Genomic DNA, 115,343 nt, shown 5'->3' with positions numbered 1-115,343 from the left:
CCGCTCTTGAGGTCGTTCTTCTTCGCCATCAGCTGGGTCTGCATCGAGGACGCGGACTCCTTGAGCTTGTCCCACAGGGCCATCGGTAACTTCTCCTCGTGTCATCGGCGGCGGCCAGAGGCGCCCTCGGCGACGCCATGGGTTCATCTACAACGATGTAGAAGCTAGCAGGCTCAGCACCCGCCCGCGGCCGGACCCGGCGCCCCCGCCCACGCCGCGCGCCACGGGCGCTGCCCGCGTTCGGTATCGCGCCGCCGGCCACGCCCGCCCACCACGCGCCCCCGCCCCCGCACCAGCCCACATCCGGCCCCCCGGAAGCAGAGGGGCGCACGCCGGGCCGAGGTCGCTCGGCGCCGATGGCACAGCGGATGCCGGGCCCTGCGCCGAACGCGGGCCACGCGCTCCCTGCCGCCCGCGCCAGGCCCGCCCAGAGAGCCGCGCGCCGTCTGTCTGCGGCGGGGCGCGCGCGCCCGCGTACGCCGGTCGCCCGGTCCGCCGTGGGGCGCGGCGACACTCACGCCCGGGCCCAACTCCCGGGCCCGGGAATAGCGTTGCCCACGTGGCGGTAAAGCATCGGCCATGTCCGACGGGCCCGCGGGGCCTCTCCCGGGTGGCCGGTTTCTCATGGGGCGCGGGGGGCGCGGGGCGACCGGTGGGGTGGGGGTGCGCGGGGGCGGTGGGACGCTGCCGGGCATGACATGGACGCAGGAGGTCAACGGGCGGGTGCGGGGCCTCGCGCCGGCGTGCTTCGCCCCGGTCATGGCCACGGGGATCGTCTCGCGCGCCCTGGCGACCAGCGGTGCGCGCCGCCTCTCGTGGCCGCTGTTCGGGCTCGGCCTGGCGGGGTTCGCGGTGCTGGTGGCGGCCCTGGCCTGGCGGGTGCTTGCGCACCGGGCGTACCTCGTGGCGGACGCGGACGCGCCGGCCAGGGTGTTCGGCTTCTTCACCTTCGTGGCCGGCTCCGAGGTGCTCGCGGCGCGGCTGGCCGGCGCGGGCGCGCGGGCCGTCGCGCTCGCGTTGTGCCTGGTCGCGGCCGTGGCCTGGGGGTGTGTCGCGGCGCGGACGGCGCGCACGCTGCGCCGCTCGCCGCACGCCGCGCGGGCCGCCGACGGCACCTGGTTCCTGTGCGCGGTCGGGCTCCAGTCCGTGGTGGTGGCGGGGGCCGCGCTGGGGCCGGGGATGTGGGCCCGGGGCGTGCTGCTGGGCTGTTGGGTGGCCGGCCTCGGGCTGTACGGGGCGGTGCTCGGCGCCGTCGGCTGGCGGTTGCGCCGGCATCCCGTGCCGCCGCCGGCCCTGACGCCCGCGTACTGGGTGGCCATGGGCGCCTGCGCGATCAGCGTGTTGGCGGGTGCGCAGGTGGTCGGGCTGGGCTGGGCACCGGGGCCGCGCCGGGTGCTGGTCGGGGCGCTGTTCGCGCTGTGGGGATGGGCGACGCTGCTGCTTCCGGTGCTGGTCGCGGCCGGGTACTGGCGGCACTGGCGGCACCGGGTGCCGGTGCGCTACGAGCCCACCCAGTGGTGCGTCGTCTTCCCGCTGGGGATGTACGCCGTGGCCAGCCGCGCGCTGGCCGAGGTGTCCGACGCGCCCGCGCTACGCGCGGTGGGCGGCGCCGTGACCTGGGTCGCGGGCGGCGCGTGGCTGCTTGTCGCCTTGGCCATGGCGGGCCTCCCCCTGAGATTCACGCGTCGTACACCGTCCGCGCCAACGAACTCGCTTGGTTCCGGCCAAAATCAGTTTTAAAAGGCAAGCAAAGCTCGGTGAGCGGTCACGTCAAGAACCTCGGTGACCGCTTCCGCACGCTCCGTGCGCTGGTCCACGCTGCGCTGAGCAATCGGCAAGCGGCTGAGAGGGGGCCCATGGTGGCCTCGAACAAGTTCGGGCTGCGCGTGGGGCGTTCGGCTGACGCCGCCGAACGCGCCCTGCTGGCCATGGGGAAAATGCTCAACAAGGCGCCGGTCAGCCCCGACTCCCGCGCGGTCTTCCGTACGGACCAGAGCGTCAACGACACCCCGTACCGCGACCGTTGGGCGCACGACAAGGTGGTGCGCTCCACGCACGGGGTCAACTGCACGGGCTCGTGCTCCTGGAAGGTCTACGTCAAGGACGGGCTGATCACCTGGGAGACGCAGGCGACCGACTACCCGACGACCGGCCCCGACCGGCCCGAGTACGAGCCGCGCGGCTGCCCGCGCGGGGCCTCGTTCTCCTGGTACACCTACTCGCCCACCCGGGTCCGCTACCCGCACGCGCGCGGCGTCCTCGTCGAGCTGTACCGGGAGGCCAGGCAGCGACTCGGCGACCCGGTGGCGGCCTGGGCCGAGATCACCACCGACCCGGACAAGCGCCGCCGCTACCAGTCGGCGCGCGGCAAGGGCGGCCTGGTGCGCGTCGGTTGGGACGAGGCCCTGGAGATCGCCGCCGCAGCCCACCTGCACACGCTGCGCGCGCACGGCCCGGACCGGATCGCCGGCTTCTCGCCCATCCCCGCCATGTCGATGGCCTCGCACGCGGTCGGGGCCCGCTTCCACGCGCTGATCGGCGCGCCGATGCTCTCCTTCTACGACTGGTACGCCGACCTGCCGGTCGCCTCGCCGCAGGTCTTCGGCGACCAGACGGACGTGCCGGAGTCCGGTGACTGGTGGGACGCGGCGTACCTGATGCTGTGGGGTTCCAACGTCCCCGTCACCCGCACCCCGGACGCGCACTTCATGACCGAGGCCCGCTACCGGGGCCAGAAGGTCGTGGTCGTCTCGCCCGACTACGCCGACGCGACGAAGTTCGCCGACGAGTGGCTGCACCCGCACCCGGGCACCGACGGCGCGCTGGCGATGGCGATGGGGCACGTGATCCTCACCGAGTTCTTCGTCCAGCGGCAGGTGCCGTACTTCCTCGACTACGGCAAGCGGTTCACCGACCTGCCGTTCCTGGTGGAGCTGACACCGCACGGCGCCGACGACCACACCCCCGGCAGCTTCCTGACCGCCGCCGACCTGGGCCTGGACGAGGGGGACGAGCCCGGCGCCGGCCGCTACAAGCCGGTCCTGGTGGACGCGGTCACCGACCAGGTGGTGGTCCCGAACGGCACGCTGGGCGAGCGCTGGGGCAAGGGCGGCGAGGGCCGCTGGAACCTGGACCTCGGCGAGGTGGACCCGCTGCTGACCTTCCACCGCGCGGACGGCGAGGGGCCGAGCGCCCGCGTGGTGTTGCCGCGCTTCGACTCCGAGGAGGCGGGCTCGCTCAGCCGCGCGGTCCCCGTGCGCCGGATCGGCGACCGCCTGGTGACCACCGTCTTCGACCTGCTGCTCGCCCGGTACGGGGTGCGCCGCGCGGGCCAGGCCGGCCAGTGGCCGATCGGCTACGAGGACGCGTCGGTGCCCTGCACCCCGGCCTGGCAGGAGACGATCACCTCGGTGCCGGCCCGGGCGGCGATCCGCACCGCGCGGGAGTTCGCCCGCACCGCCGAGCAGACCCGCGGCCGATCCATGATCGTGATGGGCGCGGGCACCAACCACTGGTTCCACTCCGACACCATCTACCGCTCGTTCCTCTCGCTGCTGCTGCTCACCGGCTGCCAGGGCCGCAACGGCGGCGGCTGGGCGCACTACGTCGGCCAGGAGAAGGTGCGCCCGTACGCCGGCTGGCAGCAGTTGGCCACCGCCGCCGACTGGGCCCGCCCCTCCCGGCAGATGGCCGGCACCCCGTACTGGTACGTCCACACCGACCAGTGGCGGTACGAGAACGCGCCCGCCGACGCGCTGGCCTCGCCCGCCGGGCAGGGCCTGTTCGCCGGCCGGCACACCGCCGACCTGGTGGCCGAGTCGGCCCGGCGCGGCTGGATGCCCTCCTACCCGACGTTCGCCGGCAACCCGCTCGACCTGGGGGCCGCCGCCCGCGCCTCGGGCCGCGCCCCCGCCGACTGGGCCGCCGACGAGATCGCCGCGGGCCGGCTCGGCTTCGCCTGCCAGGACCCGGACGCGCCGGAGAACTGGCCCCGGGTGCTGACCGTGTGGCGGGCCAACCTGATCGGCTCGTCCGCCAAGGGCAACGAGTACTTCCTGCGCCACCTGCTCGGCGCCGCCGACAACGCCGACGCGGACGAGGTTCCCCAGGGCGCCAGGCCGAAGGAGGTCAGGTGGCGCGCACAGGCGCCGCGCGGCAAGCTCGACCTGCTGCTGGCGCTCGACTTCCGGATGACGTCCACGACGCTCTTCGCCGACCTGGTGCTGCCGGCCGCCACCTGGTACGAGAAGCACGACCTGTCCAGCACCGACATGCACCCCTACGTGCACGCCTTCTCGCCCGCGATCAACCCGCCCTGGCAGGCCCGTACCGACTTCGACATCTTCCACGGCCTGGCCCGCAAGCTGAGCGAGCTGGCCAGGGGCCGCCTGGAGGTCGCGTACGACCTGGTGGCCACCGCGCTCCAGCACGACACGCCGGGCGAGGCCCCGCCACCGGGCGAGACGCTGCCGCAGTTCGCCCTGGTGGAGCGGGACTACACCGCCATCGGCGACAAGATGGCCGCCTTCGGGCCGCTGGCCGAGCGGGACGGCATCGTCGTCAAGGGCATCACGGTGCGCCCGGAGCCGGAGGCCCGCTGGCTGGCCCAGCGCTGCGGCACCGCGACCGAGGGGCCGGCCGCCGGGCGCCCACTGCTGGACACCGACGTCAAGATGTGCGAGGCGATTCTCGCCCTGTCCGGCACCACCAACGGGCGGCTCGCCGCCGAGGGGTTCACCGCCCTGGCCGAGCGGGTCGGCGAGGGCTCGGGCCTGGCCGAGCTGGCCGCCTCCGTCGCCGAGCGGCGCATCGTCTTCTCCGACACGCAGGCCCGCCCGGTGCAGGTCGGCGCGAGCTTCGAGTGGTCGGGCAAGGAGGGGGCCGAGCGCCGGTACGCGCCCTTCACCATCAACACCGAGCACGCCAAGCCCTGGCACACCCTCACCGGCCGCCAGCACTTCTACCTCGACCACTCCTGGATGGCCGAGTTCGGCGAGCAACTGCCCGTCTTCCGCCCGCCGTTGAACATGGCCGCGCTCGGCGAACGCCCCCGCAAGGGAAGTGGCCAGGAGCGCTCGGTCACCGTCCGCTACCTCACACCGCACTCCAAGTGGTCCATCCACTCCGAGTACCAGGAGAACCTGCTCATGCAGACCCTGGCCCGAGGCGGCCCGGTCATCTGGATGAGCCCGCAGGACGCCGAGGCGATCGCCGTCGCGGACAACGACTGGATCGAGGCCGTCAACGCCAACGGCGTCGTGGTGGCCCGCGCGATCGTCTCGCACCGCATGCCGGCCGGCACGGTGTTCATGTACCACGTGCAGGAACGCCTGGTGAACGTGCCGAAGTCGGAGGCGACGGGCCGGCGCGGCGGCGTACACAACGCCCTGACCCGCCTGCTCATCAAGCCCACCCACCTCATCGGCGGCTACGGCCAGCTCTCCTTCGCCCCCAACTACTACGGCCCCACCGGAAACCAGCGCGACGCGGTCACGGTCATCCGCCGCCGCTCGCAGGAGGTCGACTACTGATGCCCCCGCGCAAGGCGCCCATCGGCCGGGTGATGGCCCAGGTCGCCATGGTCATGAACCTCGACAAGTGCATCGGCTGCCACACCTGCTCGGTCACCTGCAAGCAGACGTGGACCAACCGGCAGGGCACCGAGTACGTCTGGTTCAACAACGTCGAGACCCGCCCCGGACAGGGTTACCCGCGCCGGTACGAGGACCAGGAGACCTGGCGCGGCGGCTGGGAACTCAGGCGCGGCAAGCTCGTCCCCCGCTCGGGCGGCCGGCTGCGCCGGCTCTCGCGGATCTTCGCCAACCCGGAGCTGCCCGAGCTGTCCGACTACTACGAGCCGTGGACGTACGACTACGCCAACCTCACCGACGCGCCGCTGGGTGACGACGTGCCCACCGCGCCGCCGCACTCCCAGATCGACGGCCGGCCCATGGCCGTCACCACCGGCCCCAACTGGGACGACGACCTCGGCGGCGGCCCCGAACACACCGCGCGGGACCCGCTCCTGGAGCGCATCAGCGAGACCGTGCGCCTGGAGTACCAGGACGCGTTCATGTTCTACCTGCCGCGCATCTGCGAGCACTGCCTGAACCCCTCGTGCGTGGCCGTCTGCCCGTCCGGAGCGATGTACAAGCGCGTCGAGGACGGCATCGTCCTGGTCGACCAGGACCGCTGCCGTGGCTGGCGGATGTGCGTCAGCGGCTGCCCGTACAAGAAGGTCTACTTCAACCACTCCTCCGGCAAGGCCGAGAAGTGCACCTTCTGCTACCCGCGCATCGAGGCCGGCGAGCCCACCGTGTGCTCCGAGACCTGCGTGGGCCGGCTGCGCTACCTCGGCGTCATCCTCTACGACGCCGACCGGGTCGACCGGGCGGCGGCCGTACCGGACGAGAAGGACCTCTACGAGGCCCAGTTGGAGTGCTTCCTCGACCCCGGCGACCCGGAGGTGATCCGCGCGGCCGAGGCGTCCGGCATCCCGCACGACTGGCTCACCGCCGCCCGCCGCTCCCCCGTACACGCCCTGATCAGCCAGTACCGGGTGGCCCTGCCGCTGCACCCGGAGTACCGCACGATGCCGATGGTCTGGTACGTCCCGCCGCTGTCGCCCATCGTGGACGCGCTGTCCAAGGGCGGCCACGACGGCGAGGACGCGGCCAACCTGTTCGGCGCCATCGACACGCTGCGCATCCCGCTCTCCTACCTGGCCGAACTCTTCACCGCCGGCGACGTGGAGCCGGTGGCCGCCGCCCTGCGCCGGCTCGGCGCCATGCGCGCCCACATGCGCCACCACAACCTCGGCGAGGAGCCCGACCCCGCCATCGCGGCCAGCGTGGGCATGGATCCGACGGCGATCGAGGCCATGTACCGGCTGCTCGCCCTGGCCAAGTACGACGAGCGCTACGTCATCCCCACCAGCTACGTCGCCGAGCCCGGCAGCCCGCTGGACACCGGGTGCAGCCTGGACGGCGACGGCGGGCCCGGCATGTACGAGGCCGACGCCTTCCACACCGCCCCCGGCGCGGGCCCCGAGCCCGAACACGCCGGGCTCGCGCTGCGCGGCCGGGTCAACCTACTGAACTGGAACGGCTCCGGCCGCCCGGACGGTCTCTTCCCGGAGGCCACCGCGTGAGCGCCCGGCAGACGGCGGCAGGCACGCGCGGCCCACGCGTCGCGCCAGCGGGGCCGGCCGCATGAGCGCGCCCGCCATCCACCAGGCGGCGTCGCTGCTGCTCTACTACCCCGACCAGGACTGGCACGGCCGGCTCGACGCGGTCGCTGAGCAACTGCGCACCACACGCCACCCGGCCGCCGGGCCGCTGCTGCGGTTCTGCTCCGAGGCCGAGCGGGTCCCGGTGCTCGAAGCCGCCGCGCACTACACCGACGTCTTCGACCGCACCCACCGGCGCACCCTGCACCTGACGTACTACACCGACGGCGACACCCGCCGCAGGGGCGGCGCGCTCGCCGCGCTGCGCGAGGTCTACCGCGCCGCCGGCTGGGAGCCCGACCCGGCCGAACTCCCCGACCACCTGCCCCTGATGCTGGAGTTCGCCGCCCGCTGCCCGCGCGCCGGCACCCGGCTGCTGCGCGGCCACCGCGCCGGCATCGAACTCCTCCGGCTGGCGCTTGAGGAGCGCGGCACCCGCTACGCCCACGTCCTGGACGCCGTCAGCGCCACCCTGCCCGGCCCGCGCCCCGCCGACCGCGCCGCCGCCCGCAGGCTGGCCCGTACCGGGCCGCCCACCGAACACGTCGGCCTCGAACCCTTCACCGCCCGCCCCCCGTCCTGACCAGGCCCCGCGACGCCCCACTCCTCCCTGCCCCCCGCCACCCAACTCCCCCGACTCCCCTCAACCTGCCCGACCCCGCCGTACCCTCCCCTGCCCCGCGCACGGGGAGCCGCCGCGAAGGAGCCCGCTGGTGGACCACCTGCACACCGCGCTGTGGGGCGTGCTGCCCTACCTGACCCTGAGCTGCCTGGTCGGGGGCACCGCCTGGCGCTACCGCTACGACCGGTTCGGCTTCACCACCCGCTCCAGCCAGTTGCACGAGAACCGGCTGCTGCGCGTCGGCTCGCCGCTCTTCCACTTCGGGCTGCTGCTGATCCTGATGGGCCACGTCGTGGGCCTGCTCGTCCCGGAGAGCTTCACCGAGTGGCTGCGCGTCAGCGAGACCCAGTACAGCACCGGCGCGCTGGTCGCCGGCAGCGTGGCCGGCCTGATGGGCACCTGCGGCCTGGCGATCCTGGTGACGCGGCGGCTGCGCGTGACGGCCGTACGCCGGGCCAGCTCGCGCGGCGACCGGGTGCTGTACCCGGTGTTGGGCGCGACGATGGTCGCCGGCCTGATGAACACCATGGTCACCCCGGCGACCAGCGACTACGACTACCGGCTCGGCGTCTCGGTCTGGGTGCGCAGCCTGTTCACCCTCGACCCGGACGTCTCCCACATGGCGGACGCGCCCCTCCAGTTCCAGGTCCACGCCGTGCTGGCGATGGCCCTGTTCGCCCTGTGGCCGTTCAGCCGCCTGGTGCACGCCTTCACGGCCCCCGTCGGCTACCTCTTCCGCCCGTACGTCGTCTACCGGACCCGCGCCCGCCGCACCCACGGCCCCTACTCCCCCGCGACGGCTACCGCCCGCGCGGAGCCCAGCCCCGGGGCGGCGAGCGGCGGACTCCCCTGGCGGGGACGGGTGCGGGGACGGGTGCGCGTTCTGGTCCGGGGCGCGGCGCGGGGCGGTGACGGGCGGGCTGCCGGGCGGGCGTGTTCACGCCGCGTCCGGCCGGGGTCGCAGGCCGAGCAGGACGTCTTGTACGAGTTCGGCGCTGTGCCTGACCGCGTCGTCGCCGAAGCCCAGGAAGTGCCGGTAGTGGATCGGCGCGTAGAAGAGGTCGACCATCACGTCGGTGGGCACGTCGGAACGGAGCTGCCCGGCGGCGACGGCGGACTCCAGGCGGGCCCGGCACTCCGCGATGCTGGGTTCGAGGACCGTCTCGCGGAACGCCTTCATCAACGCCGGGTCGTTCTGCGCCTCCCCGACGACGCCCTTGAAGGCCTCGCTGATCCGGCCGGTGACCAGCCGCTGGCTCACCGCGGTGATCTGCGTCGTGAGGTCGGCGGCGATGTCACCGGTGTCGGGGAAGGCGAAGTCGTCGCCCAACTCCTCGCGCATCGCCTCCAGCACCACCGCGCCCTTGGAGCGCCACCAACGGTAGATCGTGGGCTTGCCCACGCCCGCCTGGGCGGCGATGGCCTCGATGGTCAACTTCGCGAAGCCCTTGCGGTTCACCAGGTCGAACGCCGCGTCGAGGATCGCCCGGCGGGCGCGCTCGCTGCGTCGTTCACTGTTCGGGTCGGAGATCATGCGCCTCACCCTACTGCTCGCGTGACGTTACGTTTCGTTTTGACAGGACTCCCGGAGTGATCTAGCGTCGATTGACGTTACGGAACGTTTCGTAACGCCAGCACGCGAGGTCGCCGCGCCTCGCCACCACAGGGGAGAGAGATGTCCAGCAACGACAGCGCGCCCGCCACCACGGAGCGCATCGAGAAGATCGCGACCGCGCCGGACTGGTACGCGCCGTACCGGATATCGCAGGCCGTCCGGGCCGGGGGCTTCGTGTACGTGTCCGGGCAGGCGGGCTTCGAGGAGGACGGGACGACCGTCGAGGGCGGGTTCCTGGCACAGGGGCGGCAGGCGTTCCGGAACGTCGGACGGGTACTGGCGGCGGCCGGCCTGACCTTCGCGGACGTCGTCAAGGTCGGCATCTTCGTACGGGACATGGCGGCGAACCTCCCGCACGTGATCACGCTGCGCGGCGAGTTCCTGGCCGAGCCCTACCCCGCCGACACCCTCATCGAGGTCGTCTCGCTGGCCCAGCCCGACTGGCAGATCGAGGTCGAGGTCATCGCGCTGGACCGGAGCGCCGCGTGACCGCCGGGACCGTGACGGGACGGGCACAGGGCGCGGGAGTGACGGAAGGGGGCGGGGACGTGCGGGAGTTGCTGAGGCCGTACCGGGCGGGCCGACTGGAGCTGGCGAACCGGTTGGCGATGGCCCCGATGACACGGGGCCGGGCCGACGACGTGACGGGGGTGCCGAGCCCGCACGCGGCGACGTACTACCGACAGCGCGCCGGGGCCGGGCTGCTGATCACCGAGGGCGTGTACGTCAACGCGCTCGCCAAGGGCGGCCCCGGCATCCCGGGCCTGGTGACCGACGCGCAGACGCGTGGCTGGCGGGAGGTGACCGACGCGGTGCACGCCGAGGGCGGCACGATCTTCGCCCAGCTGTGGCACGTGGGCCGGATGACCCACCCGCTGACCCTCCCGGACGGCGCGCTGCCGGTGGCCCCGTCGGCCGTCGCCATCGAGGGGACGCGGATCTACACCCGGGACGGGCTGCTCGACCACGTCACCCCGCGCGAGCTGACCGTCGACGAGATCGCCCGCACGGTGGAGGACTTCGCGTCCGCCGCCCGGCGCGCGGTCGCGGCGGGCTTCGACGGCGTGGAGATCCACGGCGCGAACGGCTACCTGATCCAGCAGTTCATCGCCGACAACACCAACCTGCGCACGGACGCGTACGGCGGCTCGGTCACCGGCCGCCTGCGGTTCGCCATAGAGGTCGTCGAGGCGGTCGTGGCCGAGGTCGGCGCGGACCGCGTGGGGCTGCGCGTCTCGCCGGACAACGCCGAGAACCAGCTCGCGGAGACCGACGCGCGCACCACGTACCGCGCGCTGGTCGACGCGCTGGACCCACTGGGCCTGGCCTATCTGCACGTGTTGCGGAACGGTGCCTACGAAGCCATCGCGGACCTGCGGACGCGCTGGTCGGGAACGCTCGTCGCCAACACGAACGGCCCCGTGCCGAGCAGCCCCGGGGCGGGGGCGCGGCTGGTGCGGGACGGGCACGCGGACGTGATCGCCATCGGCCGCCTGTTCATGACCAACCCGGACCTGCCCGCCCGCCTGGCCCACGGCACCCCGCTCGCTGGCCCACCGACGGAGAACGTGTACGGGGGCGGGGCGGAGGGTTACACCGACTACCCGGCCGCGACGGACGCCCCCGGGGTTCCGGCGGGCGCCTAGCCACCCACCCACGGCCCGGCCCCGGCCCCGCGCGCCCCCCGCCGTACCACACCCGATCCCCACCCACACGGATCGGGCGCATCCCACCACACCGGCGGGCCGTGCGGCCTACGCTGCCCGCAGTGTCCCGCTCGTCCCACTTCTCCGGAGGGCCCGTGTCTCGTGAAGCGTTCTGTGTGGCGGCCGACTGTCGGGCGGCGTCCGGCGGGGTGGAGCGGCAGGAGGAGGTGGACGCCTGGTGTCTGGACCATGCCGAGCGGCACCCGGGGCACGACCGGTTCCGCCGCGTCGTCACCGAGTACCAGCTGTTCGGCGAGGCGCAGACGGATCGCGGGAGTGCCGACAACTGAGCCTGACAGCAAGCTAGTTGGCGTCGCCCCCGGTCGACGCCACCTCGCCCAGGCGGACCGGGTCGCCCTGGCGTACGCGGCCGGGGCGGATGACGCGTGCGTAGACGCCCGCGCACGGTTGGGGACCCATGCCCGGGTGTGGTTCGACGCGGTTGTGGGCGGCGGGGACGCGTAGGGCGTGGGTGTCCCGGGGCAGGGGGCCGTGGGCCAGGGTGGGGATGGCGCAGCGCGGGGTGGTGGACAGGATGTGCAGCGTCAGTTCGTCGCCGATGTGCAGGTGGCGGCCGACCCAGGCGTTCTCCGGGAAGGCGGGTGATGGGGTGTGGGCACCCGGCGTCGGGGGTTCGGTGGGGACGGACACGATGATGTTGGGGCGGTAGCGCTCGGCCTCCACGGTGCCGCGCGGGCTCAGTTGGGCTATGTGGGCCAGGGTGGCGGAGGTGATCAGGTGGAGCGGGGCGAAGTCGAAGAAGGTGCCATCGGGCGCGCCCGTGCCGATCTCGGTCTCGTCGTGGCCCACCTCGGCGTCGATGCCGGCCGCCAGCACCTCCTCCGGCTTCGAGCGTTCCAGGGTGGCGCCGGGCGGCGGGGTGTGGGCCACCCGGACCGGTGCGCCGAGCAGTTCGCTGAGGACGGCGTCGGTCTTCGCGTCGGTGGCCAGCAGGGTGCGGCCGTCGGGGAGGGTGATGCGCACGGGCGGCCCGTCGGCGCCGGTGTCACCCTCCTGGTCCGCGTCCCCCACCGTGGCCGAGAGGGTGAGCAGGTCGCGCCAGAGCCGTGGGTTCTTGGCACTGGCGATCTTGCCGGTCTCGCGGTGCACCAGGGCGATCCGCCGGTCGTGGCGCAGGCCGCGCGGCGTGACGTCGGCTACGGCCAACTCCTCGCCGAGCATCGACTTGACGGGGTAGCGCCGCAGCGTACGTACCGTGCCCAGCATCGGTTCCGCTCCTTTCGCCCACCCCGCGCGCCGGGGCGAGACCTGTCGACCGTACCCAACGCCCGGTCGCGGAAGTCCCGGTGGTGGTCGGCCGGTTGACCCGCCGCGTCACGCGTGCCAGGGAGCCCCCGTCACCTGGTGGTCCGCGTGTTGGAGTGCCTCGACCACCAGGCGGCGCAGGTGGCCGTCGCGCAGCGCGTACACCGCGTGCCGGCCCTCCTTGCGCGCCTGCACCACGCCGGCCAGGCGCAGCTTGGCCAGGTGCTGGCTGACCGCCGTGCGGGTCGCGCCGCTGGCCGTGGTCAGGGCCGTGACGTCGGCCTCGCCCTGGGCGAGGAGCCACAGCAGGTGCAGCCGGGTCGGGTCGGCGAGCAGTGCGAACACCGTGGAGGCGACGTCCAGTTGCCGCTTGCCCGGGGTGCGCTCGTGCGCGGGGTGTGCAACTGAGGGCTCTTCGCGGAGCGGCATGCGCCCATCGTACGGCGGGCCGCGCGGGACGACCCCGCGCGTGCGGGGCGGCCTCGGGGGCGGACCGGGTCCGCCGCGCCAGGGCTCGGCCCGCCGCGCTGAGGCCCGACGGCGCACGTCAGTCGGGGTCGGCGTTCGGTGCGGCGGCGGCCGGGGCCGGCGCGATCGCGGTGCCCGCCACCGCCGTGGGTGGGGCGGCGGGGCGCGGGCGAGCCAGCGGGGCGCAGCCCGCGATCTTGCGCAGGGCCGCGTAGGTGGCCTCGGGCTGGTCCATCACGACCAGGTGGCCGCCCGGCACCCAGCGCGTGCCGCGCGCGGCCAACTGGTCTGCCAGCTCCGTCAGGACGGCCGGCGGGCTGACCGGGTCGTCGGTGCCGCCCAGCAGGTGGACCGGGGGGCCCACCGGCTCCGGGTTCCAGCCCCTGCCGCCGAGCGCCGCCAGGTCGCGGCGCAGTCCGGGCAGCAGCAGCCGGATCACCAGCTCGTCGGGCAGCTCCAGTTCCGGGACGATGCCCCGGGCGCGGGCCACCGAGAGCAGCGAGTGGTCGTCGAGGCCGGCCAGCGCGTAGCGGGGTGGCCCGGGGCGGGGTGGGGCTGACAGAACCAGCCGCAGGTCGGCGGGCCAGTTCGGCGCGTGCCGCTGGGCCATCCGGTGCGCCACCGCGGCGCCCAGGCTGTGTCCGAGCACGATGCCGGGGCCGGCGAGGTCGGTGGCGAGCAAATCGGCGTAGAAGTCCGCCAGTTCGTCCAGGTCGGGCGGCGTGCCGTGGGCGTGGGCGGCGGGTGGCTGGGCGGCCACGACCGTCCAGTCCTCGGTGACCTGGCGCACCAGCCGCGTGAACGACCTGGCCGAGCCGCCCGCGTACGGCAGGCACACCAGGCGGTACGGTCCGCCCTCGCGCAGCACCAGTCTGTCCGGCCCGGTCCTCATCGGGTGGCTCCCGTCGGTGTCGTGGTGGGGGTGGCGCCGGTGAGGAGGAGGGCGGTGGCCGCGCCGTCCGGGTCGAGGCCGAGACAGAGCGCGAGCGGGGCCGCGGGGGCGGTGTTGGTGTTGGTGTCGGTGTTGGTGTTGCTGTCGGGGCCTGGCGGGATCGGGGGTGGGGCCGTGGTTCTGGTCAGCGCCTCGACCGCGACCGCGAAGGCCAGCGCGCCGTCGGCGCCGCCCGTGGTGCCGGTGGTGCCGGCGGCGGTCAGGTGGGGCAGCGCGGGCCCGAACACGGCGGTGACGGCGGCGCGTTCAACGGCGCCGGCCGGGGTGTGGGGGGCGGCGACGGTCACCGCGACGGCGACCTCGTGCGCGGCCCGGCCGGCCTCCCGCAGCGCCGCGCGCGCGGCCTCGGCGCCCGCCTCGGCGAGGTCCGGCGCGCCGGGCACGGCCTCGGGGTTCGCGGACGCGGTCTCCCCCGGCCCGCCGCTCGGCCTACCCGCGCCTCCGGCGGCGTACGCACGGGCCGTGGCGCACACGTGGGCCACGGCCGGGGCGTGTACGGGGCCGTCCGGGGCGGTCAGGACGACGACGGCCGCGCCCTCCCCGGCCGGTGCCGCGCTCTCCCCGGCCGGTGCCCCGGCGGGCTCGGCTGCCGCGTCCGCCGCCGGTGGTGGGCACGCGGCCGACAGCGAGTCCACGCCGCCGGCGATGACCGCGTCGCAGCGTCCCGTACGCACGTGCTGGACGCCCAGCGCGATGGCGTCGAGGCCGACGGCCGCGCCCGAGGTCAGGGTGAGGTTGGGGCCGCGCAGGCCGAGGTGGATGGAGAGGGCGGCGCCGGGGGCGTTGTAGCTGGACCGCGGGCCCCAGACCGGGTTGACCGGGCCCGCGTCGGCGCCGGCCCGGTTGTGGATGGCCACGTACTCGCTGCGCCCGGCGTGCAGCGTGCCGGTGAGGACGCCGATCCGGGCCGGGTCGGCGCCGCGCAGCGGGACCGGCGGCGGGGGCGGCGACGAGGCTGGTACGGGCCGCGCCGCGCCGGCCCGGGCCGGCGCGGCCTGGGGTGGCTGGCCCGGCTCGGCCGTCGCCGGGGCGTCCTCGGCGGTGGTCAGGGCCGCCTGCGCGGCGCTGAGCAGCAGCCCCGTGTCCCGGCCGATGGTGCGCCTGGCCCGGGCGTCGACGTGCGGCGGGAGCGTCAGGGGCGCGGTGACGTGGGCGGCCTCGACGTCGCGGGCGCTGTCCTGGTCGGGCCGCCAGTTCGGGCCGGCCGGGATGGCGCCGGCGACCAGCGGCACGTCGCGCACCGTGACCGGTCGGGCGCCGGCGAGCAGGTCCTCGTACAGCGCGGCGACCGAGGTCCCCGCCGCGCTCACCACCCCCACCCCGGTGACCGGCACCGGGCTCGTCCGGGTCGTGTCCTGCGTTGGCACGTCGTACTCCTTGGGGTCTTCCGGCGGTGCGCGGCCCACGGGCGGGGCGGTCGGCGTCGGTGGGCGGGGGCGGGGCGGGCCGGGCGGCGCGCGGGTCCGGGCCGGGCGGGTCGGGCCAGGCGGCGGGGTGGGTCAGTCCGTCGGGGTGCCGAACACCACCGTCGCCGTGTTGCCGCCGAAGCCGAACGCGTTGCTGAGCGCGACGCGCACCGGCAGATCCCGGGCCGGGCCACGGACCAGGTCCAGGTCGCGGCAGCGGTCGTCCACGGTGCGCAGCGTCGGGTTGCCCGGCACCCGACCGCGGGCGATGGCCAGCACGCAGGCCACCGCCTCCAGGGCGCTGGCCGCGCCCTGCGCGTGGCCCAGCATGCCCTTGATGGACGAGGTGGCCGGGCGGGCCCCGGCGGCGCCGAAGTAGCCGGCGAGGCAGGCCGCTTCGGTGGCGTCGTTGACGGGCGTGCCGGTGCCGTGCGCGCTGACGTAGTCGACGTCGCCGGGGGTCAGCCCGGCCCGGCGCAGGCTCTCGTCCACGCAGCGCAGCAGGGCGTCGCCGGCCGGGTGCGGGGCCGTCATGTGGTGCGCGTCGGCGGCCATCGCGTGGCCGCGCAGCTCGGCGATGACGGTGGCGCCACGGGCGCGCGCGTGGGCCAGCGACTCCAGGGTGAGGATGCCGGCGCCCTCGGACGGCATCGTGCCGCGCCGGTCGCGGTCGAAGGGCCGTACGACCTCCGGCTCCACGGCGCGCAGGGTGGTGAAGAGTTGGAAGACGGCCTCGGCCAGCTCGTCCACGCCGCCGGCCAGGACGCAGTCCGCCTGCCCGCTGGCGATCAGGTCGGCCGCCAGGCCGATGGCGGTGTTGCCGCCGGCGCAGCCGGCCGCGAGGACGTGGCGCGGGCCGCGCAGGCCGAAGCGCTCGGCGGGCCAGGAGGCGAGCAGGGCGGGCGCGTCCCAGCGGCGGTCGGTGGCGGTGTCGGCGCCCCGGCGGCGCAGCTCCTCCAGGTGCGGGCGGGTGCCCATGACGGTGCCGATGACCAGGCCGACCCGGCGCGGGTCGGTGGCGGGCAGCACCTTGGAGGAGTCGAGGGCGTCGCGTACGGCGTGCTCGGCGTAGCGCAGGGAACGCGGGGTGAGCGTGCCGTCGTCGGCGTACGGCGTGGTGAGGTGTGGCGCGCTGACCTCGGCGGCCAGGTGCGTGGGGTAGGCGTCGGCGGCGAACCGGGTGATCGGCCCGGTCGCCACCGTCCCCGAGGTCACCGCGTGCCAGAACCGGTCCACGTCGCAGCCGAGTGGCGAGACGACGCCGAGACCGGTCACCACCACCCGCTCCGACTCCGGCACGGCTCGCCCCCGCGGTGCCGCCCGTCCCCTCGGCGTGGCGTCAGCCGACATGGCCGCCCACGTACCGCGCGAGGCTGTCGACGGAGTTGCCGAGGGCCGCCTCGTCGTCGGTGAGCCGGCAGCCGAAGCGGGCCTCGACGTGCGCGATGACCTCAAGCTTGTTCAGCGAGTCGGCGCCGAGGTCGTCGTAGAGGTCGGCGTCGACCGGCACCTGCTCCGGCGAGGTGGCCAGGACCTGCGCGAAGACCTCGCGCACGCCGGTACGGATGTCAGACTCGTTCAACGGTGCCCCCGCGAGACGACGGAACAACGGTCTTGGCCCACCTGTGCAGTTGGGCCCGGGTGATGGCCGGCGCCCAGTGCAGGCGTCGGGAGGCGAGGAGCCAGTGGCAGGCGCCGAGCGCGGCGACGGCGGCCGTGCCGGGCGAGGGCATCGCCGCGAGCAGGTACGCCGCCAGGAAGAGGAAGGTGTACGAGTGCATCACCTCGCGCGCCACCGACCGCTCCTCGGTCGACTTAGCCGCGCTCGCGCCGCGCACCACGTACGCCGAGACCACGACGCACGGCGTCACGGCCAGGCTGGCGACCGGCAGCAGGCGCAGCGCGACGAACACGGCGTCCAGCGCGAACGGCGCCACGACCAGGGCGTAGACGGCCGCGCCGCGGCCGAACCCGACGACGGTCAGCCACAGGCTGGAGTAGCCGAGCAGCCGGTCGCCGGCCACGTCGGTGATGTCCTTGATGCCGGCGAGCCCGAGGCTGAAGGTGGCGAGCACGGCGGCGGCCGGCAGCACCGGGGAGCCGAGCGCGTCGGCGTCCGGGGCGGTGGCCCAGCCGGTGACCATGGGCAGGACCAGCGGCATGACGAGGATGAGCAGCGCGAGGACGCGGTGGCGCTTGAAGGCCGGGCCGATCGAGTAGCCGACGGCGATGGCGATGTCCACGACGATCATCGCGGCGAAGGCCGGCTCGGGGTCCAGCGCGAACAGCGCGGCGCCGCTGGCCGCGAAGACCAGCCAGGCGCCCACGGCGATCCGGGTGAGCCGGCGCCAGCCGATCGCCTCGCACAGGGCGGTGCGCTCGGGCCGGTTGACGACGTCGGCCTCGCGGTCGGCGATCCGGTTGACGGACTCGGTGCCGACGCAGAAGGCGAGCCACATCGGCACGGCCGCCAGCGCGCGGGCCACGGTGAGGTGGTCCACGGCGGCGAGGCCGGCGAGGAACCCCATCCAGTAGTAGGCGGCGAACCGGCAACTGCAAGCGCGCAGCACCAGGAGCGGCAGGGGTGCCCGCGCGCCACGGGCGGTGCTCACGTCCATGGCGGCGGCCCTGCCGGCGACGGTATGCCTGGGGTCAATTCAGCGCTCCGGGTTCGGGGTGGTGCGGACGTGTGCGCGGACAGGTCCGCTGTGGGGCAGGCGGGTTGGCGGGCCGTGGGGCGGGCGCCAGGGGTGGGCCGAGCGGTGCCTGAAGCCGGCACCGCGGCCGGCGCGCCCGCCGGGTGACGGCCCGCCGGGCCGTCTGGGGGACGCGCTACCGCTCGCGCGGGGCCGGGTCCACCGGCGCGGGCCGCCGGCCGCGCCGCACGGCGCTGCCGTTGCCGACGTCGTCGTCTCGCATGTTCGTGTCCCCCGTACGCGCCGCGGGCGCCCCGGTCACGGGGCGGCGCCGCGCGTGGCATCGCCGTACGACCGCGCGCACCGGCTGGTGAGCCGCGCGCGGACGGATCCGCCCGGCTGGGCGTGGCGAGCAAACTACAAAGGATGGTCACCCTTGTTCAATAGCGATCGGCCTCGCTGACAGGCCCCTGCCATGGCGCGCGGGCGCGCACTGGGGGCTCGCGCCCGGCGCGAACCGCCGTCGTCCCGGCGCCGCGACGCCGCTCACCGACCGTCCACCACTCTTCGGGCGCGGGTGTATCGGCCCTGGTCGGGGCGGAGTTGGTGGGTTCGGGACGCGGGTGCGCGCGGGTGGCCGGTGGCGGGCGCGGGGCGCGCGGCGCCCGGCGATCGGCGCTCCGGGACGCGCCGCCGGTGGCCGTCTCGCATGGCGGAACGGGGCCGCCAGGGGCGGTCGGCCGCGCGGTCCCGGCAGGAAGCTGGCACGGCCGGCGCCGCGCCGCTGTGCGCCGATCGGGCGGACCCCGGCCGGCCAGCGTTTTCGTCCCCTACGTCCGGGTACCCGACGCCGTCGTCACATCGCCCCCACCAGTCACCTCAGCCACCACAGTCACCCACCCGACGCCGTCGTCACGTCGCCCCCACCAGTCGCCCCAGTCACCTCAGCCACCACAGTCACCCACCCGCCGCCGCCAGTCGAACCATCCCCGTACCCCGCCGCTCCCGCGCGCCACGCGCGTCCCCGCCCCAGCACCCCGCACACCGCGTGCCCCACGCGCACCTCGCGAAGGAGACCCGCATGTCCTCGTCCCCCACCCCGGCACGCCCCGAGCCCGCCCGCGCCCTGCCGAAGGCGAGCCCTGCGGACACCGCCCGGGTGGTCGGCGCGCTGCTGCTGCCCGCCGTGGTCGCGGGTGTCATCAGGCGCCGGCCGGCGGGCATGGCGTTCACCGAGCGGGTGCGCTGGGACCAGCGGGGCCTACGGACCATGGCCCGGTTGCGCGGCGTGTACGGGGACGGGCCGCTGCTGCTGCGCGTCGCCGGGCGCGCCGTCGCGCTGCCGCTGGCCCCCGAGGACGTGGGCGACATCCTCGACCGGACGCCCGCTCCCTTCTCGCCCGCCACCTGGGAGAAGCGCGGCGCCCTCAGCCAGTTCCAGCCGCACGGGTCCCTGATCAGCGAGGGGCCCGAGCGCGCGGAGCGGCGCCGGTTGAACGAGGCGGCCCTGGACACCCCGCGGCCGCTGCACCACCTCGCGCCCTCGATCGTCGCCACCGTCCGCGACGAGGCCGCGGCCCTGCTCCGGCAGACGGACCGGACCGGGGAGCTGACCTGGGACGAGTTCGGGGCCGCGTGGTGGCGCACGGTGCGCAGGCTGGTCCTCGGCGACGCCGCCCGCGACGACGAGACGCTCACCCACCTGCTGAACCGGCTGCGCTCGGCCGGCAACTGGTCGGTGCTGCTCCCCCGGAAGCGGCGGGTCAGGGACGACTTCCTGCGCCGGCTGCGGCAGCACGCGGTCGCCGCCGGGCCCACGACGCTGGCCGGCGCGCTGACCGCGCGGCCCGCGAGCGAGGACGCCGACGCGGTGGGCCAGATCCCGCACTGGCTGTTCGCCTACGACGCGGCGGCCATCACCACGCTGCGCACCCTCGCGATGCTCACCCTGCACCCGGCGCACGAGGCGCGGGCCCGAGCCGAGGTCGCCGCCGGGGGACAGGAGCCGGACCAGCCGCGCACGCTGCCGTTCCTGCGCGCGTGTGCCCTGGAGACGCTGCGGCTGTGGCCCACGACCCCGCTGCTGCTGCGCGAGAGCACCGAGCCGACGCGGTGGCGGGGCGAGTCGGTCCCGGCCCGCACCGCGTTCCTCATCCACACCCCGTACTTCCACCGCTCCCCGGACACCGCGGGCCCCGACGGCGACCGCTACGTGCCCGAGCGCTGGCTCGACGGGCGGGCCGAGCGACAGCCGGCCCTGGTGCCGTTCAGCGCCGGCCCCGCCGAGTGCCCCGGCCGCAACCTCGTGCTGCTCACGGTGAGCACCTGGCTGGCGGCGCTGCTGGAGGGGCACACCTTCGAGCCTCCGGCCCACGCCCCGCGCCCCCGCCGGGACGGCACCCTGCCCGCGGAGTTCAGCCCCTTCGCGCTGCGGTTCACCGTCCGGGCCGGCACGGGGGCGGGCACCGGGGCGTAGTGCGCGCGCCGGCGCGGAGACGCGGTGCGCCAGGAGCGCGCCGGACGCGTGTCGGAGCGTGGGGCCCTGCCGGTGAGACCCTGCCAGTGAGGCCCTGCCGGGAGGCGGCAGGGCCTGGGGCCGTACGGGTGAGGGGTCAGGCCGCCGGGCCGAGGCGCAGCCGGACCTCCATCTCCTGGTCGCCGGGTACGGCCTTCTCCTCGCTCACCGCGAAGTGCCGCTGGAGGACGTCGCGTACCTGGTGGATCGGGGGCTCGGTGCCGTAGAGGTCCACGCTGACCGCCTGGGACAGGTCGGCGCGGGGAGCGGAGCCGCCGGGATCGCGGGTGTCCACGGTCATCGACCAGACCACGGGGTGCTCGGTCTCGGTGTCCACCGGCCGGCCCGCGTCGGGCCACTCGTCGGCGGCGGTCGCCGGGAACGCGGCGCGCAACACCCGGAACACGGCGTCCGCGTCGTCCCAGTCGCAACCGCGAACGTGTACGCCTACTCCGGCCGAACTCTGCTCAGTGCTCATGGCAGTCGGGTAGCCGCTGCGGCAGACTCAAAACCGACCACTCTCCTCGGCCTCGTCGTCCCCACCCGCTCCGGCCGCCCCGCCACCACTCCCCTCCGCGTCCCCGTCGGCCTCGGACGCGTCGGCGTCCGGGGCGCCCGGCACCTGGCGCGGCTCCAGCGGGCGCACGGCCGGACCCTGGAGGACCGAGCCGTCCACCGCGAACCGGGAGCCGTGGCAGGGGCACTCCCAGGTGTGCTCCGCGTCGTTGAAGCGGACCAGGCAGCCCAGGTGGGTGCAGCGGGCCGAGACGGCGTGCACGGTGCCGTCCTGGGCGCGGTAGACCGCGCACCGGCCGGCCCCCACCCGCACCAGCGCGCCCGTGCCCGGCGCGACGGCGGCCACGTCGTCGGCGGACGCGAGGCGCAGCCGGTCGCCGACGAAGTGCCGGGCCACCGTCGCCTGCTGGGACAGCAGCGGGCCCGCCTCGCGCAGCGGGTGCAGCCGGCGCGGGTCGTACAGGCCGGCGTGTTCGGGGCGCTCGCCGCAGATCAGGTCGGCGAGCAGCGTCCCGGCGAGCGCGCCGCTGCTCATGCCCCAGCCGCCGAAGCCGGTGGCGACGTAGACGTTCCGGGTCCCCGGGTGGAAGGGGCCGATGTAGGGCAGGCCGTCGGTGCTGGCGTTGTCCTGTGCCGCCCACCGGTGGGTGATCTCCGCGGCCGGGAAGTGCTGGCGCAGCCAGTCGGCGAGGCGGCGGTACCGCTCGGACGCGGCGCCCGTGCCGTCCTCGCCGTCGCCCGAGCCCGCGTTCCCGTCGCCGGTGCCCGGCGTGAACTTCTCCCCCGTCACGATGAGCAGCCGCCGCCCGTCGGGCCAGGGCGCGGTCCGCACCGAGCGGGTGCCGTCGTCCGGCGTGATGTACGTGCCGCGCGGCGCCTGCTCGGCGGGGAGGGTGGCAGCCAGTACGAGTTCGCGGGTCGGTTCGAGGCGGGCGAACATCAGGGCCCGGTCGAAGACGGGGTAGTGGGTGGCCACGACCACGTGCCGGGCCCGTACGACGGCCCCGTCCTCGGTCGTCACCCGGCACGGCGAGCCCTCGTGCAGCCCGGTGACCCGGCTGCGCTCGTACACCCGGCCGCCGCGCGCGACGATGCCCTCGGCCAGCGCGAGCAGGAACCGGCGCGGGTGGAACTGTGCCTGGCCGCCGACCCGCACCGCGCCGGCGACCGGGAACGGCAGGTCCGTCTCGGTGACGAACGTGGCGTCGAGGCCGGCGTCGGCCGCGGCCCTGGCCTCCGCGCGGAGTGTGCCGACGCGGCCGGGGTCGGTGGCGTAGGTGTAGGCGTCGGTGCGCTCCCACTGGCAGTCGACGCCCAGTTCCACGGCCAGCCGCTCGATGCCGCGCACGGCCTCCTGCTGCGAGGTGGCGTACTGGGCGGCGGCGCGCCGGCCCTGGGTGTCACGGAGCGAGGCGTAACGCAGCGTGTGCAGGGCGGAGACCTTGGCCGTGGTGTGGCCGGTCACGCCGGCGGCGACCCGCCCGGCCTCCAGGACGACCACCGACCGGCCGCGGCGCACCAGCTCCCACGCGGTGCACAGGCCCGCCATGCCACCGCCGATCACGGCGACGTCGGCGCTGGCCTCATCGGGCGGGCCGGGGTAGTCGGTGTCGGGGGTGCTGGCCATCCAGTACGAGGCGTCGGTGCCGGGCAGCGGCGTCGTGGCCGTCATGGGCGCTCCTTCGGGGCCGGTCCGTGCGCGGGCCGGGCCCGCACGGCGCCGCCGCCCGCGGCCCGGCCAGGCTCGCGCGGTGCCGCCCCGAGTACCCGTGCCCCGCGATCACAAACGCGCGGCCACCTGCGTACGAGGGGACGCGCGAAGGTGCGGGACCCCTGGGGGAGGGTCCCGCACCGCGCGCGGGTGGCGTCGCGACGGTGAGCGACGGGACGCCGTCCGCCGCCGGAAAGCGGCCGGCCACCCACGCGGTCACGCGTCCGACCGCCGTGCCGCCCCGGCCGGCCCGGTGGTCGGGGCGCGCCCCGCACGGGCTCGTGGCCTCCGCGCGGGACGCGCCGGTCTACTGGTGGTGCTGCCGCCGCCTCAGTTGTTGAAGCAGAAGGCTCGGCCGCCCATGTCCCAGCACTGGATCTGCCGGGTAGCCGTCCCCGCGTTGCCCGCCCGGTCGGTGACCGTCAGTTCGGCCGTGTAGGTCTTCTGGCCGGCCGGGTAGGTGTGCTTGGCCGTCACCCCGGTACCGCTCTGGCCGTCGCCGAACTTCCACGCGTACGAGGCGATGTCACCGTCCTTGTCACTGGACTGCCCCGCGTCGAAGTCACAGGCGTCGTACCAGCACGAGACCGAGAACCGCGCCACCGGCGGCTCCCCCGCCGGAGCACCCACCGACACCTTCTTGCTCACCGTCCCGGTCTTCCCGCTGTTGTCCGTGACCGTCAGCCTCACCTCGTACGAGCCGGCCTTGGCATACGTGTGAGAAGGCTTGACCCCCTCACCGGTCTTCCCGTCACCGAAGTCCCACGCGTACGAGGCGATCGACCCATCCGCGTCCCGCGACGCCGACCCATCGAACCCACACGACAGACTCGACTCCGAACACGAGGCCACGAACTCCGCCGTCGGCTTGCCGGGGTCGGCGGGGGCGCCGAGCTTGTTCACGTCGAGGAACTTGTTGGGCGAGCCGCTGCCCGGGTTGGTGACCACGCCGTCGCGCGCGGCGGCGATCACCGCGTCGGTGGCCTGGGTGGCGGACGCGCCCGGGTTGGCCTCCAGGTAGAGGGCGAGCGCGCCGGCGGCGTGCGGCGAGGCCATGGAGGTGCCGCTCATGTTGGCGTTGCCGGTGTCCGAGCTGTGGCTGGCCGAGGTGATGTTGCCGCCGGGTGCGAACAGGTCCATGCAGCGGCCGTAGTTGGAGAAGCTGGACCGGCCGCCGTTGCTGTCGGTGGAGCCGGCCGACAGCGCCTCGGGCGTGTCGGCGGGCGAGGTGCCGCAGGCGTCGGTGCCGGCGTTGCCGGCCGCGACCGCCGCCGGGAACCCGGCCTGCACGGCCCGCTTGGTCGCGTCCCGCATGCCCTGCGGGTCGGCGTTCTCACCACCGGAACCGAGGCTCATGTTGATGACGCCGGGCTTCTTGCCGTTCTTGATGACCCAGTCGATGCCCGCGATGGTGTCCGCGTCGGGCCCGTTGCCCGAGCAGTCGAGCACCCGCACGGCGACGACCTTCGCCTGCTTGGCGACGCCGTACTCCTTGCCGGCGACGGTGCCGGCCACGTGCGTGCCGTGACCACTGCAGTCGGCGGCGTCGGTGTCGTCGTCGATGAAGTCGTAGCCGGACGAGGCGCGGCCCTCGAAGGTCCTGTGCGAGAAGCGGGCGCCGGTGTCGATGACGTACGCGGTCACGCCCGCGCCGGTGCCCGGGTAGGCGTACGTCTTGTCCTGCTTGCCGTCGATCGCGTCCAGGCCCCAGGACGGCGGGCTCGGCTGGCTGCCGCCACCGTACGCGCGCACCATCAGGGACTGCTGGACGTACTCCACCGCCGGGTCCGCCGCCAGTCGCTTGGCCTGGGTGGCGGTCAGTTCGGCGGAGAAGCCGCGCAGGGCGGCGCTGTAGATCCGCTCGGCGGTGCCGCCGTAACGGTCGGTGAGCCGGTTCGCCTCGGCCGTGACCTGGGCCTCGGCCGTGGCCGAGAGCGAGGTCGCGCCCTTGAGCGAGACGATGTACTTGCCGTCGATGGTGCCCGGCGCCCCGGCGTTGATCACGCGGCCCTCGGTGGCCGCGCCGCCGGCGTCCGGGGTCGCCTGGGCGGGAGCGCCGGCCATGGCCAGCGCGGCGGTGGCGGCGAGCCCCGTGCAACACGCCGTCAACCAGCGGTAGGTCTTCCTCGCGGTTCGCATCCTGTGTGCCTCTGCCTCTCCGACTCGGTGGGTCGATCACTCCGGTGAGCCGATCGCTCCGGTGGGGGTGGTGCTGCTCGGTGCCTCCGTGACCCGGGCTGTGTGCTGGGTGTGTTCCAGGCTGGGTGGTGGGGTGTGTCCCAGGCTGGGTCGCGGGCTGTGCCTCGGGCCGTGTGGTGGGTGTGTGTCCCGAGGGGCCCTGGGCTGTGACGCGGGGTGTGCCCCGGGCCCGGGCGGTGCGTCGGGGTGGCGCGCTGCCCGGGCCCGGGCGTGGGGTGGGCCGCACGCGGCCGGCGGGGCGGGCGCGACCGGTGGGAGGTGGCGCGCCCGAGGTGCGGCGGGCGCGCCCCGGACGCACCCGCCGCCGGTCGAAGGGTTGGACTCAGGCCGGCCGGGTCTGCCGCCGGCTCAGCCGTTGAAGCAGAACGCCCGGCCGCCCATGTCCCAGCACTGGATCTGCCGGGTGGCCGTCTCCGCGTTGCCGGCCCGGTCGGTGACCGTCAGCTCGGCCGTGTACGTCTTCTGACCTGCCGGGTAGGTGTGCTCGGCCGTCACCCCGTTACCGGACTGCCCGTCACCGAACTTCCACGCGTACGAGGCGATGTCACCGTCCTTGTCGCTGCTCTGCCCCGCGTCGAAGTCACAGGCGTCGTACCAGCACGAGACCGAGAACCGCGCCACCGGCGGCTCCCCCGCCGGAGCACCCACCGACACCTTCTTGCTCACCGTCCCGGTCTTCCCGCTGTTGTCCGTGACCGTCAGCCTCACCTCGTACGAGCCCGCCTTGGCATACGTGTGCGCGGGCTTCACACCCTTGGCCGCCGTACCGTCCCCGAAGTCCCAGACGAACGCGGCGATCGAGCCATCCGTATCCCGCGACGCCGACGCGTCGAACTCACACGACAGGTCAGCCTCCGAACACGAGGCGACGAATTCCGCTGTCGGGGCGCCTGGTTCGGTCGGGGTGCCCAGCTTGGTGACGTTGAGCAGCTTGTTGGGTGAGCCGCTGCCCGGGTTGCCGACGACGCCGGAGTCGGCGTTGTTGACCAAGGCGTCGCGGACCTGTTGCGGGGTGGCGCCCTTGTTGCTGGAGAGGTAGAGCGCGGCGGCGCCGGCGGCGTGCGGGGTGGCCATCGAGGTGCCGCTCATGCCCGTCGAGCCGCCACCGTTCTTGGTGGAGGTGATGTTGCCGCCGGGCGCGAACAGGTCGAGGCAGCGGCCGAGGTTGGAGAAGCTGGAGCGGCTGCCGTTCTGGTCCGTGGAGCCCAGGGTGATGGCGGCGGGCAGCCGGGCGGGGCTGGTGCCGCAGGCGTCCTTGCCGTAGTCGTTGCCCGCGGCGACGGCGACCGGGACGCCCGCGTCGATCGTGCCCTGCGTGGCGTCGTCCAGGGCCTGGTCGCTGGGGCCGCCCAGGCTCATGTTGGCGACGGCGGGCTTGGCGGCGTTCTTGGTCACCCACTCCAGGCCGCCGACGACCTGTTCGGTGGAGCCGTTACCCGAGCAGTCCAGCACCCGGACCGCGACAAGCTTGGCCTGCTTGGCGACGCCGTAGTCCTTGCTGCCGATGGTCCCGGCGACATGCGTGCCATGACCATGACAGTCACTGGCGTCCGCGTCGTTGTCGATGAAGTCGTAACCGCTGCTGGCCCGCCCCTCGAAGTTGCTGTGCCGCAGGTCGGTCCCGGTGTCCACGACGTACGCGGTGACGCCGTCGCCCTGGTTCGGGTAGGTGTACGTCTTGTCCTGCTTGCCGTCGACCGCGTCCAGGCCCCAGGACGGCGGGTTCGGCTGCGTGCCCACGGCCCGCACGGTGTTGTTCGTCTGGACGTAGCGCACTTCGGGGCTGGCCGCCAGGCGCGCCGCCTGTGCCTCGGTGGCCTGGAGCGAGAAGCCACGGAAGGCCGCCGCGTACACCGCGCGGACGGTGCCGCCGTGCGCGTCGGTCAGTTCGTCGGCCCGCGCCGCGACGGCGGCGCGGGTCTCGGCGGCGACCGAGGGGGTACCCCTGAGGGCGACGATGTACTGACCCTTGATCGCGTCCGGCTGCCCCGCGCCGATGACCGTGCCCCGCGCGTCGCCGCCCCCGGCGGCGCCGGCCGGGACCGTGCCGACCGTCGCGAAGAGCGTCGCGGTGGCCGCGCCCAGACACAGCGCGCTCCACCGTCTCTGCCGTGCTGACATCTGTGCTCCTTCTGAGGGGGAGACGGCGCCCGGCCCGATATGTGCGGTCGGGCCGGGCGCCGGGGTCCGGCGCCGGCGTGGGGGGTTGGATGGGAGAGAGCGCGACGCCGTGTGACGCGCCCACCCTCGTGGCGCACGGGACGGCAAACAATCCGTGGTGCGGTAGGTAGGGGGTACGTATCCTCGGCCAGCCAGCCAGCCGGGCCCGGGACCTGAGGCTCAGGGCCCCGTCCCGAGCTCGGCCCGGTCCGGCTCCGCTCCTCGGGGGTCAGCCCGCGCCGGGTACCTCGCCGCGCGAGGCCACGTTCAGCTTGCGGAGCACCTTCGCCACGTGCTGCTCGACCGTGCGCGGGGACAGGAACAGCACGTCCGCGATCTCCCGGTTCGTGTGCCCGAGCGCGACGAGGCGGGCCACCTCCCGTTCGCGCGGAGAGAGTTGGTCCCCGTAGCCGCGCCGGCCACGGCGGGACGGGGTGCTGACACCGTTGCCACGCAGCACCCTGCGGCAGCGGGCCGCGTCGCGGGTGGCCCCCAGGGCGGCGAACCGCTCGGCCAACGCCGCCAACTCGCCCGCCAGCCCCGCCCCACTCGCCTCTCCCGTCCCGGCCCCGCTGGTCCCCTCGCCGGCCCGGTCCCCGCCGGCCGCGCCGCCCACCCCGCCGGGGCCCGCCCCGCGCGGGTCCGCCCCGCGCGGGTCCGCCCCGCGCGGGTCCGCCCCGCCCGGGTCCGGCGCGGCGAGCCGGCAGCGCACGGCGGCCTCGGCCGCGCGGGCCGCCGAATAGGGCCTGGGCAGCGCGGCGTACCGCGCGCTCGCCTCCTCGAAGGCGGCGACGGCCTCCGCGCACCGGCCCCGCGCGTACGCCAGGACGCCACGGCACGCCGCCAGCGCGGCGGTGGCCAGCGGCGCGTCGCGGTCGGCGATGCCGGCGGCGTACTCGGCGACCGCCGCCTCCGCGTCGGCCACCCGTCCGCAGCGTACGAGCGCGGTCACCGCCATGGGCATGAGGTCGGCGCCCCACACCCACATGTCCTTGCGCCGGACGCGGGCGATGGCCCGGTCCGCCTCGGCGCGGGCCGCCTCCAGTTCGCCTCGGGCCACCCACACCCGGATCATCGCGCCGGAGGCGGCGGCCAGGATGGGGCTGGGAGCGTTGGCGGGATCGCCGAGCGCGGCGGCGTCCAACTCCTCGGTGGCCTCCTCCCATTCGCCGCGCGCCACGGCGAGCAGCCCCAGGACCAGGTGCGCGTCGGCGGAGATTCCGGAGACGCCCTGCACCATGTCGATCAGCCGGCGCGCCCGCTCGGCCAGCCCCTGCCAGTCGCCGACGCTCCACTTCAGGCGCAGCGAGGTGCCGTCGATGATCCCCTGGAGCCACGGCGAGCCGCACTCGGCGGCCAGCCGCTGCCCCTGGTGACGGAAGCGCTCCGCCGCCGCGTAGTGCCCGAGCCAGGTGGTGGCCTCGGCGAGGTTGCCGGACAGTCGGGCGACCTGGAGCCGCTCGGCGACGCTCCGCCCGGCGCCCACCAGATCGTCGGCCTCGGCCCAGGCCGCGGGGTCGCCCGCCATCATGCGCAGGGTGACGTGGTTGCCACGGACCGCCAGCCGCAGGGCCGGGTCCGACCGGTCGGTGAGCAGCCGCTCGGCCCGGACGATCCACCGCTGGTAGACGGCGTACGGGTGCTCGCCCCAGCTCGCCAGCGCCAGCGCGGCCATGCCACGGGCGGCGAGCGCCGGGTGGTCTCGCAACTCCTCGACCGCGATCTCGGTGTCGGCGCGGCCCTGCTCGTAGTTGCCCGCCTGGTTGTAGAGCAGCAGCCCGAGGTTGAGCCGGATCTCGCCGCGTACGGTGTCGGGCATCTCGCAGTGCAGCACGATGCGGCGCAGCAGGGCGACGGCCCTGCGGTAGGCGAGGCCGATCACCGCGACGCGGCTGAGCTGGGTGGCGAGGCGGGCCCGGTCGCCGGCGCGGAGTTCCGGGTCGGACAGCAGTCCCTCAAGGATCTCCACGGCGACGGCGGTGTCGCCCAGCTCCCTGGCGGCCTCGGCCGCCTCCGAGCCGTGCCGCAGCCAGGCTTCGAGGTCGCCGGCCCGCCGCGCGTGGTAGGCGAGTTGGACCAGCGGCGGCGGCTCGGCGGCGGCGAGCCGAGCCATCGCGCGCCGGTGCAGCCGCCGCCGGTCCACGCCCGGCAGGGAGCCGTAGACCGCCTGTTGGGCGAGCGGGTGGCGAAAGCCGTAGCGGTCGTCACCGACGTCGTAGAGCACGCCCGCGAGCAACGCCTCCCTGATCCCGCCGCCCGCGTCGGCCCCGCCCCCGAGCCCGGCCCCGTCCGCGTACGGCGTGTCACCCACGCTGCCGTCGAGGCCGGGCTCGCCCGCCGCGACGGCGGCGATCAGGTCCTCCGTGGCGGGGATGCGCAGCACGGCCGCCGCGCGCACCACGGCCACCGCCGGCGGCGTCAGGGCGGCCATCCGGTCCGCCATCGCCTCGCGCAGCAGCGTGGGGACCTCCATCGCGTCGAGCGTGTCGCGCCCGGCGTTCCAGCCGGCCGGGAAGCCGCTGGCGGCCAGGCCACGGACCACCTCCTCCAGCACGAACGGGATGCCAGCGGTGCGTTCGTGTAGTTCGGCGGCGAGTTGGGCGGGGACGGCCGTGCTCCCGGTGATGGCGGCGGTGAGGCTGCCCACGGCCGACACGTCCAGCGGCCGGAGCCGGATGAGGACGGAGGTGGTGCCGGGCGGGTGCCGGTAGGCGCGGCCCAGCGGGAGGCCGGCGCCCGGCAGGTCCTCGCGGCGGTAGCTGAGCACGGTCGCCATCCCGGGCGGCGGCTCGTCGATGAGGAAGCGGACCAGGTCGCGGGTGCCGTCGTCGGCCCAGTGCAGGTCCTCCACGACCACGACGACCTGCCCGAGCGAGGCGAGCAGCGCGCGTACGGCCCGGAACAGCCGGTGCTGGCGGGCCCGGTGGTCCTGGAGGGGCTCCGGCGCGGGCGGCAGGGCGTCGGCCAACTCGGGGAGGTAGGGCCGCAGCGCGCCGCACACCGCGCCGAGCCGGCCCAGCACCCGCCCTTCGAGCTGCCGCAACAGGTCGAAGAACGGTCCGTACGGAAACGGCTCGCGCAGCGGGTGGCAGGCGCCCAGCAGGACGTGCCGGCCCCGCATGGCCGGCGCCTCCAGCGTCTCGCGGATCAGCCGGGTCTTGCCGATCCCGGCCTCCCCCTCGACGAGGGCGACCGAGGGCGGGCGGGTCAGCGCGTCGAGCAGCGTACGGAACTCGTCGGTGCGCCCGACGAGGAACGGGGCGCCGAGGCGACGTAGGACGGAACTGGTCATGAGGGAACTCCGTGCCCGAGGGAAGGCCGAGGCCGTGGTGGCCGGCCGACCCGGGCGCGCCCTCGTCACCCGGCCGAGCCCGACGGCCGGCCCACTGCCGGCCTCCCGGGCTGCCGCGAGCCCGGCCCCTCTTCTGCCTGCCGTCACGCGTGGCGCGCACATCGCCATTCGGTCACCGCGGTGACCGTGAAGCTACGTTCCACGGGCCGTCGCGGCAAGGGAACGCACACCACGACCGGCGACAACGTCGGGAACGGAGACCTCCGGTCCGGACCAAGCCCGGCGATATGTGCGCCTCGTGGCCCTGGTAGGGCGCTCGATGGGCGGGCCGCCTTCCGTCAGAACTCGTAGTTGGCGATCAGCGCGTTGCCCGCCACGTCGTACACCGAGACAAAGCCCCGCTTCGAGTCCTTCCACTTGTCGAACGCCTCGGCGAGCGCAGTGGCCGAGGCCATGCTGTCCTCCACCGGCGTCAGGCCCCCGTTGATGTCCGTGGAGATGTACGCGTTGCCGGTATTGGCGTCCCATTCCCCAAGGATGTCCAGCACGCGGGTTGCGGCCTCGCGCTGGAGAGCTGTTCCGTTGTCATCGACCCAGGCACGGAAGTCAGCACCGTTCTTCTTCGACCGCGCCTTGTCCGGGTCGGCGGGAAGAACCTCCTGGATGCGCGAGGAACTCTCGGGCGTGGTTTCGGTCCACTCGCAACCGGTCGTGAGGCCGATGACGAGGAGCGTTCCGAGGACGGGGGTCACGGAGCATGCTAAGTGTGTGCGCATTTGGGCGCGACTCCTTGTCAGGCGGGCCACGCCCCGGCGCAAGGCCGGGGCGTGGCGTGGCGTGGCGTGGCATGTATACGGCTCAGAACTTGATGGCGTCCGCTTTGTCGTTCCAGTTTCCACCGTAGGTGTACGAGTACTTCTTGAAGTTCGGCCACAGGCTGTACCCAGAGGCGAGCATAAGCTTCGGGTCAGGCAGACCGGTACGGAAGTCGTAGAGGGTTATCCCGCGCTGCACCCGGTTGATGTAGGCCGAGGACGCCTTGTCTCGGAAGCTAGGGCTGTACTGGTCAAGGTGGCGGGTTTTCGCCGTCTTGTACCAGGGCCACTGGAGACGTCGCCCCTGATAATCGGCATGCTGCCACAGACACACCCAGTTGTTGGGGCAAGAGTCATACCGGGCACGCGTGGCCGGCGCCGCTGTTGCCGCGCCACGCCTGGCCTCCTCCGTAGGGGCATGTCGAGCGAGGTACTCGTTGGACTCCTCTGGTGTGTCAAAGCACTGCATCGTGCCGTCCTCTGACACCTCAGCGCACACCTGAGCGCCGCCGAGATCCGCGGAGGCGGGGTCGATCGCTTCTCCCTTGTAGTACATGTAGACCTGCGGTGCGTTCTCCACCTCTTCGTGGACCTGCGCCTCCTCTTCAGGCGTGAGCACGCTCGAGCTGGCCTCCGGGCCGTCGGGGGCGGAGTCTTCGGCAAAACCGGGGGTAACAGCCATCCCCGTTGTTACAAGGGTTAATACAGTAACAGCAATGGCGGCGCGAGTGCGAGTGCGCACTGTCGATCAAACCCTCTCCATAAAACAATGCATTGACCAGACGAGAATTGAAACCTTGAAATCCTTCCGACAGAGGTTCGAGCGGGGAACTAGCAGGACATCAGCGTCCGACAGTTCGCAGACATCCCAGAGAGCTCTCGTCACCAGCTATGCGATGCCAGCACATGACGCAAAACGAAAAGCGTCCGCCTCCTCGGCAATTGGTGTGCCGCAGGGGGGCAGGCACCTACAGCACAATCGACCCGGTACTGACCGTCGCGGGGTTACGAGAGAAAGAGTGTCGCTGACATTTCGCAGCGCAGACACCAAGCGACAGAGGAGCTGAGGTTTTTCCACTACGAACCGTGTGGCCGTGCCCTTAAGTCAACCCCACACGGTACGTAGTGATCTGTCTCGACGCACTTCTGGTACGCGTACCCGACGATAGCTGGGCGACAGGTGCTCACTGGACATGACGGGCGTGACGACGAAGCGTCGGGTCGCGGAGTACGCCGGCTCCCTGACCAGGTGTCTCGTTCCAGGAGCGGATCTTGTTGGCGACGTGCGCAAGCTTGGCGTCGCCGGGCCGCACGTTCAGGTAGAACAGGCCCGGGTGGGGTCGCCTGTCGTCTCCGCCCCACCTGACGATTCCCTCGCAGTCTGCGGCGATATCGTGGATGGCTAGCACCTCGTGCGGGCTGAACGCGTCCTGCATACCAGCCATATACCAGGAAGGCCGAATGACAACGGCGGTGCCGGATGCCTGGTTGCTTTCGGGCAGCTGGCTGTCCCGGGCGTTCGAAGGATGGACCCACCCTCGAACCGCTGGCTCTTCACCTCGCACACCAAGTTCGTTCACCTGGTAGTGGAAACGACGAACGGCGTGCACGAGAACTGTTGCTACGTCACCGGCTCTGACCGCAAGGGAGAGGCCGGTTCCAGCGATCGGTTGTGTCCAAATAGACCCACCGTCATCGACAACGTTCTCCATTTCCCATCCGTTCGCGGAATTTCGACCGGTCAGGATGCGACGGCGGCGGGCCTCAAGCTTGCGCAGCGCCTCTTTCCGGCCGTCGTCCTTGAGGGCTACTGGCACGGCGAACGCAGGCGTGGGGGCGAGTCCAGCGGTAGTGATAGTTGCCAGTGCGGTGGCGCCGACGGCTGTGGTGACGACCTTACGGCGATTCATCTCGCTGTGGCTCAAAAGAGTCAACTTTCCTTCCCTGCCATGTCACTGACGCGCTGTTTGCGGCGGAGCAGGGTCGCGGTAATACCGAAGACCAGGGCGAGCGACAGGGCGATGGCGATGGACGGGTTGGTGTAGTCGGGGATGAGGACGGTGTGAGTGCCTCCGCCCTCGGTACGGCATACGAGTTGGAGAGGAACGAAGTCACCGTGGAACGCTTCCACTCTCCGTGTCCCGCTACCAGCTGCCTCTGCGCACTCATTACCGACCTCCTGCCGCTCGCGGAAGACGACATGCAGGCAGCCCCATAGGTACAAAGCCAATGAAGCAGCGAGGGACAAGAGGGCGAGGTCGCTATACGCCGCGGCTAGCGAGCGACGGCGTAACCGCGCGAGAGACGAGCACAGGTATATGACGAGCCCGAACAAGACAGCAGGCCCAGCCAGCATGATGGCGGTGAGCGCCGTAATGTTGTGCACCTGGTAGGGGTCGGATGCCGGCATGGGCGAGTCAGGACTCCCGGATGACGCGGTTGTACTTCTCGAAGATGGCGTACAGGGGCATCCGCAGCTTGGCATCGCTAAAGGCAGGTTCGACTGGACCCTGGTACCGACGCAAAACCTCGTATATCTCGGTCTCGCTGTAGTCGAGCGCCGGGCGACGAATCTTTGTCTCCTCCTCAGCGCCCTTCTTGCCGTCGGCAGACCAGATGTGGACATGAGCCACGGTGCGAACATTGAAGGCGTTGTCCTCAAGGAGACGCAGCCACATCTTGTACCTGTCCGCCTTTGTACTGGGGCGGACATCGGCAGGATCGAGGAGCTGGCCGTCAACAAGGCCGTCACGAATGGAGTTGTTCCACGCCAGGATGCCGGTTCGTCCTTGGATCTGCGCGACTCCGGTGCTGCTGTCCTGAATCGCGTCGATCACCGGAAGATCCTTGGCCCAGTCCGGAAGGACGCCGGTGTAGTAAAGGCCGACAGCACCGTCCTTGGTCATGTCCTCCTTGCCGTAGTGACAAAACTCCCAGAAGGCGGTGGTCTGGATCAGGGCCTTGCGCATGCGGAACCTACGGGCAGTTGACGTGATGACATCGTCCAGCGAAATGATTGTTTCCAGGCAACGCAGGCGCGTGTAGACACTATTGAGCCCCTCACCTCTCCCGATGGCGGCCATGTATTGTGTGGCCTCGGTCGCCAGCGCGTTCAGCAAGGAGCCGTTAAAACCGATATCAAGCTTCTGAGAAGGGGCGACATTGAAGCTGCCCTGGCCGGCGTCGCGTCCCGACGCGATGTTGTTGTCGATCTCGATCTGTCCGTCACCAGAGCCAACCGTCTTCGTGACAATCTGGTCGAAAGCCCAGTCATTCGGCAACCGGTAGCCGAGATTCCCGGAGAATCCGGATGACATATCGGAAACGAAGCTCGCGTCTGTGTATCCGGCTTCGCCGGCACGAGTGCATACGTTGCGCGGCCCATAGATCCCGATCTTGAATGGGCTGCCCAGTCGGTCCATACGGTCTCTGATGCTCTGAAAGTACGGCAGGACCTTTGCGGTGACCTCTTCGTCAACCGCGTCGTAGTCGACAGCGAAGTAGATTCGTGTCCCGTATTTGAACCCGTGCTCTTCGGCCTTGTATGCGGCGCTCAAGCAATCCAGGACACCCTGGTCTGGGCTGTAATAGTCAACCGATCGAGCCCACGTCTGGTAGATCGGAAAGCAGCGCAGCCCGTACTTCTCGATCGTCGCCAGCTCGCCCGGCTGGATCTCCTTCTCGGGCAGGTTCGTCGTCGATGGGTTGAGCAGGTAGCGGCCGATGTACTGATAGCCCGCAGCCTTCAACGCCTGTGCCCGTGCAGGGGTGATCTTTGTAACGCCATCGCACGCCGTGCCCTTACGCGACTGGTCCCCGTAGGAGACAAGCAGCGACGCCCAGGTTTGGAAGTCTCCGGCCCCGGTGACGGGCAGTTTCGCGAACGCTTGAAATTGCTCGACCCCGGCCTTCACTTGGCTGGTGAAGTTGCCGAAAGAAACGCTTCGGCCGTTGAGGATCATGGCGGCCGTGAACAAGGATGCCCATGTTCCCGTGCTACCGCTGGTCAGGGTGTGCCCTCGCAAGCCCTCCTGAGTGCCCGGGCCGAATACGCCATTGGCGGTCCCGTCAGTCATGCCCAGTTCGTACTGGATAGCGAGCAGCATGGATCGGGCGACATCACGAGAGTGGTGACCGTCGCAAGGAATGATAAAGAAGTCCCTGCGGTGCACGTAACGGCCGTTTAGCCATTGTTGAATCGAGCGAATCACGTCAGAGCCGCTGCTGACAGTAACGTAGGCGTCCATGTTTAACAGGCCCTTGAACACCTTCGGCGTCAGATCACCGCCAGGGGAGGTTTCGAGGACTCCCATGTTGCTCTTAAGTTCCCGAACGGCGCTTTGCACCCGGGAGTTGTACGTTCCGTCGATCTCCCCACCGTCATACCCTTTACAGTACAAGGCGGACTGAATAATGCGGCAGAAGATCGCAGACGGCACCGTGGAAGCATTTAGCTTGGGGTATTTTGCCTGCAGGGCACTCATGGTGCCCTGCCCAAAGCTGTTGGACAGCGTCTTGATACCTAGTTCGAACTGGAGAGCACGAGTGAGGGCGTACATCATCGGCCACCCGGTCCGGCCATTTTCGTCGAGCTTCGATATGCCCAATAACGCGCCGTCACCATAAGTCGTGTTGAGGAACCGTTGGGCTCTACGAACCTGCTCATCCGCCATGAAACGCGGCATCTCCTTCAACAGTTATGTGCATCAACAGGGCGAGCAAATAGCAGAGTGAGACACGCTCCAAGGTTGCAGGCTTCGGCTAAGGCGCGCGCCGATGGACAGGTAGAACGCATGCACTGGTCAACAGTTAGGTTGTCAGCTCGTGCGGCGCCGACAGGGCAAGAATCCCTGACGGCGATATCAGAACCACTGACTCGGACGAGCTGACTCGCGAGACAGAGATCCTACTGCATAGCGATGCGCTCCCACATAATGACGCCCTAGCCGTCAAGATGATGTACGCGGGGCCGGCTCGTTCAGCAGACGGGCACAGCAATCACCTTATGCACGCAGGGCAGGCAAGGACTAGACCGGGGCGAACCTTGGCCGATTTATGGCAACACTGTGAAGATTCCGCTTCTACCGCTTGCTCGCATCCCGTTCGACGCGCGAGCTGTACAGAACTCGCGAGATCCGAGGTAAGGGGTATTGGGGTCCATCACCGGAGTGTGGCTCAAACTACGCAGCCGGCATGCCGCTAAGCCTCTCCGTCGCCGCCACCCGCCGATGCGGCAGTGACGAAACTCGTCAACGTGTGAACTGACGAAGCCTCCTCGCCCCAAGACGCGTACGCCTACGGATCGAAACGCGGATTGTTCCCCTCCCCCCACGACCCTACGGTCGCCCCATCTCCCAACCTGTCATGCACTCGTCCATCACGGCGCGTGCCTGTCGTCCGGACGGGAGCCGCCCGCCCCACGGCGGGCTCCTACCTGGAAAGGGAAGGCATGAAAGGAACCAGCCGGCTGGCCATGGCGGCCAGTCTCGCGGCGGCGGCTCTCGCGTTCACGCCCCTGTTCGCCGGGGGCGCGCAGGCGGTGCCCACCCCGGCCACCGAGCGCACGCAGGCCGTCAACCCGACCGACACGGCGCCCGCGCCCAGCGGACCGAACACCCGGATCATCGGCGGCGAGCCCACCACCGTCGCCGCCTACCCGTACCTCATCGCCGCGCTCCGCGAGGGCGGCCCGCGTCCGATGGGGCAGACGTGTACCGGGTCGGTGATCGGCCCGAAGACGATCCTGATCGCCGCGCACTGCAAGGACAGCGACGGGGCCAAGTCCTTCTACTACGGCGCCGACGACCTCAACAAGCCCGAGGGCGGCGTCCGGATCGACGTCGAGTCGTACACCCAACACCCCAAGTACGAGTCCCCGAACGGCTGGCAGACCGGTTACGACGTGGCCGTCGTCCAGACCAGGCAGACGATCCCGGTCAAGGGCGGGCAGTACGCCAGGTTCGCGACCTCGGCGGACAGCGAGCTGTCCAAGCCGGGCAAGACCGGCACGGCGATCGGCTACGGCCGCACCCGCGACGGCGAGAACCAGTACGCGCAGCTCAAGAAGGCCGACCTGCCGATCGTGGACGGGCGCAACACGTGCGGCTCGTTCGGCGGCTTCAACGACGCGTTCATGGTCTGCGCCGGTTACGCCGACGGCCACGACGGCATCTGCCAGGGCGACAGCGGCGGCCCGCTGGTCGTGGACAACGTCGTGGTCGGCGTGGCCTCGTGGGTCAAGACCGGCTGCGGCAGCTACGGCGCCTGGGGCCGGCTCACCGGCGAGATGGGCGACTGGGTCAAGACCCAGCTCCCGAACGTCGAACCGGGCGCCCCGACGGCGGAGTTCGTGGCCTCGTGTTCGGAGTCGAGTCTCTCGTGTGGGTTCGATGGGTCGGCTTCGCGGGACGCGGATGGGTCGATCGCCTCGTACGCGTGGGACTTCGGTGACGGGAAGACGGGCGAGGGGATCAAGCCTTCTCACACGTATGCCAAGGCCGGCTCGTACGAGGTGAAGCTGACGGTCACGGACAACAGCGGGAAGACCGGCACGGTGAGCAAGAAGGTCTCGGTGGGTGCTCCGACGGGGGAGCCGCCGGTGGCGCGGTTCTCGGTCTCGTGCTGGTACGACGCCTGTGACTTCGACGCGGGGCAGTCCAGCGACAAGGACGGTGACATCGCCTCGTACGCCTGGAAGTTCGGCGACGGCCAGACCGGCACCGGCGTCACGGCCAAGCACACCTACCCGGCCGGCCAGAAGACCTACACCGCCGAACTGACGGTCACCGACCGGGCCGGCAACGCGGGGACGGCCACCCGCAAGATCCAGTGCTGGGACATGGGCGGCCGAGCCTTCTGCTTCAACAACTGAGCCGGCGGCAGCACCACTGGTAGACCGGGCACGAGCGCGCGCCGCGTGCGGGACCGCAGGGGGGTCCCGCACGCGGCGCGCCGCGGCGCCCCGGCTCACTCCCCCGTCGCCTCCGGCCAGGCCGTGAAGCGGCGGAAGCCGTAGAGGAGCGGCGAGGGCGGGGCGGGGGGCGCCGCTGGCGGAGCGGCGGTGTCGTCGCCGGGGGAGCCTTGGTGGCGCCGGCTCCGGGGGCGGCTTCGGGGACGGCGAACCGGACCTCGGTCACGGCGCCGAAGATCACCCGGTGATCGCCGGCCGGGACCGTGTGTGTGACCCGGCAGGCAGCGAAGGCCAGGGCGTCGTCCGTGAGCATCGGCAGCCCGTCGGCCCCGGCGGGCGCCCAGCGCACGCGCGCGAAGCGGTCGCCCTCCCCGGCCGCGAAGAGACGGGCCGCCGGCCTGGCCCGGTGGTGCAGCAGGTTCACGGCGAACCGCCCGCTGTCCGCGATGGGCCCGGCCGTACGCCCCCGATCGCTGACGCAGACCAGCAGCATCGGCGGGTCGAGGGCCACGCTGCACAGCGAGGTGCAGGTGAAGCCGTACGGGGTGCCGCCGCTCAGCGTGGTGACGACGGCGACGCCGGTCGGGAAGGCGCCCATCAGGCGCCGGTAGGCGTCCGGGCCGACCGTGGCCTGGTGCCGCTCCGTAGCCGCTTCGGTAGCTGCTTCGGTCATCTGTCGCGCTCCCCCTCGGGCCCCGCCGATCGGGGACCGCCGGCGGCGCGTGCCCGACCCACTGTGCGCCCGGGCCGCCCCCGCGAGACCGGGGCGGCGCCAACATGGCCCAAAGTGCCGCTTGCGGAACGGGAGGCGGGCGTGGCAACGCACCGGCTGGCAGGAAGCGGACAGGCTCTCCGGGCGCGCGCGGGTGCGCGGTCATGACGGGCGCGTGCCTGTGCCCGTGCGCACGTGTCCCGCGCGGCGGCGTGCCCGTGCCGTGGCGTGCCCGCGCGGTGGCGTGCCCGCGCGGTGGTGTGACCGCGCGGTGGTGTGACCGCGCGGCCGTGCGGCCGGTTCGCGCGCCGGTTACGCGCCCCGCCTCGTCCGCGGGGGCCCGAGGAACGAAACACCGTGGCCGGATGGGGGCGCCGAATGCTTCGCTGGTGATCATGAGCGATCTGGAGATCCGTACCGCCGAGCCGTCCGACGCCGCCGCCGTGCTGGCCTTCTGGCGGACGGCGGCCGAGGGGACGAGCGTCAGCGACGACGAGGCGGGGGTGCGCGGGCTCGTGGCCCGCGACCCGGGGGCGCTGTTGCTGGCCGAGTCCGGAGGGCTGCTCGTGGGGACCGTCATAGCCGGCTTCGACGGTTGGCGGTGCAGCCTCTACCGACTGGCCGTCCTCGCGACCCACCGGCGGCGCGGCATCGCGACCGCCCTGCTCGCGGCGGCCGAGCGACGGTTCGTGGAGCTGGGCGGCCGGCGCGCCGACGCCATGGTGCTGGAGGCGAACGAGCGGGCCCACCCCGCCTGGCAGGCCGCCGGCTACCACCGCGAGGACCACTGGCGACGCTGGGTGAAGCCACTGGCCCGCCCCTGACCCCGACCCCCACCGCGCGGTCGGAGCCGCGTGATCGGAGCCCACGGCCAAAGCCTTACGGCCGAAGCCCCACGGTCAGAGCCGTACAGCCGAAGCCCCGTAGCCGACGCCGCCCCCTCACCGCGCCCGGTCGCCCGCCAGCATCGCCGCGTCGCCCAGGTCGGCCGTCCGCAGGTACTCGAGCAGCACCCGGCGCAGCTCGCGGGCCGCGCGGGGTGGGGCCACGTCCTTGCGGTGGGCGACCGCGATGGTGCGGGTCATGGTCGTGCCGGCGAAGGGGGTGACGCGCAGGCCGGAACGGGCCGCCACCATGCCGGGCACGACGGCGACGCCCAGGCCCGCGCGGACGAAGCCGAGCACGGCGTCCATCTCGCCGCCCTCCACGGTCAGGGTGGGCTCGAAGCCGGCCGCGCGGCAGGCGGCCATCGTGAACTCGCGCAGGTCGTAGCCGCGCCGGAACATCGCGAGCGGCTTGCCGCGCAGGTCCGTGACCCGTATCCGGGGGCGGGCGCCGGCCGGCGGCAGGGAGCTGGGCGAGGAGACGACGACCAGTTCCTCGTGCAGCAGCTCGGTGGTGGCCAGGGCCGGGCCCTGGCTGGGCTGCGGGCTGATGATCAGCGCGAGGTCCAGTTCGCCGGCGCCGAGCGTGCGCACCAGGTCCTGCGAGCCGTCCTCGTCCACGAGCAGGTCCACGCCGGGGAACTCGTCGTGGAAGCGGCGCAGCACGTCGGGGACCAGGCTCGCGCAGAGGCTGGGTGGGGCGCCGAGGCGTACCCGGCCGCGGCGCAGTTGCGCCACCTCCTGCACCTCGCGGCGGGCGGTCTCGGCGTCGGCGAGGATCTGGCGGGCCAGCGGCAGCAGGGCGGCGCCGGCGTCGGTGAGGGTGATGTTGCCGCGGGCCCGGTAGAAGAGGTCCGCGCCCAGTTCCCGTTCCAGGGTGCGGATCTGTTGCGAGAGGGATGGCTGTGCCACGTGCAGCGCTTCGGCGGCCCGCGTGAAGTGCCGCAGATCGGCTACGGCCGCGAAATAGCGAAGCTGTTGTAGCTGCATGCTCGGATGATAGTCGGACGCTATGGAAACGAGCTCCTTCATGTCTTGGACTGATGGCACGGAGTGTCTCTAGCGTCGTGTGTCATGGCACTGGCGACCCGGACGCCCCGTCCCCCTTCCCTCATCGGCTCCGTATGGCGGTCGACCGTCGGCAAGAAGACGATCATGGCCGTCTCGGGCCTGATCATGCTCGGCTACCTCGTCTCGCACCTCTTGGGCAACCTCAAGGTCTTCTTCGGTGCCGACGAGTTCAACGGCTACGCGCACTGGCTGCGCACCATCGGCGAACCGATCCTCCACCACGGCTGGTTCCTGTGGATCGTGCGGCCGGTGCTGCTGGCCGCCGTGATCCTGCACGGCGTCACCGCGTACCAGCTCAGCCGCCGCGACCTGGCCGCGCGCCCGCAGAAGTACGCGCACCAGCGCAAGGAGCAGTCCTACGCGACGCGCACCATGCGCTGGGGCGGGGTGATCCTCACCCTGTTCATCATCTGGCACATCCTCGACCTCACGACGCTGACCGTGAACGAGCGGGCCGAGGAGGGCCACCCGTACGAGAACCTCGTGGCCTCCTTCAGCACCTGGTACGGCAACACGATCTACATCACCGCGATGATCGCCGTCGGGTTGCACATCCGGCACGGGCTGTGGAGCGCCGCGCAGACGCTCGGCGTGGCCAGCGCCCGCCGCACCCGGGCCCTCAAGATCACTTCGAACGGCCTGGCGCTGGTGATGACCTGCGGCTTCATCTCCATCCCGGTGAGCGTGATGCTCGGATTGGTGGACTGATCATGACTGGTACGGCTGACACGACCGCCACGGAGCGGACCGGGACCGACCCCGCCACCGACTCCCCCGCCACCGACTCCGCCACCCCCGGCGAGCGGGCCCCCGGCGGCGACTACACCGCGTACGGCGTGGGCGTGCCGCTGGTGGACACCAAGGCGCCCAAGGGTCCGATCGAGGAGCGCTGGAAGAACCGCCGGTTCGAGGCCAAGCTGGTCAACCCGGCCAACCGGCGCAAGTACACCGTCATCGTGGTCGGCACCGGCCTCGCCGGCGGCGCGGCCGGCGCGACGCTGGCCGAACAGGGTTACAACGTCGTGCAGTTCTGCTACCAGGACTCGCCGCGCCGCGCCCACTCCATCGCCGCGCAGGGCGGCATCAACGCCGCCAAGAACTACCGCAACGACGGCGACTCGGTGCGCCGACTCTTCTACGACACCGTCAAGGGCGGCGACTTCCGCGCCCGCGAGTCCAACGTGCACCGGCTCGCCGAGGTCTCGGTGGAGATCATCGACCAGTGCGTGGCGCAGGGCGTGCCGTTCGCCCGCGAGTACGGCGGGCTGCTCGACACCCGCTCGTTCGGCGGCGTGCAGGTTTCCCGTACGTTCTACGCCCGTGGCCAGACGGGGCAGCAACTCCTGCTCGGCGCCTACCAGGCGCTGTCGAAGGAGATCGCCGCCGGCCACGTCGAGATGCACCCGCGCACCGAGATGCTCGACCTGATCGTCATCGACGGCCGGGCCCGTGGCATCGTGGCCCGCGACCTGATCACCGGCAAGGTCTCCACGTACCTGGCGGACGCGGTGGTACTGGCCTCCGGCGGTTACGGCAACGTCTTCTACCTGTCGACCAACGCGAAGAACTCCAACGCCACCGCGATCTGGCGGGCCCACCGGCGGGGCGCGTACTTCGCCAACCCCTGCTTCACGCAGATCCACCCGACCTGCATCCCGCGCTCGGGCGACCACCAGTCGAAGCTGACGCTGATGAGCGAGTCGCTCCGCAACGACGGGCGGATCTGGGTGCCCAAGGCCAAGGGTGACACCCGCCCGCCGGCGCAGATCCCCGAGGACGAGCGGGACTACTACCTGGAGCGGATCTACCCGGCCTTCGGCAACCTGGTCCCCCGCGACATCGCCTCGCGCGCCGCGAAGAACGTCTGCGACGAGGGCCGCGGCGTCGGCCCCGGCGGGCAGGGCGTCTACCTCGACTTCGCCGACGCGATCGCCCGGATGGGCCGCAAGGCGGTGGAGGAGAAGTACGGCAACCTCTTCGAGATGTACGAGCGCATCACCGCGGAGAACCCGTACGAGGTGCCGATGCGCATCTACCCGGCCATCCACTACACGATGGGCGGCCTGTGGGTGGACTACGACCTGCAGACCACCGTGCCGGGCCTGTTCGCCATCGGCGAGGCCAACTTCTCCGACCACGGCGCCAACCGGCTCGGCGCCTCCGCGCTGATGCAGGGCCTGGCCGACGGGTACTTCGTGCTGCCGGCCACCATCAACGACTACCTGGCCCGGCACCCGCACGACGAGGTCGACCGCGACCACCCGGCCGTGCACGAGGCGGTCACCACCGTCACCGACCGGCTGTACGCGCTGCTGTCCAACAACGGCGACCGCACCCCCGACTCCTTCCACCGGGAACTGGGCGAACTGCTCTGGGACGAGTGCGGCATGGCCCGCACCGAGACCGGCCTGCGCAAGGCGCTTGAGCGCATCCCCTCGCTGCGCGAGGAGTTCTGGCGCCGGATCAAGGTGCCGGGCTCCGGCGAGGAGCTGAACCAGTCGCTGGAGAAGGCCAACCGCGTCGCGGACTACCTGGAGCTGGCCGAGCTGATGTGCCTGGACGCCCTGCACCGCAAGGAGTCCTGCGGCGGCCACTTCCGCGAGGAGAGCCAGACCGAGGGCGGCGAGGCCAAGCGACTCGACGAGTCGTACGCGTACGCCGCGGCCTGGGAGTTCACCGGCACGGGCAACGCCCCGGTGCTGCACCGCGAGGCCCTGGAATTCGAGTACGTCCACCCCACCCAGCGGAGTTACGCATGAGGCTCACCCTGCGCATCTGGCGCCAGACAGGCCCCGACGAGCCGGGGGCCATGACCACCTACGAGGTGGACGGCATCAGCGAGGACATGTCGTTCCTCGAAATGCTCGACCACCTCAACGAGGAGCTGATCCTCGGCGGTGACGAGCCGGTCGCCTTCGACCACGACTGCCGCGAGGGCATCTGCGGCGCGTGCGGCATGGTCATCAACGGCCAGGCGCACGGCCCGGAGCGCACCACCACCTGCCAGTTGCACATGCGGCACTTCAACGACGGCGACACCATCGACATCGAGCCCTGGCGGGCCTCGGCGTTCCCGGTCGTCAAGGACCTGGTGGTGGACCGCTCCGCGTTCGACCGGATCATCGGCTCCGGCGGCTTCATCTCGGCCCCCACCGGCAGCGCCCCCGACGCGCACGCCACGCCGGTGCCCAAGGCCGCCGCCGACCTCGCCTTCGAGAACGCCGAGTGCATCGGCTGCGGCGCGTGCGTGGCGGCCTGCCCGAACGGTTCGGCGATGCTGTTCACCTCGGCGAAGGTGGTCCACCTCAACGTCCTTCCGCAGGGCGCCCCGGAGCGCGAGAGCCGGGTGCTCGACATGGTCGGCACGATGGACGCGGAGGGCTTCGGCGGCTGCACCAACACCGGCGAGTGCGCCACGGCCTGCCCGAAGGGCATCCCGCTGCCGACGATCGCGGCGATGAACCGCGAGTACCTGCGCGCCACGGTCAAGGGCGGCAGGCGCCGCACCGGCTGACCCCCGGGCCGACCCCCGGCCCCGTACGAGCGAACCACCCCCGCCGCCACCGTCGCGGCAACCGGAGAACGTGGGCGGCCCCTGCGGGCGAGGCACGGGCCCCCACGCGGCCCGGGGTCACGGGTACTGACCCCGGGCCGTTTCCGTACGCGGACCGGCAGCCGGGGGCGCCCCGTGGAACCCGTAAAAACCGTAAAAAGCGGCAGCTCCCACCGCCCTGGCCTGCCACGCTGCCCCCATGGACGCGGTGAACCGAGACGGCGAGGGCCCGGGCGCCCACCACCCCGACGGGCTCCGGGTGGGGCGGGCGGGCCCGTCCGACTGGGCCGCGTTGGCCGACATCGACTCCGTCGCGGCGGCGGGTGACCAGGCGCGACGGGACGGCATCCGACGCTGGTGCGCCGACGGCACGGTGCTCGTGGCGCGGAGCGCCACCGGGCCGCTGGGTTACGTCGTGCTGGAGCACGGCTTCTTCGGGCAGGGCTTCGTCCCGATGCTGATGGTCGCCCCCGGCGCCCGCCGACGCGGCGTGGGGGCGCGTCTCCTCGCGGCCGTCGAAGCCGCGTGCGCGACGGAGAAGCTGTTCACCTCGACCAACGCCTCCAACCACCCCATGCAACTCCTGCTGCGACGTTCCGGCTGGTTGCCGGCCGGGCTGCTGTACGGCCTCGACGAGGGAGACCCCGAACTCTTCTACCGCAGCACGCGGGTGCGACCGCGCGCCGGCACGGGGCCCGGCGCCTGACGGGGCCGCACCGCGAAGGGGCCGGGCCCGACGGGGCGGCGCTCACTCCCGCCGCCGCGCCCGGTTCCTGCCGCCCGGGCCACGGGAGAGGGCGCCCGCCAGTTCGTCCAACGCGTCCACCAGCAGTTCGGCGCAGCGCACCGGGAGCGCGTCGGTGCCCTCGCGGGTCCGCCACGCGTCCAGCGCGGCGTGCACCGCCGTCCAGTCCAGCGACTGCCGCGCGCGGACCGCGTCGGCGGCGTCCGGCAGCGCGACGCGCAGCGCCGCCGCGAACTCCTCGGCAGCGGGCGACGCGGGCGCGCTCCGGTCCGGTGGGTGGGCCTCCAGGAGCATGGTGACCCGCCCCATCGTGGACAGCGCCGTCTGGGCGGCGCCCGCCGAGCGGCGCGAGATGCCCCGGTGGCGTACGGGCTCCGCCTGCGCGCGGGCCTCGCTCTGTTCCCAGGCCAGCCGGGCCGCGCGGGCGTCGAGGAGCGCGTCGCGTACGTGCCGGGGCCGGCGTTCCAGCGGGTGGGCGTGGCCGCCGAAGACGGCCACCGCGTACCGGCCGTTGGCCTGGAGCCAGTCCGCGAGCCGATCCCGTAGCTTCGGCGTCTCCCAGGCCGGGAACAGCGCGTACGCGGCCATCGCGAGCAACCCGCCGAGCAGCGTGAGCCCCACCCGGTCCTGCACCGTCTGGGACCAGCCCTCCCCCGCGATGCCCAGCAGGAAGACCACGTACGCGCTGATGCACGCCGAGGCGACGGTGAAGCCGGTGCGCATCAGCAGGTACATCAGCCCCACGCACACCACCGCGAGGCCCGCGCTCACCCACTCGCCGGGGCGGGCGAGCGCCATCACCGCGCCGCCGAGCGCCACCCCGACCAGCGTGCCGGCGAACCGGGCGACGCCGCGCGCGTACGTCTGCCCGAAGTCGGGCCGCATCACCATCACCGACGCCATGGGCGCCCAGTAGCCGTGGCCGAGCGGCAGCAGCGAGCCGAGCAGGTAGCCGGCACAGGCGACGGCCGCCAGCCGCATGGCGTGCCGGAGTACGGGCGATCCCCAGCGCAGCTCGCGGTGGAGCGCGCGCAGCGCGAGGGGTACGAGGCGCGGCACGGTGGGCCGCAGCAGCGCGTGCTGGGCGGCAGTCGCCTGGGCGACGGGCCGCCCGGGGGCCTGCTCGACGAAACGGTCGGCCTCGCGCTCGACCGGCTGGCCGGCGGTCCGCTCGCCGGGCCGGTCGGCCTCCTGCTCGGCCGGCCGGGCGGCGGTCGCACCATTCGCCGAGGACGCGGCGGGCGGTGGCGTGGGGTGGGCCGGTGCGACGGTCTCCAGCGGCTCGTCGGCCGACTCCACCACCTCCGCGAGGAGCGCCATCAGCCGCAGCGCGGAGCGGCGGGCCGCGCCGTGCAGCATGGGCCCCGAGGCCGGCACCTCAAGGACGGCCATCGCCTCGGCCGGCAGCCGCACCGGCCTGCCCCAGCGGATCGCGTGCGCGACCGCGTCCAGCACCGTGCCCGCGGCCTGGAGCAGATCGCGCACCCGCTCGCGTTCGGGCCCGGCGGCCGGGGCGCCCACCACCGGGTGGGCGAGCGAGGCGAGTACGGGGCGAATCCGCTCGGCCAGCGCCCGGTAGCCCCGGAGCTGGCGCGGCCTGCGCCGGGCCTGGCGCGGCGTCATGGACGCGGCGTGCCGGGCGTCCATCAGGGGTTGCGGGTCGAACGGCGCCACCGGGTCCTCGCGCAGCCGGCGCGCGAAGTCGGCCTCGGCGGCGAACGCGTCGGCCAGCGCGTCGCGCTGCGCGCCCCACGGCCGGATCGGTACGAGCACGATGAGCGCGGCCTGTACGAGGCCGCCGAAGGCGATGAGCGCGGCGTGGTGCACGGCGCCGAGCACCGAGGTCGGCAGCGTGACCGTGACCAGCATGACGGCCACCATCTGGGTGGCCACCAGGCCCGAGACCGGCCCCACGGCCCAGGCCATGCCGGCCAGCAGCGACCACGCGCCGAGCAGCACGACGAAGGCGAGCGGGTGCGCGGCGGCCACGTACCCGAGGAAGGTGCTGACCGCGAGGCCGCCCGCCGCGGCGAGCGCGAGCACCGGGCGGGGCCGCCAACTACGTTGGAAGGTGGCGACGCCGGAGGCGAACGCGCCGAACGCGGAGGCCACCGCCAGCGACGGCGACCCCAGCCACAGGATCAGCCCGATGACGATCGCGACCCCACACGCGCCCCGCAGCGCGACCAGCGGCTCAAGTCTGGTGCGTTCGATGGTCAGTCCGGTGCGGGCGGTCTCCTTGAGTGCGCGCAACCAGGTCATACGGCGAGAATACGGCGCCGATCATGGCAAACGCGTGGGGGCGCCTGGGCGGCGGGCCAGCCGTGACCGCGGCCCGCGCGGTGCGGGGCGGGGCAGGCCGGGCCGGCTGGGGTGGGGTGGGCTGGGCTGGGGTGAGCGGGCGGAGCGTCGCGCCCCGTGCGTGCGGCCTCTGTCCGCGCGGCGACCGCGAGTCGCGGAGTACGCGGGCGGGGTGGGCAACCGCGCGTGGTGCGGGGCGTGCGTGTTGGTCGCTACGGTGGGGGCTGGCCGCCGGGCGCCCCGGCGACTTGGCGTGCTGAGGGGGAGGCGCGGGATGTGCGTTATGTCGCGATCGCAAGAAGTTGCGGAAAACCGGGTGTGCCCGCACTGAACCCGCAGGTCAATCGCTCTGGTCCCCGCGCGCGGGGATGGTCCCCGACTTGACGCTGGGAATCTGGCTCTTGATGCCTGGACCCCGCGCGCGCGGGGATGGTCCCCTCCGCCCCGGGCGCACCAACCGCACTCGCACCTGGTCCCCGCGCGCGGGGATGGTCCCTCGACGACGCGCCGCTGCTGCTGGCGTGGGTCCTGGTCCCCGCGCGCGCGGGGATGGTCCCGGGACGTTGCTCGCCAGGGGGGCGAGGGATCGCTGGTCCCCGCGCGCGGGGATGGTCCCCTCAAGGCTCTGAAGACGTGGACGTACGACCGCTGGTCCCCGCGCGCGGGGGGATGGTCCCTTCGTCACCCTGGTCATTGGCCTAATCAACGGCTGGTCCCCGCGCGCGGGGATGGTCCCGGCGGCGGCCAGTGTGGCAGCCGCCGCCGACGCTGGTCCCCCCGCGCGCGGGGATGGTCCCCCACGCGCGCGGGTGGCGCGTGCTGAGCACCTGGTCCCCGCGCGCGGGGATGGTCCCGGCGGCCAGTCGCGCTCGATCAGCAGGACGTTCTGGTCCCCGCGCGCGCGGGGATGGCCCCAACGCGGCGCCGGTGGCGGAAGCCACCAGCTCCTGGTCCCCGCGCGCGGGGGGATGATCCCCGGTCGAAGGGCACGTTGTTGTCGTAGTGGACCTGGTCCCCGCGCGCGGGGATGGTCCCACCTCGATGAGGTCGTCCTCGGCGTCGCCCTGCTGGTCCCCGCGCGCGGGGATGGTCCCTCTTCGGCCTCGCACCCGTCGCGGTTGCCCTCCTGGTTCCTGCGCGCGGGGGGGGATGGCCCCAGCAGGAAGCCAGGTACCGGGCCCGATCCTCCACGAGACAGGGTGGCCCACCACGGAGGCGAGCCACCCACCTGAAGCGCGCCGCAGGCGATCACGCGCTGGGCGCCTCGCAACTGATGTCCATCAGTTTCATCGGCTTGCTGGCGTCGAGCCCGACGTACGCCGTGAAGACCTGGGTGTCCTGCCCCTTGCCCCAGTGCGTCGTCACCGGTGCCCACCCCACGCCCGCCGACTGGGCGGTGGTGACGGGGCCGATGTCGATGGCCTTGGGGATGTTCTGGGCGCAGAGCAGCAGGTCGTAGTCCGGCGTCTGGGCGGCCTTCTCCTTCAGTTCCTCGGTCACCAGGTGCTCCCGCTCCCAGGCACTCGGGCCGTGGTTGCCGTAGAAACCCTTGAGGAAGTGGCGCACCTCCTTGGCGTCGTACTGGCGGGCAGTCGCCCCAGACCCGGAGTCGGCTCCTGAGCCAGCCCCGGAACCGGCGCCTGACTGCCCGGCCGCCGCCACGGGCGCTGCGGCGGCGAGGCCGAGGCCGAGCCCGACGGCGGTCACGCAGGTGGCGGCGAGCAGCGCGGGGCGCTTGGCGCGGCGCGAGGCACGCGACGTACGCGGGCCGTGTGCGGTGCGCGAAGGGTGCGAGGTGTGCGAGGTGTGCGACATGTCGATCACTCCCGTGTCGGTTTTGTAGCGATTAGCACGCCTATGTGGCGTTACTAGGGGAGACACGAAAGCGGCCGGAAAGGTTGCACCGCCCGTGGAGCGAATTGTGGGCCCGGTCACAAGCCCGCCCCCACTCGGCGACGGCGCCCGCCGCCACGCCGCTGCCCTGCCCAGCGGGCCGGCGCTCTTCTCGCCCCGTGACAACCACGGCGTCACTCATGACTGAGTGCTCATACCCGGACACGCACACCTATCGACGTCACCCACGGGTCGCGGGATACTCGCCGCGGCGCGGGACCGGCCCGCGAACGGGCCGCGAACCGGGGCCAGTTGGCGACCTCCAGTCGGAAGGAAACGACATGCGCGGGAATCCAAGACGGAGAACGGCCCTGGCTGCCGTCGTGGGAAGCATCGGTCTGTCCTTCGGCGTCCTCGGCACGGCGCCCAGCCAAGCCGCGTCGGCCGTGACGTGTACGGGATGGGAGTACGCCAACTACGACGACGCGACGGGCAGCGTCAGCAAGGCCGGCCACATGAAGGTCGGCCCCTACGCCGCGTGCGACGACGTCGAGTACCTGGCCGTGGCCACGAACGTCTACTACTGGTGTTACGCGGTGAACGACTACGGCAACACCTGGACCTACGCCCGGATCAAGGGAACCTCGACCCAGGGGTGGATCTCCGACGGCTCGCTGACCAACGGCGGCTCACACTACCCCTGCCGTGGCCAGCGGGCGCCACAGCTCCCCGAGTCGTTGCAGTCCGCGCAGGCCCCCGCCGCGGCGCAGGTCCGCACCGCGAAGTAGGCCCCCACCGCTCGGGCCCCGGTGATCGCCGAGCGGCCCTACCCGGTAGGGCGGACCGACGGAGCACCACGCCGCCCGAGCGCGTCTCCCGGTCCGCCCACCCCGCTCATCAGCGGTCAAGGGTGTTCCGTACGCCCCGGACAGAAGGAGAAGCACGGTGCTCACACCACGCTCCACGCCGTGGCGAAGAGTCATGACGACGGCGCTCTCGGCGCTGTCGTTGCTCGCCGCGACGCTCACGGTCGGCCCCGCCACGGCGCAGCCCGCGACGGGCACCACAGCGTCCGCCGTCACCGGTGACCCCGTCCTGAACCGACCGGTCTTCAACAACCCCATGATCACCTCAAGCACGGAGCGGCCGTCGCCCGAGCAGTCGGCCGTGATGGACCAGCTCATCAGGCTGATCCAAGCGACCCAGCCGGGTGGTGAGGTCAATCTGGCCATGCACGAGTTCTCGAACGGTGATCGCTCAAGCGACGTCGTGGCCGCGCTGATCGCCGCTTCCAGGGAGCGAGGCGTGCACGTCCGGGTGATCTTGGACTCGCAGGAGCCGGAAAACGGCCACGAGGGAAGCAACGAGCCTGTTCTCCGCGAGCTGCGCGCCGGGCTCGGCACCGACGAGACGAACGACTCCTGGGTCATCGAATGTGAGTATCCGCGCCCGGCCGAGGTCAAGCGCGGCTGTATCGCGGACAACTACCTGCACAACAAGTTCGCCGTCTTCTCCAACGTCCGGGTGGGCGGCGTGGTCCACCCCGCGGTGGTCTTCCAGAGCTCGTCGAACCTCTCGGACTACTACCTGTACTGGTCCTTCAACGACGCGTACACATTTACCGCCCCCTCCGGTACCCCCGAGGCGACCGTCTACAGCGCGTACCGGAAGTACTTTCAGGACCTGCGTCTGCACCGCGCGTCGCCCCCGGATCCGAACTACTACTGGGGCACCGCAGGCCTCAAGCACCAGGCGGTCTTCTATCCACACCCCCAGGACAAGCCCGAGACGTACAACGATCCCGTCATCCGCAACCTGGACCAGGTGAAGTGCCGTTACCAGGACGCGGGGGGCGTGACGCGGCAGACCGACATCCGCATGGTGCTCACCAAGTGGTCGACCCCGCGCATAGCCCTCGCCAAGAAAGTGCGAACCCTACGGGGTCAGGGGTGTTGGGTGGAGATCATCTACCCCCTCCCCAGCAAGGACCAGAAGCCGGAGGAGTTCCCATTTCACCCCAACGTGGTGACCGAACTGGAGCAGAACACCGGTAACCCCGCCTATCCCCAGATCAGCCTCAAGCCCTGCCGAGTCCCGTTCGGAGCTGGTTCGGTCGTACCGCACACGAAGATCACGATGATCGACGGACAGCAGGACGGTGGCACCACCCCGCGGGTCTACACCGGTTCGATGAACTTCACGAATCTACAGAACAGCGACGACGTGCAGTTGCGCATCACCGACCAGGAGACGCACAAGCAGTACCTGTCCTGGTACTACGACCTGCGTGCCGCCTGCTCCGCCACGCCCTGAGCCCCCGTCGGGCCGTCGGACCGCAGCCGACCCCGACCCCGGCCCCGGTGGAGTACCGGGGCCGGGCCGGGCCGGGTGCCCAAGGCTGATGGTTGTCGGGTCCTACCGAACGACGACGACGCCGGTGATCGACGGGTTGAGGCGGTCGTGGTACCGGTACATGCCGCGAGCCGGGAACACCCGCCGGAAGCTCTGGCCCGGGGTGAGGACCCCGCTGTCCCAGCCGGGTGCGCTGGAGGTGACGGTGTGGTCGAAGCGGTCGTTGTTGGTCCAGCGCACCGTGTCACGGGGTCTGACGGTGACGGTCTGCGGCACGAACCGGTTGTCCTCGATGATCACGATCACCTCAGCGGCGGGCCGCTGGGCCGCGCCGGGCGTGGCGGTTGTGCCGGGCGCGACGGGTACGCCGGCCACGGCCGTCGCCGGGCCCGGCAGGAGCACGCCGAGCGAGAGCATCGCCACCAGGGCGGCGAAGAGACGGTAGAGGCTGAGGTGGGGAGCGGCGGGGCGTTTCATGGGAGTGCCTTTCGTTCGGTCCGCTGGGACCGACCTCCGCGCCGGTACCGAACCCGCGCGGGCGTCGGTGGCACTCCCCTAACGCCACGCACGAGACCGCCAGCACGGGCCGTCACCCTGACGAGCCCCCCTGACCCGAACCGCCGCGCCCGGGCGCCGCGCCGGCGGGGGCGCGCGGTATGGCCGTACGGGGCGGGCACGACCAGTCGCGCGGGCCGCGCCGCGCCGGGTACGGGTCGCACCACACCGCCTGTACGGGACACGCGAGAGCAGCGCCGGGGCGCGCACGAGGGCCGCCGCCCAGACCACAGGGCCGGGCGGCGGGGCCGGGCACCCGGGCCGACCGGCGCTCGCCGGCCCGGTCAGGCGCGGAGTGGAGTGGAGCGGTGGCGATGCCTAGCGGCTCGCCACCGCCGCCTTGGCCAGGCGCTGGCGCTCGTCGATCGTCGCTCGGATGTCGGCCAGTTCACCGCGGTGTCGGTCGATCTCGCGCTGCTGGTACGCGGCCTCGACCGTCCACCAGACGCCGATCACGTTTTCCTGCCGCTTGCACACCGCGTCCGCCGTCGCGGCGCGCCGTTCCGTCGCCGACGGAGTCGGTGTGCGCCACGCGGGATCGTTGTTGGCCGCGACCGGATCGGCGTACGAGAACCCCCGGTCGCGCATGCAACGGGACCAGCGCGTGAAGACCTCCTTCACCCGGGGGTCGCGCCGCGAGCGGTCGAAACTCTCGCCGGTGATGCGTCTGGCCAGCTCGGCGTCACCACCCCCGTCACCGTCCCGGGCCTTGAGCGCGTCCATCGCCTGCCCGAAGCAGCCACCGTTGGGAACGGTGCGCCCGTTGATCCGCTGACCACCCTTCGCCTCGACGGAACCCGGCATGACCTTGGGGTCATCGGTACCACTGAGCACGAGGGACATCGCGGGAGACAGCGACGACCTCTTCCGCCTTGGCTTCTGGTGACGCGGGCTCCCGGGCGGAGCGAATCCATGGGTCGCGGTCTGCTGCGGATCGCTGACGCCGTAGCGGTGCTGCGTCCGGTTACGCGTGCGAAAGCCGGGCTCGGGCAGCGGGCCGTAGCGGAATCCGAATCGCGCCATGCACCGCGTGACGAGCGTGTGCCGGGCCCTGACGAACGCGTCCTCCTCGCGGTTGGTGAGCAAATAGGCGTCCACGGGCAGGGGCCGGTTCTCCGGCTTCGTGATCACCGGAATCGCGGACTTGTTGACGAACGGCGGTGGATCGGTGGAGGGAGTGGATTCCGTAGAACACCCGACCGCCGCCACGGACACCGTCAGGAGAAGGGCGGAAACTGTACGGATAGGAACTCGCATGTGGGCAACAGCCTCGATCCGTCAGAACGATAGGAAAGTGCCCCGCCCAGAAGACGGGCGGGGCACAGCACCGAACGTCACATCAGTGGTCCCACACACCCGACGCGTTGTTGTTCTTCGTCGCGGAGAGGTTGACCCAGGTCCATGCCGGAACGCCGTCCCAGTCCCCGATGTAGTTGCTGTTCACGTAGATTCTGATCCCGTTCCCCTGTTCCCAGTTGGTCGCCGAGGCCGCGTTGTTCTTCACGGGCTGGCCGGCGCCGGCACTGCCCGCGTCGCTGGCCGTGAACACGTACCCCGCGTAGTTGCTGATGTTGTAACGATGCTTGAACATCGCGCCCTTGAGGTCTGAGTTGTAGTACAGGCAGACGTACTTGTCCTCGCACCCCCCTGACGTGATCGGCTTCGGCGCGGCCGACGCGGGGACCGTGGCGAACGCCGTCCCCATGGCGGCCATGCCGACCACACCTAAGGCGAGCAGACGACCCTTCATCTTCATGTCAGTCTCATCTCGTTCGTATGCCTGAATTCCTGATTCCTGCATTTCCGCGCACGTACTGTCGTTCACCACACTGATCGGCCCGCCGAGGCACGGCGTATGGCCACAGGGGCGGGCGCGCTGACCGGTTGCACTCTCCTCGCCTCGGCGCTCACCACGCGGGAACACGGCGGATACCGCGTGTGCTCGCCGAAAGTGGGGAGTGACGTCGATGGCTGGAGAGGAATGCGGAACGCACGCCAGTCTTCGCCTCAGGGACGGAACGCGCCGTTCAATCGAGAGGTGCGGCGGCCTCGGTGCGGATAAGGGGGCGCAGCGTGTGGGCGGATAACCCACGCACGTCGCCGCATTCGCCCCGGGCCGCTTTCGGGCACCCCGTAGAGATCGTCATTTATGGGGACTTCCTGTCGCGCCGTCGCATCGAATCACGGAGCCTGATCGCCCGCCTACGAACTATTGCGCCATGCATGCTTGTTGGCGCATATGTCCTCATGCATCGCGACACCACCCCTACCCGGCACGGGCAGGCACCCGCCCGCGCCGGCTCGCCACACCACGGCGACGGTTCCTAACCCAGGACGAACGGCGGGAGCTTGGCCACGGCCGCGCCGAGGGCGACCACCAGTTCCCGGTCGTCGGCCAGCGCGTCGGCGGAGGCCCAGCGCCGCCGGTGCCACCCGGCGTGTGCGCAGGAGTCGGCGCCGCCGCCGGTCACCTCCGCGTCCTCGCCCGCCACCCATCCCCCATCCACGACCAGCACCACTTCGCCGGGCCGCCCGCGCGCGGCGGGCCGCTGGTCGACGGCGAGCACCCGGTGCACGTTCGGCAGGGTGAGGCCGAGGGCGTACGCGACCCGCTCGGCCGCGCCCATCACCAACTCCCCGCCCCGCAGGACGACGCTCGGCGCCTGCCACGGCCCAGCCCCGTCCCGCACCTGGAGCACCTGCGGCCAACCGGCCGCCACATCGCCGGGCGCGTCGACGTTGACCGGCTTCCACACCAGCAGGGTGACGCGTACGCCGTGCGTGCTCACGAGGCACCTCCCGGGGCGTGCGCGGGCAGGGCGGCGGGCACGAGCCCGCACGCGTCGGGTGTCTTGCCGTTGGTGGTCATGACACCGGCCTCGGCGCCCCCGTCCGACCAGAAGAAACTGCCGGGCCCGGCGAGCGCGTCGAGCGCGAGTTGCACGCGCTGGGTGTTGGGGCGGAGCGTGGCGGAACCGTTCGGCTCCCTCGCGAACAGCGATGTCTCATACGCGAGTTGAAACTCGACGTCCGCGACAGGCTTCCACCGCGCCGCAGCGGGATCGAGCGGGAGCGCGTCGGCGAGGAAGAACCGCAGCACGGCACCGGAGACGGTCCGTACGGTGTGCTGCCCGGTCAGCACCCGGGCTCGCGGATCGACCTCACCCATCGGCCGCCACCCCACGATGACGCGGGCAACGGCAGGGCCCCCAGGCGGTGGAGCAGAACCGCGCCTCCCACTCGCCTTGCGTCATGGCCTCGGGGTCCACACGGATGGTCGTCGGCGCGGCGAGCGGAACCGGCTCCTCGCCGGGGCGCTGGCGGTAGACCTTGATGGTCATGGTGTGTTTCATTCAACGGCTCGTTCCGGACGAGGGCTACGGACGCCCACGCGGCACTCAGCGGCAGGACGTCAACCCCAATCACCGTTTGTGACCGTGCACTTACAGACTTCTCCTGCGAGGGCTACGATCACAATGCGTGACCCGTTCCGGCCACAGCCGCACCACGGTCGTGACGCCGAAAGTACTGACACACACCGAAGGGGGTCCCCATGGCACGTCGGGGACGCGGAGTCGATCGAGACGCGGGAGCCTCTCCATCGCCGCCTGGAAACGATCTCGCCGTGACAGCCGCGCAATTGTTCGGACGGTTCATAAAGCACGCTCGCGAACGGGCTGGGCGAACGCAGGCCGAACTGGGTGCGGTCGCGCACCTCGACCGCTCCATGGTCGCGAGAATCGAGTCGGGCGAGCGTGTCCCCGACCGACGGCAGGTCGCGGCGTGGGAGGACCTGCTGGAGACCGGCGACGTGATGCTGGATCTGTGGCGCGATGTGGACTGGTACCCGACCACAACCAGGAACGATTGGTTCGAACGTCGGGCACGGATGGACCGAGAGGCGACAGCGCTACGCGTCTACCAGAGCCAGAACATTCCTGGGCTGATGCAAACCGAGAGCTACGTACACGCTCTGTACGCCCCAGTGCTACGCAGCCCTGACGAACTCAAGCGCACCGTTGAGGCGCGACTCAGTCGGCAAGACCGCTTCTTGGCCCCTGGCCCTGAAAGTCCACTGCTCTCAGCCATCTTGGACGAAAACACCTTGCGGACCGTCGTGGGCAGTCAGCAGGTGATGGCCGAGCAGTGCTCACACCTACTGGAGCTGACTGAACTGCCGAACTTCGTGATCCAGGTCGTGCCAGCAAACAGCCCACTCGTTGTGCGGCCGAGCGCCCCGTTGACGATCATCTCCATGCCTAACGGTCGCGACTGGGTCTATTCGGAATCGATCGATTACGGACACTTCGTCAACGATCCAGCGCGGGTGCGAAACTTGACCCGCGCCTACACTCGACTTGCGGCGGACGCGCTCTCCACGGCTGAGTCCGCTCAGTTCATCCGGAACGTGATGGAGGGATATCAGTGACCACCGACCTCACCTCGGCGATGTGGTTCAAGAGCAGCTACAGCGGCAACAACGGTGGCGACTGCGTCGAGGTCGGCGCCGGCGTGCCGAGCGTTGTCCCCGTCCGCGACAGCAAGGACCCCCACGGCCCAGCCCTCACCTTCGAGCCGGCCGCCTGGAACGCGTTCATCACCGCCGTCAAGGCCGGCGAGATCCGAGACTGATCGGCGCGCAACTCACCGGGCACGCGATGAGGAGGTACAGATGACCACCAACCTCACCACGGCGACATGGGTCAAAAGCAGCTACAGCGGCGTAGAGGCCAACACCTGCGTCGAATGGGCCCCTAGGCACGCGGCCACATACGGCATCGTCCCCGTCCGCGACAGCAAGGACCCTCACGGCCCAACGCTCACCTTCGAGCCGGCCGCCTGGAGCGCGTTCATCGCCTGCATCAAGGCAGGCGACATCCAAGGCTGAGCCCGCACGACTCACCGGGCCCAGATGAGGAGGTACAGATGACCACCGGTCTCGCTTCGGCGACGTGGTTCAAGAGCAGCTACAGCGGCAGCACGGGCGACTGCGTCGAGGTCGCCGCCGGCGTCCCGAACATCGTCCCCGTCCGCGACAGCAAGGACCCCCACGGCCCAGCCCTCACCTTCGAGCCGGCCGCCTGGAACGCGTTCATCACCGCCGTCAAGGCCGGCGACTTCACCGACTAACCGGCCATCCAGTACGCAAGGCGCCCCGAGTCAGCCGTAGCCTGGCTGACTCGGGGCGCCTCATGCGTGGGCTTACGCCTCACACCGGCCAGGAGTTGCCAGGGTCGTCCAGCCACGCCCGCTGCCCGTCCCGCCCGACGGTCAGGCCGAAGCGCGTGAGGTCCGGGCTGCCGCAGGCCGTCCACCAGCGGTGCGCCGACTCCACCTCGTCCCACAGGCGGCGCGGGCCCGATTGGTAGACCGTGGGCTCCGGTTCACCACCGCGAAACACGACGGCGGCCCACGAGCGACTCAGCAGGTCGAAGAACCACGCCTTCGCGGTCCCCGCGTCCGGTTGGTTGACCACGTGGGCGCAGTCGGGAACGCGCAGGCCCATGACGAACCGCACGGTGTCGTAGCGGTCTCCCAACTCCGCCAGCGTGAGCCGCGCACGCGACACGTCGGCGTCCCCGGGGAACTGCGGAACGTGCTCCCTGAATCGGTTCCAGTCCAGTCGCTGGCTGCGCAACTTCATGAACTCGACCATGCGCAGGAAAGGCCCCTCCGCGCTGCCGTCCTCTCGTACGGTCAGCCGGAGCAGGGCGTCCTGGTCGCTGTAGTGGGTGCCCCAGGGGGTGAGGATGACCCCGCCCGGCCGCACCTGTTGGAGCCAGTCCAGCGGGACCGTCCGTACGCCCGCGGTGACGATCACGCGGTCGTAGGGCGCCCCCTTCGGCCAACCTCGCGCGCCGTCCCCGTGGACCACCTCGGGGTCGAGTCCGGCGCGCGCCAGTGCCTTGCGAGCCCGCTCGGTCACCACCGCGTCGATCTCGACGCTGACCACTTGGCCGCCGCCCAAGCGGTGGGCGAGCAGCCCCGCGTTCCAGCCGGTGCCCGTGCCGATTTCGAGTACTCGCATGCCCTCGCGTATGTCCAGGTAACGCAGCATGCCGGCCACCACCGACGGCATGCTGGCGGAACTGGTCGGCACGGTCCCCGGGCTGGTCCCCGCGTGCTGGCCGTCGTCCCACTGGGTGACGATGGGAACATTCGCCTCCGCCGCCCGCTGCCATCCGACGGGGTCGACATCGCGGGAGACGGGGACGCTACGACCGGTCGGCATGTCGTGGGCCCAGATGAGATCCGGAAGGAACAGCGCGCGTGGCACGGCCGCGAACGAGTCCACCCACTCGGGGGCGAGTTCCCCTGCTGGGGCGAGGGGCCACGCCAACTCGTCGTTGGCGCGCCCCCCTTCGCGATCAGCCTTCACTTGCGATGGGTCCCGTCACCGGGTGGCATCTCACCGTCCGGGGGCGGCGGCGCTGGCGGCGTCCAGGGCTGCCCGGGGTGACCGTCGCCCTCTTCCTCGTTGCCGCCGTGCTGGCCGCCGCCTTCGACGGACGTACGGAACTGTGCTCGCATCAGACCACCCTCACTGTGTGGAGTGACGTGACGATGCCGAATGGCACCCGTCTTCCGTGGGTGCTCTGGCAACAGGCGACTGTTCACCTCGGTACCGTCGATAGACGAGAAACCATGCTCGGTATGCAGCGAAGCCGCTAGCAGAGCGCCGGCCTCGCCACCCGTATGGGTGACCCGCCGCCGCAACGGGCCAGAAGACGGGGCGTGGAGCTGGCCCCCGACCACGCCCCGTACCGTGCCAACGTGGCGACCAAACGGCGACCGTACTGGCGTACCTTCGGAACCCCGACGGCCCTCGTGCTCTATCGGACCCTCGACGGGTGGCGGTACGCGATCTACTTCGCCGAGCCGTCGGGCGTCGCCGACGGCACTCTCCACGAGCACGTGGCCGCACCCGCGTCCGAGCCCGGTATCGCGCAGGCTGCCTGCCACCGGAAGGCCGAAAAACTCACGCGCAGGCACCTGGAAGTCCGTTGGCGTGCCTCAGACCAACCGGACACGTGGGCCGGCACCGTCACCAGCGCCGACCCTCGTCCAGCCCTCTGACCGCGTCATCCGAACCACCCGCGCCCCCACACCACCCCGAACCCACGGCGGGCCCGCCCCGTCTGGGGCGGGCCCGGGTGCCGGCGGAGGGCTCGGCGGAGGCGGCGGACAGGCGCCTAGTCAGTCGGGCCAGGTGCCGGTCAGGCGGCGGGTGGCGATGGCACCGGCCCGGTCCACGGCGGTCTTGACACCGGCGAAGATCGCGCCGCGCACGACGGCCGCCGCCAGCACCTCGCCCCAGGCGCGGTGCTCATCGGTGGCGTCAGGCGCGTCGTCCTCGTGCCCGAGTCGCTTCCAGACCTGGTCGAACACCATGCCGGCGAGGACACCGCTGGCAGCGCCCAGGGCGAAGCCCACGGGTTTGTAGGCGAGAGCGACCGGCTTCATCGGGACCGCCGGACCCGGCGGGCGACGAGCAGCGTGACGACCAGTACGCCGGTCACCGCGAACAGCGGGGTGCGGTTGGCCCGGGCCATGTTGACGCCCTGGCTGGCCTTCTCCAGCACCGGCTCGGGCGCCTTGTCCCGGGCGAGCTGGCCGACCTGGGTGGCCTTGTCGCGGATCTGCTCGGAGGCGGCGACCGCCTTGGCGCGTACGGGCTCCGGGGTCTTCTCCCGCACCAGGTGGACGGCCTGCGACGCCTTGTCCTGCAACTGGGTCCTGGCCTGCGCGGTCTTCTCGTCGAGCTGCTGCCTGGCGGCCACGGCCTTCTCCTGCGCGCGGGCCTTGACGTCGGCCTTCTCCGCCAGGGACTGGACCGTCTCGCCCAGTTCCTCGCGCGTCTCCTCGGCCTTGGCCCGCAACTCGTCGGTGGTGGGCTTGGTGGCGGACTTGCTGGTGGACTCGCTGGTGGACTTGGTGGAGGTCTTGGCGGTGCGACTGGAGTTGTTGGTCTGCGGCTTGCTGTTGCTCATCGGTGTGCCCTCTCCTTGATTTCGGCCACGTCGGCCTTGACGCTGTCCACCGTCTGTTCCGGCGCGGGCGGGGCCGCCTGGCTGATCTGCCGCTTGCCGAGGGTCGCGAGGAGCGCGGCGGTACCGGCCAGCACGACGGTGACGATCAGCGCGGCGGCCCACACGTCGAGCACGAGGGCCAGGGCGGCGATCGCGGTGGCGGCCAGTGCCTGGAGGGCGAGGACGCCCACCAGGCCGGCGCCGCCGAGCAGGCCGCCGCCCCTGCCGAAGCGCTTGCCCTTCTGGGCCATCTCCGCCTGCGCCAGGCGCATCTCGTCGCGTACGAGTTGGGACAACTGCTGGGAGGCCCGCTGGACCAACTCGCCCACCGGTTCCGACGATCGGTCGTGCGGGTGCGGGGAGTCTGCTGTGGTCATCGGCGTGAGCCCCTCCTTCCTCGGCGTTCCGGGCGGCGGCGTGGGGGCGGTCGTCGGGTGCGACGGGTACCCCTTGGCGGCTGCCATGTGGCCTCTCTCCCTGGGTGTGCGGCTGGGTGTGCGGCTGTCGGTGAGTGATTCGGGTACCCACGCCGGGCCGTCTTACGACACACGGGCGGTGGGCGGGTTGTGGGGCGGGGTCGTGGGGTGGGTCGTGGGGTGGGTGGGTCACGTGGCTCACAGGCCGTCGCGGGGCACCGTCTCGTTCCAACTGCGGGAGAAGACCCGCCGGTCGCCCTCGTACCCGTCCAGCGTGGCGTCGACCTGGAACGCGTGCTCGTCGCAGCGCAGTACGGTGCGGGTCTCCACGCGGACGTCCCAGTCGTCGCGTCGGAAGCGCATGGTCCAGGCCGACTCGCCGCTGGGCGAGGTGAAGTCGTCGGCGACGGACGTGTAGCGCTCGTAGGCGCGGCTGCCCACGTCCAGGCCGATGTCGTCGAAGCGCACCAAGCCCCGGTCCTTCACGATCTCCAACTCGGCCCGGTAGTCGACCAGGTCGCGCCTGACGTCCCAGCGCTCCTCCACGGGGCTGAGCCGGGTGGTGCGCAGCGGCGGGGCTCCCTCCGGCTCGCCGAACGGCCGCGCCGGCTCGTCGTCCCGGTCCGTCGGGCGCACCGGCAGCGTCAGGCTGCTCGTCCCCTCGTACACGCTCAGCAGTACGGGGCGCGGGGGCGGCCAGGCCAGGGGCCAGTACGAGGTGGACAGGGAGAGCCGGATGCGGTGGCCGGGCGGGAACGCCTGGGCGACACCGTTGAGTTGGATGACCGCGTGGTAGCGGCGCCCGGGCTCCAACGGGGTGGGGTCCGCGGTGCCGTCGCCACGGCCGATGTTGAGGATGCCGTACGTCACCCGCGTCGCGCTGCCGTCCGGGGCCACGTCGGAGATCCGGGCGGCGACCTGGGCGATCGGCTCGGAGACGGCGAGGTCGAGTTCCACGGTGGGCGAACCGAGGATCTCCACCCGCTCGGTGAGCTGGTCGGTGTCGAAGACCAGCGAGCCGCCGTCCTCCTCGCGCTGGTCGTACGGCAGGTCGGGGGGCGCGTTGTAGGAGGCCCACTTTCCGGCGAACTGGCCCACGGACAGCGGCGAGCGCACCGTCATCGCCTCGCCCGACCGCCCGTCGCGGCCCGCGTCGTCGGCCGCCACCGCCGGGCTGGCCTCGGCGTCCGCGCTCACGCTGGCGTCGGCGGCGGGCCGCGCCGTCGAGCCGGTCGCGCCGAGCGGGCCGGGGGTCGGCCGGCCGGTGCCGTCGGGGGCCTGGTCGGGCGGGCCGATGCGGTGCCGGGTGAGGGGGTGGGTGACCTGGCGGATGTGCGGCGAGGGCCAGCTCGGTTCGGCGACCCAGCGGCCGGGGCGCTCCGCGTACGAGGTGGAGGGGGGCACGGTGTCCTGCATCCAGGTGCGGAGCATGGGCCCGTCCATCACGCCGTTCTCGATGCCCTTGAGCCAGCGGTCCCACCAGCGCACGACCTCCTGGAGGTAGCCGATGGCCGGCCCCGGCTCGCCCAGGTGCGGGAACTTGTGCGACCAGGGCCCGATCAGGCCCTTGCGGGGCACGTCCAGGTTGGCGAGCAGTCGGGTGACGGCGTTGGAGTAGCCGTCGGCCCAGCCGCTGGAGGCGAGCACGGGGCACCGTACGGCCTGGTAGTCCTCGCAGACCGACGCGCGCCGCCAGTAGTCGTCCCGGCGCTGGTGGCGCAGCCACTCCAGGACCCAGGGCTCGGTGTTCTCCAGGCGCTCGTGCCACATCTCGCGCCAGCGGTCCCCGACGACGGCCGGGTCGGGCGGGCAGGTGGCGTAGGCGAACATGGTGCCCGCCTCGGCGAGGTTGTCGGAGAGCAGCGCGCCACCCATGTAGTGCATGTCGTCGGCGTACCGGTCGTCCGTGAAGGACGCGATGACGATGGCCCGCAGGCTCGGTGGCTGGCGGGCCGCCACCTGGAGCGCGGCGAAGGCGCCCCAGGACAGGCCCATCATCCCGGTCGTGCCGTCACACCAGGGTTGCTCGGCCAGCCAGGCGAGCACCTCCTCGGCGTCGGCCTGCTCCCGCTCCAGGTACTCGTCCCGCAGCACGCCCTCCGAGTCGCCGGTGCCCCGCAGGTCGACGCGGACGCAGGCGTAGCCGTGGCCGGCCAGGTAGGGGTGGTGGACGGAGTCGCGTACGGAGGTCAGGTCGCGCTTGCGGTACGGGATGTACTCCAGGATCGCCGGGACCGGCTCGTCGTCGGAGGTGGTCGGCCGCCAGACGTGCGCCGACAGGCGCACGCCGTCGGACATGGGGATGGTGAGGTGCTGCTCCTCCTTCGTCGCGTACGGCAGATCGCTCACGTGTCGCATGGGTGGGGATCGCTCCTTCCTCGCGCTCGTGTCGCCGCGCGGGCGCGTCCGGCTCGCGGGGCGCTCAGCGGCTCGGCTCGGCCGGGTCCTCGGGGGGTGTGACCTCGAATCGGTGGTTCAGGGCCGCGACGCAGCGGTCGTACTTCTGTCGCAGCTCCTCCTCGCTGTCCGCGCCGGTGACGATGTGGGCCACCTCGTAGCTGTAGTTGTCCTGCTCGCGGGCGTCGGAGAGGTGCTCGCCCCGGGTGGGGACCAGGGTGATGCTCACGCCGGGTATGTCGCGCTCGATGCGCTCGATGTCGGCCTGGCTCGGCACCCCGCGCACCGCGGCGTCTGCGAACCAGCGGTAGTACCACTTGGCCGCCATCCGGTAGCGGCCCTCGCGGTACGGGAGCGCGGGGTCCTCGCCGAGCGCGAGGCGGACCATGCAGTGGTGGTTGGGCACCCCGTCCACGTACTGGAACAGCAGCGCGTGCGACTGCGAGTGCCGGGGGTTGATCTCCAGCAGGTTGATCGCGTCGGCCTGCGGGTCGTAGAAGTACTCGATGCTGAACGTCGCGTTGTCGAAGCCGATCTGCCGCATCACGCGCGCGGACGCCTCGCGCAGCCGGACGAGGACCGGCTCGGGCAGCGTGGAGGGGTACTGGTGGCGCAGGAAGCTGGGGCTGTCCGGGTAGTCGATCGAGTCGAGTACGCCGTAGACGGTGACCAGACCGTCCTGTACGTAACCCTCCACGGCGACCTGGATGCCGTTCAGCGACTCCTCGGCCAGGCACACCTGGCCGCCGGTGCCGGTCATCTCGGGCGGCAGCTCCAGCCGGTCCAGGACGTAGTCGAAGGGGCGCCCGACGCGGCCTATGCCCTCCCGTACGCGCGCGACCGCGTCCTGGAACTCGCCCTCGTCGGCCACGCCGAACGCCAACTCGGACGAGTACGCCACCGCGGGCTTGACCCACATAGGGAAGCTCATGCCGGCCGGGGGCCGGGGGTTGTCCGTCGTCAGGTCGACCTGGCCGAAGCCCGGGTACTCGTCGATGGCCTTCCGCTGCTCCAGCCGGCTCCAGTACTTGTGCTCGCACTTGGCGATGGAGTCCAGGCTGGTGCCACGGGTGCCGTAGTGCTCGTTCAGGAGCGGCACCAGCGCGCTGACGGGGAAGTCCCAGTAGCCGACGATCGCGTCCACGCCCCCGTCGATGGCGTCGATGGCACCGATCGCCTTCTGCACCAGGCTGGCCATGTCCACGTCGCCGCCCTGGAGTTCGTCCGGCTCGAACAGGCCGTGGAACGTGAGGTCGTCAGCGCCCGGCATGTCCCGTAGCACCCGCAGGTTGGCCTCGTCCGCCCCGATCACGACGATGTTCTTTCGGCTCACCACTGCTCCCTGTCGTCGGCGTTGTCGGCGTGCGCTCTCGCGCCCGCCCCGCTCGTTCTTCCGGTCTTCCGCACGCGTTCCGCCTCCTCGGCGTGTCCGTCGGGCCGGCGTCGCACCCGGGTACCCGGCCGTGCCCGCTCGATGTCAGATCGACGCTGACGGTGGCGTGAGGGGTGTCATGGTTTGCGTGGTGCCGTGGCACGCGCGGGGCGAGGCGTTCGGCGGGTGGCGGAAGCGCGCCGGGCGTGGGGTGCGGGCGGCGTCAGTGGCGCCCGTGCGCGCTGTCGGACGCGCCGCCGAAGAGGCGGGCGATGGCGCGGAAGGGCAGGGTCACGACGGTGGCGATGGCGCCGCCGATCGAGCGCAGTACGTCAGCGATGGCCTTGAGCATGATGGCTCCTCTCCCAGGACTCTCAGGTCTCTGAGCTCGGGTTTCTCCCGGCGAGGCCGCCTTGGGGCGGGGCGGCGGGTGGATGTGCGCCGGGGTGAGAGTGAGGGTGTCCCGTAACTGGTTCCGCAAACGCGTCGTAACCTCGTCGGCCCCACGAAACGCCGAGAACGGCACACATCGGTGTGTCCCGGAGGCGGCCGTGGCGGTCAGGGCCCGGGGAGCGCGCACGCCCGTGCGCGTACGCGCCGTCCCGGACCCCGCTCGCGCCCGCGCGGCGGCTAGGCGATCAGCTCACACCACACGACCTTGCCGCTTCCACGCGCCTGCCGACCGCGCCCCGCGAGCCGGTAGGAACTCCATCGGTCGGCGTACTCGCCGACCATGCGCAACCCCCGGCCGCCCTCCTGGCCCAGGTCCCACGGGCCCGTTCTCGGCGGGGCGGGGAGTTCCGGGCTGGTATCGCGCACGCTGAGCCGCAGCACGCCGTCCCGCCAGGCCAGGCGCAGCGAGGCCGGGCCGCGGGCGTACCGGAAGGCGTTGCTGGCCAGCTCGGAAACCAGCAGCTCAGCGCGGTCGGTGAGGCTGATCGGGCCGTGCACGCGGAGCACGGTACGGACCGTGGCGCGGGCCACGCTCGGGGCGAGTGGGCTGTGCGGCAGGTACAGGGTGTACCGCCAGGTGCCCAGCGGGGCGGCTATGACCGGTGGGATCGGTGTGGCGGTCGGGGTACGAGAGGCTGCGGGGGCGACTGGAGCATCGGCGGACATGAGCTTTCCCCTCCGTGGTGAGCTACCTGCCGCTACGCCGGGTGTCACCCCGCGGCGTCCTGATGCCCGGGCGACCGTGCGCAGCGATGCATGTCCGGACGCAGAACGTCAGCATTCGGTTCAAGGGGCGACGGTTGGCGCATCACGCCCCAGAGGTGGGCGTTTCCCCCGCACTCCCCCCACGGGCGCCACGGGCGCGCCCGCAGCCGCGCGCGCCCACTCCGCCCCACCCGGCCCGGGCCCACCACGGGACGGACCCCGCGCTCACACCGCCGGGACACCCGCCCCCAGCAGGCCGCCCGCCCCGCCCGTCCGTGTCGCGGTTCAGCTCACCGCTCGGCGCACCAGCTCCGCGATCCGCGCCTCCACCTCGGCGTTCACCTCGGTCAGGGCGTACGCGGCCGGCCACATCGCGCCCTCGTCCAGTGCGGCGACATCGCTGAAGCCGAGCGTCGCGTACCGGGTCTTGAACTTGCTCGCGCTCTGGAAGAAGCAGACGACCTTGCCGTCGAGGGCGTACGCGGGCATCCCGTACCAGAGCTTGGGGGCGAGGGTGGGGGCGTTGGCCGTGACGATGGCGTGCACGCGCTCGGCCAGGACGCGGTCCGCGTCCGGCATCTCGGCGATCTTCGCGACCACGTCCGCCGCCGCCTCCGCCTCCTTCTCCGCCCGCGATCTGCGCCGCGACGCCTTCTTCAACTCCTGCGCGTGCTCCTTCATCGCGGCCCGCTCCTCGGGGGAGAACCCCTCGTGCGCGGTGTCGTCGGTGGTGTTCCTGGTGAGGTTGTCGGCTTTGCTCATGGCGGGCTCCTTCGTGCGGGCCGTGTGGACGGCCGGGTCGTACGCGGTCTGAGACGGGACACTAACCCGCCCCACTGACAGTGGGCGGGCGCTGACCAGCGCGTACGGCGCGACCCGTACGACCACCGAGACGGCGACGCCCCACACATGCCTCGCCCCGCCGGCCCGGGGGGACGGGTCGGCGGGGCGAGGGGGCGGGGCCCGCGCCAGCGGCAGGGGCGCTGCGGCGGCGGGCCGGGTGGCCGGTGGGGTGAGCGGGGGCTCGGGTGGGGTCAGCGGTGGCTGGGGAATCCCAGGTCGACGCCGGCGTCCTCGGGGTTGGGCCAGCGGGTGGTGATGACCTTGCCGCGGGTGTAGAAGTGCACGCCGTCGTTGCCGTAGATGTGGTGGTCGCCGAAGATCGAGTCCTTCCAGCCACCGAAGGAGTGGTAGCCGACCGGGACCGGGATCGGCACGTTCACGCCCACCATGCCCGCCTCGATCTCCAGTTGGAAGCGGCGGGCGGCGCCGCCGTCGCGGGTGAAGATCGCGACGCCGTTGCCGTACGGGGACGCGTTGATCAGCTCGACGCCCTCCTCGTAGGTGTCCACCCGCAGCACGGACAGGACCGGGCCGAAGATCTCGTCGCGGTAGGCGTCGGAGTCCACGGAGACCTTGTCGAGCAGGGACAGGCCGATCCAGAAACCGTCCTCCTTGCCCTCTACCGTGAAGTCCGTTCCGTCCAGGACCACTTCGGCGCCCTGGGCGCTCGCGCCGTGCACGTACGAGGCGACGCGGTCCCGGTGGGCCTGGGTGATCAGCGGGCCCATCTCGGACCTCGGGTCGCCGCCCGGGCCGATCTTGATCTTGGCGGCGCGCTCGGTGATCTTCTCGATGAGCGGGTCGGCGGTGGCGCCGACGGCGACGACCGCGGAGACGGCCATGCAGCGCTCGCCGGCCGAGCCGTACGCCGCCGAGACCGCCGCGTCGGCCGCGGCGTCCAGGTCCGCGTCGGGCAGCACCAGCATGTGGTTCTTGGCGCTGCCCAGGGCCTGCACGCGCTTGCCGTTGGCCGTCGCGGTGGCGTGGATGTGCCGGGCGACCGGGGTCGAGCCCACGAAGCTGACGGCCGCGACGTCCGGGTGCTCCAGGAGCCGGTCGACGGCCACCCGGTCGCCGTTGACGATGTTGAGCACGCCGTCCGGCAGGCCGGCCTGGGCCGCGAGTTCGGCCAGCCGGTACGCCGCCGACGGCACCTTCTCGCTCGGCTTGAGCACGAACGTGTTGCCGCACGCGATCGCCAACGGGAACATCCACAGCGGCACCATGGCGGGGAAGTTGAACGGTACGATGCCGGCCACCACGCCCAGCGGCTGTCGGATCGCGGCCACGTCGACCCGCGTGGCGACCTGCGAGGACAGCTCGCCCTTGAGCAACTGCGGGATGCCACAGGCCAGTTCGACGATCTCCAGGCCACGGGCCATCTCGCCCAGGCCGTCCGCGTGCACCTTGCCGTGCTCGGCGGTGATCAGGTCGGCGATCTCGTCGCGGTGCGCGTCGAGCAGCTCGCGGTAGCGGAAGAGGACCGAGGTGCGCTGCGCGAGCGACGAGGTACCCCAGGTGGCGTACGCGGCCTTGGCCGCCGCGACGGCCGTGTCCACCTCGGTCGCCGACGCGAGCGCCACCCGCGTGGTCTGGACGCCGGTGGCCGGGTCGGTGACCGGCCCGTACTCGCCGGAGGTGCCCTCCACGGGCTTGCCGTCGATCCAGTGGTCGATGGTCTTCATACCAGGAGACCTTTCTCGTGAGGCGGCACGCGGAGCGGTGCGGGGCGCCGCGGGTCGGGGTGGGTCACGGGGTGCGGCTGCGGGGCGTGTACGGGGCGGGCGGGGGTCACAGGTGGTGTCGGCGGGCGGTCGCCCGGCGGTCGTACTCCTCGCGTGCGCTGGCCGCCGCCGGTCGGGTCGCCGTCTCGGCCACCGGAACATCCCACCACGCGTGGGTGCCGGGCGCGCTGGACACTGTGTCGGCCGTTTCGGTCTCCACGTAGACACATGTGGGCCCCGCCGTCTCGCGCGCGGTGGCCAGCGCGGCGCGCAGCTCGCCGACCGTGGCGGCGCGCAGCACCCGGGCGCCCAGGCTGGCCGCGTTGGCGGCCAGGTCCACCGGCAGCGGCGGGCCGGTGAACGAGCCGTCGGCGGCCCGGTAGCGGTAGGCGGTGCCGAACCGCTCGCCGCCGACCGCCTCGGACAGGCCGCCGATGGAGGCGTAGCCGTGGTTCTGGATCAGTACGACGTTGATGTCGACGCCCTCCTGGACCGCGGTGACGAGTTCGGTCGGCAGCATCAGATACGTACCGTCGCCGACCAGCGCCCACACCGGCCGGTCGGGGGCGGCCAGGCGGACGCCGATGGCGGCCGGGATCTCGTAGCCCATGCAGGAGTAGCCGTACTCCAGGTGGTACTGGCGCCGGGAGCGGGCCCGCCAGAGCTTGTGCAGGTCGCCGGGGAGCGAGCCGGCCGCGTTGATCACCACGTCGTCGTCGCCGACGACGGCGTCCAGCGCGCCGACGACCTGCGTCTGGGTGGGCCGGGCCGTGTCGTCCGGCGCGGCGTACGCCCGCTCGACCACCCGTTCCCATCGCCGCTTGCCGGCCGCGTACTCCGCCTCGTACGCCGCCGCCACCCGGTGCCCGGCCAGCGCGGCGGTCAGCGCCTCAAGGCCCGCGCGGGCGTCGCCGAGCAGCGGCAGCGCGGCGAGCTTGTGCCCGTCGAAGGAGGCGATGTTGAGGTTCACGAAGCGGACGGCGGGGTCGGCGAAGAGGGTGCCGGAGGCGGTGGTGAAGTCGGAGTAGCGGGTGCCGACGCCGATGACGAGGTCGGCGGCGCGGGCCAGGTCGTTGGCGGGGGCGGTGCCGGTGTGGCCGACGCCGCCGACGTCGGCCGGGTGGTCGTGGCGCAGCGACCCCTTGCCGGCCTGGGTCGAGGCGACCGGGATGCCGGTGGCGTCGGCAAGGGCGCGCAGCGCGTCCTCGGCCTCGCTGTGGTGCACGCCGCCGCCGGCGACGAGCAGCGGCCGGCGCGCCCGGCGGACGGCCTCGGCGGCCTCGGCCAGCGCGGCGGGGTCGGGCGCCGGGCGGCGCACGTGCCAGACGCGCTCGGCGAAGAACTCCTCGGGCCAGTCGTACGCCTCGACCTGCACGTCCTGCGGCAGCGCGAGGGTGACGGCGCCGGTCTCGGCCGGGTCGGTCAGCACCCGCATGGCCGCCAGCGCGGCCGGGATCAGCGCCTCGGGGCGGGTGACCCGGTCGAAGTAGCGGCTGACCGGGCGCAGCGCGTCGTTGACGGAGACGTCGCCGGCGTAGGGCACCTCGAGTTGCTGGAGGACCGGGTCGGCGGGGCGGGTGGCGAAGGTGTCGCCGGGCAGCAGGAGGACGGGCAGCCGGTTGACGGTGGCCAGCGCCGCGCCGGTGACGAGGTTGGTGGCGCCGGGGCCGATCGAGGTGGTGACGGCCTGGGCGGCGAGCCGGTCGCACTGCCGGGCGTAGCCGACGGCGGCGTGCACCATGGCCTGTTCGTTGCGGCCCTGGAGGTAGGGCATGGCGTCCGGGCCCGACTCCAGCAGGGCCTGGCCGACGCCGGCGACGTTGCCGTGCCCGAAGATGCCCCAACAGGCGTCGATCAGGCGGCGTCTGCGACCGTCGCGCTCGGTGTGCTGGGCGGCCAGGAAGGCGATCAGGGCCTGGGCGACGGTCAGCCGGCGGGTGCTCATCGGGCCTCTCCCGGAGGTGGTGTGGCGGGCCCCGGGCCGTCGGCGGGGGGCGCGGCGTACAGCGGCAGTCTGGGGTCGACGGGGGTTTCGGGCCAGGTGTCGCGGATCCAGGCGTGTTGGGGGTGGTCGCGGATCAGCCAGGCGCGCTCGGCGCCGGGGCCCGCCATGACGTTGAGGTAGTACAGGTCGTGGCCCGGGGTGGCGATCGAGGGGCCGTGCCAGCCGTCGGGGATGAGCACGGCGTCGCCGGTGCGCACCTCGGCGAGCACGTCGGTCTCCTTGTCCGGCCCCGACGGCGTCACCCGCTGGTAGCCGAGCCCCGGGGTGCCGTGCGCGGCGGCCACCTCGAAGTAGTAGATCTCCTCCAGCTCGGACTCCTGCCCCGGGTGGTACTCGTCGTGCTTGTGCGGCGGGTAGGAGGACCAGTTGCCGCCGGGCGTGAGCACCTCCACGGCGATCAGCCTGTCGCACGCGAAGGCCCCGGCCGCCGCGAAGTTGTTGACCTGCCGGGAGCAGACGCCGCTGCCGCGCAGCTCCACGGCGACGTCCGTGGCGGGCCCGTAGCGGGCGGGCAGCGCGCGCTCGCAGCGCGCCCCGGTCAGCGCGAACCGGCCGCCGGCAGCGCTGGTGACGCGGGCGCGGGCGTCGCGCGGCAGGTAGGCGAAGTCGGTCACGCCGCTGAACACGCTCTCCCGGCCGTGCAGGGTGAAGAGTTCGTCGCCGTCACCGCTGTCACCGCTGGTGCTGCTGGCACTGCTGGTGCTGCCGTCACCGCTGGCGCTGCCGACGGCCACGGTGCACGCGCCGGCCAGCGGCAGCACGATCCACTCGCTGTCACCCGTCTCCCACGCGTGCTCACCGCCGGCCGGCAGGTCGAGTACGCGCAGCGAGGAGTAGCCCCAGCCGGCTCGTTCGGGGTCGATGGCCAGCGCGTACGGCCCGTCGGCCGCGCTGCCGGCCGGCAGGTGGAAGGTGCGGAAGGGGGTGGGGCTCATGGGCTCGGTGTCTCCTGCGGGGGGTGGTGGTGGCAGCGGTCGTACGACGGTCGTGTGGGCGGGCGCGGCAGGTCTACGGCGGCGGCGCTACGGGTCCGTCGGCGGTCTTACGGGGTGCCTCCGGCGGTCGTACGGGGGGCGTGTGCGGGGTCGTACGGGATGGCCGGCGGAGGTCGTACGGGGAGCGCGCCAGCGGGGGCGCCGGTGAGGGTCACAGCAGCCCCACGGCGGTGTCGACGGCGGCGGCCACGTCGCCGTCGGCCGGGTAGAGCAGCGCGCGCCCGGCCACCAGGCCCTGCACGGTGGGCAGCTTCAACGCGTGCCGCCACTTCTCGTACGCCCGCTCCTGGTCCCCCGCGCCCTGGCCGATGTCGCCGCCGAGCAGTACGGCGGGCAGCGTGGAGGTCTCCATGACGCGCGCCATGTCCCGCGGGTCGTCGGTCACCGGGACCTTGAGCCAGGTGTAGGCGGAGGTGCCGGCGAGGCCGGAGGCGATGGCCAGGGAGTGGGCGACGGCGCTGGCGGCGAGGTCGGTGCCGACCTTGCCCGCGGTGCGGTGGCAGATGAACGGCTCGACGAAGACCGGGAGTTGGTGGGCGGCCATGTCGTCGATGGCGCGGGCGGCGGAGAGCAGCGTGTCGAGCGATCCGGGGTCGTCGTAGTCGATGCGCAGGAGCAGCTTGCCGGCGTCGAAGCCGAGTCGGGCCAGGTCCCGGGCGCGGTGCCCGGTGAACCGGTCGTCCAGCTCGAACGTGCTCCCCGCGAGCCCGCCCCGGTTCATCGAGCCCATCGCCACCTTGTCCTCAAGGGCGCCGACGAGCAGCAGGTCCTCCAGGATGTCGGCGGTGCCGAGCACCCCGTCGACGCCGGGCCGGGACAGCGCGAGGCACAGCCGTTCCAGCAGTTCCGTGCGGTTGGCCATGGCCAGTTCGCGGCCGCCGACGGCCAGCGCGCCGCGCGCCGGATGGTCCGCGGCGATGATCATGAGCCGCCCGCTGGCCCCGACGAGCGGCCTGCGGGCCCGGCGCGCGGCGGCCTCCGCGATGGCCTCGGGATGCCGGGCCCGTACCTTCGCGAGGTCGGAGATGCGAATGGTCAAGGGGGTCGCTCACTCTCAACTGGTCAGAACGGGCCGGGGTTGTGACGTACGCGAGGGGCGTGCGTAACGGTGTGGGTGCGGGGTGTGCGGGTGTGCGTACGGGGTCGTGGACGGGGCGTGCGCGGGGCGGTGTCGGGTGTCGGGTGTCGACGAGGGGGTCGGGCCGGGGGGCGTCACGTGCGGCCGATGAGGTCCGTCACCTCGTCGGGCGTGGGCATCGCGGACGAGCAGGCGAGGCGGGAGGCGACGAGGGCGCCCGCGGCGTTCGCGTACCGCATGACGCGCTCCAGCTCCCAGCCCGCCAGCAGCCCGTGGCAGAGCGCGCCGCCGAACGCGTCGCCCGCGCCGAGCCCGTTGACCACCTCGACGGGGACCGGCGGCACCTCGGCGGTGGTGCCGTCGCGGTGCACGGCGAGGACGCCGGCCGGGCCCTGCTTGACGACGGCCAGCTCCACGCCGGCGGCCAGCAGCGCGTCGGCCGCCGCGCGCGGCTCCCGCTGGCCGGTGGCCACCTCGCACTCGGCGAGGTTGCCGACGGCGACGGTGGCGTGCTGGAGCGCCTTGGCGTAGTAGGGCCTGGCCTCGTCCGGGTCGCGCCAGAACATGGGCCGCCAGTCGAGGTCGAAGACCGTGGCGCGCGGGGCGCGGGCACCGCCGAGGTCGGCGGGGCCGGGGGCGCCCGGCAGGCCCGCGGCCGGTCGGGGAGCGTCCGGCGGGGCGGCGGCCGGCTGCTCCGTGGAGCGGGCGGCGAGGGCGGCCAGCGTCGCCGCGCGGCTGGGCTCCGCGCACAGGCCGGTGCCGGTCATCCAGAAGATCCGGGCCGCCCGCACCGCGTCCAGGTCCAGTTCCTCCGGCCGGATCTCCAGGTCGGGGGCCTTGGGCTGGCGGTAGAAGTACAGCGGGAAGTCGTCGGGCGGGAAGATCTCGCAGAAGGTGACCGGCGTCGGGTACGCGGCGACCGGGCTGACCCACCGGTCGTCCACGCCGAAGTCGCGCAGCGCCTCGTGCAGATAGGTGCCGAACGGGTCGTCCCCGGTGCGGGTGATCACGGCCACCCGGCGCCCGAGCCGGGCCGCCCCCACCGCGACGTTGGTCGCCGAGCCCCCCAGGAACTTGCCGAACGTTTCCACGCGCGCCAACGGCACGCCCGTCTGGAGCGGGTAGATATCGACTCCGATCCGGCCCATCGTGATCAGGTCGTACGGCTGCGTCATGCTCGCCATGCTCGCCCTTCCGTTCCGGCCGGCAAACTCGACAACAGGTCTAACGGCGGCTCACACGGCCTGTCAACATTTTGTCCTGACATACTGACGTCTTGCTGGCGTCCCGCCAGCGTCCCGCGCAAGGACGCACGGATGCGACGGGCGCGGGGCCATTTTGACGTGACGTCCTTATGTCAGGACGAACCCTTGACAGCGTGTGGGGCGGCGGGAAAGCTACCCAGCGAGGCCGTCCGTCCCCGACACGCCCCGGCCCCGCCGGGAACCCCACGGTCCGGTCAGCGCCGACCGGCGAGAGGAGCGCCCGCCCATGGCCGCTGTCCACCAGCCCCTCCCCACCGCTCTGGACCGCATCCGCGTCGGCTCGGCGCCCGACTCCTGGGGGGTCTGGTTCCCCGACGACGCGCGACAGGTGCCGTGGCGGCGCTTCCTGGACGAGGTGTCCGAGGCCGGCTACGCGTGGATCGAGCTGGGCCCGTACGGCTACCTGCCCACCGACCCGGCGCGGCTGACCGACGAGACCTCCCGGCGCGGCCTCACCGTCTCCGCCGGCACCGTCTTCACCGCCCTGCACCGCGGCCCGGCCGTCTGGGACGCCACCTGGCGGCACGTCGCCCAGGTGGCCGAGCTGACCCGCGCGATGGGCGCCCGCCACCTGGTCGTGATTCCGGCGTTCTGGCGCGACGACAAGACCGCCGAACTCATCGAGAGCCCTGAGCTGACCTCGGCCCAGTGGCGCGACCTGACCACCGGCATGGAGCGCCTGGCCCGCCGGGTGCGGGAGACGTACGGTCTGGAGATCGTCGTCCACCCGCACGCCGACACGCACATCGACGGCGAGGCCAACGTGGCCCGCTTCCTCGACGCCACCGACCCCGACCTGGTCCGCCTGTGCCTGGACACCGGGCACTACGCCTACTGCGGCGGCGACAGCGTCAAGCTGATCGAGACGTACGGCGACCGCATCGGCTACCTGCACCTCAAGCAGGTCGATCCGGCGATCCTGGCGACCGTGGTCGAGCAGGGGGTGCCGTTCGGGCCCGCCGTCCAGCGCGGGGTGATGTGCGAACCGCCCACCGGGATACCCGCCCTGGAGCCCGTGCTGACCGCGGCCCAGGGGCTCGGCATCGACCTGTTCGCGATCGTGGAACAGGACATGTACCCGTGCCCGCCCGACCAGCCCTTCCCCATCGCCCAACGCACCCGCCGCTACCTGCGCGGCTGCGGCGCCTGACCGACCCCGCTCCCCCGTCCCCGTACGCCCCCCGCCACGCCCCTCGTACGCCCCGCGCCCCCGCGCCCCGTACACCCCGGCGTACACACCCGCACGGGCACCCGCACCGCATCGCACCCGCACGCGCACCACACCCGCACCACAGAGGAGCACCACCACATGCCGCAGCAGCCACCGCTCGGGGTCGCCGTCATCGGCACCGGCCGCATGGGCGCCGACCACGCGCGCCGCATCGACGAGGTGATCCACGGCGCCCGGGTCGCCGCGGTCGTGGACGTGGACGCGGAACGGGCCAAGGCCGTCGCGGGGCGGATCGAGGGCTGCGCCGCGTACACCGAGCCCGAGGCGGCCATGGTCTCCGCCGACGTGGACGCCCTCCTCATCGCCTCGCCGGGGCCGGCTCACGAGGCGGCCCTGCTCCAGGCGTTCGCGCACGACCTGCCCGTGCTGTGCGAGAAGCCGCTGACGCCGGACCCGGCGGCGGCCCTGCGGGTCCTGGAGGCCGAGCAGCGCCTGGGCCGCCGCCGCGTACAGGTCGGCTTCATGCGGCGCTACGACGCCGGGTTCATGCGCCTCAAATCGGTCCTGGACGCGGGCGAGTTCGGCCGCCCGCTGATGCTGCACTGCCAGCACCGCAACGCCAGCACGCCGCCCGGCTTCACCACCCAGATGATGATCAACGACTCGGTGGTGCACGAGATCGACACCACCCGCTGGCTGCTCGACCAGGAGATCACCGCCGTCACCGTGCTGCGGCCCACCCCCTCCACCGCCGCCCCCGCGCACCTGAGCGACCCGCAGCTCGTGCTCTTCGAGACCTCGGGCGGCGCGGTCGTGGACGTCGAGATCTTCGTCAACTGCGGCTTCGGTTACCAGGTGCGCTGCGAGGCGGTCTGCGAGTCCGGCAGCGCCCGCACCGGCGAGGAGGCCGGCCTGCTGACCCACTCGGCGGGGCGCTGGGGCGGAACGATCCCGCGGGACTTCGTACCCCGCTTCGCCGAGGCGTACGACCGCCAGGTGCAGCGCTGGGTGGACGCCACCCGCCGCGGCACGGTCGAGGGCCCGAGCAGTTGGGACGGGTACGCCGCGGCGGCCGTCTGCGAGGCCGGCGTGACCGCCCAGACCACCGGCCGGCGCACCGTCACCGAGCTGGTCGAACGCCCGGCCCTGTACGCCTGACGCACCGTCGTCCGGCAGCGCGGCGGCCTGCCTGACGCGACCGCCGCCGCCGCCCACGGAGGGGACTCGCCCCATGCGTATCGGATTCCTCGGCGCCGGCCGCATCGGCGCCTTCCACGCCGCGACGCTGGCCGCCCTGGACGACGTCGGCGACCTGGTGATCGGCGACGCCGACGAGGCCCGGGCCCGCGCGCTCGCCGAGGCGGTGGGCGCGCGGGCGGCGAGCGTGGACGACGTCTTCGCGGCGCGGCCGGACGCCGTGGTGATCGCCACCGCGACCGCCTCGCACGCCGAACTCGTCACCCGCGCGGCCCGCGCCGGGCTGCCCGCCTACTGCGAGAAGCCCGTCGCCACGGACCTGGCCGGCACGATCGCCGCGCTGCGCGCGGTGGAGGCCGCCGGCACCCTGCTCCAGGTCGGCTTCCAACGCCGGTTCGATGCCGGGTACCTGGCGGCGCGTGCGGCCGTGCGCGCGGGCGCGCTGGGCCGGCTGCACACCATCCGCGCCATCACCTCGGACCCCACCCCGCCACCGGCCGCCTTCCTGCCGCTGTCCGGCGGGCTGATCCGGGACTGCCTCGTGCACGACTTCGACGCCGTGCGCTGGCTGACCGGGCGCGAGGTGCGCGAGGCGTACGCCACCGGCTCGGCGGGCGGGGCCGACCTCTTCCGCGCCGCGGGCGACGTGGACACCGCCGCCGCCCTGCTCACCCTGGACGACGGCACGCTGGTCACGGCGACCGCGACGCGTTACAACGGCGCGGGCTACGACGTGCGCACGGAACTCGCGGGCGAGCGCGCCCAACTCGTGGTCGGGCTCGACGACCGCACGCCCTTCGCCTCCGCCGAACCCGCCGGCCCACGCGGCCCGGCCCGCCCGTGGGCCGGGTTCTGGGACCGGTTCGAGCCCGCCTACCGGGCGGAGCTGGCGACCTTCGTCCGGGCGGTACGAGGCGAGGTGGCCAACCCCTGCTCGGGCGATGAGGCGCTCAACGCCCTCCTGGTGGCCGAGGCTTGCGAGCTCTCACGGCGGGAGCACCGCCCCGTACGCCTCACCGAAATCAATGAGCGCGTCCGTGACGTTTCGTAACTTCCGTCGCCTCTTGGTCACGTTCGTCACGCTTACCCGGCCTTTCCGTCACAGACCATCAACAGGTGTTCGCGGCCGGTCACTCAGGGTCGTTCACCGGGCGCAGCTCAAGTGATCAACGACAGTTACACCGCGACACCCCCGTCGGTCCCCCCGCCGTGGTCGCGGTGCTCTGGGAGGCGCGAGACATGACTGATCGCAGGCTCTGGTCGTACAAGGAAATCGCGGCACACATCGGCGTCCAGACAGACACCGTGCGCTCCTACCGCAAACACGGGCTGCTTCCGGCGCCCGACGTCGTGGAGGGCGGAAAGCCCTACTGGCTCGCGGACACCATCCGGGCCTGGGTCCTCCGCCGGCCAGGTAACCGCTCGCGCCGCGACACTTAGCGCCCGGCGCGCGCCGGCGCCCGGCCTGGCGCCCGGTCCGGCGGGGCGGCGGAGGCGGCGGAGGGCGTGGGCGGCGACACCCGGTGCCACGCGGACGCTGGGCGCGTTTTCGTGGCGAGCCTCTCTGTCGCCATACCCCCCTGGGGTATAAGATGACCGACGTGGGGGCGACCGGAGGAGACTCCAGGGCCCCGACACCAGCAGGCCACCTTCCCCAAGGAGAACCCATGACCTCCGAGACGCCCACCGAATCGCGCCAGTCCGCCGACGACATCACCACCGTGTACACGGTCACGGGCATGACCTGCGGTCACTGCGAGGGCGCGGTCACCGAAGAGGTCTCGGCGCTGGACGGCGTCACGTCCGTCAAGGCCGAGGCCGCCAGCGGCCAGGTGACCGTCGTCTCGACGGCCGCCCTCGACGACGAGGCCGTGCGCGCCGCCATCGACGAGGCGGGCTACGAGCTCACCGGCCGGGCCGCCTGACCGCACCCCCGCGCCACCGGCACCTTCCGAGGCCGGGTCGTACGGAGCCGCCCAACGGCGCTCCGCACGGCCCGGCCTCCGCGCGTCCGCACCCCGGCGGGTTCCCGACGTGGCGGGTTCCCGGCTCGGCGATCCCCGCCCTGACGAGTGGCCGCGGGAGCGCCTGACACATGTGGACCGCCGACGAATCACGGGGCATCACCGACCACGGGACCGGTTGCGGCGAGATTTCCACTCGAACGTCTTCACGAAATCCCCATAGGCCGCACAACACCCATACGTGAGCGCCCAGATATTCAAATGGAGACCCTTGCCCGACTACGCCCCTATATGGCAAGAGACGCAGATCACAGTGGAAGTGGGGTAACCATTCGCGGGGGTCGCGAGTCTAACTGGGTGGTGCTGGGACGTCTTGGGGGACGTTTCCAGACTGCGCGTGGCCGGGGCGACGTACCGGGGAGCTTTGAGCGGCCCTCCCGCATGTACGCGTCCCGGCAGATCGCGGGCGCCTGGCCCTCGTGGCCAGCAAGGCTCCCGGCCGGATCCCGTGGGGGGAATCCGAACCGGGGAACAGAAAGCGCCCCGCTCCGACCCGTGGGGGGATCGGTAGCGGGGCGCTTTCGCATGCCCGGCCAGGCCCGATCCCGGCCCACCGCGACGCCCGTAGCCCCAGGCACGCCGCCCGCGTGAGGGAGCGTCGAAGCGCGAGCCGGCACCCCGATTCGACCCACACCGCGCCCGCGCACGCCGGTTTCCGTTTCTTCACGCCGCGCCCCGTCGACGCCACCTTGGGACCCCACTCACGGTGCACCCGCTCCATGCGACGCCACGCACCGGGGCCGTGTCCGTGATAAAAACTTGGACGATCGTCTCACTTTCTCTGTCAGGAGTAGCGATGGCCAATCCCTACGGTGCGCTCTTCGCCGCGCCGGGCGCTCGGGCGTTCACCGCCGCTGGTTTCGTCTCCCGGATGCCGTTGTCGATGACCGGCATCGGCCTCATCACGATGCTGTCCGAACTGCGCGGCCAGTACGGCGTCGCCGGTGCCGTCGCCGCCACGTTCACGCTGGCCATGGCGCTCATCGGGCCCCAGGTCTCCCGGCTGGTGGACCGGTACGGCCAGGGCCGGGTGCTGCTGCCCGTCACCGGCGTGAGCGTGGTCGCGCTCGGGCTGCTCCTGCTCTGCGCGCACTACGACGCGCCCGTGTGGACGCTGTTCGCGCTCGCCGCGCTCGCGGGCTCCATGCCGAGCATGGCCGCCATGGTCCGGGCCCGCTGGACCGAGATCTACCGCGACTCCCCCAGGCTGCACACCGCCTACGCACTGGAGGCGGTGATCGAGGACGTCACGTTCATCGCCGGCCCGGCGCTCTCGGTGCTGCTGTGCACGACGTTGTTCCCCGAGGCCGGGCCGCTGGTCGCGGGCGCGCTGCTGGCCGTCGGCGTCACGCTGTTCGTCATGCGGCGCGACACGGAGCCGCCGGCGCGGGGCACGGCCCAGACCGTGGAGGGGTCGGCGTTGCGCGACGGGTCGCTGCGGGTCCTGGTGCTCGCGCTGGTCGCCGGTGGCGCGATCGTGGGCACGGTGGACGTGGTGAGCGTGGCGTTCGCCGACGAGCAGGGCCAGCCCGGCGCGACGGGACTGGTGCTCGCCGTGTACGCCGTCGGCTCCTGCGCCGCCGGCCTCGCCTTCGGTGCCGTCACCCTACGGACCCCGCTACCGCGACTGCTGGTCCTCAGCATCCTCGGGACGGCCGCCACCACGCTGCCGTTCCTGCTGGTGAACAGCGTCATCGGGCTGACCGTCGCGGTGTTCTTCGCGGGCGTCTTCTTCTCGCCCACCATGATCACGATCATGAACCTGATCGAGCGCATCGTGCCCGCGCACCGGCTGACGGAGGGCATGACCTGGGCCACGACGGGGCTCGCCATCGGCGTCGCGCTGGGCTCGTCGCTCTCCGGCGCGGCGGTCGACGTGTTCGGCCCGCGCGGTGGCTTCGCCGTGGCCATCACGGCGGGCGCCCTCTGCGTCGCCGTCGCGGCGCTGGGCTACCGCCCGCTGGTGGCCGCCGTCTCCGCCAGGCCGGTCACGCCGCCGCCCGGCGGCGACTTCGCGCCGAAGGCCGGCCAGGGCGCCGCTCCGGGAGGCGATGGGGGTACGGTCACGGTGGCTGCCGCCACGGACCGTACCGACGCGGACCTGGAGAGCGCCCAGCGAGACGCGGACCTCGCGGACGGAGCGACCGTTACCCACCACGGGCCGGATGCCACCGGTCGTGGCGTGGCGGGCGCGGATCGCGCGGGCGCGGATCGCGCGGGCGCGGACCGGGCCGGGGGCGCGGGCGCCGTGCTCGCCGGGTCCGGCGCGTCGGACCCCGCGTCGCCCGTCGACTCCGCCGCGCACGCGTCACGGGAGGCGGACGAGCGGCAGCAGTGCTACGTCGACTGCGGCTGAACGCACCGCGTTCCGGCCGCCCGGGCCACGGGAGCTTGCCCTGAACGAGCGTGAAGCCGCGCACCAGTCCGGCGCCGGCGACGACACGGCCGCCACCGACCGGCCGCCCGCCCCCGTGGCGGCGGGGCGGCCCCCTGCCGCCACGGAACCGGGCGACGCCGCAGGGCCGGGCCGCGCCACGGGGCTGGACGACGACGCCGGCCCGGGCGACGCCGGCCCGGGCGGCATCCCGGGCCCGAGCCCGGGCGGCGGGCCCGCGGCCGGGGGTGACGCAGCGGGCCGCAGCGGTGACGCGGGCCCCGGGGGTGGCACGGCCCCCGACGGTGACGCGAGCCCCGGCGGTGACGCGGGCCCCGGCCCTGACGGTGACGCGGGCCCCGGCGGTGGCGCGCGGCGGAAGACGGCCGCGGGGCGGGCCGGGGCCGGGCGGGCCGAGGGGGGCGTGCCCGCGACGGACGGGCGGCGCGTGAAGGGCGAGCGGCGGCGGCAGGCGCTGATCGAGGCGGCGCTGCGGGTGGTCGAGCGGGACGGGGCCTCGGGCGTCAGCCACCGGGCGGTGGCCCGCGAGGCCGAACTGCCCAACGCGTCGGCCACCTACTACTTCCGCAGCATCGACGACCTGCTGTGCGCGGCGCTGACCAGCGTGATGTACGAGGACGCCGCCCGCATGCGCCGGCTGGCCCTCGCGACGGACGGTGGCCTCGACAGCCGCCGCACGCTGGCCCAGCTCATGGCCGACGTGGTCGCCGAACCCGGTCGGCTCCTGGCCGAGTACGAGCTCTACCTCCAGGCCGCCCGGCGCCCCGAGCTACGCGAGGCCACCCAGGTGTGGCTGGACGCGGCGGCGGACTTCGCCCGCCGGTACACCGACGATCCGGTGCGGGTACGCGTCGTCGTCGGCGCCATCGACGGCCTCCTGCTGCAGGCGCTGCTCACCGACGACCCGCCCGGCGTGGCGGAGTTCGACGAGGTGCTGCGCATGCTGCTGCCCTGCTCGGACGAACAGGGCGAGTAGGGCGCGCAGGGCGGGTGCCGCTCGGACGAGTGGGCCGCGTACCGCTCGGACGAGTGGGCCGCCTCCCGCTCGGATCAGTGAGGCGGGTCCTGCTCGGACGGGCGCCGCCGCACCACCCCGGGGGGCGGGCCGCCCGGCTCCGCCGCGCGGGTCGCCGGGCAGCAACACGCCGGGCAGGCCGCGAGGGGCCTGCCCGGCGTGGCGGGTCCGTGGGACGTCGGGCGAGCGGGGTGCGCGTCCGCACGCGGCGGGCGGATGGCACCCCGCCGCCCCACCGCCTCCGGTTAGCGCTGCTCCACGGGGACGAAGTCGCGCTCGACGACGCCCGTGTAGATCTGGCGGGGGCGGCCGATGCGGGAGCCGGGCTCCTTGATCATCTCGTGCCACTGGGCGATCCAGCCGGGGAGCCGGCCGAGCGCGAAGAGGACGGTGAACATCTCGGTCGGGAAGCCCATCGCCCGGTAGATGAGGCCGGTGTAGAAGTCGACGTTCGGGTAGAGCTTGCGCTCCACGAAGTAGTCGTCGGCCAGCGCGTGCTCTTCGAGCTTGAGCGCGATGTCGAGCAGCTCGTCGGACTTGCCGAGGGCGGAGAGGACGTCGTGCGCCGCCGACTTGATGATCTTCGCCCGGGGGTCGAAGTTCTTGTAGACGCGGTGCCCGAAGCCCATGAGCTTCACGCCGTCTTCCTTGTCCTTCACCTTGCGGATGAAGGTGTCCACGTCGCCGCCGGTGTTCTTGATGCTCTCCAGCATCTCGAGGACCGACTGGTTGGCGCCGCCGTGCAGCGGGCCCCACAGCGCGCTGATGCCCGCCGAGATCGACGCGAACATGTTCGCCTGCGAGGAGCCGACCAGGCGGACCGTGGAGGTCGAACAGTTCTGCTCGTGGTCCGCGTGCAGGATCAGCAGCTTGTCCAGGGCGCTGACCACGACGGGGTCCAGGTCGTACTCGGCGGCCGGCACCGAGAACGTCATGCGGAGGAAGTTCTCGACGTATCCCAGGTCGTTACGGGGGTAGACGACCGGGTGACCGACGGACTTCTTGTACGCGTACGCGGCGATCGTGGGCAGCTTGGCGAGCAGCCGGATCGTCGACAGGTGGCGCTGCTTCTCGTCGAACGGGTTGTGGCTGTCCTGGTAGAACGTGGACAGCGCGCTGACCACGGACGACAGCATCGCCATCGGGTGGGCGTCACGGGGGAAGCCGTCGTAGAACCGCTTCACGTCCTCGTGGAGCAGCGTGTGCTGGGTGATCTCGTTACGGAACGTAGCCAGCTCGTCAACGGTCGGCAGCTCCCCGTTGATCAGCAGGAACGCCGTCTCCAGGAAGGTGCTCCGCTCCGCGAGCTGCTCGATCGGATAACCGCGGTAGCGCAGGATGCCCTGCTCACCGTCGAGGTAGGTGATCGCGGACTTGTAGGCGGCGGTATTGCCGTATCCCGAGTCCAGGGTCACCAGACCGGTCTGGGCGCGGAGCTTGCTGATATCGAAGCCGCTGTCGCCGACGGTGCTCTCGATCACCGGGTAGCTGTATTCGCCGTCCCCGTGCCGCAGTACTACAGAGTTGTCGCTCACGTCATCCCTCACCGACGTTGTGCCTCTTCTTCGAGGTGCCCTGACTAGCTCTACCTTCCCCCATTTGGACGATGAACGTGCACTCGGGGTCGGCCATCGGGCCTAATTGCGGCACTCAGTGCCGCCATCGTGTCCATCCTGCCCCCTTACAGCCGATTCCGGAAACCCGGCGGAAGCGGAACGCGGGACTTCGCCACCGAGCCGATGGTCGAGCGCGGTGCAGCGGCGGCCCGCCGAAACCGTGCGCACGGCCTGCCCCAGCGCCTTGCGCGAGCCGACCAGCACGACGAGCCGCTTCGCCCGCGTCACCGCCGTGTAGAGCAGGTTGCGCTGGAGCATCATCCAGGCGCCGGTCGTCACCGGGATCACCACCGCCGGGTACTCGCTGCCCTGCGAGCGGTGGATCGTCACGGCGTACGCGTGCGCCAACTCGTCCAGTTCGTCGAAGTCGTACCCCACCTCCTCGTCCTCGTCCGTGCGCACCGTCAGCCGCTGTTCCTCGTTGTCGAGCGCGGTGACCACGCCCACGGTGCCGTTGAAGACCCCGTTCGCCCCCTTCTCGTAGTTGTTTCTGATTTGGGTGACCTTGTCCCCGACGCGGAAGGTGCGGCCGCCGAAGCGTCGCTCCGGCAGGTCCGGGCGGGCGGGCGTCACGGCCTGCTGGAGCAGCCCGTTGAGCGTGCCCGCGCCGGCGGGGCCACGGTGCATCGGCGCGAGAACCTGCACGTCGCGGCGCGGGTCGAGGCCGAACTTCGCCGGGATGCGGCGGGCCGCCACGTCGACCGTGAGCCGCCCCGCCTCCTCGGTGTCGTCCTCCACGAAGAGGAAGAAGTCCGGCAGGCCGTCGGTGATCGGCGGCACCCCGGAGTTGATCCGGTGCGCGTTGGTGACCACGCCGGACTGCTGGGCCTGCCGGAAGATCCGGGTCAGCCGCACGGAGGGGACCGGGCTGCCCGGCGCGAGCAGGTCGCGCAGCACCTCGCCGGCGCCCACGGAGGGGAGTTGGTCCACGTCGCCGACGAGCAGCAGGTGGGCGCCCGGCGGCACGGCCTTCACCAGCTTGTTGGCCAGCAACAGGTCCAGCATCGACGCCTCGTCCACCACGACCAGGTCGGCGTCCAGCGGCCGGTCCCGGTCGTACGCGGCGTCGCCACCCGGCTTGAGCTCAAGGAGGCGGTGCACGGTGGACGCCTCGGCGCCGGTCAGCTCGGCGAGCCGCTTGGCGGCCCGGCCCGTGGGCGCCGCCAGCACCACCTTGGCCTGCTTCGCGCGGGCCAGCTCCACCACGGAACGCACCGTGAACGACTTGCCGCAGCCGGGGCCGCCCGTGAGCACCGCCACCTTCTCGGTGAGCGCCAGCTTGACCGCCTCCCGCTGCTCGGGGGCGAGGTCGGCGCCGGTGCGCCGGCCGAGCCAGGACAGCGCCCTGTCCCAGTCGACGTCCCGGAAGCCGGGCATCCGGTCCTCGTCGCCGCGCAGCAGCCGGCGCAGCGACCCGGCGAGCGACAGCTCCGCGCGGTGGAAGGGGACCAGGTACACGGCCGTGATCGGTTCGCCGTCGGCGGGTCCGGGCACCACCTCGCGGACCACCCCCTCGGGGTCCTCGGCCAGCTCCCCCAGGCACTCGATGACAAGGCCGGTGTCCACCTGGAGCAACTTCACGGCGTCCGCGATCAGTTGTTCCTCGGGCAGGTAGCAGTGGCCGTTGTCGGTGGACTGGGACAGCGCGTACTGCAGGCCCGCCTTGACGCGGTCCGGGCTGTCGTGCGGGATGCCGACGGCCTGCGCGATGCGGTCGGCGGTCAGGAAGCCGATGCCCCAGACGTCGGCCGCGAGGCGGTACGGCTGGTTGCGTACGACGGAGATGGAGGCGTCGCCGTACTTCTTGTAGATGCGCACCGCGATGGAGGTGGAGACGCCGACGCCCTGGAGGAAGACCATGACCTCCTTGATGGCCTTCTGCTCCTCCCAGGCCGCGCCGATCATCCTGGTGCGCTTGGGACCGAGCCCGGGCACCTCGATCAGCCGCTCCGGGTGCCGCTCGATCACGTCCAGCGTCTCCACGCCGAAGTGCTCGGTGATCCGGTCGGCGATCCGTGGCCCGATGCCCTTGATGAGTCCGGAGCCCAGATAGCGGCGGATGCCCTGGACGGTGGCGGGCAGCACCGTCGTGTAGTTCTCCACGGTGAACTGCTTGCCGTACTGCGGGTGGGAGCCCCAGCGGCCCTCCATGCGCAGCGACTCGCCCGGCTGGGCGCCGAGCAGCGAGCCCACCACCGTCAGCAGGTCGCCGGAGCCGCGCCCCGTGTCGACCCGCGCGACCGTGTAGCCGTTGTCCTCATTGGCGTAGGTGATCCGCTCCAGGACCCCTTCGACCACCGCGAGCTTGAACATGGAGCGACCGTACCGCCGGAGTCCGACACCCGTGCGAGCCTGTGGATAACTCCGAACGGGCCGCCGCCACAAGGGCCGTACGCCCGTCTTCCGCCCCGAAGTCCCCCGCGAGGGTCCCTGGCGCCAGGGCCCGTACGCCACGAGGGGCCCGGTCCACGGACCGGGCCCCTCAGGCTTCCCCCTCCACTGGCTCCGCTCGAAATCCCCCCAGATTCCCCTCCGCGGAAGCCCGATGACACATACGACCCGCTGCGGGCGGGAAGGGTTGCACGGTTTCCCGCTGTTTTTTGTCCGTGCCGAGTGGTGCGTGGTCGGTGGTCCGCGGCGGGCCCGGGTGACCCGGTTCCCCGCCCACGGAGACGGTCCGGCTACCCTGCGGTGCCCCGGGGTACGCGGGCCCCGACGTGCCGCCGCGGCGGCGTCGGCGGGTCCCCGGTTCGGCACCACGGGCGCGCGGTGCCACCGGCGGCGGGCGGTTTGCGCCGGGGCATAACCTCAACGGCCCACGGCGGCCACCACGGCGGTGCGAGCGGCGGCGGTGTTCGTGAGGGTGAGTGCTCGCGCGGGTGAAGGACGGCGGATGGAGCGGAAGCGATGACGGTGACCCTGGCCGACGTAGCGGCGCGCGCCGGGGTGTCGCCGGCCACCGTCTCCCGGGTGCTCAGCGGGAACTACCCGGTCGCGGAGGCCACCCGGGCCCGGGTGCTGCGGGCCGTCGACGACCTGGACTACGTGGTCAACGGGCCGGCCAGCGCGCTCGCGGCGGCCAACTCGGACCTCGTCGGCATCCTCGTCAACGACATCGCCGACCCCTTCTTCGGGATCATGGCGGGCGCCATCCAGTCCGAGATGGGCCCCGCCACCGCCCCGGCCGCCGCCGACGCGTGGGCGCCGGGCCAGGCGCCCGGTGGGCCGCAGGGCAGGGCCGCGACCGGCCCCGCCGGCCCGGCGACGGCGGCCGAGAAGCTGGCCGTCGTGTGCAACACCAACGGCTCCCCCGAGCGCGAACTCACCTACCTCACGCTGCTCCAGCGCCAGCGCGCCGCGGCCGTCGTCCTCACCGGCAGCGCGGCCGACGGCCCCGAGCACACCGAGCGGCTGGCGGCCAAGGTGGCCAGGCTGGTCGCCGCCGGCACCCGGGTGGTGCTGTGCGGCAGGCCCCCGGTGGCCGGCGCGCTCGCGCTCACCTTCGACAACCGGGGCGGCGCCAGGCGGCTCACCGAGCACCTGCTCACCCTCGGCCACCGCCGCGTCGGCTACATCGCGGGCCCCGCCGAGCGCACCACCACCCGCCACCGGCTCGAGGGACACCTCGCCGCGCTGGCCGCGCACGGCCTCCCGGCCCCGACGCCGGAGGCCCGGCCGGGCGGGGCCCACGCGGCGGCGCCCGAACCGCCGCCGCTGGTCGTGCACGGGGCGTACGACCGGGCCTCCGGATACGACGCGGCGTGCGAACTCCTGCGCCGCGAGCCCGGCATCACCGCGCTGGTCGCGGCCAACGACACGGTCGCGCTCGGCGCCTACGCCGCGCTGCGCGACATGGGCCTGAGCATCCCCCGGGACGTGTCGGTCACCGGCTTCGACGACCTGCCGTTCAGCGCGGACGCGGCCCCGGCGCTCAGCACCGTACGGCTGCCCCTGTACGAGGCGGGCGCGCGGGCGGGGCGGCTGGCACTCGGGCGGGAAGCCCCGCCGCCGGGTGGGGTGGCCATGATCCGCGCCGAGCTGATGATCCGGGACTCGACCGCGCCGCCCCCCGCGCCCGGGCGCTGAGCCGCCCCCGAACAGGGGCGGCCAACGGGCGCGGGCGCGCCCGCGCCGGGCAGCGCTCGCCCAGGTGGCCACGGTCGAGGGCGCCTGCTGAGCAGGCGGGGCGCCGGAGAGGACCGGCCTTCCTCCGACACAAAGGCCCTGAAAGCCCCCGAAGCACCCCGCTTCTGAGCGGGCATCTCGCTGGCGAATAGGGGAAGCCGGAAAAGGGGCCGCCGGCCCCCGTGGCGGGTTTGACCCGGTTGCGTTCGCTGCCTAGCGTCGCCGTGCCCGCCCGTGCGCACCGACCGCTCAGGAGCCCGCGTGAAGCTCGCCTTTTCCACCCTCGGCGTGCCCGGCCTGCCGATCCCCGACGTCGTGGAACTCGCCGTGGACCACGGATACCAGGGCGTCGAACTGCGAGCCCACCCCGAGGAACCGGTCCACGTCGGCATCGGCGCGGCCGAACGGGCCGACGTCGCGGCGCGGTTCCGCGCCGCCGGGCTGACCGTGCTCGCCGTCGCCGGCTATACGCGGGTCGCCGAGGCCGGCGACGACGGCCCGGTCATCGACGACCTGCGGCAACACCTCGCGCTCGCCCGCGACCTCGGCGCCCCGTACGCGCGCGTCTTCCCCGGTGGCGGCGACCAGGACCCCGCCGAGGCCGACGCGACGGCCGCCCGCCGGCTGGCCGCCGTCGCGCCGTACGCGAACGACCTCGGCGTACGGCTGCTGCTTGAGACCCACGACTCGCACCGCACCGCGGCCGACGCCTGCCGGGTGCTGGGCCTGGTCGGGCACCTGAGCGTGGGGGCCGTCTGGGACGTGCTGCACACCTGGCTCGGCGGCGAGGACCCGGTGGCCTCGCACGCCGCGCTCGCCCCGCACCTGGGTTACGTGCAGGTCAAGGACGTGGCCTCGGCCGAGGACACGTCCCCGCTGCCGCTCGGCCGGGGCACGCTGCCGCTGGCCGCGTGCCTGACCGCGCTCGTACGGGCCAACTTCGCCGACACCGCGCGGGACGCGCCGGCCGATGGCTGGGTGAGCTGGGAGTACGAGAAGCGCTGGCACCCGGAGGCGACCGAGTTGCCCACGCTGCTCGACGCGGGCCGGGACCACCTGCGCGGGCTGCTGGCCGCCGCCGCTGGCACGGGGTCGGTCACGCGGGAGAGCCAGCGGCGGGAGCCGGGCCAGCACCCGTAGCCGGGGCCACGACCGGAGTGGCCGGGTCCGGTATCGCGGCTGGTTTCGGGGCCGGTTCCGGGGCCGGGCCCTGACCCGTCGGTGGGCTGCTGGGGCGTCCGCGACCGGCGCCCGCGAACGAGGTCAGGGCGACGCCGCCGACCAGGAGCGCGGCGGCCAGCCAGCGCAGCGGGCTGATCCCCTCGCCCAGCAGCAGCGCCGCCGAGGACATGCCGAAGACCGGCACCAGGAGCGAGAACGGCGCGACCGCCGACGCGTCGTAGGTGCGTAGCAGGAAGCCCCAGGCGCCGAAGCCGAAGAGCGTGGTGCCCCAGGCCACGAACGCGATGGCGCCCAGGCCGCTCCAGTCGAGGCCGCGCAGCGCCTCCACATCCCGCTGCGGGCCCTCGAAGACCAGCGACAGGGCCAGCAGCGGCAGCACCGGCACGACGCTCACCCAGACCATGAACCGCAGCCCGTCCGGCGGGGCGGCCTTGCGGGTCAGCACGTTGGACACGCCCCAGAACGCGGCGGCGGCCACGACCAGCGCGAAGCCGAGCACGGGCCCCGAGGTCCCCTCGTCCACGGCCGCGACCGCGATGCCGCCCAGCGCGACGCCCATGCCGAGCAGCCGCACCGGACCGGGGCGCTCGCCGAGCGCGAACGCGGCGAACAGCGCCGTGAACACCGCCTGCACCTGGAGCACCAGCGAGGAGAGGCCGGCCGGCGCGCCCTGGTTCATGCCGACGAACAGCAGGCCGAACTTGGCCAGGCCGAGCGCCAGCCCCACGCCGATCACCCAGCGCCAGGGCACCTGGGGCCGGCCCACGAGGAACACGGCGGGCAGCGCGGCGGCCGTGAACCGCAGCGCGCAGAACAACAGCGGCGGGAAGTGGTCGAGACCGACCTCGATGACGACGAAGTTGACGCCCCAGGCGGCGGTGATCAGCACGGCCAGGGCGAGGTGAGCGGGTCGCATGGTTCGAGCATCGACGCAGTGAACCTTGTAGCACCAGCGCGAGTATCTTCATGATTGGTTGAAGAAGTGCTACAAGCAGCGGTCGCCACGGCCGTGGGCGACCCGCGCCGTGGCGCGCGGCGCTGCTTGGTCGCGGTGCCGAGCCCCTGGGGGGGAACCATGTTGGACCTGGCCCGGTTGCGGGCCCTGCACGCGGTGGCCGTGCACGGGTCGGTCAGCGCGGCGGCCGTCGCCCTCGGCTACACGCCGTCGGCGGTGTCGCAGCAGATAGCGAAGCTGGAGCGGGAGACGCGGACCACGCTGCTCGAACGGCGGGGCCGTGGCATCGCCCTGACCGACGCGGCGCAGCAGTTGGCCGACACGGCCCAGCAGTTGCTGGCCATCGTGGAGCGCGCCGAGACCACGCTGGAGGAGCGGCGCGGGCAGCCGTCGGGGCGCCTGGCGGTAGGCGCGTTCGCCTCGGCCGCGCGTGGCCTGCTACCCTCCGTGCTCGCCGAACTCACCGCCCGGCACCCGGGGTTGGACGCCCGGCTGACCGAGGTGGACCCGCACCTGTCGCCCGATCTGGTGGCCCGTGGCGTGATCGACCTGGCCGTCACGCACGACTGGGACATCTCACCGCTGCCGGCCCCCGAGGGCGTGCAGCGGGTCGTGATCGGCGACGACCCGTCGGACATCCTGGTGCCCAGCGACCACCCGCTGGCCGGCCGTCGTGTGCTGCGCCGCGCGGACCTGACCGACCAGCGGTGGATCTGCCAGCCGCCGGGCACCGTGTGCCACGACTGGCTGGTGCGCACGCTGCGCGCCTCCGGCCACGAGCCCGACCTCGCATACCAGGTCGCCGAGTACCACACGCAACTGGCGCTGGTCTCCGCCGGCCTCGGCATCGCGCTGGTCCCCCGGCTCGGCCGTAGCCCGGTGCCGGAGGGTGTGTCCGTCGTACCGCTGGAGCCGACGCCGCTGCGCCGCCTGTACGCGCTGTGGCGCCCCGGGGCCGCCCGCCGACCGTCCATCACCGAGGCGGTGCGCCTCCTCCAGGAGCACTGGCCGCGCCGCGACGCCGCCTGAGCCACGCGCGAGGGGGCGCCCGCTACTGCTTCGGGCGCCCCCTCGGTCCCGGGGCGGCCGTCACCGCCCCGGGGCTGTCAGTGCGGCACTACGGGCGCAGCAGGGACTCGCGGGAGACGTCCCGGCGGTCGAGCTTCTTGTCGTACGGGGCCAGCGGCTTGGCCGTCTGGTCGCCGGACTTCACGGCCGCCGGCTGGACGCCCGCCCAGTCCAGGACGCGCGCGGTGGCCTTCGCCTTCTGGGCGGCGGGCAGCGCGGCGATGTTCGCGCCGTGGTTGGCGCCCGGCGCCGTGTAGACGTAGGAGTCGTTGCGCTTGCCCACGCGGAACGGCTCGGCGCCCCACGGGTCGTTCTCGCCGTTGACGAAGAGCATCCGCTCACCGTTGTGGCGCACCCAGGTGTCCACGTCCCGCATCGTGCGGGGGTCGAACTTCATCGGGATCTCGGCCGGCACGGCGTGCCGCGGCGCGTCGATGCCCGGGTACCGCAGCAGGTCCTTCAGCTTGTCGTACCGCACCGTCGGCCAGCCCAGCTGGGTGCCCGCCTGGTAGTAGTACGGCGTGTAGCCCTCCAGGCCCTGGTCGGTGGTGGAGTCGAAGCCGGAGATCTTGTCGATGTAGTTGTACAGCACGTCGTCGGAGGCGGTCGGCGCCGGCACGTCCGCGCAGTCCTTCTCCAGGCTGTACTGCCAGAACGCCCAGGCCAGGCTGATCACGGCGTTCTCGTACGCCTTGTCGGCGCTGCCCATCACCTTGAACGTGCGGCCCTGCTCGTCCGCCCACTTCTGGTAGCGGGCCACGAGCCGGCCGCGGCGCTCCAGCGCCTCGCGCTGCACGGCCGTCAGGCTGGCGCGGCACTCGCGGTCGCCCACCCGCGCGAAGAACCGGTCGTAGGCCGAGTCCTCCTTGTTGACCACGTCGTTGGGGGCCACGTACGCGACGGTGCCGTCCATGTCGTTCGGGAAGAAGCGGCGGAAGTAGGTGGCCGTCATGCCGCCCTTGCTGCCGCCGGTGGCCAGCCACTTCTTGCCGTAGATCGGCTTGAGGGCCTTGTAGAGGCGGTGCTGGTCGCTGGCGGCCTGCCAGATGTCGAGCTTCTTCCAGTCGGCCGGCTGCGGGCGCGAGGGGGTGAAGAAGCGATACTCCATGGAGAGCTGGTTGCCGTCGATGATCTGCGTCGGCTCGCTGCGGCGCGGCGTGGTGCTCACGTTGTAGCCGGAGGTGAAGAAGACCGAGGGGCGGTCGACGGACTTGTGCAACAGCGTGATCCGCTGCTTGAACGTCCCCTTCGACGGGTGCCGGTGGTCGATCGGCTGCTCGTAGTTGAGGACGAAGAAGCGGTACCCGTCGTACGGCTTCTCCTCTATGAAGCTCATCCCCGGTATGCGGAGGATGCGGTCCTTTATGTCGTCCGACTGCGCGGCCGTGGTGCTCCGTTCGTCCGGCTGCGCGGCGGTGGCCGTCCCTGCCGAAACGCTGCCCACGCCCACGGTGCCGATGAGCACCGCCAGCGCGAGCAGCGATCTGAGCGACTTGTGCATGCTGATCTCCCAGGAGTTCGCAATGGTCGCCGTGAACCTACAAGCGGTCGGGCGCGGGGGCTAGCCCCAGCTCATGCCATCGACGGGGGCTCCTTCGCGCCCGGCCGGCGCCCGTTACGCCACGCCGCCCCCCTCCCCTCCTCGCGTGAGATGACCCATGCTGGTCGGCATGGACCGAGAGGAAAGCCAGGGGCCGGACGGCCCCGAGCCGAGCGAACGGGCCGAACGACTGCGGCGGTACCTGAGCGAACTGGAGCAGCGCGTCGACCCGCGCTCCCTCGAACTGCTGATGCGACTGCTCCGCGAGCTGAGTGTCTCACCGGCCGTGCGCGGCGGCACGTACGAACTGGGCATGGGGCCCGAGGAGCGGGAGCTGTTCACGCCCGCCCTCCAGGCCGAACTGCTCGTGCTGTTCGGCCTGCTCACCTCGCACGACGAGCGGGTCGTGGTCGACCTGGGGGACAGCCCGCACGCCAAGGGCATGAAGGTGCTCGTCCCCCGCGAACGGGCCGACGACCCCGACTTCCTGCGCCGGCACAAGCAGCGGGTGGCCGCCGAGGCCGCCGAACGGGAGGCGGATCGCCGCGAGGTGGAGGCCATCGCGCGGGCCAGCGGCATGGAGCCGTAGCCGGCCGGGTCCGCCGGTGGAGTGACGCCCCGCCCCGGTCGGCCTAACCCGGGGCGGCGGCTCAGCCCGGCACGCCGGCGGTGGCCATGTCGCTGCCCGTGAAGGCGTGCCAGAGCCGGGCGTAGCGACCGCCTTGGGCCAGCAGCTCGTCGTGGGTGCCGTCCTCGACCACCCGGCCGTCGTGCAGCACGACGACCCGGTCGGCGCGGGCGGCCGTCGTCAGCCGGTGGGCCACCACCAGCGTGGTGCGCTGTCCGACGAGCCGGTCGGTGGCCTGGTTGACCAGCGCCTCGGTGGCCAGGTCGAGCGCGGCCGTCGCCTCGTCCAGGAGGAGCACGTCGGGAGCGACGAGTTCGGCCCGGGCCAGCGCGATCAGCTGGCGCTGCCCCGCGGAGAGGTTGCGGCCGCGCTCGGTCACCTCGTGCAGGTAGCCGCCCTCAAGCTGGGCGATCATGTCGTGCGCGCCGACCGCGCGGGCCGCGGCCTCCACGTCGGCATCGGACGCGGTGGGACGCCCGTAGGCGATGGCGTCGCGCACCGTGCCGGGGAAGAGGTACGACTCCTGCGGCACCACGCCGAGTCGGTGCCTGTACCCGGCCAGGTCCAGTTGGCGCAGATCCACACCGTCCACGGTCACCCGGCCGGCCGACGGGTCGTAGAACCGGGCCACGAGCTTGACCAGCGTGGACTTGCCCGCACCGGTCTCGCCGACGAAGGCGACGGTCTGGCCGGCCGGGATGCGCAGGTTGACGCCGGACAGCGCCTCCTCGGGCTGGTCGGCCGGGCCGTAGTGGAAGGACACGTCCTCGAACGCGATGTCGCCGCGCAGCTCCCGCACCTCGCGCGGCGCCTGGGCCAGCGGCGTCGTCGTGGGTTCGCGCAGCAACTCCTGGACGCGGCGCAGCGAGACGGTGGCCTGCTGGTAGCCGTCGAACACCTGGGAGAGCTGCTGCACGGGCGCGAAGAACAGGTCGATGTAGAGCAGGTACGCCACGAGCGCGCCCGCCGTCAGCGTGCCGTCGCTGACCCGGCCGGCGCCGACGATCAGCACCAGCGCGGCGGCCACGGACGACAGGAGCTGCACGAACGGGAAGTAGATCGAGATCAGCCACTGGCCGTGCACCCGGGCCTGCCGGTACGCGTCGCTGCGCTCGGCGAACCGCGCCCGCCCGCTCTCCTCGCGCCGGAACGCCTGCACGATGCGCAGCCCGGCCACGTTCTCCTGCAGGTCCGCGTTGACGGCGCTGACCCGGTCGCGGGCCAGCTCGTACGCCTTGACGCTCTGCCGGCGGAAGAAGACGGTGCCGATGACCAGCAGCGGCAGGGTCGCGAAGACCACCAGGGCCAGTTCCAGGTCGATGACCAGCAGCGCGACCAGGATGCCGAAGAAGGTGAGCAGGCTGACCAGCGCGGTGACCAGGCCGGTCTGCAGGAACGTGGAGAGCGCGTCGACGTCGGTGGTCATCCGGGTCATGACCTTGCCGCTCAGCTCGCGCTCGTAGTAGTCGAGGCCGAGCCGCTGGAGCTGCGCGAAGATCTTGACGCGGAGCGAGTAGAGCACGCGCTCACCGGTGCGCCCGGTCATCCGCGTCTCGGTGACCTGCGCCACCCACTGCACGAGGACCACCAGCAGCGCGAGCCCGGACGCGGCCCACACCGCGTTCAGCGCCATCTCCTGGACGCCCTCGTCGATGCCGTGCCGGATCAGCACCGGCAGCAGCAGCCCGGCCAGGGCGTCCACCGAGACGAGCAGCAGACACAGCGCGAGCGGCTTGCCGAAGCCGCGCAGCAACTGGCGCAACCCGTAGCTGCTCTCCGTCCGGGTGGCGGCCCGCTCGTCGATGCCGGGGGTGTCGGTCGCGGGGGGCAGGGCCGCGACCTTGGCGAGCAGCTCGGGCGTCGCGGGCATCCCGGCCATCGCACCGGCGGTGGTCGCCGCGGGCGGGGCGGCGGGCGCGGCGCCCTTGCCGGCGCCGGGGACGGCCGGCGATGCGGCGTCGACGTCGGTGGGCGCGCGCTGGGCGTCGTCCTTGCGCACCCACAGCTCGGGGGTGACGGCGGGGGCGGCGGCGCGCTCCTGGCGGGCCCGCCCGACGGCGTCGGCGTGGGCCGCGGGGATGTTCCCGGACGCCGTCTCGGCCGCCGCTATCTCGGAGATCTCCTCGATCTCCTCGGCCAGCCGGAAGTCGGCTTCCGCCTCGGCGTCGGCTTCGGCACCGGGTATTCGCTCGGTCGCGGTGCCGGGTATTCGCTCGGCCGACGCGCCGGCGGCCTCGCGTCGCGGGGCGGGGCGGTGGTGGCCCTCGTGGCGACCGGCTCCCCGGCCGTCGGGGCCGTCGCCGGAACCGTCACCGGGGCCACCGTCAGGACCGCCGTCGGGGCCCGTCGCGCCGGTGGGCGCGGCGGCGGGGCGGTCCGTGGGCAGCAGCAGCCCGGCCGCCGCCGCCTCGCCGCCGAAGGCCCCGGCGATGGCGGAGCCACGGTCGCCGGCGGCGGCGCCGTCGGAGCCGGGCCCGCGCGGGGCCCGGCCGGCCACGTCCCGTGGCACGTCGCCCAGCTCGTCGGGGTCGGTCAGCAGGCGGCGGTAGAGCGCGCAGCGCTCGGTCAGCTCGTCGTGCGTGCCGACGTCGACCAGGTGGCCTCGGTCGAGCACGGCGATCCGGTCGGCCAGGGCCAGGGTGGACTGGCGGTGGGCGATGAGCAGCGTCGTGCGCCCGGCCATCACGCCGCGCAGCGCCTCGTGGATCTCGTGCTCCACGCGGGCGTCGACGGCCGAGGTGGCGTCGTCCAGGACCAGCAGCCTCGGGTCGGTGAGGATCGCCCTGGCCAGGGCGATGCGCTGGCGCTGGCCGCCGGAGAGGGTCAGCCCCTGCTCGCCCACCTTGGTGGCGTAACCGTCCGGCAGCTCGTTGATGAAGCCGTCGGCCTGCGCGGCCCGCGCGGCCGTACGGACCTGCTCGTCGGTGGCCTCCGGCAGCCCGTACGCGATGTTCTCGCGCACGCTGTCGGAGAAGAGGAAGCTGTTCTCCGGCACCAGGCCGATCGCGGCGCGCAGCGAGTCGAAGGTCAGGTCGCGCACGTCGTGCCCGCCGATGCGGACCGCGCCGCCGCTCACGTCGTAGAAGCGCGGCAGCAGCAGCGACAGGGTGGACTTGCCGCTGCCCGAGGCGCCCACGACGGCCAGCGTCTGGCCGGGCTCGATGCGCAGCGACACGTCACGCAGCACGGGCCTCGGCCCGGAGTCCGGCGCGTCGGGGTCCGTCGCGGTGGACGGGTTGGCAGTGGTGGCCGGGCCGGCCGTGGTGGTGGTCGGGGTGGCGCTGGCGGTGCCGTCGCCCCCGGTGGCGTCCTCGGCGCTCGCGCCGTCGGCCGTGGTGTCTTCGGCGGTGCCGTAGCCGAAGGTGACGTGGTCGAACTCGACCGTCGCGGGCGCGTCGGCGGGCAACTCGCGGGCGTGTGGCCGCTCGGCTATGCCGGGCTCGGTGTCGATCAGCTCGAAGACGCGCTCGACGCCCGCGCGGGCCTGCTGGCCCACGGTCAGCATCATGGTGAGCATCCGGACCGGGCCCACCAACTGCGCCAGATAGGTGGAGAAGGCGACGAACGTGCCGAGGGTGATCTCGCCACGGGTGGCCATCCAGCCGCCGAGCGCGAGCATGGCGACCTGTCCGAGCGCGGGCACGGCCTGGAGCGCCGGCGTGTACCGCGAGTTGAGGCGGATGGTGCGCATCCTGGCGGCGAACAGCCGGCGGCTGACCTGGCGGAGCTTGCCGGTCTCCTGCTCCTCCTGGCCGAACCCCTTGACCACCCGGACGCCCGTGACCGCGCCCTCCACAACGCCGGCCACGGCCGCCGCCTGCCCCTGCGCGTACCAAGTGGCGGGGAAGAGGCGGTCGCGGCTGCGGGAGGCGATGAACCACAGGGCGGGCGCCACGGCCAGCGCCACCACGGTCAGCAGCGGGGACAGCACCACCATGACGACCAGCGAGATGACGAACAGCAGCACGTTCCCGATCATCATGGGGAGCATGAACAGCAGGCCCTGCACCAGTTGCAGGTCGCTGGTGCCACGGCCGAGCACCTGACCGGTGCTCAGCTCGTCCTGCCGGCGGCCGTCAAGGCGCGAGATGGACTGGAACATCTCGGTCCGCAGGTCGTGCTGCACGTCCAGGGCGAGCCGGCCGCCGTAGAAGCGGCGGAGGTAGGTCAGCCCGTAGACCGCGAGGGCGGCGACGACCAGCAGCGCCGCCCAGGGGGCGAGCGGGCGGTCGCCGGCGACGATCACGTCGTCGATGATCAGCTTCGGCACGAGCGGAACGAGTGCCGTGACGGCCATTCCGGCGAGGGACGCGCCGAGCGCGAGCACCACGTTGCGCCGATACCGCCAGCAGTAACGGGTCAGTCTGCGCGCCCAGCCCTCTTGCTTTGCGCTGGTCGTCGCGGCTGTCGCTGTCACTCCCGGCCTCCCCGTCTCATGGTCATCACCGGAAGGCTGCAACGCCGTGGCGTGCGGATTTCATTCCGCCGTTACAAACCAACGCGCGCACAGGAGGCGCACAAGCGATCGATTAACGCGCCAGCGCCCCCACGCGCGCCGGGACGCGCCCCCACGCGGGCGCACCACGAGGGCCCCGCCCGCGCGCCAGCCACGAACGGGGCCCGGCCCGGTCACGGACAGGGCCGACTCAGCCACGGGCGAAGGCCGGGCCAGCTACGAACGGAGGGCCGACGGGGCCCTGCGGCGACGCAAAAACGCGGCGCCCGCGTACGGACACGGCGCCGGCGCGGCGCTAGGCCGCCGCCGCGTCCACGGGTGACGCGTCGGCGGTCAGCTCCACGGCGGCGCAGTGTGCCGCCACGTCGTCCAGCCGCAGCCCCAGGGTCACGGCGAGCGTCGCGATGGTGAAGAAGGCCGGGGTCGGCGCCCGACCGGTCTCGATCTTGCGCAGGGTCTCGGCGGAGATCCCGGCCGCGGCGGCGACGTCGGTCATGCTGCGTTCGCCGCGCGCCTGGCGCAGCAGCGCGCCGAGGTGACGACCGCGCTCGCGTTCCAGCGGAGTGAGGGGAGTGCGCACCATGCGGCCATTCTAATACCGCCGCCGGTAAAGCTAGCCGGTATAGTTATAACGGTATTGAAATTGGCGTGCCGCCCGGCGACGCCCCCTCCGTCGTGCCAGCGACACCTCACACAGCGGGCCGGGCGAAGCCTGGGCCGGACCGGCGCGGGGCGGTGCGGGCCCCCGCGCCGGGCCGCCGTACACACTCATGAAGGGCCTTGCGGAGATGGTGGAGATCAAGACCGATGGCGAACTCGACGCGATGCGCGAGGCTGGCCGCGTCGTCGGACAGGCGCTGGCCGCCGTGCGGAAGGCGGCGGCGATCGGCGTACGGCTGACCGAACTGGACCAGGTGGCGCGCGACGTGCTGCGGGACGCGGGCGCGGGCTCCCCGTTCCTGAACTACCAGCCGCGGTTCGCGCCGAGCCCGTTCCCCGCCGTGATCTGCGCGTCCGTCAACGACGCGATCGTGCACGGCATCCCGAACGGCTACCGGCTGCGCGACGGCGACCTGGTCAGCATCGACTGCGGCGCCATCGTGGACGGCTGGGCCGGCGACGCCGCCGTCAGCTTCACCGTGGGCACCCCGCGCCCCGCCGACCTACGGTTGATCGAGGCCGGCGAGGCGGCCCTGGCGGCGGGCATCGCGGCGGCCGTGCCGGGGGCGCGCATGGGCGACGTCGGGCACGCCATCGGCAGCGTCGGCCGGGCCGCCGGGTACGGCATCCCCGACGACTTCGGCGGCCACGGCATCGGCCGCCAGATGCACGAGGACCCGCCCGTGCCCAACACGGGCCGGCCGGGCCGGGGTTACGTGCTGCGGCACGGCCTCGTCCTCGCGCTGGAGCCGATGTTCCTGGCCGGCGGCTCGGGCGCGTACATGGCCGACCCGGACGGCTGGACCCTGCGCACCACCGACGGCAGCCGCGCCACCCACAGCGAGCACACGGTGGCCATCACGGACGACGGGCCGCGCATCCTGACCCTGCCGTGACGAAGGGCCGCGCGTTCCTTCCCTGACGTGCGGACCGGGCGTGTGCGCCGAGTGCGGGCGCCGAGTGCGGGCGCCGGCTCACCGGTCGGCGGGCAGCGCGCGTCGCAGCGCACGGTGCAGATCGCGCGCCACCTCCTCCGGCGCCTCCGGATCGTCCCCGGTCAGCCGGCTGAGATGGTCGGCGAACACCTGGGTGAACGCGCCGTACAGCGGGGTGCGGGGGCGGAGTACCGCGCTGCGCAGGGCCTTGCGCACCACGGCGTACGAGCGGGGCCGCCCGTCCTCGGTGCGCGGCATCGGGTCGGCCTCCTCGCCCGCAAGGGACGGCGTGGCCGAACGCGCCGGGCCGCGCGGACAGCGCGCCCCGTCCTCCTCGTACGCGCTGGCCCGGGTCGCGGCGAAGCCCGCTTCGAGCAGGCACCGTTCGCTGTTCCGGCCGGTCAGGAAGCGCAGCAGGTCCTCGATGGCGTCGAGGTTCCGCGCCGGCGCGTGCCGCGTGACGGCGAGGTTCTGCCCGCCGAGCACGGCCTTGCCCGGCAGCGCGGCCAGCCCCAGCCGCCCGTCCCGCAGGTCCTGGTGGAGCACCCCGTACGCGTACGGCCAGTGCCGGAGGAAGGCCGTCCTGCCGGCCGCGAAGTCGGCCAGTAACCGGGCCTCGTCGGACTCCTGCGCGCTGTCGAGGGTGTACGCGCGGTCGATGCGCCGGGTGAACTCGCCGAGCCCGAGGCGGAGTTGCTCCTCGGTGCCGACGTAGCGCCCCTCGTCGTCCACCAGCGGGGCGCCACCGCCGCTGGCCCCCACCGTGGCGAACGCCTCGATGCCGTTGACCGTGAGCCCCTCGTACGAGCTGAGTTGGGTGGTCCACGGCATCGCGTACGCGGTGGGGAGTTCGCCCCGGCCGTGCGCGCGCAGCACCGCCTGCTTCAGGTTCCTGAAGGCGACCCAGGTCGTGGGGTTGGGGCCGAGGCCCGGCGCGTTGACGCCGGCGGCCCTGAGGTAGTCGGGGCGGTAGTAGAGGAGCCCGACGTCGCTGTTGAACGGTACGGCGTACGTCGAGCCCCGCCAGCGGCCGGTCGCCGCGACGGAGGGCAGCACGTCGTCGTCGAGCAGGGAGTCGTCCAGCTCGCGCACCAGGTCCCCGTCGGCGAACTCCGGCACCCAGGTCACGTCCAGGTTGACGACGTCGTAGTGCGAACTGCCCGACTGGAGCGCGCCGAGCAACTGGCTGCGCTGCTGGTCGGCGGTGCCCGGCAGCTCCACCAGGCGGGCCCGCAGCGGGGACCCCGAGCGCCGGCTGCGTTCGTTCCACGCGTCGACCAGTTGCTGCCGCACCCCGCCACGGCCGGTGATGTCCCGGCCGCTGGCGATGACGATGGCGTTGGGGTCGCCGTCGCTGGTGAACGCGCCGTCGTCCGCCCCGCCGCCCGATCCGCCATCCCCCGCCGTGCAGCCGCCGACCGTGGCGAGCGCCGTCAGCACCATCGACACCGCCCACACCACCGCGCGCGGGGCGACCTGCCGTGGCCGGCCCACCCGCCCGGCGCGCCCGGCCCGCGACGCGCGCCCCCCGCGCCCGGCGCGCGCCGCGCCGGGCCGGCCGACGCCGCGCCCCGGGCGCCGTGGTCTCCTCATGCGGCATCCCCCTGATCGCCCTCGGCGGTCTGCGCCACCGCGTCGCGCAGCCCCGCCATCTGGTCGTCGCGCTGGTCGAGGCAGGTGCCGTCGGAGGCGTCGGCGATCCGCCGGTCCGGCTGGCCCGCGTCGCAGCCACGGCTGCTGAACGAGACCACCGCCACCGGCACCCCGTGCTCGCGCACCGCCTCCAACAGGCCGGCCAGGTCCACCCGTGCGCCCCGCCGCCCGTTGTCCTCGTCGTCGGTGAGCAGCACGACCACGCCCGGCCGCTCGTCGCCCGCCCCGCGCCGGGCCATCTCGGCGACCGCGTCCCGCAGCGCCCCGTACGGGTCGGCCTCGTGCTCCGTCGACCGCACCCGCTCCGTCAGTTCGCGTACGACGGCGGCCCGGTCCTCGTGCGTGCCGAACTCCAACAGACCGGTGTCGTACGGGCGCTCGGCACCGTCGGGCGCGGCCACCCGCCACGCGCCGTACTCGTCCCGGGGCCCGAGCCCCTCCATGGAGCGCGCGAGCAGCGCCGGCGCGCCGTCCGGGTCGTCCCACACGCCGGTCATGGACGGGGAGGTGTCGAGCAGGTAGAGGACGCGCCCGGGGCCGCTCGCCGCGCGGTAGCGCTCCAGGACGCGGCCGAGGTCCGCGCCGGTGGGCCCGGTGCGCGACGGCAGCACGCCGGGCCCACCGGGAACGCGCTCGCCACCGGGCGGCGGTTCGCCGTCCTTGGTCCAGAAGCCGGCTTCCCGGAGCGTGCGCTGGCCCTCGGGGCCGGCCAACCAGTCGCTGAAGCCGCTGACCCCCTCGGCGCGAGCGCGCGCCGTGTCCGAGTCCTGGTCCGCCCCCTCCCAGGTGAGCGAGACGGCCACCGGGGCCAGGGCCGGCACGTCGTCCGGGTAGACCACCCGGCGCGGCACCCGGGTCTGAGCGCCGCACTCCAAGGCGCCGGAGCGCAGCAGGTACTCGGGCACGATCGCGGCGGTGCCGCGGTCGGCCTCCCGGTCCCCGGCCAGCGCGCACAGCAACCCGGCTCCGTCGGGGGCCAGCGGCCCGGCGTGCGCCAACCGCCGCTCCACAGCACCGGCCTGCTGGGCCCCGTACAGCGCCCGCGTCGCGAACAGGGCCGCGTCGGCCGACTCGGGGTCGGGCCGTCGTACGTGGCGGCCGGGCCCGGCGTCCAGGAACGCGTCGATCAGGTCCGCCAGCCGGCCGCCGCGCGGTCCCGTCTCGCGGCTGCCGGGCGGGGCGGGCAGGGCGAGCACCGTGGGCGAGTAGCCGAGGGGGGGAGAGGTGTCGACGAACCGTACGTCCTGACTGGCCTGGTGGGCGCGCTCCACGTCCGCCGCGCTCGCCGGAATCCACAGGTCGGGCTGGGCCCCCACGTCGCGCTGCGGGTCCAGCGGCGCGGCGGACGGCTCGGCGCCCGCGCCGGCGGAGTTGCCGCCCGTGGACGCGCCGGCGGTGGCGGTGCCGTCGGTCGGAGCGCCGTCGGTGGGGCGGGGGGCCTGGCCCGGGGGCTTCTGCCACACGTTGGACAGGTCGTGGAAGGCGGTGATCACATCCGAGGTACGGGCCGCGTACACGGTGATCCCGACCCGGGCGCACGCCCCGTCCGGGTGGTTGGCCGGGGAGAGGGTGTACTTCTGGGCGGCGTCGCGCACGACCCGGTGCAGGTCGGGGTCGGTCAGCACGCGCAGCTCCTGCGGCGGGGCGCAGGCCCGCGCGGTGCGGCTGTCGCCGGCCGCGTACAGCAGCGTCCCCACCAGGGCCAGCACCGCGGCGGCGGCCAACGTGGCCACCGCCCAGCGCCGCGACCGGCGCGGGCGCGACCAGCGGAGGCGCGACCGGCGTGGGGCGGTGCGGGGCGTCCAGCGCCGGCGCGGCCGGCGGCCCGGCGACAGGGGCTCCGCCACCGGGGGCTCCGCCGCTGGAGCCACCGCTGCCGGGGGCCCGGTGGCCGCTGGCTCGGCCACGGCGGGCTCGTCGCTCGAAGGCCCGCCGCTCGGAGGCCCGTCGCTCGGGGGTTCGGCACGCGTGGGCTCGGCGCTCGCGGGCCGGGGTACGGCCCCGGGGTCGGGCTCGGCCCCGGGCCCGGGTGGCGGCGGGGCCGGGGGCGCGGGTTGGCGCGCCCCAGCTCGTAGGTCATCTCGTACGTCGGGCGGCCGGGGTGTGGCGGGTCGGGGCGGGGGGACGGGCTCGTCGTCGGCGCGGGCCAGCACGACGTCCGCGTCGGGGTCGCCCTGTCGGAGCTGCGGCACCCACGGCTCGTCCGAGAGGGTGCGGTGGCCGGCCATCCGCTTCCGCAGCGCGGGGCCGAGGGCGGAGAAGGTCACGGGGCGCCCCGGGGCCGTGCCGCGTAACACGTCGAGCAGCGCCGCCGTGAACGGCGTGGGCGTCTCGGCGGGCCCGGCGTCGATCCGTCGGTTCGCCTGGACCGCGGCCACCAGGAAGAACCGCCGCCGCTGCTCGAACCCCTCCAGGACGCGCGCGGCGTTGCCCGCGAAGCAGCAGTCCAGGACCACCACGATCTGCCGCGCCGGCGAGGTGGCCAGCACGCTGAGCACCGTGGTCAGCGAGACCGAACCGACGAAGACCTGCCGCTCGCCCGGCACGGTGCGGGCCCCGGGGAGTTGCAGCCACAGTTCGTCACCGGAGAACGGGACGGCGCCGTGCCCGGCGAAGTAGAACAGCAACACGCCCCGGGTCTCGGCGGCGACCTGCCCCAGCAGCACGTGGAAGTCGTCCGTGCCGGACGGCTCCACCGACACGACGCCGGTACCCGCCCCCTCGTCACCGTCGCCGGCACCAGCACCAGCACCAGCACCAGCACCAGCACCAGCACCGAACACGCCACCGGTCCGCAGCGTCGCGGCCAACTCCGCGAGGCTGGCGCGGACCGCGAGCAGGTCGCCCGGCACCACGCCGGGGTACTTCCCCGCCTTGTGCGCGTACTCGGGCACGCCCACGAGCAGCGCCCGGTTGCCCCCGCCCCGGGGGTCGCATGCCGGCATGAGCCCTACTCCTCGCCCTCCGTATCGGAGTCCGAGGCGTCGTCCGTCCACTCGTCGATGACCTGGGGTGGTGTGCCGCCCTCCACCTGGTGGCGATTCTCGCTCCAGGCCCTGACGCCCCGTTTGACCGCGTCGTACAGGTCGGCCAGGGCCGGCTGGGCCAGCAGGCCCACCGCCACGATCAACAGCTCGTTCGCGTCGCCCATCGGGTGGCCGTCGCCGTCCTCGACGGGGGCCGTCCGCATCTCGATACGGACCGCGCCCTGCCGCGTCCACTGCTCAAGAAGCTGCTCCCGCTCCAGCCACGCGCGGAGCGCGGCCGTCTCCCGATCGGTGTCGGGCCCACTCAGCCGGAGCCGCAACGCCGGGCGTCGCCGCTCATTTCTCTGCGTCATAAGCGCCCATACTCGCACCGCCCTTATGACATCTCAGAGAAGTGCGCCGAAGAACGTAACCATGCTGTTATGGTGCAGCGTTTGCCGCGCATTCGCGGCCACCTTATTGCAGGGCACGCGAAATGCGGGGCGACGGAAAAGTCCCGTTCACCGGCGCGTTGTTGCGCACGTTCCCCCTGTGACGCAAGTGGCCCCCGCGCCCCCTGAGTTACCCACTCTGATCAGCGGTGTCGCCGCCACCGACCGACCCGTACGGTACATCGGCCGGCCGCCGGAAAGAAGGCGGGCCGCAATGCGCGCCGACACACTTCGACTCGCACACCGCCCTCGTCTTCGGCCGGACCGCGCACGGAATCGCCCCCTCTCTCACCCGTCGGCGTTTTCCCGCTAAAGGGAAAGTGCGATTCCGATCCACGAAGCGGAGAATTCCACCGGCGCGGCGATCCCGGGGCCGGCGGCACGCATTCCGCCGGGCGACTACTCCGCGCGGGCCGCCGCGATCTGGCGGGACATGATCGTCGTCAGCTCGTACGCCGTGTGCGAGGCCGCGACCGAGGTGATCTCCGCGTGGTCGTACGCCGGGGCGACCTCGACCAGGTCGGCCGAGACGAGGTGGCAGTCGGCCAGGCCGCGCAGGATCTCCAGGAGTTCGCGCGAGGTGAGGCCGCCGGCCTCCGGGGTGCCGGTGCCGGGGGCGTGGGCCGGGTCGAGCACGTCGATGTCGATGGAGACGTACAGCGGACGGTCGCCGATGCGCTGCCGCAGCTGGTCCGTGACCTCGTCCACGCCGCGCCGCATCACGTCGGCCGACGTGACGATGCCGAAGCCCATCTTGGCGTCGTCGTCCAGGTCCTTCTTGCCGTACAGCGGGCCGCGCGTGCCGACGTGCGAGAGCGCGGAGGTGTCCAGGACGCCCTCCTCGACCGCGCGGCGGAACGGCGTGCCGTGGGTGTACTCGGCGCCGAAGTAGGTGTCCCAGGTGTCCAGGTGCGCGTCGAAGTGCAGCAGCGCGACGGGGCCGTGCCGCTTGGCGACCGAGCGCAGCAGCGGCAGCGCGATGGTGTGGTCGCCGCCCAGGGTCATCATCCGGGCGCCGGTGGCCAGCAGGTCGTCGGCCGCGGCCTCGATGGTCTCGACGGCCTCGTTGATGTTGAACGGGTTGGCCGCGATGTCGCCCGCGTCGGCGACCTGCGCGAGCGCGAACGGCGACGCGTCCTGGGCCGGGTTGTACGGGCGCAGCAGCCGCGACGCCTCCCGTATCGCGTTGCCGCCGAAGCGCGCGCCGGGCCGGTAGGAGACCCCGCTGTCGAACGGGACGCCGACCACGGCGACGTCCGCCGCGCCGCCCACCTCGTCCAGGCGGGGCAGCCGCGCGAAGGTGGCGGGTCCGGCGTAACGGGGCACGCGGGACGAGTCGACGGGGCCCACGGGCTCGGGGGTGGCGCTGCTCATGCGACGACCTCTCCTGTCTTGGGGCGACGCGGCCCGGTCGGGCGCGCGGCTCTTGCGGCGACGTGACTCATCCGGACGGCGTAGCGCGCGGGTCGCGCGGGCCGGCACGGGTCTTCCTCGCGGCACGCCCTCGCGCGCGTGCCGCCGGCGCCCGCGCCGGCGTACCCGCGCGGATGCTGTGGATGGGTGGCCCACCGGTGTACCGGCGCGGCTTCTGGAGGCTACGACCCCCGCGCGGCGCTTCGACATATACGTTTCGAAGCGGGCCCCGGATCGTTTACGCCACGGTGTCCATGACGCCGGTCACGTGCGCGCCGGCGCGCCCCGCGCGGGGCGCGCCCGGGACTCCGTGAGGCGCGTATGGATCACATTGATCAGACGTTCAGCCCATCTCGGGCCGCGCGCGGCACAATGGTCAGCATGCCGATACCCAGCCCCGTGCCCGACCGGGCCGCATTGGTCGACCATCTGGTTCGCACCCGCATCGCGGGCAACGTCGCCACCCCACGCGAGAACAACCTCTCCCACTACCGCAAGCTGGCAAACGGCGACCGCCACTACTGGCTCGGTCTGGAACTCGGCGACCGCTGGAGCGACGAGCAGGACGTGCTGGCCGTGATGGCCGAGCGGTGCGGGGTGATCGACGACCCCGAGTACCGCACGGGCCAGGACACCATCGACCCGCAGCTCACGGTGGACGCGCTGGACCGCAAGGCGGCCGTGTTGCGCAAGGCGGCGGAGAGCCAGAGCCGCGTGCTGTTCGCGACCGGTCACCCGGGTGGCCTCATCGACGTGCACCGCAGCGTCGCGGCCGGACTGCGCGCGGCCGGCTGCGAGATCGTGGAGATCCCCGGCGGGCTCCAGGCCGACGAGGGGTTCGTCTTCCAGTTCGCGGACGTGGCGATGCTGGAGCGCGGCGCCACGCTGTGGCACACCCACTCCCCCGAGCCGATGGCCGCCATCCTGGACGGCCTGACCAGGGAGGGCCGCCCGCTGCCCGACCTGGTGGTCGCCGACCACGGCTGGGCCGGGTGCGCGGGCCAGCGCGGCATCGACGCCGTCGGCTACGCGGACTGCAACGACCCGGCCCTCTTCATCGGCGAGGCCGAGGGCACGCTGGCGGTCACGGTGCCGCTGGACGACCACGTCACCAACCCGCGCTTCTACGACCCGATGACCGCCTACCTGCTCGACGCGGCGGGCCTGGCGGCGCTCCCGTAACCACCGGCACCCCGGCGGCCCCCGCCCGGCACCGTCGGCCCCGATTCGGGACTACGGCCGGCGCGGGGCGCGGGGTGTGCGGATCAGCCCCTCCTGGATCACCGAGACCGCCAGCCGCCCGTCGGCGGTGTAGATGCGGCCCTGGCCGAGCCCTCGGCTCCCGGAGGAGGACGGGCTCTCCTGGTCGTACAGCAGCCACTCGTCCGCGCGGAACGGGCGGTGGAACCACATCGCGTGGTCCAGGCTGGCGCCCACCACGTCCCCGATCACCCAGCCGCCCCGGCCGTGCGCGAGCAGGATCGAGTCCAGCAGGGTCATGTCGGAGACGTAGGTGACCAGGCACACGTGCAGGAGCGGGTCGTCATGCACGCCGGCCAACTTTCCGTTGGTACGGAACCACACCCGCGAGCGCGGCTCGCGCGCCTGGCCGGCGCTGACGAACGGCGGGTCGGCCACGTACCGCAGGTCCACCGCCGCCCGGGCCGCCGCCAGGCGCGGCAGCACCGTGGGGTCGGGGAACCGGTCGGCGTGCTGGGCCAGCATCTCCTCGGTGGTCGGCAGGGTCAGCGGGTCGGGCGCGGCCGGCATCTCCGCCTGGTGCTCCAGACCGTCCTCGGCCCGCTGGAAGGAGGCGGAGAGGTGGAAGATCGGCCGCCCGTGCTGGACGCCGACCACGCGCCGGGTGGTGAAGGACAGCCCGTCGCGGATGCGGTCGACGGTGTAGACGATCGGGGCGCCCGGGTCGCCGGGGCGCAGGAAGTAGGCGTGCAGCGAGTGCGGCGGGCGGTCGGAGGGCACCGTACGGCCCGCGGCCACCAGCGCCTGGGCGGCCACCTGCCCGCCGAACACCCGTGGCACCAGGGACGGGCGGCTCGTGCCACGGAAGATGTCCCGGTCGATCCGCTCCAGGTCGAGCAGGGCGAGCAGGTCCTCAAGTGCTTCGCTCATGGCGGTCGCTCGAACCCGCCTACAGGCCCATGGACTTGGCCACGATGGAGCGCATGACCTCGCTGGTGCCGCCGTAGATGCGGCTGACCCGGGTGTCCGCGTACAGGCGGGCGATGGGGTACTCCATCATGTAGCCGTATCCGCCGTGCAGTTGCAGGCACTTGTCGATGACGACGGCCGCGCGCTCGGTGGTGAACAGCTTGGCGGACGCGGCGTCGGCGGCGGAGAGTTCGCCGGCGTCGTGCGCGTCCAGCGCGCGGTCCACGACCGCCTGCAGGGCGTCCACGTCGGCCTTGCAGTCGGCCAGCACGAACTTGGTGTTCTGGAACGAGGCCACCGGCTTGCCGAAGACCTCGCGCTCGCGCACGTACCCCTTGGCGAACTCCACCGCCGCCGCGGCCTGGGCGTACGCGCCGACGGCGATGCCCAGCCGCTCCTGCGGCAGGTTCTGTCCGAGGTAGGAGAACGCCTTGCCCTCTTCGCCGAGCCGGTCCTCGACGGGCACCCTGACGTCGGAGAAGGAGAGTTCGGCGGTGTCGGAGGTCTTCAGGCCCAGCTTGTCGAGCTTGCGGCCGACCGCGTACCCCTCGGACCTGGTGTCCACGACGAGCAGCGTGATGCCCGCCCGCCGGTCCTCGGGGGTCGGCTGGGCAGTGCGCGCGCAGACGATGACCCGGTCGGCGAGCACGCCGCCGGTGATGAACGTCTTGGCGCCGTTCAGTACGTAGTGCGTGCCGTCCGCCGACAGCTTGGCGGTCGTCCTCATCCCCGCGAGGTCCGAGCCGGTGCCGGGCTCGGTCATGGCGATGGCCGTCATCATCTCGCCGGTCACGAACGGCGGCAGCCAGCGCCGCTTCTGCTCCTCGGTGGCGTACGCGAGCAGGTACGGCAGGCAGAGCGCGGTGTGCACGCTGGAGCCGCCGAAGCTGACGCCGGCCCGGGCGCACTCCTCCGTGATGACCGCGTGGAACTTGAAGCTGGTCTCGCCGGCCCCGCCGTACTCCTCGGGCACCTCGATACCGAAGACACCCAGGTCACCGAGTTTCCTGTAGAACTCGCGGGGAACCTGGCCGGCCTCGATCCACTGGTCGTAGACCGGCACCACCTCGGTCGCGATGAAGTCGCGGATCGTCTGCCGGAACGCCTCGTGGTCCTCGTTGAACACCGTACGGCGCACGCTGCCTCCTCAGTGCGGCAAAACCCTCCCCGGCCGACACCCGCCCGGGGCTCGCGCGGGCACGGTCGCCGGCCCCGCAGGTTGACTAAGCGCTCGCTCAGAAAAGTTACCTGCGGGTTGTGGGGGCTGTCCAGGGGCGCCCGGGCGGCAGCGGCGGCACGGTCACGTGAGTAACGGGACTCGAACCCGCGACATTCGGGACGAGAGGTGCGGTGGGTAACGGGACACGGAGCCCGGCCGTTCCGCGCGACGCGCCCGACCCCCGCGAAGGAGAGCGTACGGGAGCACTGCGGGCGCCTGGGGGTGGCGTCCTGCGACGGAGCATAAGGCGCCACGCGACAGTCATTGCTTCACATATGATGCAGACATAGCGATCTTGGTGCCTTGGGCTTGCATGCGTGCAAGACGATCCCCGCCACGCCCGTGCCCACGCCACCCGCCACCGGGTCGGCGCGCGCATCCGGGCCCTGCGGGAGGAGCGCCGCTGGTCGCAAGAGCACCTGGCCGAGCGCGCCGGCATCAGCAGGCAGACGATGTACCGGACGGAACTGGCGACGCACGCGGCCACCATCGATGTGCTCGCTCTCATCGCCGAAGGCCTCGGCGTCCCGCTCACCGACCTCGTACGCGACAGCGAGTAGGTTGGCCGCCGCAGGCCTCGGGGCGGGCGCGGCGGCGGCCTGGGACTGGGTGCGGCGAAGGCGGGACGGGCGACGCGCCTCGCGCGCCATGGCCGGCCGGCTCAGGAGCCGGCGAGCGGGCCAATGTCCTCCGTGGGGGTGACGACCCAGCGCAGGACGGCGGTCGCGGTAAACCGAGTGTGGCGGCCGTCGGCGTGATCGCGGCCCGTGTGACGTGCGCACCAGTCCTGAGCGGCGACGTACTGCCGCTCCAGATCCAGCCCCTCCTCGGGTTCCGGTGACCGCTCGGCGCATGTGACGCACGCGGCGCGGACGGTTGGCGGACGGCGACTCTCGTCGGTGTCGATCGCCATCTCGACGTAGCGATGGGCGCTGCGCGTCACTCGCCGCCTCCGATGCGCACTGCTTCGCGCACGTCCTGCACCAGGGAGTGCCCGTGCGGGAGGACCAGCGGGCCGCCAGTGCGCTCATCCCAGGGGGGCGTGTCCCAGCGCGTTCCGTGCGAGGGCGGCAGGGCCAGCCACTCGCCCGCGCCCGCGCGCACCGTGGTCGCCGACACGCCGCCGAGCGCCGACGCGGTGCCCGGTTGCACCAACAGGGTGGCGGAGTCGGGGCCCACAAGGCACGGGACCCGCGTCCGCCGGTCGATCGAGACCATCGCCATCATGCCGATCGCCCGGGGCAGGGTGACCGCGTCGAAGCCGAGAGCGGGAGCGATCACCCCGACTCCCGGCTGGTCGAACTCCGCCTCGGGCAGCTCGTCGGCCCTGGTGGCCACGGTCCAGCGCGCGGGCGGATGCGCCCCGGGGGTGGGGCACTCCGGGGCCCCGCAGGTGCAGCCCAGGCGAGGGCGGTACCGATGCCCGGGCGCTACGGGCCACCCGAGGCGTCCGGTGTACGCGCGGGCGTATGTGAGGGCGTCACAGGTGGCCGGTAGCAGCGCGTCCATGCTGTCTCCCATGGCGATCGTCCGGGTGTGGTGCTTCACATATGAAGCCTCGCGTGTCCGGCTCGACTCGACCCCCATGAATCCTGGGGGCTCTTCTCGGTGACGGCTAGCGCACCAGTTCCATGTTCCTGATCAGCGAGGACAGGACCGCCGCCTGGGAGGGCACACCGACGTGGGCGAGGTCGGCGACCAGTGCTCGTGCCATGGGGTCGGCGTACGTGTAGTAGGGCGCGCTCTGGCCGGCGGCCCGAAGCGTCAGCGTCGCTGCCGACAGCTTGCCCATCTTTCGGTACGCCCTGGCGCGGTCGATCTCGTAGTGCGTGCGCCGCTCCTTCGACGGCACCGTGCTGATGTCGGCTTCCGGGACGGCGGTCAGTCCGCGGTCCGGTTCCTCGACTTCGACGCCGACCTCGGCCGCGTGCACGGCGACCGTTCCCCGGCCGAAGACGGTCTGCGCGTCGATGTCGTGCCAGGTCGGACCGAGCCGGTCGGCGTCCGCCAGCGCTTCCTGGATGCGGGCCCAGGCGCCGTCGGGGCGCGATCCGCGAGCGTCGGCGATCGCGCTGCGCAGCATCAGCGCTCCGCGTAGGGACAGCACCGCGGGCTCGGGGTGGGCGCGGCTGGCGAGCGGTTCCAGGTCACGCAGGGCCGCCTCCGCGACAGCCAGCGTCTCGGGGATGGCGGCCTGGTGGAGCAGTGCGCCGCACCGGTCCCAGGCGACAGCGGCCTTCACGACCGGGTCGTCGAGGGCGGCGGCGGAGCCGGCGGCGACCTCGGCCGCCACCCACGCCAGATCGGGGTAGCCCAAGCTGTTGAGGCACATGCGGGCGGTGCGGGCGGCGTCGGTCATCAGCCGTAGCGCCTTCGCCCGGCTGGCACCCTTCTCCACGAGCAGCGCCGTGTTCAGGTCCTCGACCAGGGCCGGCAGGAGGCGGGCGACCGCCGGCAGGTCGGCGGCCTGTCGGCGAAGGTTCACCGCGATGGTGCGCTCGCGTAAGGACAGCGTGTCCGCGGGCACGGCCTGCGGGGCCAGGCCCGGATGCCCGGACAGGATGAGGCCCGAACGACGCAGACCCGAGCGCAGGGCGGGTACGTAGGCGTGCGCCTGCTCGGGGCTGTGGCGCAGCCGGTACGGCTGGCCGAGGAGCCAGACGATGTCGACGTCGGTGAGGTCGGCGATGGCGATGATCAGGCTGTACCGGTCGAGAGCGAGCCGACCAGCCTCGACGTCCTGCACCCAGTGCTCGGATCGGTCCAGGAAGTCACCCATCGCGGATTGGGTGAGGCCGGCGGCGAGGCGGGCGATACGTACGCGCGCGCCGATGTGGTCGGGGGAAGGCTGGGACGGCATGCTCGCGGCACCCTCCGTGTCGTGGTCGCACGTGAAACGGTACGCACCAACACCCCCTGGCCGACACTGGCGAGGGCCGTCGCGTTGACGCCGCACGCACTCCGGCGCGTGGACCCGCCGGACGCCCTCACCACCTCCAGCGCGCCGCCGACACCCAGCACGAGGGGCTCGACCTCTGTCCATCGGCACGGCCTGGCCAGCACCGCACCACGGGGCACCCCGGTCGCGTGAGTGACGGGACTCGAACCCGCGACATTCGGGGCGAGAAGCGGGCGACGGGGCGTACGGCCCGGCCGCTCCACCACGGGCACCCCGCACAAGGGCGGAGCCGACGGGAGCGGCCGGCGGACGCTAAAGCGCCCCCAGCGCCCCGTGGGCCAGGCGGCGCAGGAGGGCGGCGGTGGCGGCGCGGCCGGGGAGGGAGTGGGCCGAGCCCAGGTGCGGCGTGGAGTTGAGGAGGCCGAACACGGCGTGCACGGCGGCCCTGGCCTCGCCTTCCGAGGCGTCCGGGCGCAGCGCGCGGACGACGTCCACCCACAGCTCGACGTACTGGCGCTGGAGCTGGCGCACCAGCTTGCGGTCGCTCTCGCGGAGCTGGCCCAGTTCGCGGTCGTGCAGGGTGATCAGCGGGCGGTCGTCGAGGGCGAAGTCGATGTGACCGTCGATGAGCGAGTCGAGCACCGCCGCGGGCTCCGCCGCCGCCTCGGTCGCGGACCCCGCCGACCGGTTGGCCTGGGCCACGCGCTGCTTGCCGCCGGCGAGCAGTCGCTCGCTGATGCCGACGAGCAGTTCGGCGAGCATCGCGTCCTTGCCCGCGAAGTGGCGGTAGAGGCCGGGGCCGCTGATGCCGACCGCGGCGCCTATCTCGTCCACCCCCACACCGTGGAAGCCGCGCTCGGCGAAGAGCCGGGCGGCCTCGGCGAGGATCTGCTCCCGCCGGGTGGGGGCGGGGGCCTGCGTGGTCAGGGCTGGTTCGCTCACCCTTCCATTCTAGACAGCGACGTTAGTGGCCGTTAACCTGAGAGTCACAGTTAACGCTCATTAACCACGGCTCACACTCACGAGCAAGGGAGCTCGACGGCATGGGGCAGGCACCAGTGCTGGCCAGCAGCGTCGATCCGACGTCTGACGCCTGGCGGACCAACGAGGCGGCGCACCGGGAGCTGGCGGCGCGGCTGCGCGAGAAGCTCGCGGCGGCGCGGCTGGGCGGCGGCGAGCGCGCCCGCGCGCGGCACACGGCGCGCGGCAAGCTGCTGCCACGCGACCGGGTGGACACGCTGCTGGACCCGGGCTCGCCCTTCCTTGAGCTGGCGCCGCTCGCGGCGGACGGGATGTACGACGGGGCGGCGCCGGCCGCCGGCGTCATCGCGGGCGTGGGCCGGGTCGCGGGCCGCGAGGTGGTGGTGGTCGCCAACGACGCCACCGTCAAGGGCGGCACGTACTACCCGATGACGGTCAAGAAGCACCTGCGGGCGCAGGAGGTGGCCCTGGAGAACCGGCTGCCGTGCCTGTACCTGGTGGACTCCGGCGGCGCGTTCCTGCCGATGCAGGACGAGGTCTTCCCCGACCGCGACCACTTCGGGCGGATCTTCTACAACCAGGCCCGGATGTCCAGCGCGGGCATCCCGCAGATCGCGGCGGTGCTCGGATCCTGCACGGCCGGCGGCGCGTACGTGCCGGCCATGAGCGACGAGGCGGTCATCGTCCGCGGCCAGGGCACGATCTTCCTGGGCGGCCCGCCGCTGGTGAAGGCGGCCACGGGCGAGGTCGTCACGGCGGAGGAGCTGGGCGGCGGCGAGACGCACTCCAGGACCTCCGGGGTCACCGACCACCTCGCCGAGGACGACGCGCACGCCCTGCGCATCGTGCGCTCCATCGTCTCCACGCTGCCCGAGCGCGGCCCGCTGCCCTGGTCGGTGGAGCCGGTCCGGGAGCCGGTGGTGGACCCCGCGGGGTTGTACGGGGCGGTGCCGACGGACTCGCGCACGCCCTACGACGTGCGCGAGGTGATCGCGCGGACGGTGGACGGCTCGGAGTTCCAGGAGTTCAAGGCCGAGTTCGGCACGACGCTGGTGACCGGCTTCGCGCGCGTCCACGGCCACCCGGTCGGCATCATCGCCAACAACGGCATCCTCTTCTCCGAGTCCGCCCAGAAGGGCGCCCACTTCATCGAGCTGTGCGACCAGCGCGGCATCCCGCTGGTCTTCCTGCAGAACATCTCCGGCTTCATGGTCGGCAAGCAGTACGAGGCGGGCGGCATCGCCAAGCACGGCGCCAAGATGGTGATGGCCGTGGCCTGCGCCCGGGTGCCGAAGCTGACGGTGGTCATCGGCGGCTCCTACGGCGCGGGCAACTACTCGATGTGCGGCCGGGCCTACGGGCCGCGCTTCCTGTGGATGTGGCCCAACGCCAAGATCTCGGTGATGGGCGGCGAGCAGGCCGCCTCGGTCCTCGCGACGGTCAAGCGGGACCAGTTGGAGGCGCGCGGCGAGCAGTGGAGCCAGGAGGACGAGGAGTCCTTCCGCGCCCCGGTCCGCGCCCAGTACGAGGCGCAGGGCAACGCGTACTACGCCACAGCGCGGCTGTGGGACGACGGGGTCATCGACCCGCTGGAGACCCGCACCGTGCTCGGCCTGGCCCTGACCGCCTGCGCCAACGCGCCGCTGCCCGGCACCCCCGGCTTCGCGAGCGCGGACGCGGCCACCGGCTACGGCGTCTTCCGGATGTGAGGGGCGCACCATGACGCGTACGGACCCCACGGCGGACCCCAGCACGGGCGGCGCCCCCGGCCCGGCCGGCACCGACCCGGCGGCGGGCGGGCCGGCGGCGCCCACGACGGCTCCGGCGCCCGCGACGGCGCCGGCCCAGGCGAGCACTCAGACGACACAGCGGGCCGCCGGTCAGGTGGCGGCCCAGGCGAGCCCCGGCCGCGCGGCCGGGCGGGAGGCGGAGCGGGTGACAGCGGCGATGTTCGACACGGTGCTGGTCGCGAACCGAGGCGAGATCGCGGTCCGGGTCATCCGTACCCTGCGCGAACTCGGGGTGCGGTCGGTGGCCGTCTACAGCGACGCGGACGCGGACGCCCGGCACGTGCGCGAGGCGGACACGGCCGTGCGCATCGGCCCGGCGGCGGCGGCCGAGAGCTACCTGTCCATCGAGCGGCTGTTGGAGGCCGCGGCGCGCAGCGGCGCCCAGGCGGTGCACCCGGGGTACGGGTTCCTGGCCGAGAACGCCGCGTTCGCGCGGGCGTGCGCCGACGCGGGGCTGGTCTTCATCGGCCCGCCGGCCGACGCGATCGAGCTGATGGGCGACAAGATCCGGGCCAAGGAGACGGTGCGGGCGGCGGGCGTGCCGGTCGTGCCGGGCTCGTCGGGCAGCGGCCTCAGCGACGAGCAACTCATCGAGGCGGCCCGGCAGATCGGCACCCCGGTGCTGCTCAAGCCCTCGGCGGGCGGCGGCGGCAAGGGCATGCGCCTGGTACGGGACGAGGCACTGCTGGCCGACGAGATCGCGGCGGCCCGTCGCGAGGCGCGCGGCTCCTTCGGTGACGACACGCTCCTGGTGGAGCGCTGGGTGGACCAGCCCCGGCACATCGAGATCCAGATCCTGGCCGACGGGCACGGCAACGTCATCCACCTCGGCGAGCGCGAGTGCTCGCTCCAGCGCCGTCACCAGAAGATCATCGAGGAGGCGCCGAGCCCGTTCCTCGACGAGGCCACCCGGTCCGCGATGGGCCAGGCCGCGGTGCAGGCCGCGCGCTCGTGCGGGTACACCGGGGCGGGCACGGTCGAGTTCATCGTGCCGGGCGACACCCGGTCGGGCGGCGGGGAAGGTCAGGGCCCCGGCGACTACTTCTTCATGGAGATGAACACCCGGCTCCAGGTCGAGCACCCGGTCACCGAGCTGGTCACCGGCCTGGACCTGGTCGAGTGGCAGCTCCGCGTCGCGGCCGGCGAGCCCCTGCCGTTCTCGCAGCGGTACATCACGCTGACCGGACACGCGGTGGAGGCCCGCATCTGCGCCGAGACCGTGCGCGCCACGGCCGACGGCGAGCGGGTGGACTTCCTCCCCTCGGCCGGCACGGTGGCGGCCCTCGGCGAGCCCACCGGCGAGGGCGTGCGGGTCGACTCCGGGCTCTCGGCCGGCAGCGAGGTCGGCACGGCGTACGACCCGATGCTGGCCAAGATCATCGCGTACGGCCCGGACCGCGCCACCGCGCTACGGCGGCTGCGGGCGGCGCTCGCCGAGACGACCATCCTCGGCCTGGACACCAACACCGGTTTCCTGCGCCGGCTGCTGGCCCACCCCGACGTGGTCGCCGGCGCGCTGGACACGGGC

97 protein-coding genes and 1 pseudogene (2 of these 98 only partly in view) are annotated in these 115,343 nt (G+C 73.0%); 38 read left to right on the top strand and 60 right to left on the bottom strand.

The annotated features are described in order from the left end of the window. Positions 1-83: the start of a TerB family tellurite resistance protein gene (locus tag OYE22_RS23060; protein WP_277322177.1), read on the bottom strand. 373 nt of this gene lie to the left of the window's left edge; the window shows 83 of its 456 coding nt (coding positions 1-83); the start codon lies at positions 81-83; the stop codon falls past the left edge of the window. 610 nt (positions 84-693) lie between these two features. On the opposite strand from OYE22_RS23060, the gene OYE22_RS23055 reads away from it, so the two are divergent. The 5 genes and pseudogenes from OYE22_RS23055 to narI all read left to right on the top strand — a co-directional run. Beyond that, the gene (locus tag OYE22_RS23055; protein WP_277322176.1) at positions 694-1,740 is read left to right on the top strand and encodes a tellurite resistance/C4-dicarboxylate transporter family protein; all 1,047 of its coding nucleotides are present in this window, start codon (positions 694-696) and stop codon (positions 1,738-1,740) included. Between the two features lie 116 nt (positions 1,741-1,856). Continuing rightward, a complete protein-coding gene (locus OYE22_RS23050) occupies positions 1,857-5,531 on the top strand; it encodes a nitrate reductase subunit alpha (protein ID WP_277322175.1) in 3,675 nt (1,224 codons plus the stop codon). Next, the gene (narH, locus tag OYE22_RS23045; protein ID WP_277322174.1) at positions 5,531-7,150 is read left to right on the top strand and encodes a nitrate reductase subunit beta; all 1,620 of its coding nucleotides are present in this window, start codon (positions 5,531-5,533) and stop codon (positions 7,148-7,150) included. The genes OYE22_RS23050 and narH overlap by 1 nt, the downstream gene beginning before the upstream one ends. A 61-nt stretch (positions 7,151-7,211) precedes the next feature. Beyond that, positions 7,212-7,811, top strand: coding sequence for a nitrate reductase molybdenum cofactor assembly chaperone (narJ, locus tag OYE22_RS23040; protein WP_277322173.1), 600 nt, complete (start codon positions 7,212-7,214; stop codon positions 7,809-7,811). 130 nt (positions 7,812-7,941) lie between these two features. Then, positions 7,942-8,613 (top strand): annotated as a pseudogene (narI, locus tag OYE22_RS23035) (respiratory nitrate reductase subunit gamma); the annotation flags it as partial. Between the two features lie 174 nt (positions 8,614-8,787). On the opposite strand, the gene OYE22_RS23030 reads toward narI, so the two are convergent. Continuing rightward, the gene (locus tag OYE22_RS23030; RefSeq protein ID WP_277322172.1) at positions 8,788-9,384 is read right to left on the bottom strand and encodes a TetR/AcrR family transcriptional regulator; all 597 of its coding nucleotides are present in this window, start codon (positions 9,382-9,384) and stop codon (positions 8,788-8,790) included. Positions 9,385-9,525: 141 nt separating this feature from the next. Between OYE22_RS23030 and OYE22_RS23025 the strand changes: the two genes are divergently transcribed. From OYE22_RS23025 to OYE22_RS23015, 3 genes are all read left to right on the top strand, one after another. Further along, a complete protein-coding gene (locus tag OYE22_RS23025) occupies positions 9,526-9,954 on the top strand; it encodes a RidA family protein (protein WP_277322171.1) in 429 nt (142 codons plus the stop codon). 59 nt (positions 9,955-10,013) lie between these two features. After that, complete coding sequence (locus OYE22_RS23020; RefSeq protein WP_277322170.1) at positions 10,014-11,111, top strand: alkene reductase; 1,098 nt, start codon at positions 10,014-10,016, stop codon at positions 11,109-11,111. A 155-nt stretch (positions 11,112-11,266) separates the two neighbouring features. After that, complete coding sequence (locus OYE22_RS23015; RefSeq protein WP_277322169.1) at positions 11,267-11,461, top strand: hypothetical protein; 195 nt, start codon at positions 11,267-11,269, stop codon at positions 11,459-11,461. A 13-nt stretch (positions 11,462-11,474) separates the two neighbouring features. On the opposite strand, the gene OYE22_RS23010 is transcribed toward OYE22_RS23015, so the two are convergent. From OYE22_RS23010 to OYE22_RS22980, 7 genes are all read right to left on the bottom strand, one after another. Further along, positions 11,475-12,398, bottom strand: coding sequence for an MOSC domain-containing protein (locus OYE22_RS23010; RefSeq protein WP_277322168.1), 924 nt, complete (start codon positions 12,396-12,398; stop codon positions 11,475-11,477). A 108-nt stretch (positions 12,399-12,506) separates the two neighbouring features. Next, positions 12,507-12,866 carry a metalloregulator ArsR/SmtB family transcription factor gene (locus OYE22_RS23005; protein WP_277322167.1) on the bottom strand — a complete coding sequence of 120 codons (360 nt, stop codon included), beginning with the start codon at positions 12,864-12,866 and terminating at the stop codon, positions 12,507-12,509. Between the two features lie 118 nt (positions 12,867-12,984). Continuing rightward, on the bottom strand, positions 12,985-13,797 hold the full coding sequence (locus tag OYE22_RS23000) for an alpha/beta fold hydrolase (RefSeq protein WP_277322166.1): 813 nt from the start codon (positions 13,795-13,797) through the stop codon (positions 12,985-12,987). Then, positions 13,794-15,224: a beta-ketoacyl synthase N-terminal-like domain-containing protein gene (locus tag OYE22_RS22995; RefSeq protein ID WP_277322165.1), complete on the bottom strand. Its 1,431-nt coding sequence runs from the start codon at positions 15,222-15,224 to the stop codon at positions 13,794-13,796. The genes OYE22_RS23000 and OYE22_RS22995 overlap by 4 nt, the downstream gene beginning before the upstream one ends. Before the next feature lie 132 nt (positions 15,225-15,356). After that, positions 15,357-16,562, bottom strand: a complete 1,206-nt coding sequence (locus OYE22_RS22990) for a beta-ketoacyl-[acyl-carrier-protein] synthase family protein (RefSeq protein WP_277322164.1) — start codon at positions 16,560-16,562, stop codon at positions 15,357-15,359. A 40-nt stretch (positions 16,563-16,602) separates the two neighbouring features. Beyond that, entirely contained in the window at positions 16,603-16,845 is a 243-nt protein-coding gene (locus OYE22_RS22985; RefSeq protein WP_176161719.1) for an acyl carrier protein, read from the bottom strand. Further along, complete coding sequence (locus tag OYE22_RS22980; RefSeq protein ID WP_277322163.1) at positions 16,832-17,881, bottom strand: UbiA family prenyltransferase; 1,050 nt, start codon at positions 17,879-17,881, stop codon at positions 16,832-16,834. The genes OYE22_RS22985 and OYE22_RS22980 overlap by 14 nt, the downstream gene beginning before the upstream one ends. A gap of 1,099 nt (positions 17,882-18,980) precedes the next feature. Here OYE22_RS22980 and OYE22_RS22975 point away from each other — a divergent pair. Beyond that, positions 18,981-20,375 carry a cytochrome P450 gene (locus OYE22_RS22975; protein ID WP_277322162.1) on the top strand — a complete coding sequence of 465 codons (1,395 nt, stop codon included), beginning with the start codon at positions 18,981-18,983 and terminating at the stop codon, positions 20,373-20,375. A 136-nt stretch (positions 20,376-20,511) separates the two neighbouring features. Here OYE22_RS22975 and OYE22_RS22970 read toward each other — a convergent pair whose 3' ends face one another. From OYE22_RS22970 to OYE22_RS22925, 10 genes are all read right to left on the bottom strand, one after another. Further along, positions 20,512-20,892, bottom strand: a complete 381-nt coding sequence (locus OYE22_RS22970; RefSeq protein WP_277322161.1) for a hypothetical protein — start codon at positions 20,890-20,892, stop codon at positions 20,512-20,514. 27 nt (positions 20,893-20,919) lie between these two features. Beyond that, the gene (locus tag OYE22_RS22965) at positions 20,920-22,602 is read right to left on the bottom strand and encodes an FAD-dependent oxidoreductase (RefSeq protein ID WP_277322160.1); all 1,683 of its coding nucleotides are present in this window, start codon (positions 22,600-22,602) and stop codon (positions 20,920-20,922) included. Between the two features lie 369 nt (positions 22,603-22,971). Further along, the gene (locus OYE22_RS22960; protein ID WP_277322159.1) at positions 22,972-24,780 is read right to left on the bottom strand and encodes a S8 family serine peptidase; all 1,809 of its coding nucleotides are present in this window, start codon (positions 24,778-24,780) and stop codon (positions 22,972-22,974) included. A gap of 408 nt (positions 24,781-25,188) precedes the next feature. Then, on the bottom strand, positions 25,189-26,961 hold the full coding sequence (locus tag OYE22_RS22955) for a S8 family serine peptidase (protein ID WP_277322158.1): 1,773 nt from the start codon (positions 26,959-26,961) through the stop codon (positions 25,189-25,191). A gap of 268 nt (positions 26,962-27,229) precedes the next feature. Next, complete coding sequence (locus tag OYE22_RS22950; protein WP_277322157.1) at positions 27,230-30,292, bottom strand: AAA family ATPase; 3,063 nt, start codon at positions 30,290-30,292, stop codon at positions 27,230-27,232. Positions 30,293-30,630: 338 nt separating this feature from the next. After that, positions 30,631-31,044: a hypothetical protein gene (locus OYE22_RS22945; RefSeq protein WP_277322156.1), complete on the bottom strand. Its 414-nt coding sequence runs from the start codon at positions 31,042-31,044 to the stop codon at positions 30,631-30,633. A 106-nt stretch (positions 31,045-31,150) separates the two neighbouring features. Then, entirely contained in the window at positions 31,151-31,789 is a 639-nt protein-coding gene (locus OYE22_RS22940; protein WP_277322155.1) for a peptidase inhibitor family I36 protein, read from the bottom strand. A 502-nt stretch (positions 31,790-32,291) separates the two neighbouring features. Next, the gene (locus OYE22_RS22935) at positions 32,292-33,032 is read right to left on the bottom strand and encodes a hypothetical protein (protein WP_277322154.1); all 741 of its coding nucleotides are present in this window, start codon (positions 33,030-33,032) and stop codon (positions 32,292-32,294) included. Positions 33,033-33,037: 5 nt separating this feature from the next. Beyond that, complete coding sequence (locus tag OYE22_RS22930) at positions 33,038-33,517, bottom strand: hypothetical protein (protein WP_277322153.1); 480 nt, start codon at positions 33,515-33,517, stop codon at positions 33,038-33,040. Between the two features lie 7 nt (positions 33,518-33,524). Continuing rightward, positions 33,525-35,780: a glycoside hydrolase domain-containing protein gene (locus tag OYE22_RS22925; RefSeq protein ID WP_277322152.1), complete on the bottom strand. Its 2,256-nt coding sequence runs from the start codon at positions 35,778-35,780 to the stop codon at positions 33,525-33,527. A 776-nt stretch (positions 35,781-36,556) separates the two neighbouring features. On the opposite strand from OYE22_RS22925, the gene OYE22_RS22920 reads away from it, so the two are divergent. Further along, on the top strand, positions 36,557-37,978 hold the full coding sequence (locus OYE22_RS22920; protein WP_277322151.1) for a PKD domain-containing protein: 1,422 nt from the start codon (positions 36,557-36,559) through the stop codon (positions 37,976-37,978). Here OYE22_RS22920 and OYE22_RS22915 read toward each other — a convergent pair. Then, positions 37,968-38,690: a flavin reductase family protein gene (locus OYE22_RS22915; RefSeq protein WP_277322150.1), complete on the bottom strand. Its 723-nt coding sequence runs from the start codon at positions 38,688-38,690 to the stop codon at positions 37,968-37,970. The genes OYE22_RS22920 and OYE22_RS22915 overlap by 11 nt on opposite strands. A 434-nt stretch (positions 38,691-39,124) precedes the next feature. Between OYE22_RS22915 and OYE22_RS22910 the strand changes: the two genes are divergently transcribed. Then, a complete protein-coding gene (locus OYE22_RS22910; RefSeq protein ID WP_277322149.1) occupies positions 39,125-39,553 on the top strand; it encodes a GNAT family N-acetyltransferase in 429 nt (142 codons plus the stop codon). A gap of 117 nt (positions 39,554-39,670) precedes the next feature. Here OYE22_RS22910 and OYE22_RS22905 read toward each other — a convergent pair whose 3' ends face one another. Next, positions 39,671-40,603 (bottom strand): LysR substrate-binding domain-containing protein, encoded by a 933-nt coding sequence (locus OYE22_RS22905; protein ID WP_277322148.1) that lies wholly within the window; start codon positions 40,601-40,603, stop codon positions 39,671-39,673. An 84-nt stretch (positions 40,604-40,687) separates the two neighbouring features. On the opposite strand from OYE22_RS22905, the gene OYE22_RS22900 reads away from it, so the two are divergent. The 4 genes from OYE22_RS22900 (at position 40,688) to OYE22_RS22885 (ending at position 44,943) form a co-directional block, all read left to right on the top strand. Then, complete coding sequence (locus OYE22_RS22900) at positions 40,688-41,392, top strand: succinate dehydrogenase cytochrome b subunit (RefSeq protein WP_277322147.1); 705 nt, start codon at positions 40,688-40,690, stop codon at positions 41,390-41,392. A gap of 2 nt (positions 41,393-41,394) precedes the next feature. Next, positions 41,395-43,443, top strand: coding sequence for a fumarate reductase/succinate dehydrogenase flavoprotein subunit (locus OYE22_RS22895; RefSeq protein ID WP_277322146.1), 2,049 nt, complete (start codon positions 41,395-41,397; stop codon positions 43,441-43,443). After that, entirely contained in the window at positions 43,440-44,198 is a 759-nt protein-coding gene (locus tag OYE22_RS22890; RefSeq protein WP_277322145.1) for a succinate dehydrogenase/fumarate reductase iron-sulfur subunit, read from the top strand. Before OYE22_RS22895 ends, OYE22_RS22890 begins: the two co-directional genes overlap by 4 nt. Before the next feature lie 238 nt (positions 44,199-44,436). Next, the gene (locus OYE22_RS22885) at positions 44,437-44,943 is read left to right on the top strand and encodes a GNAT family N-acetyltransferase (protein ID WP_277322144.1); all 507 of its coding nucleotides are present in this window, start codon (positions 44,437-44,439) and stop codon (positions 44,941-44,943) included. A 42-nt stretch (positions 44,944-44,985) separates the two neighbouring features. Here the strand turns inward: OYE22_RS22885 and OYE22_RS22880 are convergent, their stop codons facing one another. Both OYE22_RS22880 and OYE22_RS22875 read right to left on the bottom strand, forming a co-directional pair. Further along, complete coding sequence (locus tag OYE22_RS22880; protein ID WP_277322143.1) at positions 44,986-47,244, bottom strand: FUSC family protein; 2,259 nt, start codon at positions 47,242-47,244, stop codon at positions 44,986-44,988. 1,287 nt (positions 47,245-48,531) lie between these two features. Beyond that, entirely contained in the window at positions 48,532-49,098 is a 567-nt protein-coding gene (locus tag OYE22_RS22875; protein WP_277322142.1) for a hypothetical protein, read from the bottom strand. Between the two features lie 401 nt (positions 49,099-49,499). On the opposite strand from OYE22_RS22875, the gene OYE22_RS22870 reads away from it, so the two are divergent. Next, entirely contained in the window at positions 49,500-49,904 is a 405-nt protein-coding gene (locus tag OYE22_RS22870) for a hypothetical protein (RefSeq protein ID WP_277322141.1), read from the top strand. Between the two features lie 193 nt (positions 49,905-50,097). Next, on the top strand, positions 50,098-51,429 hold the full coding sequence (locus tag OYE22_RS22865) for a phospholipase D-like domain-containing protein (RefSeq protein WP_277322140.1): 1,332 nt from the start codon (positions 50,098-50,100) through the stop codon (positions 51,427-51,429). Positions 51,430-51,531: 102 nt separating this feature from the next. Here OYE22_RS22865 and OYE22_RS22860 read toward each other — a convergent pair whose 3' ends face one another. From OYE22_RS22860 to OYE22_RS22835, 6 genes are all read right to left on the bottom strand, one after another. Beyond that, positions 51,532-51,945 carry a cupredoxin domain-containing protein gene (locus tag OYE22_RS22860; RefSeq protein WP_277322139.1) on the bottom strand — a complete coding sequence of 138 codons (414 nt, stop codon included), beginning with the start codon at positions 51,943-51,945 and terminating at the stop codon, positions 51,532-51,534. A gap of 396 nt (positions 51,946-52,341) precedes the next feature. Beyond that, positions 52,342-53,154, bottom strand: a complete 813-nt coding sequence (locus OYE22_RS22855; RefSeq protein WP_277322138.1) for a hypothetical protein — start codon at positions 53,152-53,154, stop codon at positions 52,342-52,344. A 208-nt stretch (positions 53,155-53,362) separates the two neighbouring features. Beyond that, positions 53,363-53,779 carry a peptidase inhibitor family I36 protein gene (locus tag OYE22_RS22850; RefSeq protein WP_277322137.1) on the bottom strand — a complete coding sequence of 139 codons (417 nt, stop codon included), beginning with the start codon at positions 53,777-53,779 and terminating at the stop codon, positions 53,363-53,365. Positions 53,780-54,347: 568 nt separating this feature from the next. After that, positions 54,348-54,812 (bottom strand): hypothetical protein, encoded by a 465-nt coding sequence (locus OYE22_RS22845; protein ID WP_277322136.1) that lies wholly within the window; start codon positions 54,810-54,812, stop codon positions 54,348-54,350. After that, positions 54,809-55,192 (bottom strand): hypothetical protein, encoded by a 384-nt coding sequence (locus OYE22_RS22840; RefSeq protein ID WP_277322135.1) that lies wholly within the window; start codon positions 55,190-55,192, stop codon positions 54,809-54,811. The genes OYE22_RS22845 and OYE22_RS22840 overlap by 4 nt, the downstream gene beginning before the upstream one ends. Continuing rightward, on the bottom strand, positions 55,185-55,364 hold the full coding sequence (locus OYE22_RS22835) for a hypothetical protein (RefSeq protein WP_176161739.1): 180 nt from the start codon (positions 55,362-55,364) through the stop codon (positions 55,185-55,187). Before OYE22_RS22835 ends, OYE22_RS22840 begins: the two co-directional genes overlap by 8 nt. 284 nt (positions 55,365-55,648) lie before the next feature. Here OYE22_RS22835 and OYE22_RS22830 point away from each other — a divergent pair, with 284 nt between their 5' ends. From OYE22_RS22830 to OYE22_RS22815, 4 genes are read left to right on the top strand one after another with little or no spacing between them, the layout of a single operon-like run. After that, entirely contained in the window at positions 55,649-56,452 is an 804-nt protein-coding gene (locus OYE22_RS22830) for a helix-turn-helix transcriptional regulator (RefSeq protein WP_277322134.1), read from the top strand. After that, a complete protein-coding gene (locus OYE22_RS22825; RefSeq protein WP_277322133.1) occupies positions 56,449-56,655 on the top strand; it encodes a DUF397 domain-containing protein in 207 nt (68 codons plus the stop codon). Before OYE22_RS22830 ends, OYE22_RS22825 begins: the two co-directional genes overlap by 4 nt. A 40-nt stretch (positions 56,656-56,695) precedes the next feature. Beyond that, positions 56,696-56,911, top strand: a complete 216-nt coding sequence (locus OYE22_RS22820; RefSeq protein ID WP_277322132.1) for a DUF397 domain-containing protein — start codon at positions 56,696-56,698, stop codon at positions 56,909-56,911. 38 nt (positions 56,912-56,949) lie between these two features. Then, complete coding sequence (locus OYE22_RS22815; RefSeq protein ID WP_277322131.1) at positions 56,950-57,153, top strand: DUF397 domain-containing protein; 204 nt, start codon at positions 56,950-56,952, stop codon at positions 57,151-57,153. A 79-nt stretch (positions 57,154-57,232) separates the two neighbouring features. Here the strand turns inward: OYE22_RS22815 and OYE22_RS22810 are convergent, their stop codons facing one another. Further along, positions 57,233-58,402: a methyltransferase domain-containing protein gene (locus tag OYE22_RS22810; RefSeq protein ID WP_277322130.1), complete on the bottom strand. Its 1,170-nt coding sequence runs from the start codon at positions 58,400-58,402 to the stop codon at positions 57,233-57,235. Further along, positions 58,399-58,554, bottom strand: a complete 156-nt coding sequence (locus OYE22_RS22805) for a hypothetical protein (RefSeq protein ID WP_277322129.1) — start codon at positions 58,552-58,554, stop codon at positions 58,399-58,401. Before OYE22_RS22805 ends, OYE22_RS22810 begins: the two co-directional genes overlap by 4 nt. Before the next feature lie 243 nt (positions 58,555-58,797). Between OYE22_RS22805 and OYE22_RS22800 the strand changes: the two genes are divergently transcribed. After that, positions 58,798-59,100, top strand: a complete 303-nt coding sequence (locus OYE22_RS22800; RefSeq protein ID WP_277322128.1) for a hypothetical protein — start codon at positions 58,798-58,800, stop codon at positions 59,098-59,100. A 120-nt stretch (positions 59,101-59,220) separates the two neighbouring features. Here the strand turns inward: OYE22_RS22800 and OYE22_RS22795 are convergent, their stop codons facing one another. From OYE22_RS22795 to OYE22_RS22735, 13 genes are all read right to left on the bottom strand, one after another. Further along, on the bottom strand, positions 59,221-59,487 hold the full coding sequence (locus OYE22_RS22795; RefSeq protein WP_176161744.1) for a DUF4235 domain-containing protein: 267 nt from the start codon (positions 59,485-59,487) through the stop codon (positions 59,221-59,223). Continuing rightward, a complete protein-coding gene (locus OYE22_RS22790) occupies positions 59,484-60,014 on the bottom strand; it encodes a DUF3618 domain-containing protein (protein WP_277322127.1) in 531 nt (176 codons plus the stop codon). The genes OYE22_RS22795 and OYE22_RS22790 overlap by 4 nt, the downstream gene beginning before the upstream one ends. Then, on the bottom strand, positions 60,011-60,430 hold the full coding sequence (locus tag OYE22_RS22785) for a phage holin family protein (protein WP_277322126.1): 420 nt from the start codon (positions 60,428-60,430) through the stop codon (positions 60,011-60,013). The genes OYE22_RS22790 and OYE22_RS22785 overlap by 4 nt, the downstream gene beginning before the upstream one ends. Before the next feature lie 237 nt (positions 60,431-60,667). Continuing rightward, a complete protein-coding gene (locus OYE22_RS22780) occupies positions 60,668-62,827 on the bottom strand; it encodes a CocE/NonD family hydrolase (protein ID WP_277322125.1) in 2,160 nt (719 codons plus the stop codon). Between the two features lie 64 nt (positions 62,828-62,891). After that, positions 62,892-64,136, bottom strand: coding sequence for an ATP-grasp domain-containing protein (locus tag OYE22_RS22775; protein ID WP_277324280.1), 1,245 nt, complete (start codon positions 64,134-64,136; stop codon positions 62,892-62,894). Positions 64,137-64,461: 325 nt separating this feature from the next. Continuing rightward, positions 64,462-64,590, bottom strand: a complete 129-nt coding sequence (locus OYE22_RS22770; protein ID WP_277322124.1) for an LPFR motif small protein — start codon at positions 64,588-64,590, stop codon at positions 64,462-64,464. 278 nt (positions 64,591-64,868) lie between these two features. Continuing rightward, positions 64,869-65,357: an ATP-binding protein gene (locus OYE22_RS22765; protein WP_277322123.1), complete on the bottom strand. Its 489-nt coding sequence runs from the start codon at positions 65,355-65,357 to the stop codon at positions 64,869-64,871. 324 nt (positions 65,358-65,681) lie between these two features. Then, positions 65,682-66,158, bottom strand: a complete 477-nt coding sequence (locus OYE22_RS22760; protein WP_277322122.1) for a DUF1801 domain-containing protein — start codon at positions 66,156-66,158, stop codon at positions 65,682-65,684. A 272-nt stretch (positions 66,159-66,430) separates the two neighbouring features. Further along, a complete protein-coding gene (locus tag OYE22_RS22755) occupies positions 66,431-67,924 on the bottom strand; it encodes a CoA-acylating methylmalonate-semialdehyde dehydrogenase (RefSeq protein WP_277322121.1) in 1,494 nt (497 codons plus the stop codon). A gap of 106 nt (positions 67,925-68,030) precedes the next feature. Further along, complete coding sequence (gene iolD, locus OYE22_RS22750) at positions 68,031-69,908, bottom strand: 3D-(3,5/4)-trihydroxycyclohexane-1,2-dione acylhydrolase (decyclizing) (RefSeq protein ID WP_277322120.1); 1,878 nt, start codon at positions 69,906-69,908, stop codon at positions 68,031-68,033. Then, positions 69,905-70,903, bottom strand: coding sequence for a 5-deoxy-glucuronate isomerase (gene iolB, locus OYE22_RS22745; protein ID WP_277322119.1), 999 nt, complete (start codon positions 70,901-70,903; stop codon positions 69,905-69,907). The genes iolD and iolB overlap by 4 nt, the downstream gene beginning before the upstream one ends. Positions 70,904-71,114: 211 nt before the next feature. Continuing rightward, positions 71,115-72,002 (bottom strand): deoxyribose-phosphate aldolase, encoded by an 888-nt coding sequence (locus OYE22_RS22740; RefSeq protein WP_277322118.1) that lies wholly within the window; start codon positions 72,000-72,002, stop codon positions 71,115-71,117. Positions 72,003-72,175: 173 nt separating this feature from the next. Beyond that, positions 72,176-73,216 carry a 5-dehydro-2-deoxygluconokinase gene (locus OYE22_RS22735; protein WP_277322117.1) on the bottom strand — a complete coding sequence of 347 codons (1,041 nt, stop codon included), beginning with the start codon at positions 73,214-73,216 and terminating at the stop codon, positions 72,176-72,178. Positions 73,217-73,532: 316 nt separating this feature from the next. Here OYE22_RS22735 and OYE22_RS22730 point away from each other — a divergent pair, with 316 nt between their 5' ends. The 7 genes from OYE22_RS22730 (at position 73,533) to OYE22_RS22700 (ending at position 81,069) form a co-directional block, all read left to right on the top strand. Continuing rightward, a complete protein-coding gene (locus OYE22_RS22730) occupies positions 73,533-74,456 on the top strand; it encodes a sugar phosphate isomerase/epimerase (RefSeq protein ID WP_277322116.1) in 924 nt (307 codons plus the stop codon). Positions 74,457-74,615: 159 nt separating this feature from the next. After that, the gene (locus OYE22_RS22725; protein WP_277322115.1) at positions 74,616-75,635 is read left to right on the top strand and encodes a Gfo/Idh/MocA family oxidoreductase; all 1,020 of its coding nucleotides are present in this window, start codon (positions 74,616-74,618) and stop codon (positions 75,633-75,635) included. A gap of 73 nt (positions 75,636-75,708) precedes the next feature. Next, a complete protein-coding gene (locus OYE22_RS22720) occupies positions 75,709-76,725 on the top strand; it encodes a Gfo/Idh/MocA family oxidoreductase (RefSeq protein WP_277322114.1) in 1,017 nt (338 codons plus the stop codon). Positions 76,726-76,913: 188 nt separating this feature from the next. Continuing rightward, positions 76,914-77,114 (top strand): MerR family transcriptional regulator, encoded by a 201-nt coding sequence (locus OYE22_RS22715; protein WP_176161759.1) that lies wholly within the window; start codon positions 76,914-76,916, stop codon positions 77,112-77,114. 227 nt (positions 77,115-77,341) lie between these two features. Continuing rightward, positions 77,342-77,599 carry a heavy-metal-associated domain-containing protein gene (locus tag OYE22_RS22710; RefSeq protein ID WP_277322113.1) on the top strand — a complete coding sequence of 86 codons (258 nt, stop codon included), beginning with the start codon at positions 77,342-77,344 and terminating at the stop codon, positions 77,597-77,599. Positions 77,600-78,494: 895 nt separating this feature from the next. Further along, positions 78,495-80,054, top strand: a complete 1,560-nt coding sequence (locus OYE22_RS22705) for an MFS transporter (protein WP_277322112.1) — start codon at positions 78,495-78,497, stop codon at positions 80,052-80,054. A gap of 442 nt (positions 80,055-80,496) precedes the next feature. Then, on the top strand, positions 80,497-81,069 hold the full coding sequence (locus OYE22_RS22700; protein ID WP_277322111.1) for a TetR family transcriptional regulator: 573 nt from the start codon (positions 80,497-80,499) through the stop codon (positions 81,067-81,069). Between the two features lie 284 nt (positions 81,070-81,353). On the opposite strand, the gene OYE22_RS22695 is transcribed toward OYE22_RS22700, so the two are convergent. Next, a complete protein-coding gene (locus OYE22_RS22695; RefSeq protein ID WP_277322110.1) occupies positions 81,354-82,643 on the bottom strand; it encodes a citrate synthase in 1,290 nt (429 codons plus the stop codon). 102 nt (positions 82,644-82,745) lie between these two features. After that, positions 82,746-85,037 (bottom strand): ATP-dependent RecD-like DNA helicase, encoded by a 2,292-nt coding sequence (locus OYE22_RS22690; RefSeq protein WP_277322109.1) that lies wholly within the window; start codon positions 85,035-85,037, stop codon positions 82,746-82,748. 594 nt (positions 85,038-85,631) lie between these two features. On the opposite strand from OYE22_RS22690, the gene OYE22_RS22685 reads away from it, so the two are divergent. Together OYE22_RS22685 and OYE22_RS22680 are read left to right on the top strand one after the other, a co-directional pair. Continuing rightward, a complete protein-coding gene (locus OYE22_RS22685) occupies positions 85,632-86,810 on the top strand; it encodes a LacI family DNA-binding transcriptional regulator (RefSeq protein WP_277322108.1) in 1,179 nt (392 codons plus the stop codon). A 300-nt stretch (positions 86,811-87,110) separates the two neighbouring features. Next, positions 87,111-87,989: a sugar phosphate isomerase/epimerase family protein gene (locus OYE22_RS22680; RefSeq protein WP_277322107.1), complete on the top strand. Its 879-nt coding sequence runs from the start codon at positions 87,111-87,113 to the stop codon at positions 87,987-87,989. On the opposite strand, the gene OYE22_RS22675 is transcribed toward OYE22_RS22680, so the two are convergent. Next, entirely contained in the window at positions 87,946-88,947 is a 1,002-nt protein-coding gene (locus OYE22_RS22675; RefSeq protein WP_277322106.1) for an EamA family transporter, read from the bottom strand. The genes OYE22_RS22680 and OYE22_RS22675 overlap by 44 nt on opposite strands. Before the next feature lie 159 nt (positions 88,948-89,106). Here OYE22_RS22675 and OYE22_RS22670 point away from each other — a divergent pair, with 159 nt between their 5' ends. After that, positions 89,107-90,015 (top strand): LysR family transcriptional regulator, encoded by a 909-nt coding sequence (locus tag OYE22_RS22670; RefSeq protein WP_277322105.1) that lies wholly within the window; start codon positions 89,107-89,109, stop codon positions 90,013-90,015. Positions 90,016-90,103: 88 nt separating this feature from the next. Here the strand turns inward: OYE22_RS22670 and OYE22_RS22665 are convergent, their stop codons facing one another. Then, positions 90,104-91,555 (bottom strand): S28 family serine protease, encoded by a 1,452-nt coding sequence (locus OYE22_RS22665; protein ID WP_277322104.1) that lies wholly within the window; start codon positions 91,553-91,555, stop codon positions 90,104-90,106. 169 nt (positions 91,556-91,724) lie between these two features. On the opposite strand from OYE22_RS22665, the gene OYE22_RS22660 reads away from it, so the two are divergent. Further along, complete coding sequence (locus OYE22_RS22660; protein ID WP_277322103.1) at positions 91,725-92,183, top strand: hypothetical protein; 459 nt, start codon at positions 91,725-91,727, stop codon at positions 92,181-92,183. Positions 92,184-92,244: 61 nt separating this feature from the next. Here OYE22_RS22660 and OYE22_RS22655 read toward each other — a convergent pair whose 3' ends face one another. Both OYE22_RS22655 and OYE22_RS22650 read right to left on the bottom strand, forming a co-directional pair. Beyond that, positions 92,245-96,639 carry an ABC transporter ATP-binding protein gene (locus OYE22_RS22655; protein ID WP_277322102.1) on the bottom strand — a complete coding sequence of 1,465 codons (4,395 nt, stop codon included), beginning with the start codon at positions 96,637-96,639 and terminating at the stop codon, positions 92,245-92,247. A gap of 334 nt (positions 96,640-96,973) precedes the next feature. Next, positions 96,974-97,261 carry a helix-turn-helix transcriptional regulator gene (locus OYE22_RS22650; protein WP_277322101.1) on the bottom strand — a complete coding sequence of 96 codons (288 nt, stop codon included), beginning with the start codon at positions 97,259-97,261 and terminating at the stop codon, positions 96,974-96,976. A 205-nt stretch (positions 97,262-97,466) separates the two neighbouring features. Between OYE22_RS22650 and map the strand changes: the two genes are divergently transcribed. Further along, positions 97,467-98,234, top strand: coding sequence for a type I methionyl aminopeptidase (gene map / locus OYE22_RS22645; protein WP_277324279.1), 768 nt, complete (start codon positions 97,467-97,469; stop codon positions 98,232-98,234). A gap of 78 nt (positions 98,235-98,312) precedes the next feature. Here map and OYE22_RS22640 read toward each other — a convergent pair whose 3' ends face one another. The 4 genes from OYE22_RS22640 to speB form a co-directional block, all read right to left on the bottom strand. Next, positions 98,313-99,866 (bottom strand): extracellular solute-binding protein, encoded by a 1,554-nt coding sequence (locus OYE22_RS22640; RefSeq protein ID WP_277322100.1) that lies wholly within the window; start codon positions 99,864-99,866, stop codon positions 98,313-98,315. Further along, positions 99,863-102,871, bottom strand: coding sequence for a substrate-binding domain-containing protein (locus OYE22_RS22635; RefSeq protein ID WP_277322099.1), 3,009 nt, complete (start codon positions 102,869-102,871; stop codon positions 99,863-99,865). The genes OYE22_RS22640 and OYE22_RS22635 overlap by 4 nt, the downstream gene beginning before the upstream one ends. Positions 102,872-102,876: 5 nt before the next feature. After that, entirely contained in the window at positions 102,877-103,266 is a 390-nt protein-coding gene (locus OYE22_RS22630; RefSeq protein ID WP_277322098.1) for a hypothetical protein, read from the bottom strand. Positions 103,267-103,743: 477 nt separating this feature from the next. Further along, complete coding sequence (gene speB / locus OYE22_RS22625) at positions 103,744-104,718, bottom strand: agmatinase (protein ID WP_277322097.1); 975 nt, start codon at positions 104,716-104,718, stop codon at positions 103,744-103,746. 411 nt (positions 104,719-105,129) lie between these two features. Here speB and OYE22_RS22620 point away from each other — a divergent pair, with 411 nt between their 5' ends. Further along, positions 105,130-105,939 carry a phosphatase gene (locus OYE22_RS22620; RefSeq protein WP_277324278.1) on the top strand — a complete coding sequence of 270 codons (810 nt, stop codon included), beginning with the start codon at positions 105,130-105,132 and terminating at the stop codon, positions 105,937-105,939. A gap of 51 nt (positions 105,940-105,990) precedes the next feature. Here the strand turns inward: OYE22_RS22620 and OYE22_RS22615 are convergent, their stop codons facing one another. Then, complete coding sequence (locus OYE22_RS22615; RefSeq protein WP_277322096.1) at positions 105,991-106,887, bottom strand: acyl-CoA thioesterase II; 897 nt, start codon at positions 106,885-106,887, stop codon at positions 105,991-105,993. A 19-nt stretch (positions 106,888-106,906) separates the two neighbouring features. Next, the gene (locus tag OYE22_RS22610) at positions 106,907-108,064 is read right to left on the bottom strand and encodes an acyl-CoA dehydrogenase family protein (RefSeq protein WP_277322095.1); all 1,158 of its coding nucleotides are present in this window, start codon (positions 108,062-108,064) and stop codon (positions 106,907-106,909) included. Positions 108,065-108,462: 398 nt separating this feature from the next. On the opposite strand from OYE22_RS22610, the gene OYE22_RS22605 reads away from it, so the two are divergent. Next, positions 108,463-108,705, top strand: a complete 243-nt coding sequence (locus OYE22_RS22605) for a helix-turn-helix transcriptional regulator (protein ID WP_277322094.1) — start codon at positions 108,463-108,465, stop codon at positions 108,703-108,705. 101 nt (positions 108,706-108,806) lie between these two features. Here OYE22_RS22605 and OYE22_RS22600 read toward each other — a convergent pair whose 3' ends face one another. The 4 genes from OYE22_RS22600 to OYE22_RS22585 all read right to left on the bottom strand — a co-directional run bounded on the left by OYE22_RS22600 (position 108,807) and on the right by OYE22_RS22585 (position 111,971). Beyond that, positions 108,807-109,088 carry a hypothetical protein gene (locus tag OYE22_RS22600; RefSeq protein ID WP_277322093.1) on the bottom strand — a complete coding sequence of 94 codons (282 nt, stop codon included), beginning with the start codon at positions 109,086-109,088 and terminating at the stop codon, positions 108,807-108,809. After that, on the bottom strand, positions 109,085-109,693 hold the full coding sequence (locus OYE22_RS22595) for a hypothetical protein (protein WP_277322092.1): 609 nt from the start codon (positions 109,691-109,693) through the stop codon (positions 109,085-109,087). Before OYE22_RS22595 ends, OYE22_RS22600 begins: the two co-directional genes overlap by 4 nt. Before the next feature lie 67 nt (positions 109,694-109,760). Then, on the bottom strand, positions 109,761-111,005 hold the full coding sequence (locus tag OYE22_RS22590) for a helix-turn-helix transcriptional regulator (RefSeq protein WP_277322091.1): 1,245 nt from the start codon (positions 111,003-111,005) through the stop codon (positions 109,761-109,763). 351 nt (positions 111,006-111,356) lie between these two features. After that, positions 111,357-111,971 (bottom strand): TetR/AcrR family transcriptional regulator, encoded by a 615-nt coding sequence (locus tag OYE22_RS22585; protein WP_277324277.1) that lies wholly within the window; start codon positions 111,969-111,971, stop codon positions 111,357-111,359. A 116-nt stretch (positions 111,972-112,087) separates the two neighbouring features. On the opposite strand from OYE22_RS22585, the gene OYE22_RS22580 reads away from it, so the two are divergent. Continuing rightward, positions 112,088-113,734, top strand: a complete 1,647-nt coding sequence (locus tag OYE22_RS22580; RefSeq protein ID WP_277322090.1) for a carboxyl transferase domain-containing protein — start codon at positions 112,088-112,090, stop codon at positions 113,732-113,734. 238 nt (positions 113,735-113,972) lie between these two features. Continuing rightward, positions 113,973-115,343, top strand: the 5' portion of a protein-coding gene (locus tag OYE22_RS22575) for a biotin carboxylase N-terminal domain-containing protein (protein WP_277324275.1). The gene runs 759 nt beyond the window's last position; only the first 1,371 of its 2,130 coding nucleotides appear in the window; it begins with the start codon at positions 113,973-113,975; its stop codon lies off the right edge, out of view.

Source organism: Streptomyces sp. 71268, from assembly GCF_029392895.1.
Classification (GTDB): domain Bacteria; phylum Actinomycetota; class Actinomycetes; order Streptomycetales; family Streptomycetaceae; genus Streptomyces.
This window is presented reverse-complemented; position numbering and strand designations above follow the sequence as displayed.

Excerpts from the sequence above, each read along its gene's own strand:
- OYE22_RS22580 (WP_277322090.1), top strand. The coding sequence starts at position 112,088 with ATGGGGCAGGCACCAGTGCTGGCCAGCAGCGTCGATCCGACGTCTGAC.
- OYE22_RS22590 (WP_277322091.1), bottom strand. The coding sequence starts at position 111,005 with ATGCCGTCCCAGCCTTCCCCCGACCACATCGGCGCGCGCGTACGTATC.
- OYE22_RS23000 (WP_277322166.1), bottom strand. The coding sequence starts at position 13,797 with ATGAGGACCGGGCCGGACAGACTGGTGCTGCGCGAGGGCGGACCGTAC.
- OYE22_RS22805 (WP_277322129.1), bottom strand. The coding sequence starts at position 58,554 with ATGCGAGCACAGTTCCGTACGTCCGTCGAAGGCGGCGGCCAGCACGGC.
- OYE22_RS22775 (WP_277324280.1), bottom strand. The coding sequence starts at position 64,136 with ATGCCGGGCGCTGACGACCTCACGTTCCACGGCCTGTTCGAGCCGGAC.
- narH (WP_277322174.1), top strand. The coding sequence starts at position 5,531 with ATGCCCCCGCGCAAGGCGCCCATCGGCCGGGTGATGGCCCAGGTCGCC.
- OYE22_RS22730 (WP_277322116.1), top strand. The coding sequence starts at position 73,533 with ATGGCCGCTGTCCACCAGCCCCTCCCCACCGCTCTGGACCGCATCCGC.
- OYE22_RS22720 (WP_277322114.1), top strand. The coding sequence starts at position 75,709 with ATGCGTATCGGATTCCTCGGCGCCGGCCGCATCGGCGCCTTCCACGCC.
- OYE22_RS22640 (WP_277322100.1), bottom strand. The coding sequence starts at position 99,866 with ATGAGGAGACCACGGCGCCCGGGGCGCGGCGTCGGCCGGCCCGGCGCG.
- narJ (WP_277322173.1), top strand. The coding sequence starts at position 7,212 with ATGAGCGCGCCCGCCATCCACCAGGCGGCGTCGCTGCTGCTCTACTAC.
- OYE22_RS23005 (WP_277322167.1), bottom strand. The coding sequence starts at position 12,866 with ATGCCGCTCCGCGAAGAGCCCTCAGTTGCACACCCCGCGCACGAGCGC.
- OYE22_RS22885 (WP_277322144.1), top strand. The coding sequence starts at position 44,437 with ATGGACGCGGTGAACCGAGACGGCGAGGGCCCGGGCGCCCACCACCCC.
- OYE22_RS22685 (WP_277322108.1), top strand. The coding sequence starts at position 85,632 with ATGACGGTGACCCTGGCCGACGTAGCGGCGCGCGCCGGGGTGTCGCCG.
- OYE22_RS22635 (WP_277322099.1), bottom strand. The coding sequence starts at position 102,871 with ATGCCGGCATGCGACCCCCGGGGCGGGGGCAACCGGGCGCTGCTCGTG.
- OYE22_RS22765 (WP_277322123.1), bottom strand. The coding sequence starts at position 65,357 with ATGTCCGCCGATGCTCCAGTCGCCCCCGCAGCCTCTCGTACCCCGACC.
- OYE22_RS22705 (WP_277322112.1), top strand. The coding sequence starts at position 78,495 with ATGGCCAATCCCTACGGTGCGCTCTTCGCCGCGCCGGGCGCTCGGGCG.
- OYE22_RS22690 (WP_277322109.1), bottom strand. The coding sequence starts at position 85,037 with ATGTTCAAGCTCGCGGTGGTCGAAGGGGTCCTGGAGCGGATCACCTAC.
- OYE22_RS22710 (WP_277322113.1), top strand. The coding sequence starts at position 77,342 with ATGACCTCCGAGACGCCCACCGAATCGCGCCAGTCCGCCGACGACATC.
- OYE22_RS22900 (WP_277322147.1), top strand. The coding sequence starts at position 40,688 with ATGGCACTGGCGACCCGGACGCCCCGTCCCCCTTCCCTCATCGGCTCC.
- OYE22_RS22850 (WP_277322137.1), bottom strand. The coding sequence starts at position 53,779 with ATGAAGATGAAGGGTCGTCTGCTCGCCTTAGGTGTGGTCGGCATGGCC.
- OYE22_RS22975 (WP_277322162.1), top strand. The coding sequence starts at position 18,981 with ATGTCCTCGTCCCCCACCCCGGCACGCCCCGAGCCCGCCCGCGCCCTG.
- OYE22_RS22660 (WP_277322103.1), top strand. The coding sequence starts at position 91,725 with ATGGACCGAGAGGAAAGCCAGGGGCCGGACGGCCCCGAGCCGAGCGAA.
- OYE22_RS22925 (WP_277322152.1), bottom strand. The coding sequence starts at position 35,780 with ATGGCGGATGAGCAGGTTCGTAGAGCCCAACGGTTCCTCAACACGACT.
- OYE22_RS23025 (WP_277322171.1), top strand. The coding sequence starts at position 9,526 with ATGTCCAGCAACGACAGCGCGCCCGCCACCACGGAGCGCATCGAGAAG.
- OYE22_RS22905 (WP_277322148.1), bottom strand. The coding sequence starts at position 40,603 with ATGCAGCTACAACAGCTTCGCTATTTCGCGGCCGTAGCCGATCTGCGG.
- iolB (WP_277322119.1), bottom strand. The coding sequence starts at position 70,903 with ATGAGCCCCACCCCCTTCCGCACCTTCCACCTGCCGGCCGGCAGCGCG.
- OYE22_RS22795 (WP_176161744.1), bottom strand. The coding sequence starts at position 59,487 with ATGAAGCCGGTCGCTCTCGCCTACAAACCCGTGGGCTTCGCCCTGGGC.
- OYE22_RS22970 (WP_277322161.1), bottom strand. The coding sequence starts at position 20,892 with ATGAGCACTGAGCAGAGTTCGGCCGGAGTAGGCGTACACGTTCGCGGT.
- OYE22_RS22760 (WP_277322122.1), bottom strand. The coding sequence starts at position 66,158 with ATGAGCAAAGCCGACAACCTCACCAGGAACACCACCGACGACACCGCG.
- OYE22_RS22915 (WP_277322150.1), bottom strand. The coding sequence starts at position 38,690 with ATGACCGAAGCAGCTACCGAAGCGGCTACGGAGCGGCACCAGGCCACG.
- OYE22_RS22735 (WP_277322117.1), bottom strand. The coding sequence starts at position 73,216 with ATGACGCAGCCGTACGACCTGATCACGATGGGCCGGATCGGAGTCGAT.
- OYE22_RS23030 (WP_277322172.1), bottom strand. The coding sequence starts at position 9,384 with ATGATCTCCGACCCGAACAGTGAACGACGCAGCGAGCGCGCCCGCCGG.
- OYE22_RS22960 (WP_277322159.1), bottom strand. The coding sequence starts at position 24,780 with ATGCGAACCGCGAGGAAGACCTACCGCTGGTTGACGGCGTGTTGCACG.
- OYE22_RS22835 (WP_176161739.1), bottom strand. The coding sequence starts at position 55,364 with ATGACCATCAAGGTCTACCGCCAGCGCCCCGGCGAGGAGCCGGTTCCG.
- OYE22_RS22670 (WP_277322105.1), top strand. The coding sequence starts at position 89,107 with ATGTTGGACCTGGCCCGGTTGCGGGCCCTGCACGCGGTGGCCGTGCAC.
- OYE22_RS22620 (WP_277324278.1), top strand. The coding sequence starts at position 105,130 with ATGGTCAGCATGCCGATACCCAGCCCCGTGCCCGACCGGGCCGCATTG.
- OYE22_RS22880 (WP_277322143.1), bottom strand. The coding sequence starts at position 47,244 with ATGACCTGGTTGCGCGCACTCAAGGAGACCGCCCGCACCGGACTGACC.
- OYE22_RS22725 (WP_277322115.1), top strand. The coding sequence starts at position 74,616 with ATGCCGCAGCAGCCACCGCTCGGGGTCGCCGTCATCGGCACCGGCCGC.
- OYE22_RS22820 (WP_277322132.1), top strand. The coding sequence starts at position 56,696 with ATGACCACCAACCTCACCACGGCGACATGGGTCAAAAGCAGCTACAGC.
- OYE22_RS22950 (WP_277322157.1), bottom strand. The coding sequence starts at position 30,292 with ATGACCAGTTCCGTCCTACGTCGCCTCGGCGCCCCGTTCCTCGTCGGG.
- OYE22_RS22980 (WP_277322163.1), bottom strand. The coding sequence starts at position 17,881 with ATGGACGTGAGCACCGCCCGTGGCGCGCGGGCACCCCTGCCGCTCCTG.
- OYE22_RS22840 (WP_277322135.1), bottom strand. The coding sequence starts at position 55,192 with ATGGGTGAGGTCGATCCGCGAGCCCGGGTGCTGACCGGGCAGCACACC.
- OYE22_RS22780 (WP_277322125.1), bottom strand. The coding sequence starts at position 62,827 with ATGCGACACGTGAGCGATCTGCCGTACGCGACGAAGGAGGAGCAGCAC.
- OYE22_RS22895 (WP_277322146.1), top strand. The coding sequence starts at position 41,395 with ATGACTGGTACGGCTGACACGACCGCCACGGAGCGGACCGGGACCGAC.
- OYE22_RS22875 (WP_277322142.1), bottom strand. The coding sequence starts at position 49,098 with ATGTCGCACACCTCGCACACCTCGCACCCTTCGCGCACCGCACACGGC.
- OYE22_RS22860 (WP_277322139.1), bottom strand. The coding sequence starts at position 51,945 with ATGAAACGCCCCGCCGCTCCCCACCTCAGCCTCTACCGTCTCTTCGCC.
- OYE22_RS22865 (WP_277322140.1), top strand. The coding sequence starts at position 50,098 with ATGACGACGGCGCTCTCGGCGCTGTCGTTGCTCGCCGCGACGCTCACG.
- OYE22_RS22940 (WP_277322155.1), bottom strand. The coding sequence starts at position 31,789 with ATGGCTGTTACCCCCGGTTTTGCCGAAGACTCCGCCCCCGACGGCCCG.
- iolD (WP_277322120.1), bottom strand. The coding sequence starts at position 69,908 with ATGAGCACCCGCCGGCTGACCGTCGCCCAGGCCCTGATCGCCTTCCTG.
- OYE22_RS22630 (WP_277322098.1), bottom strand. The coding sequence starts at position 103,266 with ATGACGCAGAGAAATGAGCGGCGACGCCCGGCGTTGCGGCTCCGGCTG.
- speB (WP_277322097.1), bottom strand. The coding sequence starts at position 104,718 with ATGAGCAGCGCCACCCCCGAGCCCGTGGGCCCCGTCGACTCGTCCCGC.
- OYE22_RS22930 (WP_277322153.1), bottom strand. The coding sequence starts at position 33,517 with ATGCCGGCATCCGACCCCTACCAGGTGCACAACATTACGGCGCTCACC.
- OYE22_RS22910 (WP_277322149.1), top strand. The coding sequence starts at position 39,125 with ATGAGCGATCTGGAGATCCGTACCGCCGAGCCGTCCGACGCCGCCGCC.
- OYE22_RS22755 (WP_277322121.1), bottom strand. The coding sequence starts at position 67,924 with ATGAAGACCATCGACCACTGGATCGACGGCAAGCCCGTGGAGGGCACC.
- OYE22_RS22715 (WP_176161759.1), top strand. The coding sequence starts at position 76,914 with ATGACTGATCGCAGGCTCTGGTCGTACAAGGAAATCGCGGCACACATC.
- OYE22_RS22920 (WP_277322151.1), top strand. The coding sequence starts at position 36,557 with ATGAAAGGAACCAGCCGGCTGGCCATGGCGGCCAGTCTCGCGGCGGCG.
- OYE22_RS23050 (WP_277322175.1), top strand. The coding sequence starts at position 1,857 with ATGGTGGCCTCGAACAAGTTCGGGCTGCGCGTGGGGCGTTCGGCTGAC.
- OYE22_RS22815 (WP_277322131.1), top strand. The coding sequence starts at position 56,950 with ATGACCACCGGTCTCGCTTCGGCGACGTGGTTCAAGAGCAGCTACAGC.
- OYE22_RS23010 (WP_277322168.1), bottom strand. The coding sequence starts at position 12,398 with ATGCTGGGCACGGTACGTACGCTGCGGCGCTACCCCGTCAAGTCGATG.
- OYE22_RS22650 (WP_277322101.1), bottom strand. The coding sequence starts at position 97,261 with ATGGTGCGCACTCCCCTCACTCCGCTGGAACGCGAGCGCGGTCGTCAC.
- OYE22_RS22665 (WP_277322104.1), bottom strand. The coding sequence starts at position 91,555 with ATGCACAAGTCGCTCAGATCGCTGCTCGCGCTGGCGGTGCTCATCGGC.
- OYE22_RS22890 (WP_277322145.1), top strand. The coding sequence starts at position 43,440 with ATGAGGCTCACCCTGCGCATCTGGCGCCAGACAGGCCCCGACGAGCCG.
- map (WP_277324279.1), top strand. The coding sequence starts at position 97,467 with ATGGTGGAGATCAAGACCGATGGCGAACTCGACGCGATGCGCGAGGCT.
- OYE22_RS22955 (WP_277322158.1), bottom strand. The coding sequence starts at position 26,961 with ATGTCAGCACGGCAGAGACGGTGGAGCGCGCTGTGTCTGGGCGCGGCC.
- OYE22_RS22770 (WP_277322124.1), bottom strand. The coding sequence starts at position 64,590 with ATGCTCAAGGCCATCGCTGACGTACTGCGCTCGATCGGCGGCGCCATC.
- OYE22_RS22785 (WP_277322126.1), bottom strand. The coding sequence starts at position 60,430 with ATGACCACAGCAGACTCCCCGCACCCGCACGACCGATCGTCGGAACCG.
- OYE22_RS22965 (WP_277322160.1), bottom strand. The coding sequence starts at position 22,602 with ATGACGGCCACGACGCCGCTGCCCGGCACCGACGCCTCGTACTGGATG.
- OYE22_RS22790 (WP_277322127.1), bottom strand. The coding sequence starts at position 60,014 with ATGAGCAACAGCAAGCCGCAGACCAACAACTCCAGTCGCACCGCCAAG.
- OYE22_RS23055 (WP_277322176.1), top strand. The coding sequence starts at position 694 with ATGACATGGACGCAGGAGGTCAACGGGCGGGTGCGGGGCCTCGCGCCG.
- OYE22_RS22675 (WP_277322106.1), bottom strand. The coding sequence starts at position 88,947 with ATGCGACCCGCTCACCTCGCCCTGGCCGTGCTGATCACCGCCGCCTGG.
- OYE22_RS22615 (WP_277322096.1), bottom strand. The coding sequence starts at position 106,887 with ATGAGCGAAGCACTTGAGGACCTGCTCGCCCTGCTCGACCTGGAGCGG.